This is a genomic window from Luteimonas suaedae (assembly GCF_008312895.1).
GTDB lineage: Bacteria > Pseudomonadota > Gammaproteobacteria > Xanthomonadales > Xanthomonadaceae > Luteimonas > Luteimonas suaedae.
In genome coordinates, this window is the sequence record NZ_VSSP01000001.1 from 567651 (window position 1) to 682038 (window position 114388).

98 protein-coding genes, 1 other RNA gene and 1 pseudogene (2 of these 100 only partly in view) are annotated in these 114388 nt (G+C 68.0%); 47 read left to right on the forward strand and 53 right to left on the reverse strand.

Annotated features, from left to right (window positions below; genetic code table 11):
• The 11 genes from FXO19_RS02480 to FXO19_RS02530 all read left to right on the forward strand — a co-directional run.
• On the forward strand, window positions 1-443 hold the final stretch of the coding sequence (locus FXO19_RS02480; protein ID WP_149193462.1) for a TonB-dependent receptor. The gene continues 2278 nt to the left of window position 1, outside the view; only the last 443 of its 2721 coding nucleotides appear in the window; the start codon falls outside the window, past its left edge; it ends in the stop codon at window positions 441-443.
• Window positions 444-529: 86 nt separating this feature from the next.
• Entirely contained in the window at window positions 530-1222 is a 693-nt protein-coding gene (locus FXO19_RS02485; RefSeq protein WP_149193463.1) for a PepSY domain-containing protein, read from the forward strand.
• Window positions 1219-3045, forward strand: a complete 1827-nt coding sequence (locus tag FXO19_RS02490; protein ID WP_149193464.1) for a 2Fe-2S iron-sulfur cluster-binding protein — start codon at window positions 1219-1221, stop codon at window positions 3043-3045. Before FXO19_RS02485 ends, FXO19_RS02490 begins: the two co-directional genes overlap by 4 nt.
• Window positions 3046-3105: 60 nt before the next feature.
• Entirely contained in the window at window positions 3106-3579 is a 474-nt protein-coding gene (locus FXO19_RS02495; RefSeq protein ID WP_149193465.1) for a CopL family metal-binding regulatory protein, read from the forward strand.
• Window positions 3580-3705: 126 nt separating this feature from the next.
• Window positions 3706-5589 (forward strand): copper resistance system multicopper oxidase, encoded by a 1884-nt coding sequence (locus tag FXO19_RS02500; RefSeq protein ID WP_149193466.1) that lies wholly within the window; start codon window positions 3706-3708, stop codon window positions 5587-5589.
• A 5-nt stretch (window positions 5590-5594) separates the two neighbouring features.
• Window positions 5595-6632, forward strand: a complete 1038-nt coding sequence (locus FXO19_RS02505) for a copper resistance protein B (RefSeq protein WP_149193467.1) — start codon at window positions 5595-5597, stop codon at window positions 6630-6632.
• A 15-nt stretch (window positions 6633-6647) separates the two neighbouring features.
• Window positions 6648-7376, forward strand: a complete 729-nt coding sequence (locus FXO19_RS02510; protein WP_149193468.1) for a c-type cytochrome — start codon at window positions 6648-6650, stop codon at window positions 7374-7376.
• A 20-nt stretch (window positions 7377-7396) separates the two neighbouring features.
• Window positions 7397-7945, forward strand: coding sequence for a DUF411 domain-containing protein (locus tag FXO19_RS02515; RefSeq protein WP_149193469.1), 549 nt, complete (start codon window positions 7397-7399; stop codon window positions 7943-7945).
• 112 nt (window positions 7946-8057) lie between these two features.
• Entirely contained in the window at window positions 8058-8456 is a 399-nt protein-coding gene (locus FXO19_RS02520; RefSeq protein WP_149193470.1) for a heavy metal-responsive transcriptional regulator, read from the forward strand.
• Entirely contained in the window at window positions 8453-10831 is a 2379-nt protein-coding gene (locus FXO19_RS02525) for a heavy metal translocating P-type ATPase (RefSeq protein ID WP_149193471.1), read from the forward strand. Before FXO19_RS02520 ends, FXO19_RS02525 begins: the two co-directional genes overlap by 4 nt.
• Window positions 10832-10962: 131 nt before the next feature.
• Entirely contained in the window at window positions 10963-11298 is a 336-nt protein-coding gene (locus tag FXO19_RS02530; protein ID WP_149193472.1) for a DUF3653 domain-containing protein, read from the forward strand.
• Window positions 11299-11334: 36 nt separating this feature from the next.
• On the opposite strand, the gene FXO19_RS02535 is transcribed toward FXO19_RS02530, so the two are convergent.
• The 10 genes from FXO19_RS02535 to FXO19_RS02570 all read right to left on the reverse strand — a co-directional run bounded on the left by FXO19_RS02535 (window position 11335) and on the right by FXO19_RS02570 (window position 17121).
• Entirely contained in the window at window positions 11335-11682 is a 348-nt protein-coding gene (locus FXO19_RS02535; RefSeq protein ID WP_149193473.1) for a hypothetical protein, read from the reverse strand.
• A gap of 30 nt (window positions 11683-11712) precedes the next feature.
• Entirely contained in the window at window positions 11713-12963 is a 1251-nt protein-coding gene (locus tag FXO19_RS02540) for a zonular occludens toxin domain-containing protein (RefSeq protein WP_149193474.1), read from the reverse strand.
• Complete coding sequence (locus FXO19_RS02545; RefSeq protein WP_149193475.1) at window positions 12960-13241, reverse strand: DUF2523 domain-containing protein; 282 nt, start codon at window positions 13239-13241, stop codon at window positions 12960-12962. Before FXO19_RS02545 ends, FXO19_RS02540 begins: the two co-directional genes overlap by 4 nt.
• Complete coding sequence (locus tag FXO19_RS02550) at window positions 13241-14746, reverse strand: virulence factor TspB C-terminal domain-related protein (protein ID WP_149193476.1); 1506 nt, start codon at window positions 14744-14746, stop codon at window positions 13241-13243. The genes FXO19_RS02545 and FXO19_RS02550 overlap by 1 nt, the downstream gene beginning before the upstream one ends.
• Before the next feature lie 117 nt (window positions 14747-14863).
• Complete coding sequence (locus FXO19_RS19070) at window positions 14864-15001, reverse strand: major capsid protein (protein ID WP_187775593.1); 138 nt, start codon at window positions 14999-15001, stop codon at window positions 14864-14866.
• Window positions 15002-15251: 250 nt separating this feature from the next.
• Window positions 15252-15521 carry a single-stranded DNA-binding protein gene (locus FXO19_RS02555; RefSeq protein ID WP_149193477.1) on the reverse strand — a complete coding sequence of 90 codons (270 nt, stop codon included), beginning with the start codon at window positions 15519-15521 and terminating at the stop codon, window positions 15252-15254.
• Window positions 15509-16516, reverse strand: coding sequence for a replication initiation factor domain-containing protein (locus FXO19_RS02560; protein ID WP_149193478.1), 1008 nt, complete (start codon window positions 16514-16516; stop codon window positions 15509-15511). Before FXO19_RS02560 ends, FXO19_RS02555 begins: the two co-directional genes overlap by 13 nt.
• On the reverse strand, window positions 16506-16685 hold the full coding sequence (locus FXO19_RS02565) for a hypothetical protein (RefSeq protein ID WP_149193479.1): 180 nt from the start codon (window positions 16683-16685) through the stop codon (window positions 16506-16508). The genes FXO19_RS02560 and FXO19_RS02565 overlap by 11 nt, the downstream gene beginning before the upstream one ends.
• Window positions 16682-16858, reverse strand: coding sequence for a hypothetical protein (locus FXO19_RS19075; RefSeq protein WP_187775594.1), 177 nt, complete (start codon window positions 16856-16858; stop codon window positions 16682-16684). Before FXO19_RS19075 ends, FXO19_RS02565 begins: the two co-directional genes overlap by 4 nt.
• A gap of 8 nt (window positions 16859-16866) precedes the next feature.
• Window positions 16867-17121: a hypothetical protein gene (locus FXO19_RS02570; protein WP_149193480.1), complete on the reverse strand. Its 255-nt coding sequence runs from the start codon at window positions 17119-17121 to the stop codon at window positions 16867-16869.
• Window positions 17122-17310: 189 nt separating this feature from the next.
• On the opposite strand from FXO19_RS02570, the gene FXO19_RS02575 reads away from it, so the two are divergent.
• Window positions 17311-17709 carry a hypothetical protein gene (locus tag FXO19_RS02575; RefSeq protein WP_149193481.1) on the forward strand — a complete coding sequence of 133 codons (399 nt, stop codon included), beginning with the start codon at window positions 17311-17313 and terminating at the stop codon, window positions 17707-17709.
• Window positions 17710-17921: 212 nt separating this feature from the next.
• Here FXO19_RS02575 and FXO19_RS19785 read toward each other — a convergent pair whose 3' ends face one another.
• A complete protein-coding gene (locus FXO19_RS19785; protein WP_149193482.1) occupies window positions 17922-18338 on the reverse strand; it encodes a DUF4124 domain-containing protein in 417 nt (138 codons plus the stop codon).
• 276 nt (window positions 18339-18614) lie between these two features.
• Window positions 18615-19673 (reverse strand): LacI family DNA-binding transcriptional regulator, encoded by a 1059-nt coding sequence (locus tag FXO19_RS02585; RefSeq protein ID WP_149193483.1) that lies wholly within the window; start codon window positions 19671-19673, stop codon window positions 18615-18617.
• Between the two features lie 500 nt (window positions 19674-20173).
• Here FXO19_RS02585 and FXO19_RS02590 point away from each other — a divergent pair, with 500 nt between their 5' ends.
• From FXO19_RS02590 to FXO19_RS02645, 12 genes are all read left to right on the forward strand, one after another.
• Window positions 20174-21178 (forward strand): glucokinase, encoded by a 1005-nt coding sequence (locus FXO19_RS02590; protein ID WP_149193484.1) that lies wholly within the window; start codon window positions 20174-20176, stop codon window positions 21176-21178.
• 133 nt (window positions 21179-21311) lie between these two features.
• Window positions 21312-23888 (forward strand): TonB-dependent receptor, encoded by a 2577-nt coding sequence (locus FXO19_RS02595; protein ID WP_149193485.1) that lies wholly within the window; start codon window positions 21312-21314, stop codon window positions 23886-23888.
• 195 nt (window positions 23889-24083) lie between these two features.
• The gene (locus FXO19_RS02600; RefSeq protein WP_149193486.1) at window positions 24084-26495 is read left to right on the forward strand and encodes a beta-N-acetylhexosaminidase; all 2412 of its coding nucleotides are present in this window, start codon (window positions 24084-24086) and stop codon (window positions 26493-26495) included.
• Between the two features lie 18 nt (window positions 26496-26513).
• Complete coding sequence (locus FXO19_RS02605) at window positions 26514-29195, forward strand: beta-mannosidase (RefSeq protein ID WP_149193487.1); 2682 nt, start codon at window positions 26514-26516, stop codon at window positions 29193-29195.
• Complete coding sequence (locus FXO19_RS02610) at window positions 29195-31921, forward strand: glycoside hydrolase family 3 C-terminal domain-containing protein (protein ID WP_149193488.1); 2727 nt, start codon at window positions 29195-29197, stop codon at window positions 31919-31921. Before FXO19_RS02605 ends, FXO19_RS02610 begins: the two co-directional genes overlap by 1 nt.
• Window positions 31922-32039: 118 nt before the next feature.
• Window positions 32040-33485, forward strand: coding sequence for a glycoside hydrolase family 125 protein (locus FXO19_RS02615; RefSeq protein WP_149193489.1), 1446 nt, complete (start codon window positions 32040-32042; stop codon window positions 33483-33485).
• Between the two features lie 98 nt (window positions 33486-33583).
• Window positions 33584-35941 carry a GH92 family glycosyl hydrolase gene (locus FXO19_RS02620; RefSeq protein ID WP_149193490.1) on the forward strand — a complete coding sequence of 786 codons (2358 nt, stop codon included), beginning with the start codon at window positions 33584-33586 and terminating at the stop codon, window positions 35939-35941.
• A gap of 212 nt (window positions 35942-36153) precedes the next feature.
• Window positions 36154-37992 (forward strand): glycoside hydrolase family 35 protein, encoded by a 1839-nt coding sequence (locus FXO19_RS02625; RefSeq protein WP_149193491.1) that lies wholly within the window; start codon window positions 36154-36156, stop codon window positions 37990-37992.
• 192 nt (window positions 37993-38184) lie between these two features.
• The gene (locus tag FXO19_RS02630; RefSeq protein ID WP_149193492.1) at window positions 38185-39567 is read left to right on the forward strand and encodes an alpha-L-fucosidase; all 1383 of its coding nucleotides are present in this window, start codon (window positions 38185-38187) and stop codon (window positions 39565-39567) included.
• Window positions 39568-39620: 53 nt separating this feature from the next.
• Window positions 39621-40712: a sialidase family protein gene (locus FXO19_RS02635; RefSeq protein ID WP_149193493.1), complete on the forward strand. Its 1092-nt coding sequence runs from the start codon at window positions 39621-39623 to the stop codon at window positions 40710-40712.
• Window positions 40713-40896: 184 nt separating this feature from the next.
• Window positions 40897-41964 (forward strand): LacI family DNA-binding transcriptional regulator, encoded by a 1068-nt coding sequence (locus tag FXO19_RS02640; RefSeq protein ID WP_425481436.1) that lies wholly within the window; start codon window positions 40897-40899, stop codon window positions 41962-41964.
• 30 nt (window positions 41965-41994) lie between these two features.
• Window positions 41995-42990, forward strand: coding sequence for a carbohydrate kinase family protein (locus FXO19_RS02645; RefSeq protein WP_149193495.1), 996 nt, complete (start codon window positions 41995-41997; stop codon window positions 42988-42990).
• Window positions 42991-43117: 127 nt separating this feature from the next.
• Here the strand turns inward: FXO19_RS02645 and FXO19_RS02650 are convergent, their stop codons facing one another.
• Window positions 43118-43900, reverse strand: a complete 783-nt coding sequence (locus FXO19_RS02650) for a copper homeostasis protein CutC (protein ID WP_149193496.1) — start codon at window positions 43898-43900, stop codon at window positions 43118-43120.
• Between the two features lie 156 nt (window positions 43901-44056).
• On the opposite strand from FXO19_RS02650, the gene FXO19_RS02655 reads away from it, so the two are divergent.
• Window positions 44057-45502 (forward strand): alpha-L-fucosidase, encoded by a 1446-nt coding sequence (locus FXO19_RS02655; protein ID WP_255516260.1) that lies wholly within the window; start codon window positions 44057-44059, stop codon window positions 45500-45502.
• A gap of 206 nt (window positions 45503-45708) precedes the next feature.
• On the opposite strand, the gene FXO19_RS02660 is transcribed toward FXO19_RS02655, so the two are convergent.
• Together FXO19_RS02660 and FXO19_RS02665 are read right to left on the reverse strand one after the other, a co-directional pair.
• On the reverse strand, window positions 45709-47370 hold the full coding sequence (locus FXO19_RS02660; RefSeq protein ID WP_149193498.1) for an ABC1 kinase family protein: 1662 nt from the start codon (window positions 47368-47370) through the stop codon (window positions 45709-45711).
• A 153-nt stretch (window positions 47371-47523) separates the two neighbouring features.
• Window positions 47524-48066, reverse strand: a complete 543-nt coding sequence (locus FXO19_RS02665; protein WP_187775595.1) for a COG4315 family predicted lipoprotein — start codon at window positions 48064-48066, stop codon at window positions 47524-47526.
• A gap of 211 nt (window positions 48067-48277) precedes the next feature.
• Between FXO19_RS02665 and FXO19_RS02670 the strand changes: the two genes are divergently transcribed.
• Complete coding sequence (locus FXO19_RS02670) at window positions 48278-48514, forward strand: hypothetical protein (RefSeq protein ID WP_149193500.1); 237 nt, start codon at window positions 48278-48280, stop codon at window positions 48512-48514.
• A 217-nt stretch (window positions 48515-48731) separates the two neighbouring features.
• On the opposite strand, the gene FXO19_RS02675 is transcribed toward FXO19_RS02670, so the two are convergent.
• From FXO19_RS02675 to FXO19_RS02700, 6 genes are all read right to left on the reverse strand, one after another.
• Window positions 48732-49169, reverse strand: coding sequence for a fluoride efflux transporter FluC (locus FXO19_RS02675; protein ID WP_149193501.1), 438 nt, complete (start codon window positions 49167-49169; stop codon window positions 48732-48734).
• On the reverse strand, window positions 49166-49552 hold the full coding sequence (locus FXO19_RS02680; RefSeq protein ID WP_223115407.1) for a fluoride efflux transporter FluC: 387 nt from the start codon (window positions 49550-49552) through the stop codon (window positions 49166-49168). The genes FXO19_RS02675 and FXO19_RS02680 overlap by 4 nt, the downstream gene beginning before the upstream one ends.
• On the reverse strand, window positions 49549-50922 hold the full coding sequence (locus FXO19_RS02685) for a replication-associated recombination protein A (protein ID WP_305067715.1): 1374 nt from the start codon (window positions 50920-50922) through the stop codon (window positions 49549-49551). The genes FXO19_RS02680 and FXO19_RS02685 overlap by 4 nt, the downstream gene beginning before the upstream one ends.
• Before the next feature lie 225 nt (window positions 50923-51147).
• Window positions 51148-51777 (reverse strand): outer membrane lipoprotein periplasmic chaperone LolA, encoded by a 630-nt coding sequence (lolA, locus tag FXO19_RS02690; RefSeq protein ID WP_149193502.1) that lies wholly within the window; start codon window positions 51775-51777, stop codon window positions 51148-51150.
• A gap of 181 nt (window positions 51778-51958) precedes the next feature.
• The gene (locus tag FXO19_RS02695; protein ID WP_149193503.1) at window positions 51959-54310 is read right to left on the reverse strand and encodes a DNA translocase FtsK; all 2352 of its coding nucleotides are present in this window, start codon (window positions 54308-54310) and stop codon (window positions 51959-51961) included.
• Between the two features lie 151 nt (window positions 54311-54461).
• On the reverse strand, window positions 54462-55529 hold the full coding sequence (locus tag FXO19_RS02700) for an alanine dehydrogenase (protein ID WP_149193504.1): 1068 nt from the start codon (window positions 55527-55529) through the stop codon (window positions 54462-54464).
• Window positions 55530-55767: 238 nt separating this feature from the next.
• Here FXO19_RS02700 and trxB point away from each other — a divergent pair, with 238 nt between their 5' ends.
• The 4 genes from trxB to infA all read left to right on the forward strand — a co-directional run bounded on the left by trxB (window position 55768) and on the right by infA (window position 59255).
• Window positions 55768-56721: a thioredoxin-disulfide reductase gene (gene trxB, locus FXO19_RS02705; RefSeq protein ID WP_149193505.1), complete on the forward strand. Its 954-nt coding sequence runs from the start codon at window positions 55768-55770 to the stop codon at window positions 56719-56721.
• 27 nt (window positions 56722-56748) lie between these two features.
• The gene (locus tag FXO19_RS02710; protein WP_149193506.1) at window positions 56749-57885 is read left to right on the forward strand and encodes a GNAT family N-acetyltransferase; all 1137 of its coding nucleotides are present in this window, start codon (window positions 56749-56751) and stop codon (window positions 57883-57885) included.
• Window positions 57886-58180: 295 nt separating this feature from the next.
• Window positions 58181-58945 carry a leucyl/phenylalanyl-tRNA--protein transferase gene (gene aat, locus FXO19_RS02715; protein ID WP_425481424.1) on the forward strand — a complete coding sequence of 255 codons (765 nt, stop codon included), beginning with the start codon at window positions 58181-58183 and terminating at the stop codon, window positions 58943-58945.
• 91 nt (window positions 58946-59036) lie between these two features.
• Window positions 59037-59255, forward strand: coding sequence for a translation initiation factor IF-1 (gene infA / locus FXO19_RS02720; RefSeq protein ID WP_149193507.1), 219 nt, complete (start codon window positions 59037-59039; stop codon window positions 59253-59255).
• A gap of 172 nt (window positions 59256-59427) precedes the next feature.
• Here the strand turns inward: infA and clpA are convergent, their stop codons facing one another.
• Together clpA and clpS are read right to left on the reverse strand one after the other, a co-directional pair.
• On the reverse strand, window positions 59428-61707 hold the full coding sequence (gene clpA, locus FXO19_RS02725) for an ATP-dependent Clp protease ATP-binding subunit ClpA (RefSeq protein ID WP_149193508.1): 2280 nt from the start codon (window positions 61705-61707) through the stop codon (window positions 59428-59430).
• An 81-nt stretch (window positions 61708-61788) separates the two neighbouring features.
• Window positions 61789-62115 (reverse strand): ATP-dependent Clp protease adapter ClpS, encoded by a 327-nt coding sequence (gene clpS / locus FXO19_RS02730; protein ID WP_149193509.1) that lies wholly within the window; start codon window positions 62113-62115, stop codon window positions 61789-61791.
• 164 nt (window positions 62116-62279) lie between these two features.
• Between clpS and FXO19_RS02735 the strand changes: the two genes are divergently transcribed.
• The 3 genes from FXO19_RS02735 (at window position 62280) to hflD (ending at window position 64591) form a co-directional block, all read left to right on the forward strand.
• The gene (locus FXO19_RS02735) at window positions 62280-62759 is read left to right on the forward strand and encodes an NUDIX hydrolase (protein ID WP_149193510.1); all 480 of its coding nucleotides are present in this window, start codon (window positions 62280-62282) and stop codon (window positions 62757-62759) included.
• A 102-nt stretch (window positions 62760-62861) separates the two neighbouring features.
• The gene (mnmA, locus tag FXO19_RS02740) at window positions 62862-63980 is read left to right on the forward strand and encodes a tRNA 2-thiouridine(34) synthase MnmA (RefSeq protein ID WP_149193511.1); all 1119 of its coding nucleotides are present in this window, start codon (window positions 62862-62864) and stop codon (window positions 63978-63980) included.
• Window positions 63977-64591, forward strand: coding sequence for a high frequency lysogenization protein HflD (gene hflD / locus FXO19_RS02745; protein WP_149193512.1), 615 nt, complete (start codon window positions 63977-63979; stop codon window positions 64589-64591). Before mnmA ends, hflD begins: the two co-directional genes overlap by 4 nt.
• A 214-nt stretch (window positions 64592-64805) precedes the next feature.
• Here the strand turns inward: hflD and FXO19_RS19790 are convergent, their stop codons facing one another.
• Window positions 64806-65165 (reverse strand): hypothetical protein, encoded by a 360-nt coding sequence (locus FXO19_RS19790; RefSeq protein WP_187775596.1) that lies wholly within the window; start codon window positions 65163-65165, stop codon window positions 64806-64808.
• 12 nt (window positions 65166-65177) lie between these two features.
• Between FXO19_RS19790 and FXO19_RS19795 the strand changes: the two genes are divergently transcribed.
• Together FXO19_RS19795 and FXO19_RS02755 are read left to right on the forward strand one after the other, a co-directional pair.
• Window positions 65178-65774 carry a methyl-accepting chemotaxis protein gene (locus tag FXO19_RS19795; protein WP_187775597.1) on the forward strand — a complete coding sequence of 199 codons (597 nt, stop codon included), beginning with the start codon at window positions 65178-65180 and terminating at the stop codon, window positions 65772-65774.
• A pseudogene (locus FXO19_RS02755) lies at window positions 65744-66346 on the forward strand (CheB methylesterase domain-containing protein); the annotation flags it as partial. The gene FXO19_RS19795 and the pseudogene FXO19_RS02755, both read left to right, overlap by 31 nt.
• 14 nt (window positions 66347-66360) lie before the next feature.
• Here FXO19_RS02755 and FXO19_RS02760 read toward each other — a convergent pair.
• Both FXO19_RS02760 and FXO19_RS02765 read right to left on the reverse strand, forming a co-directional pair.
• On the reverse strand, window positions 66361-66762 hold the full coding sequence (locus FXO19_RS02760; RefSeq protein WP_149193513.1) for a type II toxin-antitoxin system VapC family toxin: 402 nt from the start codon (window positions 66760-66762) through the stop codon (window positions 66361-66363).
• Window positions 66763-66786: 24 nt separating this feature from the next.
• Complete coding sequence (locus FXO19_RS02765) at window positions 66787-67032, reverse strand: AbrB/MazE/SpoVT family DNA-binding domain-containing protein (RefSeq protein ID WP_149193514.1); 246 nt, start codon at window positions 67030-67032, stop codon at window positions 66787-66789.
• Between the two features lie 141 nt (window positions 67033-67173).
• Between FXO19_RS02765 and acnA the strand changes: the two genes are divergently transcribed.
• The gene (gene acnA, locus FXO19_RS02770; RefSeq protein ID WP_149193515.1) at window positions 67174-69945 is read left to right on the forward strand and encodes an aconitate hydratase AcnA; all 2772 of its coding nucleotides are present in this window, start codon (window positions 67174-67176) and stop codon (window positions 69943-69945) included.
• Between the two features lie 43 nt (window positions 69946-69988).
• Here acnA and FXO19_RS02775 read toward each other — a convergent pair whose 3' ends face one another.
• The gene (locus FXO19_RS02775) at window positions 69989-70456 is read right to left on the reverse strand and encodes a nuclear transport factor 2 family protein (RefSeq protein WP_255516261.1); all 468 of its coding nucleotides are present in this window, start codon (window positions 70454-70456) and stop codon (window positions 69989-69991) included.
• 168 nt (window positions 70457-70624) lie between these two features.
• Between FXO19_RS02775 and FXO19_RS02780 the strand changes: the two genes are divergently transcribed.
• Window positions 70625-72301: a long-chain fatty acid--CoA ligase gene (locus FXO19_RS02780; protein WP_149193516.1), complete on the forward strand. Its 1677-nt coding sequence runs from the start codon at window positions 70625-70627 to the stop codon at window positions 72299-72301.
• A gap of 86 nt (window positions 72302-72387) precedes the next feature.
• Here the strand turns inward: FXO19_RS02780 and FXO19_RS02785 are convergent, their stop codons facing one another.
• The 3 genes from FXO19_RS02785 to prfB form a co-directional block, all read right to left on the reverse strand.
• The gene (locus FXO19_RS02785) at window positions 72388-73446 is read right to left on the reverse strand and encodes a response regulator (RefSeq protein WP_149193517.1); all 1059 of its coding nucleotides are present in this window, start codon (window positions 73444-73446) and stop codon (window positions 72388-72390) included.
• A 169-nt stretch (window positions 73447-73615) separates the two neighbouring features.
• Entirely contained in the window at window positions 73616-75145 is a 1530-nt protein-coding gene (gene lysS / locus FXO19_RS02790) for a lysine--tRNA ligase (RefSeq protein ID WP_149193518.1), read from the reverse strand.
• Window positions 75146-75260: 115 nt separating this feature from the next.
• Window positions 75261-76389, reverse strand: a protein-coding gene (prfB, locus tag FXO19_RS02795) for a peptide chain release factor 2 (RefSeq protein ID WP_149193519.1) whose coding sequence is annotated in 2 segments (ribosomal slippage) — window positions 75261-76313 and window positions 76315-76389 — 1128 coding nt in all. Because the reading frame shifts where the segments join, the coding sequence is not laid out codon by codon here.
• A 179-nt stretch (window positions 76390-76568) separates the two neighbouring features.
• Between prfB and FXO19_RS02800 the strand changes: the two genes are divergently transcribed.
• On the forward strand, window positions 76569-77312 hold the full coding sequence (locus FXO19_RS02800) for a M48 family metallopeptidase (protein WP_149193520.1): 744 nt from the start codon (window positions 76569-76571) through the stop codon (window positions 77310-77312).
• A gap of 50 nt (window positions 77313-77362) precedes the next feature.
• Here FXO19_RS02800 and recJ read toward each other — a convergent pair whose 3' ends face one another.
• The 10 genes from recJ to hrcA all read right to left on the reverse strand — a co-directional run bounded on the left by recJ (window position 77363) and on the right by hrcA (window position 91590).
• Window positions 77363-79105: a single-stranded-DNA-specific exonuclease RecJ gene (recJ, locus tag FXO19_RS02805; RefSeq protein ID WP_149193521.1), complete on the reverse strand. Its 1743-nt coding sequence runs from the start codon at window positions 79103-79105 to the stop codon at window positions 77363-77365.
• A complete protein-coding gene (locus FXO19_RS02810; RefSeq protein WP_187775599.1) occupies window positions 79102-80049 on the reverse strand; it encodes a phosphoglycerate mutase in 948 nt (315 codons plus the stop codon). Before FXO19_RS02810 ends, recJ begins: the two co-directional genes overlap by 4 nt.
• A 209-nt stretch (window positions 80050-80258) precedes the next feature.
• Window positions 80259-80747 (reverse strand): transcription elongation factor GreA, encoded by a 489-nt coding sequence (gene greA, locus FXO19_RS02815; protein ID WP_149193522.1) that lies wholly within the window; start codon window positions 80745-80747, stop codon window positions 80259-80261.
• Window positions 80744-83989, reverse strand: a complete 3246-nt coding sequence (carB, locus tag FXO19_RS02820; protein ID WP_149193523.1) for a carbamoyl-phosphate synthase large subunit — start codon at window positions 83987-83989, stop codon at window positions 80744-80746. Before carB ends, greA begins: the two co-directional genes overlap by 4 nt.
• 1 nt (window position 83990) lies before the next feature.
• Entirely contained in the window at window positions 83991-85112 is a 1122-nt protein-coding gene (gene carA / locus FXO19_RS02825; protein WP_149193524.1) for a glutamine-hydrolyzing carbamoyl-phosphate synthase small subunit, read from the reverse strand.
• Between the two features lie 423 nt (window positions 85113-85535).
• Window positions 85536-86252, reverse strand: a complete 717-nt coding sequence (locus FXO19_RS02830; RefSeq protein ID WP_149193525.1) for a 4-hydroxy-tetrahydrodipicolinate reductase — start codon at window positions 86250-86252, stop codon at window positions 85536-85538.
• 146 nt (window positions 86253-86398) lie between these two features.
• Window positions 86399-87535, reverse strand: a complete 1137-nt coding sequence (dnaJ, locus tag FXO19_RS02835) for a molecular chaperone DnaJ (RefSeq protein ID WP_149193526.1) — start codon at window positions 87533-87535, stop codon at window positions 86399-86401.
• Window positions 87536-87665: 130 nt separating this feature from the next.
• Entirely contained in the window at window positions 87666-89597 is a 1932-nt protein-coding gene (dnaK, locus tag FXO19_RS02840) for a molecular chaperone DnaK (protein ID WP_149193527.1), read from the reverse strand.
• 187 nt (window positions 89598-89784) lie between these two features.
• On the reverse strand, window positions 89785-90321 hold the full coding sequence (gene grpE / locus FXO19_RS02845) for a nucleotide exchange factor GrpE (RefSeq protein WP_149193528.1): 537 nt from the start codon (window positions 90319-90321) through the stop codon (window positions 89785-89787).
• Window positions 90322-90534: 213 nt separating this feature from the next.
• On the reverse strand, window positions 90535-91590 hold the full coding sequence (hrcA, locus tag FXO19_RS02850; RefSeq protein ID WP_149193529.1) for a heat-inducible transcriptional repressor HrcA: 1056 nt from the start codon (window positions 91588-91590) through the stop codon (window positions 90535-90537).
• A 187-nt stretch (window positions 91591-91777) separates the two neighbouring features.
• Between hrcA and recN the strand changes: the two genes are divergently transcribed.
• On the forward strand, window positions 91778-93439 hold the full coding sequence (gene recN, locus FXO19_RS02855; protein WP_149193530.1) for a DNA repair protein RecN: 1662 nt from the start codon (window positions 91778-91780) through the stop codon (window positions 93437-93439).
• A 296-nt stretch (window positions 93440-93735) separates the two neighbouring features.
• Here the strand turns inward: recN and fur are convergent, their stop codons facing one another.
• Window positions 93736-94140, reverse strand: coding sequence for a ferric iron uptake transcriptional regulator (gene fur, locus FXO19_RS02860; protein WP_149193531.1), 405 nt, complete (start codon window positions 94138-94140; stop codon window positions 93736-93738).
• Between the two features lie 124 nt (window positions 94141-94264).
• Between fur and FXO19_RS02865 the strand changes: the two genes are divergently transcribed.
• The gene (locus FXO19_RS02865; protein ID WP_149193532.1) at window positions 94265-94654 is read left to right on the forward strand and encodes an outer membrane protein assembly factor BamE; all 390 of its coding nucleotides are present in this window, start codon (window positions 94265-94267) and stop codon (window positions 94652-94654) included.
• 41 nt (window positions 94655-94695) lie between these two features.
• On the opposite strand, the gene FXO19_RS02870 is transcribed toward FXO19_RS02865, so the two are convergent.
• Both FXO19_RS02870 and FXO19_RS02875 read right to left on the reverse strand, forming a co-directional pair.
• The gene (locus FXO19_RS02870; protein WP_425481425.1) at window positions 94696-94956 is read right to left on the reverse strand and encodes an RnfH family protein; all 261 of its coding nucleotides are present in this window, start codon (window positions 94954-94956) and stop codon (window positions 94696-94698) included.
• On the reverse strand, window positions 94956-95387 hold the full coding sequence (locus tag FXO19_RS02875; protein ID WP_149193533.1) for a type II toxin-antitoxin system RatA family toxin: 432 nt from the start codon (window positions 95385-95387) through the stop codon (window positions 94956-94958). The genes FXO19_RS02870 and FXO19_RS02875 overlap by 1 nt, the downstream gene beginning before the upstream one ends.
• Before the next feature lie 60 nt (window positions 95388-95447).
• Between FXO19_RS02875 and smpB the strand changes: the two genes are divergently transcribed.
• The gene (smpB, locus tag FXO19_RS02880) at window positions 95448-95942 is read left to right on the forward strand and encodes an SsrA-binding protein SmpB (protein ID WP_149193534.1); all 495 of its coding nucleotides are present in this window, start codon (window positions 95448-95450) and stop codon (window positions 95940-95942) included.
• 7 nt (window positions 95943-95949) lie between these two features.
• Here smpB and FXO19_RS02885 read toward each other — a convergent pair whose 3' ends face one another.
• Window positions 95950-98121: a CHASE domain-containing protein gene (locus tag FXO19_RS02885; protein ID WP_187775600.1), complete on the reverse strand. Its 2172-nt coding sequence runs from the start codon at window positions 98119-98121 to the stop codon at window positions 95950-95952.
• 144 nt (window positions 98122-98265) lie between these two features.
• Between FXO19_RS02885 and ssrA the strand changes: the two genes are divergently transcribed.
• Window positions 98266-98622, forward strand: a transfer-messenger RNA (tmRNA) gene (gene ssrA, locus FXO19_RS02890).
• 109 nt (window positions 98623-98731) lie between these two features.
• Here ssrA and FXO19_RS02895 read toward each other — a convergent pair.
• The 8 genes from FXO19_RS02895 to FXO19_RS02930 form a co-directional block, all read right to left on the reverse strand.
• Entirely contained in the window at window positions 98732-99889 is a 1158-nt protein-coding gene (locus FXO19_RS02895) for a Gfo/Idh/MocA family protein (RefSeq protein WP_223115408.1), read from the reverse strand.
• On the reverse strand, window positions 99886-100923 hold the full coding sequence (locus FXO19_RS02900) for a sugar phosphate isomerase/epimerase family protein (RefSeq protein WP_149193536.1): 1038 nt from the start codon (window positions 100921-100923) through the stop codon (window positions 99886-99888). The genes FXO19_RS02895 and FXO19_RS02900 overlap by 4 nt, the downstream gene beginning before the upstream one ends.
• Window positions 100924-100955: 32 nt before the next feature.
• Complete coding sequence (locus FXO19_RS02905) at window positions 100956-102140, reverse strand: MFS transporter (protein ID WP_149193537.1); 1185 nt, start codon at window positions 102138-102140, stop codon at window positions 100956-100958.
• A 32-nt stretch (window positions 102141-102172) separates the two neighbouring features.
• Window positions 102173-102814 (reverse strand): 3-keto-disaccharide hydrolase, encoded by a 642-nt coding sequence (locus FXO19_RS02910; RefSeq protein ID WP_149193538.1) that lies wholly within the window; start codon window positions 102812-102814, stop codon window positions 102173-102175.
• A 77-nt stretch (window positions 102815-102891) separates the two neighbouring features.
• Window positions 102892-103659, reverse strand: a complete 768-nt coding sequence (locus FXO19_RS02915; protein WP_255516262.1) for a 3-keto-disaccharide hydrolase — start codon at window positions 103657-103659, stop codon at window positions 102892-102894.
• A gap of 59 nt (window positions 103660-103718) precedes the next feature.
• Window positions 103719-104345 (reverse strand): gluconate 2-dehydrogenase subunit 3 family protein, encoded by a 627-nt coding sequence (locus FXO19_RS02920; protein WP_149193540.1) that lies wholly within the window; start codon window positions 104343-104345, stop codon window positions 103719-103721.
• Entirely contained in the window at window positions 104345-106147 is a 1803-nt protein-coding gene (locus tag FXO19_RS02925; protein ID WP_149193541.1) for a GMC family oxidoreductase, read from the reverse strand. The genes FXO19_RS02920 and FXO19_RS02925 overlap by 1 nt, the downstream gene beginning before the upstream one ends.
• Before the next feature lie 13 nt (window positions 106148-106160).
• Complete coding sequence (locus FXO19_RS02930; protein WP_149193542.1) at window positions 106161-107063, reverse strand: sugar phosphate isomerase/epimerase family protein; 903 nt, start codon at window positions 107061-107063, stop codon at window positions 106161-106163.
• A gap of 171 nt (window positions 107064-107234) precedes the next feature.
• Here FXO19_RS02930 and FXO19_RS02935 point away from each other — a divergent pair, with 171 nt between their 5' ends.
• From FXO19_RS02935 to FXO19_RS02955, 5 genes are all read left to right on the forward strand, one after another.
• On the forward strand, window positions 107235-108926 hold the full coding sequence (locus tag FXO19_RS02935) for a GMC oxidoreductase (RefSeq protein ID WP_149193543.1): 1692 nt from the start codon (window positions 107235-107237) through the stop codon (window positions 108924-108926).
• On the forward strand, window positions 108923-109558 hold the full coding sequence (locus FXO19_RS02940; RefSeq protein ID WP_255516263.1) for a gluconate 2-dehydrogenase subunit 3 family protein: 636 nt from the start codon (window positions 108923-108925) through the stop codon (window positions 109556-109558). The genes FXO19_RS02935 and FXO19_RS02940 overlap by 4 nt, the downstream gene beginning before the upstream one ends.
• 59 nt (window positions 109559-109617) lie before the next feature.
• Complete coding sequence (locus FXO19_RS02945; protein ID WP_149193544.1) at window positions 109618-110523, forward strand: 3-keto-disaccharide hydrolase; 906 nt, start codon at window positions 109618-109620, stop codon at window positions 110521-110523.
• Between the two features lie 277 nt (window positions 110524-110800).
• The gene (locus tag FXO19_RS02950) at window positions 110801-112681 is read left to right on the forward strand and encodes an iron-containing redox enzyme family protein (protein ID WP_149193545.1); all 1881 of its coding nucleotides are present in this window, start codon (window positions 110801-110803) and stop codon (window positions 112679-112681) included.
• Between the two features lie 82 nt (window positions 112682-112763).
• The gene (locus FXO19_RS02955; protein ID WP_149193546.1) at window positions 112764-113654 is read left to right on the forward strand and encodes a DUF6999 family protein; all 891 of its coding nucleotides are present in this window, start codon (window positions 112764-112766) and stop codon (window positions 113652-113654) included.
• Window positions 113655-114137: 483 nt separating this feature from the next.
• Here FXO19_RS02955 and FXO19_RS02960 read toward each other — a convergent pair whose 3' ends face one another.
• Window positions 114138-114388, reverse strand: partial view of a YiaD family glycine zipper/OmpA-like lipoprotein gene (locus FXO19_RS02960; RefSeq protein ID WP_149193547.1) — the final stretch only. The gene runs 427 nt beyond the window's last position; the window shows 251 of its 678 coding nt (coding positions 428-678); its start codon lies beyond the right edge, outside the window; it ends in the stop codon at window positions 114138-114140.

A 114388-nucleotide genomic window follows, 5' to 3' on the forward strand; every position in this document is an offset into this window, starting at 1 on the left:
TCGGGGACGTGGACGCCGCACTCAACTGGGACGTGTCCTACCTGCGGCGCTACGACGTGCAGCCGTTTCCCGGCGCCGAGGAAATCCACTACGCCGGGAAGATCACCGGCGGCCGCGGCAGCTACGCACGCTGGCGCTCGCTCGGCTCGCTCACCCTGGCGCAGGGGCCATGGTCGGGGGCCTATACCCTGCAGTACATCGGATCGGCGGACGACATCAATGCCTCGCCTGGCGATATCGGCGACCACGCGCCCAGCCTGACCTACCACAACGTCCAGCTGCAGTACGCGGTCAACGAGGCGTTCGACATCGCATTCGGCATCGACAATCTCTGGGACAAGCGGGCGCCGTTCATCCAGAGCTATACCGACGCGAACACGGACACGATGACCTATGACCTGCTCGGCCGTCGCTGGAACGCCAGGTTCGCTTACCGCTGGTAACCGGTTGTCGCCCTTGCCCGGCGCCCGCGCCGGGGAGGGCGACACGCGTGCATTCGCTTCTCGCAAGAACCGGACAGGATCCGACGATGAAACCTGCATTCTGGGCGCGACGCGCCCACAAGTGGATCGCCCTGGTCATCGGCGTCCAGGCGCTGCTGTGGATGCTCAGCGGCCTGTACATGACGATCATCTCGATCGACGTCATCCACGGCGACCACCTCGCGCATTCGGAGGCCGAGCCGCTCCCGTCGCACACTCCGCTGGCGGCGCCGGATGCGCTGGCGGAGCGCTACCCGGACCTGGAAGGCTTCCGCCTCAAGCGCCAGCTGGGGCGCGAGGTCTACGAGGTCCGTCACGGCGGGGGAATCGCGCTGGCGGATGCGCGCACCGGTGCACCGCTCGGACCGGTCGACGCCGCCGAGGCGCGGCGCCTGGCCGTCTCGCAGTACCGCGGCGATGCACGGTTGATCTCGCTGCGGCTGCTGGAGGAAGCGCCGCAGGAGGTCAGCACGCGGCCGGCGCCGATGTGGCAGGCGGTCTTCGATGATCGCGGCGCCACCACGCTGTACCTGTCGGCGCAGACCGGCGAGCTGCTCGCCAGGCGCCATCGGCTGTGGCGCTGGTTCGACTTCCTGTGGATGTTGCACATCATGGACTACCAGGAACGCGCCGACGTCAACAACACCTTGCTGCGCACCGCCGCCGCGATCGGCAGCGTCTTCGCGCTCAGCGGTATCTGGCTGCTGTTCTACAGCTTCCGGCGGAGAACGCAGGCATGACGCCGTGGTTCCGCAGGCTGCACAAATGGATCGGGCTGGTGATCGCGCTGCAGTTCCTGGTCTGGCTCGGCAGCGGACTGACGATGAGCCTGCTGGACCAGGACACCGTCGCCGGCCGCCATCACCAGGCGGCGTCGGCGCCGGCGCCGCAATGGCCGGCGGGCATGCGCGCTCCCGCGCAGGTGCTGGCCGACGCCGCACGCCCGGTGCAGAGCATCGACAGCCACTGGCTGGCCGGGCGGCCCGTCTACCGGCTCGCGCACAAGGCCGATGTCTGGCTGGTCGACGCGCAAAGCGGCCGACCGGTGACGGTGACCGCAAGGGACGTCGCCGCGATCGCGGTTGCGGACTACATCGGCCACGGCCGTCCATCGGACGCCGAACTGTTGCCGGAGCCGACCCTGGAGGCGCGCGGGCACGCCGGTCCGATCTGGCGCATCGACTTTTCCGACGACGAGCGCACCACGCTGTACGTCTCGGGCCTGGACGGCCGCATCCTCGAACGGCGCAACGACACCTGGCGGCTGTTCGACATCGTGTGGATGCTCCATATCATGGACTACACGGGGCGCCAGAACTTCAACAATCCGCTGGTGGTGATGGCCGCTTCCGGCGGGCTGTGGATGGCGCTGTCCGGCGTCTGGCTGCTGGTCGCCAGCCTGCGCATGGAGGAGTTCGTTCCGCCGCGCTGGCGCCCGCGCCGGGAGCTGACCGTCTTCGATGCGGAAGGCAACCGGTTGCGGTCGGTCGAATCGCATTCGGGCGACACCGTCTACCTGGCGCTCGGAAGGCAGGGCCTGCAGCTGCCGTCGAACTGCGGCGGCGGGCAGAGCTGCGGCCTGTGCGAAGTCCGCATGCGCGGTCATGCGCCGCCACCGACCAGCGCCGATCGCGCACATCTGACCGCAAGCCGGCTCAAGCTGGGATACCGGCTGGCCTGCAACCTGCCCGTACGCGCCGACAGTGCGATCGAGGTGGCCGGCGGCGCGGCGCTGTGGACCGAGCGCGTCGCCGAGGTGACGCGGGTGACGGCCGTCACTCCGTTCCTGCGAGAGATCGTCCTGGCCCCAGCCACGCCGCTCGGGCCGGAGTTCCAGCCGGGCGCCTACGTGCAGGTCCACGTTCCGCCGTACCGGCTGCGGCCGCACGACATCGTCCATCCCGAACACCGCGACGACTGGTCCGGGCTCGACCTGCCGCCGGCGCTGGCCTGCAAGACGCCGGTCCGGCGTTCGTATTCGCTGGCGCTGCCGGTCGCGGCGGACGGACGAATCACGCTGCTGGTGCGCTTCAGCCCCGGACGGACGGGCAGGAAGCGCCAGCCGGCGGGGAAGGGCTCCACGTACCTGTATGGGCTCAAGCCGGGCGACGCCGTCCGCTTCAGCGGTCCGTTCGGCGATTTCGCGCTCAAGCCGGGCGCGAACGAGAAGATCTTCATCGGCGGGGGCGCGGGCATGGCGCCATTGCGGGCCATGATCCATGCGTTGCTGGACGGCGGCGCCGGCGAGCGCATCCACTACTGGTACGGCGCCCGCAGTCGGCGCGAGGCGCCCTACGTCGACGAGATGGCAGCACTGGCCCGGCGGTACGCCAATTTCAACTGGCATCTGGTGCTGTCCGACGAAACGCCGGAAGAGGGCGGCGCGCTCGGCGGCCTGGTTCACGAGGCCGCCCACGAGCACCTGCTGCGGACGCATCCCGGACTGCAGCGATGCGAGTTCTACCTGTGCGGACCGCCGGCGATGCTGGCGGCCACCCGCCGCATGCTCGAACACCTGGGCATCGACGAGGCGCGCATCGCCTTCGACGACTTCAAGATCTGACGGAAACGGAATTCATCTGGCATGTACCTGTCCCCATGTTCCGCCGGTTAACATGACGCCATGTCCGCCTGGTCCATCCTGCTGCGCATGTTGCTCTGCCTCGGCCTGATCCTGAACGGGTCGGGTTACGCGCTGGCATCCGCGTCGATGCCGATGGAGCATTCGCTCGCTTCCGCTTCCGCCGCCGACGTCGTCACGCCGGCCGCCCGGACTGCGGCGAAGGATGTGCCTTGTCATCAGCAAAAGCACGGCACCAGCGAGTCCGCCGCCGCCGCGGCCCGCTCCCCGTCGAGTGCGAGCCTGCCGGGCTCCCAATCGCCGAACGACGAGCCGCCTACCGAGACCCCGGACCTCGCCTGCGATTGTTGCGAGTCCGGCCTGTGCCGCGGCACCTGCATGCACCAGGGTCAGGCCGCCGTTCCCGCCGCGTCGCAGTACGACGCGGTGCCCGCGCACGACTGCGACGCTCGGCCTGCGAGGCCCGGCCATGCCGCTCCGGCACTTTCGCATCTGATCCGACCTCCGATCGCCTGATCGTCCGGCGCCGATGGCGCCGTTCGCCCGCGTTCCGGCCGCCGCGATGCGCGGACCGGTGCGCATGGCGCGCTGTCCGGCGTCTCACGAAGGCGCCGTTCCTCGACGTTTTCACGGAGCTATCCAATGCCATTCGATCCCACCCGTCCGGGGCAGGGCGCGCCGATCAGGCCGTCCCGCCGCCGCTTCGTCCAGGGGCTCGCCGCGGGCGGCGCGATTGCCGGTCTCGGCCTGTGGCCAAGGCCCGGCTGGGCGCTGAAGTCGCCCGGCCACGACACCGTGCTCGCCGGCACCGAGTTCGACCTCGTCATCGGCGAGACGCCGATGAACATCACCGGCCGCGTACGGCCCGCAATCACCGTCAACGGCTCGCTTCCGGCGCCGGTGCTGCGCTGGCGCGAAGGCACCACCGTGCAGCTGCGTGTGGCCAATGCGCTGCCGCACGGCTCGATCCACGGCCATTCGACCTCGATCCACTGGCACGGCATCCTGCTGCCGGCCGACATGGACGGCGTACCGGGCCTCAGCTTCGACGGCATCCAGCGCGGCGAGGCCTACCGCTACCGGTTCGACGTGCGCCAGAGCGGCACCTACTGGTACCACAGCCATTCCGCGTTCCAGGAGCAGGCCGGCCTGTACGGCGCGCTGATCATCGACCCGGCCGAGCCCGAACCGTTCGCCTACGACCGCGACTACGTGGTCCTGCTCAACGACTGGACCGACCTGGATCCGGCCACCCTGTTCGCGCGGCTGAAGAAGATGTCCGAGCACGACAACTACTACCAGCGCACCGTCGGCGACTTCTTCCGCGACGTGCGCCAGGACGGGCTCGCCGCGACCGCCGCCGACCGCCGCATGTGGGGCGCAATGCGGATGACGCCCACTGACCTCTCGGACGTCAACGCCCACACCTACACCTACCTGATGAACGGCACCACGTCGTTGGGCAACTGGACAGCATTGTTCCGTTCCGGCGAGAAGGTGCGGCTGCGCTTCATCAACGGCTCGGCGATGACCTATTTCGACGTGCGCATTCCCGGGCTGAAGATGACCGTGGTCGCCGCAGACGGGCAGAACGTGCATCCGGTGACGGTCGACGAGTTCCGCATCGCCGTGGCCGAGACCTTCGACGTGATCGTCGAACCCTCGGGCCAGGATGCCTACACGATCTTCGCCCAGGACATGGGACGCACCGGCCACGTCAGCGGCACCCTGGCGGTGCGCGAAGGCCTGCGCGCTCCCGTGCCGGCTGTCGACCCGCGTCCGATCCTCACCATGGACGACATGGGGCATGGCGGCATGGACCACAGCGGGCACGATATGGCGACGCCTGCCGCGGGCAATGACGCACAGAATGACTACGCCGACCATGACATGTCGTCGATGCAGGGGATGGACCACAGCGGACACGACATGGCTTCGATGCAGGGCATGGATCACGGCGACCACGGCACGCCGGCCGCCCGGGAACACGCGATGGGCGAAATGCAGCGACACCCCGCCAGCGAGACCGGCAATCCGCTGGTCGACATGCAGACCATGTCGCCGGCGCCGAAACTCGACGATCCCGGCATCGGCCTGCGCGGCAACGGCCGCAAGGTCCTGACCTACGGCGCGCTCCGGAGCCTGTTCGAGGACCCGGACGGCCGCGATCCCGGCCGCACGGTCGAACTGCACCTGACCGGCCACATGGAGAAGTTCGCCTGGTCGTTCGACGGCATCAAGTTCTCGGACGCCGAGCCGCTGCGCCTGAACTACGGCGAGCGCATGCGCATCGTCCTGGTCAACGACACGATGATGACCCATCCCATCCACCTGCACGGCATGTGGAGCGACCTGGAGGACGAGCAGGGCGACTTCCTGGTGCGCAAGCACACCATCGACATGCCGCCGGGCAGCCGACGCAGCTACCGTGTCCGCGCCGACGCGCTGGGGCGTTGGGCCTACCACTGTCATCTGCTCTACCACATGGAAGCCGGCATGTTCCGCGAAGTGCGGGTGGAGGAGTGAACACCATGCGCATGAAGACCTATCGCCCGACGACGCTGGTGCTGGCGGTCGCGCTCGGCATCGTGCTGTCGAGCGGTGCCGTGGCCGCGCAGGAGACGACGCACGAACATTCCGCGATGAAGCAGGATCGGCCGAAGGCCGGACACGATCATTCGGCGATGGAGGCGGACCGTTCGAAGACCGGACACGATCATTCGGAAATGAAGCACGATCGCCCGCAAACGGAACACGACCATTCGAAGATGCAACACGGGCAGTCCGACGCGGAGCACGACCATTCCGCCATGCAGGACGAGCACGCGGCGATGGGCCATGCCATACCCGCGACCGAACCCAGAGAACCGGTTCCGGCACTCACCGACGCCGATCGCCGTGCGGCGTTTCCCGACGTCGCCGGCCACAGCGTGCACGACAACGCCGTCCATTCGTATTTCCTGCTCGATCGCCTGGAAGCCTGGGACGCGGACCCCGGCACGGGCATGGCATGGGAAGGGCAGGGCTGGATCGGCCGCGACCTCGACCGGCTGTGGCTGCGCAGCGAGGGCGAGCGCCACCGCGACGCGACCGAGTCGGCGAGCCTGGAAGCGCTCTACGGCCACAGCGTGTCGCCGTGGTGGGACGTGGTCGCGGGCGTCCGCCACGATTTCGCGCCAGGCGCGTCGCAGAGTTTCGTGGCGGTCGGCGTGCAGGGACTGGCGCCGCAGTGGTTCGAAGTCGAGGCGACCGCCTACCTGGGGGAGGGCGGCCAGACCGCCGCGCGACTGGAGGTGGAGTACGAGCTGCTGCTGACCAATCGCCTGATCCTGCAGCCGCGGCTGGAGGCCGCGTTCTTCGGCAAGGACGATCCCGCGCGCGGCATCGGCTCGGGACTCGGCACGGCCGAGGCGGGGCTGCGCCTGCGCTACGAGTTCACCCGCCGGTTCGCGCCCTACGTCGGCATCGTGCACGAGCGTGCGTTCGGCGATACCGCCGACCTGCGCCGCGCCGAATCGGAAGACGTCGACGACACCCGCGTGGTCGCGGGCGTGCGCATCTGGTTCTGATCGGGAGGACGCGCCATGACGCACACATTCAAATCGTTCCTGCTTGCCCTGGCCGTGCTGCTCGTCGTCGCCGGATCGGCGGCCGCGGGCCTCGTCTGGTCCGGTATCTACGACATCGCCGCGGACGATCCACACACCCGCCCGATCGGTGCGCTGCTGGCGACAATGCGCGACCGTTCCATCGAGCGGCGGACGCGCACGTTGCAGGTGCCGGACCTGGACGATCCGGCGCGCATCCTGCAGGGCGCCGGCAACTACGATGCAATGTGCGCGGTCTGCCATCTGGCGCCGGGTATCGCGGAAACCGAGCTGAGCGCCGGGCTGTATCCGGCGCCGCCCAGGCTGGACGATCTCAGGATCGATCCGCGCCGCGCCTTCTGGGTGATCAAGCACGGCATCAAGGCCACCGGCATGCCGGCCTGGGGCCGGAGCATGGAAGACGAATACATCTGGAACATGGCCGCGTTCCTCCAGCAGCTGCCGGACCTGGATCCCAATGGTTACAGCGACCTGGTGGAGCGCAGCGAAGGCCACTCGCACGGCGGCGGCGAATCCGGAGGCCACGGCGAGCCCGGCAACCACGGTGAATCCGAAGGCCACGACCATGGCGACGCTGCGGCAGGAGGGGAGGGCGCCCATGCCGGCCACGGCACCACGCCGGAAGCGGACGCTCACATTCACACCGACCCCGCGACACGCGAATCGCCGCCGGCCGGGCATGAAGACCACGACCATCAGCATTGAACCGAGCAATGGAGGAACGCATGTCGCACAACCGCATCGCACTGATCACCATCCTGCTGGCCTCGATGTCCGCAATCACCGCCTGTGTGCAGGCGACCGATGCCGGCAGCGCACACACCGATACTGCCGCAGCCGCAGCCGCGGTCGTGGTCGCGGCGAACGGCCTGCCGCCGGTCGTGGTCCACAAGAGCCCCAGCTGCGGCTGCTGCACGCACTGGGTCGATCATCTGCGGCAGTCCGGCTTCGAGGTGACGGTCCGCGACGTCGACAACCTGGACCCGGTGAAGACCCGGGTCGGCATCCCGCCCGGCAAGGGCTCGTGCCACACGGCCGAGGTCGCGGGCTATTTCGTCGAAGGCCATGTCCCGGCCACCGATATCAAGCGCCTGCTGGCCGAGCGTCCCGACGCCCGCGGCCTGGCGTTGCCCGGCATGCCGCTCGGCTCGCCGGGGATGGAAGTGCCCGACGGCACGGTGCAGCCCTATGCGGTCGAGCTGGTGGCGCGCGACGGCACGACCGGCGTGTTCTCCCGGCATGGCGGGGAGGATGCGGAAGCGACGTCGCCGTGAACCGTCGCCCGGCACGGGATTCGCACGATTCGGGGCTTGACTCTGGACCAGGGTCCAGGCTGCAGACTCCTCCGCGACGCCACATCCGGCCGGAAATCGCACGAAGAACGAGATGAAGATCGGTGAACTCGCCCGCCGCGCGGAAGTCGGCATCGACACCCTGCGCTATTACGAACGCGAAGGCCTGCTGTCGCCGCCCAGACGGCTCGCATCGGGCTATCGCAGCTACGGCGAGGACGACGTGGCCCGGCTGCACTTCATCCGCCGCGCCAAGACGCTCGGCTTCACCCTGGCCGAGATCCGCGAGCTGCTGGCGCTGTCGGGCCGGCGCGAGGACGACATGGCGGGCATGAAAGCCGCGGCCGCCGACAAGCTGGTCGACGTCGAGACCAGGCTCGCCGAACTCGACCGCATCCGCGACGGCCTGAAGGCATTGCTGGCGTCCTGTCCGGGTCACGGCGCCCTGGCGCAGTGCCCGATTCTGCACGCGCTCGACGAGGACACGCCATGAATCCGACCTCCAGCTCTTCGCATTCCACGCACGGCCACGCACACGAAGCACCACAAGGCGCGGAAACGGCCATCGATCCGGTCTGCGGTATGCAGGTCGATCCGCACTCGACGGCGCACCATGCAAGCCACGCCGGCACGGCGTTCCATTTCTGCTCCGCGCGCTGCCGCGAGCGCTTCGTGGCGGATCCCGAGAAATTCCTAGCGCCGCAACCCGAGCCGCCCGCGGCGCCGCCGGGCGCGATCTACACCTGCCCGATGCATCCCGAGATCCGCCAGCAAGGGCCGGGCACCTGTCCGATCTGCGGCATGGCGCTGGAACCGGAAATGCCGAGCCTGGAAGAGGACGACAACCCGGAACTGCGCGATTTCAGCCGACGCTTCTGGTGGACGCTGCCGCTGACCCTGGTGGTGCTGGTGCTGGCGATGTTCGGCCAGCGCATCGACGGGCTTCCGGTCGAGGCGCGCACCTGGCTGGAACTGGTGCTGAGCACGCCGGTGGTGCTGTGGGCCGGCCTGCCGTTCTTCCAGCGCTGCCTGCAGTCGATCCGCAACCGCAGCCCCAACATGTGGACGCTGATCGGGATCGGCGTCGGGGCCGCGTTCGGCTACAGCGTGGTCGCGACCGTTGCCCCAGGTCTGTTTCCGGCCTCGTTCCATGAGCACGGCCGGGTCGGCGTGTACTTCGAGGCGGCGGCGGTGATCGTCTCGCTGACGCTGCTCGGCCAAGTGTTGGAATTGCGCGCGCGCTCCAGAACCTCGGCGGCGATCAAGGCGCTGCTGGGCCTGGCGCCGAAGACCGCGCGCCGGATTTCCGATGACGGTACCGAAGAGGACATTCCGCTCGAGCACGTGCATCCTGGCGACCGCCTGCGCGTGCGGCCGGGCGAGAAGGTGCCGGTGGACGGCATGGTCGATGACGGCCGTTCCCATGTCGACGAGTCGATGCTGACCGGCGAGCCGATGCCGGTGGAGAAGCAACCGGGGGAAAAGGTCATCGGCGCAACCATGAACGGCACCGGCAGCCTGGTGATCCGCGCGGAGAAGGTGGGCGCGGACACCGTGCTGTCGCAGATCGTGCAGCTGGTGGCGCAGGCGCAGCGGACGCGCGCACCGATGCAGCGCATGGCCGACAAGGTGGCGCGCTGGTTCGTGCTGACGGTGCTGGTCGTGGCGGTGCTGTCGCTGTTCGGCTGGGGCTTGCTCGGCCCCGAACCGTCGTGGACCTACGCCGTGCTCAATGCCGTCTCGGTGCTGATCATCGCCTGTCCGTGCGCGCTCGGCCTCGCTACGCCGATGTCGATCATGGTCGCCAGCGGCCGCGCGGCGCAGGCCGGTGTGCTGTTCCGCGATGCCGAGGCGATCGAGCGGCTGCGCCGGATCGACACCCTGGTCGTCGACAAGACCGGCACCTTGACCGAGGGGCGTCCCGCCTTCCGCGACGTGGCGGTGGCGGAAGGCTTCGAGCCCGACCGGGTACTACAGTTCGCCGCCAGCCTGGAGCAGGGCAGCGAACATCCGCTGGCGAAAGCCATCCTCGCCGAGGCACGCGAGCGTGGCATCAAGCTTGAGCGTACCGAGGACTTCGACTCGATCACCGGCCGCGGCGTGCGCGGACGGGCCGCCGGGCACGACCTGGCGCTGGGCAACGCCGCCCTGATGGACGAGATCGGCGGCAACGCCCAGGCGCTCGCCGGCGCTGCCGAGCGCTGGCGCGGGCAGGGCGCGACGGTAGTGTTCCTGGCCGTCGACGGCCGGGTCGCCGGCGCGATCGCGGTCGCCGATCCGGTCAAGGCGACCACGCCGCATGCGCTCGACGAATTGCGCGCCGCGGGAATTCGCATCGTCATGGCGTCCGGCGACGCGCAAGGCACGGCCGCGGCGGTGGCGGGCATGCTCGGCATCGATGAGGTCCACGGCGAGGTGCGTCCGCAGGACAAGGCCGAGCTCGTGCAGCGCCTCAAACGCGAGGGCCGCAGCGTGGCGATGGCCGGCGACGGCATCAACGATGCGCCGGCGTTGGCGGCGGCGGACGTCGGCATCGCCATGGGCACCGGCACCGACGTCGCCATGTCCAGCGCGCAGGTGACCCTGGTCAAGGGCGACCTGGGCGGCATTCTCCGTGCCCGTGCCATCTCCGAGGCGACCGTCGGCAACATGAAGCAGAACCTGGGCTTCGCCTTCCTCTACAACGCCCTCGGCGTACCGATCGCCGCGGGCGCGCTATATCCGACGTTCGGCCTGTTGCTCAGCCCGATGATCGCCGCGCTGGCGATGAGCCTGAGCTCGGTCTCGGTGGTGGGCAATGCGCTGCGGCTGGCGGGGACGGGCGGCGTGCGCGCCGCAACGGGACCGCGCGGTGCCAAGGCCTCGTAACCGGCAAACAGCGCGACATTGCTCCGCATCGGACCCAACTGTAATTTTACATAATCTACATTATGCGAAGTTTGCCGTATTGGTCACGGCTGCGGCTGTAGTGCTGGCCTGCCATCTGTCCAGGAGGAACGATGATGGCACGCCCGCCATGCTGGCCTGAGGGCCAACCCTGCCCGAACTGGTGCGCCGAGGAACGCTACGCGCGCACCGTTCACAACCACGTCCATCTCACCGGGCCGTGGAAAGGCTGGCGGCTGGCCGGCCGCGACCTCATCTCACCGACTGGCGAACATTTCAGCCCACAGCGCCTTGAAGGGCTCGCATGGCGTGTCGCCATCGAGCAGCGCCGCGACGCCACCCGCGCCCGCAACGCGCAGAGAAAAGCGGTTCGGCAGGACGTGGTGACGGTGCTTCGTGTCCGAAACTCGGACTGGCACGCCGAACGCTTCGGAACCCGGGCGGGATAAGGCGTCAGCGGCCCGCAGGCGGGCCCGGGGCTACGGTCAGGGTGAGTACGCCTGACAGCGCTTCCGCGTGTCCTGATCCCAGCCATTGGCTACACGACGCGCCTGAGCGCCGTTAATGCACGCAATCTCCGCACCGGAGGCCTTGGCACTGATCGGGCCGGGATACCTGGGCAACTCGACCGACACCGATCGCTGACGAGAGGCAGATGCCGGCGGCGATGAAGATGGCTGCGGCATCGATTGAACCTGCCGCGTGAACTCAGCGACCGCCCCACGAGCCATGTACGCGCCGACCGCGAGCCGCAACAGATCATGCGCGATCAGTGCCAGCAGCACCGCCAGCACCATCGACCAAAACGGAAATTCACCACGATCATCGCGCATTGGACACCCCCTGCTCGGGAGTGTAGCCGCCTATTTGAGCGCTGGACGCGTCATCGTGCCGAAACTAGGGTCCAAATCGGGCCGTGGAGCCGTTCCGACCATGCCCCCGCCCACGACAGGCGCCGAAACCAGCCGGGGCGCCTCGACGTGCTGCGGCACCTGCTGGTACATCTGCTGCGACTGTGCCTGCGCCCGGTACGGGTTGTAGGGCATGCCGCGGCGTGCGACGCGGCGACACTCTCCCTGGCCGATGTCATATTGCGTGCCCTGTTCTGTCAGACAGGTGCAGCCAGCTTCACGCCATTCGCCGTTCGCATCTACCCCGCCCTCGCCCGACATGCACAACAGCAACGGATCTACCGTCACTTGTCGCTGATCGAACACCGGAGCCGTCCAAGGCATCGTCGCAAATCGCGGCAAATGATCCTCAGCGTAGTCAGTGCTCGACAACCACCGAACCTCACCATCATCAGACGTACGGGGCGGCCCGGCCGCGCCTAAAGGCGCTTGCCCTAGGGCCGCCGACCCCTCCAACGTATCTTCGCTACTGACAGACGCAGCAGCATCCGGCTTGAACACGAACAACCACAGTCCCCAACCCACCAACAGCGCAACCAGCAGCATGGACAGTGCCCCCCATATCTTGCGGGGCACCTTGAACTTGTAAGTAGCGGTGTGCAACGTGGCACTCTTGTAGCGACCATACAAGTCTTTGGGATAGACCCAAATTTCTTCCTCCGCCTTCTCCCGCTGGCGTTCGTCGTAGGGATCAACCTGCGTCCGCGTCCAAGTCAACACGCCAGCACGCTGCAAGCCCATCGCACGATTCATGTGGATATGCTTACCCACCAACGTGCGCAGCTGGTGATGCAACTTAGTCGGCCATTGCGTCATCAACACCAAGTCGTAACCACCATGGCGATGCGTAGACATGGCGCGAATGCGCATGTCGTCCGACTCGCCGGGGCGACCAGTGGACGGAAAGAGATGACCGTAGCGTTCCAAGCCGGGCGTCTTGCCATCCGCATGCGCCTCATCGAGCAGCACATAGGCGCCGTGCGGAAGCTGCGTCCAATCGTTGTGATCGGGCATCGCCTCGACCCACGGAAACGCGTCCTGGTTCTCCGCAGTAGTGGACCCGGCGACGTTCGAAAAGAATCGGCGCGACTCCTCTTTACCCTGCTTCACCGCTTCGGCATTGCGCTCGTACTCTTCGAGCATCAACGCCATTGCACGAAGGGTCTTACCATTGCCCGGCTGACCCGTAATCAGAATGATCATGCCGAGCGCCTCACTAGCATCACCCGTGCCGCCTGAATCCCCAAACGGGTAAGGATGGCCGAACCGATGATCGTCACCACTTCACCCAGGCCAGCAATCAGCATCACCTGCAATAGCGAGCCACCAATGTTGTTGAAGCGCGTAGCAGCTTCCGTAAGCATGGAGAGTATCAACGGCTTCGACACCGCATACGTCGTCAGCGCCAAGCCTGCGCCGAACAACATGGTGGCAATCGATCCGCCAAGCAGATTTGTTAGCAGTGCACCCAACCAAGGCATCAGGCTTGACTCCTCAAACCAGCAACAATGAACCCACCAAGCAACGTCGCGGAGGCAATCAGGACGTAGCGCAGATAGCCCGCGAAATCGCAGATTGGCTGGAACGAAAACTCAATCGGCGCGCTATGACCGGCCACCGTGATCGTCGTGGACACCGGAGCGGGACACGTGCCATTCGAAGCAATGCCCGAAGCCCAAGACTCCCCTTCTGGGTCGCCCTCCTGCCAAGGACTCTCACCCGGACCACAACCCTCTTCGCTGGCAAGGCAATTACCATCACCGCCAAGAAAGTCAGCAATACCGTCTAGCCGATCCTCAACGCCCGACATATCCGCCCCGCCACCACCAGGGCCGTCACCATCGCCTAGCATCTTCTCCAACGCACAGCGAGCGTTCCACGCCTGTAGCAGCTGCGAATACTCCATAGAATCACAGTGCTCACCCGTGCAGATCGGCACGCCACCTGCGCCGCAGTGCCCGCCGCTGATATGGCGCTTCTTGCGCGTGTTGCACTCGATGCGCCATTGAATCTTCGCCTGACCGCACATGATCGCGTCGCCGCTACACGTGGGCGGCGTCTCGCAACTTTCCCCGCCGGAGAACTCGGGTTTGTCGCCGGGGCCGTCCGGTTCGCCGTCGCCATCTTCGTCCTCGTCCTCGTCAGGCTCGCCGTCGCCGTCGCTATCTTTCTTGCAGGTACCGTCTTTGCCTTTCGCCATTCCTGAGGGGCACCCCTCACCCGTGCAACTACCATCCGGCGCCTTCACCTGACCAGCCGGACATTGCCCGTCGGGTTGGCATTCCCCGTTGACGTCGTGCTGCCCTACCGGACACTCGCCCTGCTCACCACACGTGCCATCAGGCAGCTTCTTTTGCCCGCCAGGACACTCCTGCGGCGGCTCCTGATGCTCCGGCGGCTTCCACTGGCCATCGGTGCACGTCGCACCCGTCGGCGTCTGCAAGTAGTTGCACCAATGACCGACGTTAGGCCCCTCAGTCACGGTAGTACACAAATCCGCGCCGATGTTGAACTTGCAACCACTGATGCACGTTGACCCGGGAACCTGCACCAGCGATGTGTTGACGTTGATTTCACTGGTCGGACGATTCGCGCAGATGTTCCCCGCCGGATACTGACGCGCCACGTCGACAACGCCACCACCTGCACCCGTGCACGGACCATCGAGACCCGAACGGCGCACATTCAGGGTCACGCGGAAGTAAGCGCCATAGAGCGAATGGCTATGCGACGTGATGACCGGCGGGCAAATGGTGTCGACGCTCCCCGAAATGTGTGCCTGTGCACGCTGCTGCGCAGCTGCAAACGCTTCTCCCTCATCCGGGCACCACGGCGCCTGATTGATCGCGCTATAGCAGCTTGAATAATCGGGCACCTGCTGTGCATGTGCGTTACCAATGCCGAGAAACGACAGAGCGGCGTACACCGCGATCCCAGTCAAAATCCAGACGATGCGGCGAATGATCGTGCGCGTGAACCAACGCATTTCAGTCATCCCCGAACAAGATGCCGAAGGCCATCAAGCCGACAAAGAGAACAAACCAACCAGCCATTGCCCGCACTCCGAAAAAATGCGGGGGCCGAAGCCCCCGCGAGGTTCGGCTTAGCCGAAGATGGTCGCCTTCATCCACTTCCAGCCCACCGCAGCGGCGGCGGGAAGCAGCTTGGCGGCGCCGATCAAGCCCACGCCCACCGTGATCGCGGCGAGTGCGGCAACAGCATCTGCAACGTCGAACGTCATAGCCCTTCTCCTTTCATGTGAGCCACCCTTTCAACCGGGGCGGTGGCGGTTAACCGCGAGGACCGGTCTGCCGTTCCAGACGCTTCCAGCCCCAGCACACGACGAATAGCAGCAACGCCGCACTCAACAGCTGGTAAGCATCCGCAACGGACAACTCCGGAAAATTGGCCCGCTCGACGAACGCTGCTTGCGTACACGTCGCGGTCGCCGTGTCGTACGTCAGGCATTCGTAGACTCGGCGGGCCATGGCTTACTTACCGGCCGGCGCGGGCTTCGCACCGATCGGCACGAGGTCCACGAAACGATTGAGCATCAGGTCGCCGTACTGGGTCAGGCCAAACGACTTCGGGTCAATGTCGTATTCGCCGGGCTGATATGCCGGGCGGTTGCCGATGCCAACGCGGAACGGCAACGCGAAGCCGTTGCCCAGGTCAAGACCTGCGGTCTGGCTGCGGATGATCTTGCCGCCAGTGATCTGGCGTTCTTCGACGGCGGAGGATTTCACGGTCACGATGGGCATAGCTCTTCTCTCATCAGTTGTGCGAGGCGGTCACCTTTGGCTACTCCACGGAATCTGCCCGGGTGACCTTCGCGGGCGATGTGGACCTCTGCGAAGTCGGCCCAACTGGCGCCGAACGCTTCGCGTAGAAGATTGATTGCGGGACCAACTTGGCGATGCATCCACTCGACCATGGCAGTGCCGGTCGCTTCGACAGCCTTGCGCGTGGTGCGGATGCGGGTACAAAAACCGGTGATGATTTCCTGCAGGACGCTGTAGGCGCCGCGGAGATAGTCGAGAGGCCGGGTCAACACATCGAGCGGCAACGCGGTGTGCTTGCCGTACATGCGCACCTCGGCACGCACCCATGGCGATGTTTTCAGGCCAAGTTGCTTGCCCTTTTCGTAGACGCACAGTTCCTTGTGACCCTTCGCACCAACGTAGAGCGTGCAACCTGTCCCGTGCCCCTCATCGGAGAGAAACCGATGCATTGGCGGGCGGCCGCCGCTGGCAAAATCGCCTTGCGCTGCGCGCTCGCGGAGCGCATGAACGTCGAGGCATTCGCCGTCGTAATCGTCGTAAGCCACATCGACACGGGAAAGCTTGCCGCGCCACCGCTCGACAGCTTTCGCAACGTTGTCCCAGCGCGTGACCCAGCGACAGCCGGCGCCGGACAACGAAACGCAGATCGTGCTGCCGTTGCCGCCTAGGCCAACACGGCCGACCATCTCGCCCTCGCGATCGAGCAACACAGCACTCTGGCTGTAGAACTGCCAGGGCTTATTGCGGATCGATCCCACGACGATGGCGCCGTTCGTGCCGAACAGCTGACCAATCAGGTTCGGCAGCCAAGTCACGCCGTGGTCTTCGATAGAGCTTTCGGGCAAAACGACGGTGCAGTAGTCGATGAGCGCCCCTGCACCCCCCTTTTGGCCCGTGTTACTCCTCGGGCCAATCGCCCCCTCCGGGGACTTTTCACCGGTCGGAACCGGGGAAAAGGTGCCGTCAGCAGCCATGTCGACGCTCCGTATCGAGTTCGGCATTGATCCGCGCGAGGTCTTCGCGGAAACAGTTCTCACGCGACAGCGCTTCCATTTCGACGCGATCGCGGAGCCAGAACAGTCGACACACGCCCCACCCGGCCATCACGCCGCAAATCCACGAGAGGGTCAGCATCCAGCTCATGCCTGCCGCTCCCGCTCACAGGCGAGCCAGATGCCGCGCCACTCAGCGGCCTCTGCGGATACGGTGTCGAACAGTTCCAGCTGTGCGCCGGTCAGGTACCGGGCCGCGCGTGCGCTGGCTTCCTCGTACCGGTCAAAGGCCGCATCGGCGGCGGCGGCGATGACGTGCTCCATAGGAGCGCTCATGACGAGCGGCCCGGCGTCAGATCGCTAAGGGCCTGCTCCCTCTCCCACTCCGTGACAAACACGGGGTCGACCGTGCGAAGGATTTTCAGAACGCTTTGCACGCGCGCTTCACTAGCGCGCTGCGTCTGCTCCAACCAAGCAACCATCGCGGCATTCCCGGGTGTGCCGTGGTGCCTCTCAAAAAACAGGTCATTGCAGACGCGGTCATGCCGCTGGACAGCGGCGGCCAACTCAAGCCGGTAATCGATCATGTCCCCTACCCCTCCCGTAGTGCCGGGGACTGCGGCGGCGGGGGAACCGCCGGGGCCTGTCCCCGGCGGGTCGGCCCGCTTAGGCCATAGACCTAAGCTGCCGACAGCTTAGGCAAGTTGCCTTGGCTGTCAAGAGGGACTAAGGTAATTCGCGTAATTTCCCGACGAACGGTCACCACGGAGCACGCCATGGGATACGCATCACAGCTGATCGACGAAGTGAAAAGCGCGTGCGATTTCAAAACCTACCGCGCACTCGCCAACGCCCTTGGCGTTCACGAGGTCACACTTAGCCAGTGGCGCAAAGGCATCGGCTCCCCAATGCCCGAAGAACGAGCCCTGCAACTCTGCGAGATGGCCCACATCGCTGACCCTGGACCATGGCTGATCGGAATTCAGATGGACGCCGTGAAGACCACCGCGGTACGCAAGGCGCTGGAATCAGTGTTGGACCGAGTCAGCCCGAGCGTGGCGAAGGTCGCGACGCTCGGGGTCGTTATGCTCGCCGTGTATACCCTTCCGGGCTTCGCGGAAAACGCTGATATGGCGGCGTTTTCACTAATCCCCTCTCTACATTATGCGAAGTAATAGATCACGGGTGAGGGCCCGGGCCAGGATCCTCACCGCCCGCTTGTTGCTACTTGCTACGGTCGATTGCCCGTCTGCTGCCATTCCGGCGAACACTACGATCGCGTCGTGCACAACCGTTGCGCGCTGCACGGCTTATGGAAAGGCTGGCGCCCGGCCGGTCGCGGCCTGGTCTCGTGCATCAGCGGCCCGCAGCGCGGGCCAGTTTCCGGCTACGGCTTGCAGGCCTGATAGACCATATCGTCCATGCTGCGCCGCTGCACGAAGGTGCGTTTAGGATTGTCGGCCAACCAGCGATCGCGACGAGCCTTCGCAGCTTGGCAGCTCTGGCGGTTGACGCTGGACGCCGAAGGCGGCCGATGAGAGGCGCCCCCGGAAGCACCGTGCAACTGCTGCCGGCGTTGGTCGGCAGCGAGCCGAGCGGCACCGAGATCACGATCGATACGGCGCTGCCGGGAAGGCGGTACGTGTGGCTGAGAGGCGTCCCACGATTTGGCGACCTGCTGACCAGCCGGGCACGGATCGGACTGGTACGAGGTCTCACCTGAAGCGCTTACGCACTTGTGAATGGACTGCGCCGCAACGGGCGCCGCGGCCATCAACAGCGCGACGATAACGATTCCCTTCATACCCCACCCCCCGATGCAGTGAGGCGACTATAGGGCTAGATCGCCAACCGGATCATCCTTCCCTTGGGCTGGATCAGATTCGGTCGAGGTGCCATTTCCAACACCACCGATGACGTCCGACGCTGCAGGTGTCGGACAGCGCACGCTGTTCCTGCCGGAGCTACAGGGCAGCGATCCGGCTCCATCCGCGTAGCGGGTGCCCTGCCCCTTCATGCGGGCGCGGCCCTCGCGGCCATCTGCGACGACTCGCAGGCCTGCGCGATCGCGCGCCCTGCTCTACTTCGGCTTTGCCGGCGTCGAGCGCGGACGCAGCGGCGCGGTCGATCCGCGCACCACCAACTGCGGCAAAAAGCCCTGGTTGCGCGGCGGCGTCGGGTTGTCGGCGTAGACGTGCCGGCGCAAGCCGGCGATCAGCAGGCGCGCGGCCTGTCGGGCGATGGCCTCGGTGGCCTGCTTGGCGGTGGTCAGCTGCGGCCACGACTGGCGCGAGAACGGGCTGTCCTCGAAGCCGGCGATGGAAAGTTCGTACGGCACATCAATGCCCGCGGATTTGGCCGCGGCCAGCACACCGGCGGCGATCTCGTCGTTGCTGCCGAAGATCGCGGTCGGCGGCTCGTGCAGCGCAAGCAGGCGCCGCGCCCCACGGAAGCCGTCGTCGAAGGTGTAGTCGCCGGGCACCGCCAGGTGCTTGTCGACGGTGATGCCGTAGTCCTTCAGCGCCTTTTCATAGCCAGCGTGGCGCTCGCCGCTGGAACGGTGCTGTGGGCCGCCCCACAGGAAACCGATGCGCCGGTGGCCGAGCTGGATCAGGTGCTCGGTGATCTCGTAGGCCGCTTTGCGGTCATCGACGTAGACGCACAGGCCGTCGTCCGGGTCCTCGGTCGCGGCGATGATCCGCACCAGCGCGATGCCACGCTCGGCCAGCGCGTCGACCAGATCCTTGCGCTCGGACATCGGCGCGGTCAGCACCAATCCGGCCAGGCGCGAGCGCTGCACGAACTCGGCCAGCTCGTCGGCCAGCAGCGGCGAAGTCGAGTCCGTCGGTTGGATCTGCAGGGCGAAGCCGGTCTCGCGGCAAGCGGCGAGCACGCCCTTCTGCATCGCGATGATGTGATACGGGTTGGGATTGTCGTAGACCAGGCCGATCACGGACGACAAGCCATTGCGCAGGTTGCGCGCGGACGGATCCGGCTCGTAGTCGAGCTCGGCGATCGCCTGCGCTACGCGCGCTCGCGTGGCCTGCGCCACCGATGATTCGTTGTTGATCACCCGGGATACGGTCTTCAGCGAGACCTTGGCGCGTTCGGCGACGTCCTTGATGGTGGATCTGCGCATGGCGTCGATCTGGCTCCCGGCTTGGTTCAGGCGTGTATGGCGGCGCGATGGCCGCGCACAGCGAAGTACAGGATGTACAGGTAGCGAGACTCCCTTAGCGATCACCAGCCTCGTTCATGTACGCCTCGAGCGCCGCATCAACGTAGGCGTGACTTACGTTGTCATCGGTTCCGGTTTCACCGGTTCCGCTTTTCGTCCGCCACCTTCCATTGCCGCCGACCGGCCCCGATGGGCATTCTCTAGGACGTCTACCCTACTCCTAGGTAATTCCGGCTGTTCGGCTCATTGGAACGTTCTAAACGGCAAAATACCAACAAATTCCGTACCAATCCAGAACCCTGAGTAGATGAACAGGCAGGTCGCCAGTTATCCGACCCTGCCATGACACAAATCGATGACGGGCCATTGACATCGTTGTTTGGATCGATCCAAACTCGGGCCATGTCGGGCGCCCCATCGGGCGCCATGGCGGATCCGGGGATGGGAGAAGCGTGCTCGCAATGGTCGATCCAGCCACAACGGGTTCACTACTGAACGGCACGCCGTTCCTCGCCGCAGATGTCGGCGGCACCCATGCGCGCCTGGCGCTGGTGCGCGCCGGAGCTTCCGGGCAGCCGATCGAAGTGCTGGCGTTCCGCAAGTACGACTGCACTGAACACGCGTCGCTCGTCGATTTGATCGCCGGGTTCCTCGCCGCACACGGTGGCGGCGAGGTGGACCGCGGCGTAGTCGCCAGCGCCGGCTACGAGCTGGACGACGGTACGGTCATCACCACCAACCTGCCGTGGCCGCTGTCGATCCGGGAGACCCGTGAGCGCCTGGGCTTCGCCGACCTGCGCCTGGTCAACGACTTCAAGGCCGTGGCCTACGCCGCGGCCACCCTCCCCGCTTCCGAGACCACCCGCATCACCGGACCGGACGAAGCCTTGGTGCGCGGCCCGGTGCTGGTGCTGGGCCCGGGGACCGGCCTTGGTGCGGCGGTGTGGATTCCCCGCAGCGGCGAACGTCCCTTCGTGCTGGCCACCGAGGCCGGCCAGGCTGCGCTGGCGGCCGGCAACGAACTCGAACTGGCGCTGCTGGCGCAACTGCTGAAACAGCATGCGCACGTGACGATCGGACACGTGTTGTCCGGTCCCGGCATCCTCAACCTGTACAACGCGCTCGCGGTACTGCGCAACACGAAACCCGCGTTGTCCACACCGAGCCGCATCACCGCAGCCGCGCAGGCCGGTGACGACGCGCTCGCACGCGAAACCCTCGACACCTTCTGCGGCTTCCTCGGCAGCGTGGTCGGCGACATGGCGCTGACCTACGGCGTGCAGGGCGGCATCCGCCTGGCCGGCGGCATCCCGTCGCAGATCCGCGATTTCCTTCTGAACAGCGACTTCGTCGCGCGCTACCTCAACAAGGGGCCGATGCGCGCGGCGCTGGAGCGTATTCCCGTGCGCCTGATCGAGCACGGACAGCTGGGCGTGATCGGCGCAGCGCATTGGTATCTGGACTAGGGAATACAGGCAATCGCAACACCACAGACACGGAGGGGGCGCATTCGGCGCCCGGTGTGGAAATCAAGGAGCAACAGCAGCTCATCAACTACACAACTATCTCAGCATTCAATTGATTGATCGGGAGAGTGGCATGAAATACCGCAAGTCAGCACTGTCGGCAGCCATCGTCGCCTGCTTGTCGTTCAACGCCCATGCGCAGGAAGCCAGCCAGGCGCCCAGTCCCACGGAGCAAGCCACGCAGCTGGACACGGTCACCGTCACCGGCTACCGCGGCTCCCTGGAAAAAAGCCAGGCGGTCAAGCGGTCGGCCAATGCCATCGTCGACGCGATCAGCGCCGAAGACATCGGCAAATTCCCCGACACCAACGCCGCCGAATCGCTGGCGCACCTGCCCGGCATTACCGTCGACCGCCAGTTCGGCGAAGGCGAGAAGGTCAGCATCAACGGCACCGACCCGGCGCTGAACCGGGTGCTGATCAACGGCCAGACCATCGCCTCCGGCGATTGGGGCGGCAACCCCACCGACACCAGCGGCCGCACCTTCAACTACACCCTGCTGTCGCCGGAGATCATCGGCCTGATGGAGGTGTACAAGACCCCCGAAGCGCGCATCGACGAAGGCTCGATCGGCGGCACCGTGATCGTGCACACCCGCAAGCCGCTGGACCTGCCCAAGAACACCATTCGCGGTTCTGTCGGCTACAACTACAACGACCGCTCGAAAGACGGCAATCCACGCGCCTCGGCGCTGTGGAGCTGGAAGAACGACGCCGAGGATTTCGGCTTCCTGGTCTCGGCCACCCACGACAAGCAGAGCATTTCCCGCGCCGGCATCGAGTACTGGGGCTACGCCACCGGATTGCCCGCCACCGCCACGATCACCGGCGAAGGCGATCCCGCAGAGGCCCTGCTGCCGGTCGGCATCAGCAGTTCCTATTTCCAGCAGGACCGCGAGCGCGACGGCCTGCAGGCAGCGCTGCAGTGGAAGCCCAATGAGCGCAACGAGTTCAACCTGACCGGCATCTACGTCAAAGGTAAATACGACAACTTCAGCCAGGCGCGCTACGTCTGCCCGGCCTGCAGCCTGGGCCAGATCACCAGCGCCACCATCGAGGACGGCTACGTGGTCGCCGCCGACGTCGACGGCGACGCCTATGCGCAGCACGATTTCAACCTGCGCGAGAGCCAGGTCGAGACCAGGAGCTTGCACCTGCGCCACGACTGGTACGGCGACAACTGGACGTTCACCACCCAGGCGGGCACGACCAGCGCCAAGGGCGGTAAGGATCCGGAGTACCTGATGAAGACGCTGCTGCTGAGCGGCGGATTCGACTTCGAATACGACGCCAAGCACACCATCGTGAACTACGACAACAACGATGCGTCCAACTGGGGCCTGGCCCCCGGCCAGCAGTACGGCGGGCAGTACTATGAGACCAGCCGCGACAAGGAACGCTACTTCCAGTTCGATGCCACGCAGGACGTGGAATGGGGTCCCATCCACCAGGTCCAACTGGGCTACAAGTACACCAATCACGACAACGGCGTGTCTTCGCGGGGGAACGCGGTGGACGTGGTCTCGGCGTTGAACCTGACCGAGATCCTGGGCGGGCTGTCGCCCAGCGGTCTCTACGACGGCCTGGGTGCGGGCGGCGACCTGGCGTCGTGGCCGGTGGCCGACTTGGGCAAGGCCATCGCCTACTTCAATACACTGGAGCCGCGCGGCCCCTACAACTTCAACTACGGCCCCTCCTTCGACGTCAAGGAAATCACCACCGCGCTTTACGCGCAGGCGAACTTCGAGTCGGGCAAGTGGCGCGGCAACCTCGGCGTGCGCTATGTCGACACGTCGGACAAGTCGCTGTACTGGGTCAACAACAACTCAGGCAGCTATGATCGGGCGCTGGCCAACCGCAGCTACTACAAGCCGCTGCCGAGCTTCAACGTGGCCTACGACCTGAGCGAAGACATGGTGACGCGCTTCTCCGCGGCCAAGGTGATGGCCCGCCCGCGCTACGGCCAACTGGCCGGAACGCTGGATCTCAACGATCAGGAATTTACCGGCGGCGGCGGCAATGTCGACCTGAAACCCTACGAGGCCACCAACTACGGCCTGACGTTCGAGTGGTACTTCGCTCCGAGCAGCATGTTCGCCGCTGAACTGTTCCGGCGCGACATCAGCAACTACGTCGTGACCGACACCACTGAGCAGCAGTTGACCAATCCGATTTCCGGGGTGTCCGGCGTCTATTCCATCAGCCGCCCGATCAACGTCGCCGATGCCACGGCTACCGGCCTTGCGCTGAACTATCAGCAGGCGTTCGACAGCGGTTTCGGCATCAATGCCAACTACACCTATACCGATACCGATACCAGCACCGAACTGTTTCTGCCGTACGTCTCCGAACACGCCTACACGATAACCCCGTACTTCGAAAGGGGCCCGTTCAACGTGCGCGTGAACTACGGCTATCGCTCGGAGTACTTCAACCAGGTCGGGCGCCAGAACTCCTCTGTATACGCCGACACATACAAGCAGCTCGACCTGATCGCCGGCTACCAGATCAACGAACTGTTCGGCGTCACCCTCAGTGCCACCAACCTGCTCGACGATACCTACTACTGGTACGACACCGAGAAGCGCACCCCGCTCGGCGTGTACAAGAGCGGACGCAACTATCAGGTGGCCTTCACCTTCAAGTTCTGATGTGGTACGGGTGGGCCATCGTTCCCTCCACGATGGCCTGCTCTCAGCGGGGCCGCTACAAACGGCCCTGCAGCTTTTCTACGAGGAGTGCGGTTCCCCATGACGCCCGATAGCCCCAGCCGCGCAGCAGTTCCGTTCCTCCGCCACGCCGGGGCCGGACGCCGAATGCTGGCACGCGATGAGAAAGGCGACCGAATGATCACGACACCCGCCCGTTCGGCACGCGCCGGCACGCGGGCACGCGCATTCGCCCTGCTGCTGGCCGCCGGCATGGTGCTGCCCGGCTGCGCCGAGCGCACAACCCCCTCGGCCGCCGAGCGCGTCGACGTGCTGCCGTTGATTCCCGCGCCGGTACAGGCCGAGCGCGGCGACGGCCGCTTCCGGATCACCGCCGAGACCGTCGTTTCGGTTGCGCAGAACGATGCGCCGGCGCGCGACGCCGCCGACCATCTGGTCCGGCTGCTGCGCGATACCCCTGGCTTGTCGCTGGCCGTGCGCGAGGAATCCGCACCGTCGCCAGGAAGCATCCGCTTGCAGTTGGACCCCCAGTCACCCGTGGCCCAGGCCGAGGGCTATGCGCTGGACGCGGATGCGCAGGGGCTGCGGATCCGCGCACGCGATGCCGCGGGCCTGTTCTACGGCGCGATCAGCGCATGGCAACTGGCGAGCGCCGACACTGGCCGCGGCGCGGCCGAGATACCGGCGGTGACGATCCGCGACTGGCCGCGCTTCGGCTGGCGAGGCCAGCTGCTGGACGTGGCCCGCCACTTCCACGACGTCGACACGGTCAAGCACGTGATCGACGCGATGGCCCGGCACAAGCTCAACGTGCTGCACCTGCACCTGACCGACGACCAGGGCTGGCGCATCGAGATCAAGCGCTACCCGAAGCTCACCGAGATCGGCGCCTGGCGCACGCCGCCGGGCGCGGGCCGCCACGGCACGCCGCAGCGCTACGGCGGCTATTACACGCAGGAACAGATCCGCGAACTGGTCGCCTACGCTGCCGCGCGGCACATCACCATCCTGCCCGAGATCGACATGCCCGGCCACGCGCAGGCGGCCGTGGCGGCCTATCCGGAAGAAGTCGGCGTGACCGGCGAACGCCCGCCGGTGGCGGTGGACTGGGGCGTCAATCCCTACCTGTTCGACACCGACGAACGCAGCCTGGCGTTCATCCGGGGCGTGCTCGACGAGGTGCTGGAACTGTTCCCCTCCCCTTTCATCCACATCGGCGGCGACGAAGCGGTCAAGGACCAGTGGGAAGCGTCGCCGGCGGTCCGCGCGCAGATGCGACGGCTCGGCGTGAAGGACGCGCATGCGATGCAGGGCTGGTTCAACGAACAGTTGGCGAAGTATCTGACCGGCGAGGGCCGGCGCCTGATCGGCTGGGACGAGATCCTGGAGGGCGGCCTGCCGGACAGCGCCTCGGTGATGTCCTGGCGCGGCGTCGACGGCGCCGTGGCCGCCGCCAGGCTCGGCCACGACGTGGTGCTGGCCCCGGCCGGCTGGATGTATCTGGACAATCTGCAGACCGAGCGCAGCGATGAGCCCAATGGCCGCCTGGCGGTGCTGCCGCTGTCGCGGGTCTACGAGCTGGATCCGGTGCCGGCGGAGCTGACCGCCGACCAGGCCCGGCACGTGCTGGGTGCGCAGGGCGCGTTGTGGAGCGAATACATTCCCTCGCGCCGCCACATCGACCACGCCATGTTCCCGCGCCTGGCCGCGGTGGCCGAAGTGGCCTGGTCGCCGATGGCTGCACGCGACTGGGACGGCTTCCTCGCACGCCTGCCGGTACAGCTGCAGCGCTATCGTGCGCTGGGGATCGGCTACAGCGACGGCGCCTTCGCCGCCGACATCGCGATCGACGGCGGCCCCAACACCGTATTGAGCGGCGGCCCGGCCAGGATCGCACTCGGCAACCAGACCGGCGTCGGCCAGATCCGCTACACCATCGACGGCAGCGAGCCGACGCTGGAATCCTCGCGCTACGGCGCGCCGTTCGCGGTGACGCTGCCGGTCACGGTCAAGGCCGCGGTGTTCACCGAGGATGGACTGCCGCTGGCGGCTGCGCGCAGCCGCCACTTCGACCGCGAGGCGCTGCTTACCGTCGAGACCCAGGGCCTGCGCAACTGCCACGACGGCGGCCCGCTGGGCCTGCGCGTGCCGCTGCTGCCGGACATGCCGGGCATCGACACGCCGGTCTACAACGTCGACCTGTTCTACGCTTGCTGGACCTACCCACAGGCGCGGCTGGACGGCATCGCGGGAATCCGCATCGACGCCGCGCGACTGGCGCGCAACTACGGACTGGCGCACGACCAGTCCAAGGTGCATCAGTATCCTTCGAGCACGCCACGGGGCGAGCGGGCTCATGGCGAGCTTGAAGTGCTGCGCGGTTGCGAGGGCGAGCTCCTGGCCAAGGTGGCGCTGCCGGACGGCACCAACCTGGGCGAACAGTTCACCCTGGAAGCCTCGCTGCCGCCGCAAGAAGGCGTGCACGACCTGTGCCTGCGCTTCACCGCCCCTATCGAAGGTCCGCTGTACGCGATCGGCAAGGTCCGCCTGATCGAGGCCACCGCGCAGTCGCCACCGGCCCGGCGCTGATCCACATTAGGAGCCCGCATGTTCCCGCCACTCCATCGTTTTCGTTCCTGCCGTATCCCGCACCTGATCGCGCTGCTGTGCCTGGCCTTGGCAATCCCGGCTTGGGCCGCGCCGCCAACCTCGCAGAATCTCGACAAAGGTTGGCAGATTCGGCTGGTGCCGGGACAGGCGCAGGCAGAACAACATCCGGAAGCGGCGGCGTGGCTGCCGGCGCAGGTGCCAGGCACGGTACAGACCGACCTGATGGCTGCCGGGCTGGTGCCCGATCCATTCGTGGGCGACAACGAAGGCGCCATCCAATGGGTGGGCCTGAGCGACTGGCAGTATCGCAGCCGTTTCAAGGTCGATGCGGCGACGTTGGCACACGGGCACATCGAACTGGTGTTCGAAGGGCTGGACACGTTTGCCGAGGTCCGCCTCAACGGCAAGCCGTTGCTGGACGCGGACAACATGTTCCGGCGCTGGCGGGTGGATGCCAAGCCGCTGCTCAGGCGCGGCGAGAACGTGCTCGAGGTGACCTTCCGCTCGCCGATCAAGAAGCTCCAGCCATGGCTGGCGCAACAGCCGTACGCGCTGCCCGGCGGCTACGACTCGGCCTTCGGCGACGAGCCGGACGGACGGCTCGTGACCACCTATGTCCGCAAGGCACCCTACCATTTCGGCTGGGACTGGGGCCCGCGCATCGTCACCGCCGGCATCTGGAAGCACGTGCGCCTGGAAGCCTGGGACGCGGTGCGCGTGGAAGGCCTGCACGTCGCCCAGCAGCGGGTGGACGTACGGGCGGCGCAGCTCGAGGCGCAGATCGAACTGGAGGCCGGCGCCAGTGGACCGGTGCAGGTCGTGCTGGAAGTGCGCGACCCGGACGGTGCCATGGTGGTGCGGATCGAGCGAGATGCAGTGGTCGACCCCGGCAGCAACCGCATCGACCTGCCGCTGCGCATCGCCGATCCCAGGCGCTGGTTCCCGTTTGGCTATGGCGCCCAGGACCGCTACACGTTCGCCGCGACACTGCGCGACGCCGACGGCGACGTGCACACGGTCCAGCGCACCACCGGCTTGCGCACCGTCGAGTTGCGGCGCGAGAACGACCGCTGGGGCAAGGGCATGGAATTCGTGGTCAACGGCATCCCGATCTTCGCCAAGGGCGCCAACCTGATCCCGCTGGACAGCTTTCCCCATCGCGTCGACGAGGCGCGCCTGCGCCGCACGCTGCTCGACGCGCGCGATGCCAACATGAACATGCTGCGCATGTGGGGCGGCGGCCACTACCAGGACGACCGCTTCTACGAGCTTGCCGACGAACTGGGCGTCATGATCTGGCAGGACTTCATGTTCGGCGGCGCGATCCCGCCGTACGACGTGGATTTCCGTGAGAACACCCGACAGGAGGCGATCGAGCAGGTCAAGCGGCTGCGCGACCATCCCAGCATCGTGATGTGGTGCGGCAACAACGAGGTGCAGACCGGTTGGGAACACTGGGGCGACCGGGTCGAGTTCAAGCAGTCGATCGACCCCGAGGAACGCAGCCGCATCGAGCGCGGCATGACCACGCTGTTCGGCAGCGTGTTCCGCGAAGTGGTTGCCCGGCACGATCCTGACGTGCCGTACTGGGCGACGTCGCCCGGCACCGATTTCGATGGCGACGCGGACCAGAGCGACGACGGCGACATGCACTACTGGCAGGTCTGGGGCGGCTCCAAGCCGGTCGAGGCCTACCTGGATGTCGACACCCGCTTCCTGTCCGAGTACGGCCTGCAGTCCTTCCCGGACATGCGCACCATCCGCGCCTTCGCCGGTCCGCAGGACATGGATCCCGAGTCGCCGGTGATGCGCGCGCACCAGAAGTTCGACAAGGGCAACGGCAACCAGCGACTGCTCCTCTATATCCGCCACAAGTTCGGCGAACCGAAGGATTTCGAAAGCTTCGTCTACCTCAGCCAGCTTATGCAGGCCGAGGGCATCGGCCTGGCCGCTTCGCACCTGCGCGCGTCGCGTCCGCAGGCCATGGGTTCGCTGTACTGGCAACACAACGACGTGTGGCCGGGCGCATCGTGGTCCGGCGTGGACTACTACGGACGCTGGAAGGCGCTGAACTACCACGCCCGCCGCTTCTACGCACCTGAGTTGGCCGCCGCGCTGCGCAAGGATGGGACGACGACGCTGTCGCTGGTGTCCGACCGCACCGAACCGCTGGCCGCGCACTGGCGGCTGCGGGTGCTGGATTTCGATGGAAAGGAACTGGGCCGCCGCGAGAAGGCGGTCACACTGCCGCCGCTGAGCAGCACCCGCATCGGCCGATTCAGCGATGCGCAGTTGCTCGGCGATGCCGATCCGAAGCGGAGCTTCGCGGTGTTCGAGCTGCTCGACGGCGAGCACGTCCTGTCGCGCCAGCTGGTGTTCTTCGACGCCGCCAAGCGCCTGGCGCTGCCAGCGACGCAGGTCCACAGCGAATGGCGAGCCGACGGCGACGGTTTCGTGCTGACCCTGTCCAGCGACGCGCTGGCGCGCGCTGTCTGGCTGTCGTTCGGCGATCTCGACGTGCGTGTCTCGGACAATGCCTTCGACCTGCTGCCGGGCGAACCGCTGGCCGTACGCGTGCACGGCCCGGCCACGCTGGAACGATTGCGCGCGGCGCTGCAGGTGCGCGAGCTGGCCGGCACGCTGGCCGGCGCACCGGCCGAGCCCGAGGAGGCGCGTTGATGGCGATTCACCCCTCGTACCTGTCGGGACGGACGCCCGGTGCCGTGGCGCCCGTGGACGTGCAAGGGCGCCGTTCCCGCATCCTCGCGCCTGTGACGCTCCCTGCCCTGCTTGCCCTTCTCGGAACGGCGCTGTTGGCCGCCGCTCCTGCCCACGCCGACGACGCCGAGGATCGCGCCGCCGCGCTGGTGGCGAAGATGACGCGCGAGGAGAAGATCGCACAGACGATGAACGCCGCTCCGGCGATCCCGCGCCTGGGCGTGCCGGCCTACGAGTGGTGGAACGAGGGCCTGCACGGCATCGCCCGCAGCGGCCATGCCACGGTGTTCCCGCAGGCGATCGGGCTGGCGGCGACCTGGAACGGCGATCTGCTCGAACAGGTCGGCACCGTGACCTCCACCGAGGCGCGCGCCAAGTTCAACATGGCCGGAGGCCCGGGCAGCGACCACAAGCGCTACGAAGGACTGACCATCTGGTCGCCGAACATCAACATCTTTCGCGACCCGCGCTGGGGCCGCGGCATGGAGACCTACGGCGAGGATCCCTACCTCACCGGGCAGCTGGCGGTCGGCTTCATCCGCGGCCTGCAGGGCGACGACCCGCGGCACCCGCGCACGATCGCCACGCCCAAGCACCTGGCCGTGCACAGCGGCCCGGAGCCCGGTCGCCATGGCTTCTCCGTTGCCGTCTCCCCGCGCGACCTAGAGGCCACCTACCTGCCCGCGTTCCGCGCCGCGCTGGTCGAGGGCGGCGCCGGCGCGGTGATGTGCGCCTACAACGCGCTGCGCGGCACGCCGGCCTGCGCCGCCGACTGGCTGCTCGACGGCCGCCTGCGCGACGACTGGGGCTTCGAGGGCTTCGTGGTATCCGACTGTGATGCGCTCTACGACATGCTCCACTTCCATTACTTCCGTCCCGACGAGGCCGGCGCGGCCGCCGCCGCGATGAATGCCGGGCACGACCTCAATTGCGGCAACACCTATCGCGCACTGGGCCAGGCGCTGGACCGCGGCGAGACCGACGAAGCGCGGCTGGACCGGTCGCTGGTGCGCCTGTTCGCCGCGCGCTATCGCCTGGGCGAACTGGAGCCGCCACGCCGGGATCCGTATGCGCGATTGGGCGCGGACGACATCGGCACATCGGCCAGCCGCGAGCTGGCGCTCGCGGCGGCACGGCAGTCGCTGGTGCTGCTGAAGAACCAGGACGCGATGTTGCCGCTGAAACCGGACACGCGGCTGGCGGTGATCGGCCCGAACGCCGACGCCCTCGCCGCGCTGGAGGCCAACTACCAGGGCACCTCGGTCGATCCGGTGACGCCTTTGCTGGGCCTGCGGCAGCGCTTCGGCGCCGGACGCGTGCACTACATGCAGGGCGCGCCGCTGGCCGCCGAGGTGCCGGTGATGATCCCGGAAACCGCGCTGCGTCACGACGGACAACCCGGCCTGAAGGGCGAATACTTCGATAATCCGGACCTGGCCGGCGCCCCTCGCGTCGTGCGCCAGGATCGCGTGGTCAGCTTCAACTGGGACCGGGTGGCGCCGGCTCCCGGCGTGGACAAGGATCGCTACTCGGTGCGATGGACCGGCGAGCTGCTGCCACCCGGCCCTGGGGAGTACACCTTGGCGGTGCGCGTGGCGCGCTGCTTCGACTGCACCGGCCACGACCCGGTGCGGCTGTACGTGGACGACGAACTGGTGATCGCCGGCAACGCCGAGGACGAACGCGTCGCCGCCGGCGTGGCGAATCCGGACGGCCGCAACGTCGAAACGCAGCTGCATTTCGAGGACGCGCGGCCGCGGCGCATCCGCCTGGAGATCGAGCACCGCGGCGAGGACCAGGGACTGCGCCTGGAATGGCTGGCGCCGGCGGACGCGCAATTGGCCGAGGCCGAGCACGCGGTGGCGCAGGCCGATGCGGTGGTGGCTTTCGTCGGGCTGTCGCCGGACGTGGAGGGCGAGGCGTTGAAGGTCGACGTGCTCGGTTTCGACGGTGGCGACCGCAACGCGATCGGTCTTCCGCCGACCCAACAGGCGCTGCTCGAACGCGCCAAGGCCGGCGGCAAGCCGCTGATCGTGGTGCTGATGAGCGGCAGCGCGGTGGCGCTGAACTGGGCGCAGCAACACGCCGATGCGATCCTCGCCGCGTGGTACCCCGGCCAGTCCGGCGGCACCGCCATCGCGCAGGCGCTGGCCGGCGATTTCAGCCCCGGCGGCCGCCTGCCGGTGACCTTCTATCGTTCGACCAGGGATCTGCCGCCCTACGTCAGCTATGACATGAAGGGCCGCACCTACCGCTACTTCACCGGCACGCCGCTGTACGCATTCGGCCATGGCCTGGGCTACACCACCTTCACCTACGACACGCCGCAGCTGTCGGCGCAGACGCTGGAGGCCGGCGAGCCGCTGCGCGTGAGCGTGCGGGTGCGGAACAGCGGCGAACGCAGCGGCGATGAGGTGGTGCAAGTCTATCTGGAGCCTCCGCAGCGGCCGGAGTCGCCGATCCGTAGCCTGGCCGGATTCCAGCGGCTGACGCTGCAACCCGGCGAATCGCGCGAGGTGGAATTCGAACTGGATGCGCGCGCGCTCAGCGACGTCGACCGCGCCGGCCAGCGCGCGGTCGAGGCCGGCGACTATCGTGTATTCGTCGGTGGCGGCCAACCCGGCACCGGCGCGCCGGGCGGCGAGGCGGCGTTCTCGATCCAGGGACGGATGCCGCTGCCCAAGTGAAGGCGCGCTTCTTGTAGGGCCGAGCTGCTCGGCTGAGGCTTTCCCGGCAAAAGCAGCCGGGCAAGCTCGGCTCTACAAGAGCAAGCGCGCAGCAACAAAGACCAGGAGATCTTCCGACATGCCCACCCGCCGCGACATCCTCCAGCTCCTCGGCACCGGCGCCGGCGCCGGCCTGCTCACGGGCGCGCTGCCCGCCTTGGCCGCCGCGCCGGCCAAGGGCAGCACCTTCGCCAGCAAGCGGCCGCCGAAAAACGAACGCCGCTTCGTCAGCGCCGCGGTGGAACGCCAGCTGGCGCAGATCAAGGCGCGGATCGGCGATCCAGAACTGGCTTGGCTGTTCGAGAACTGCTACCCGAACACGCTGGACACCACCGTGCAGACCGGCACCCGCGACGGCAAGCCGGACACCTTCATCGTCACCGGCGACATCGACGCGATGTGGCTGCGCGACTCTTCCGCGCAGGTGCATCCCTACCTCCCGCTGGCGAAGCGGGACGCGGCGCTGCGGCGGATGCTGCACGGCCTGATCCGTCGCCAGTCGCTGTGCATCCGGCTCGATCCCTACGCCAACGCCTTCCTGCCCGACGGCGTGACCCAGCTCCTGGAGTGGTCGGTCAACGACATCACCGAGATGAAGCCCGGCGTCGGAGAACGCAAATGGGAAATCGATTCGCTGTGCTATCCCATCCGATTGGCGCACGGATACTGGCGCGCCACCGGTGATACCGCGCCGTTCGATGACGACTGGCGCGAGGCGATGCGCCTCGTGCTGCGCACCTTTCGCGAACAGCAGCGCCTGCACGACCGCGGCCCGTACACGTTCCAGCGGCCCTCGCCGCTCGCCACCGAGACCCTGGTGCTGCAAGGCTACGGCCGGCCGACCCGGCCCAACGGCATGATCCACTCGATGTTCCGGCCGTCCGACGACGCCTGCATGTACCCGCTGTTCGTGCCAGCCAACCTGTTCGCCGTGGCCTCGCTGCGCCGGCTGGCGACGATGAGCGAGACGATCCACCACGACACGGTGTTCGCCGCCGACTGCAGCGCGCTCGCCGACGAGGTGGAAAAGGCGACACACCGGCACGGCCAGATGCGCGACGCCGACGGCCAGCCGTTCTGGGCCTACGAAGTGGACGGATACGGCAATCAATTGTTCATCGACGACGCCAACGCCCCCGGCTTGTTGAGCCTGGCCTACCTGGGCTGCTGCGAGCACGACGACCCGATATTCCGGCGCACCCGTCGGTTGGCCTGGAGCGAGCGCAATCCCTACTTCTACCGCGGCCGCGCCGCCGAGGGCGTCGGCAGCCCGCACACCGGCCTGCGCACGATCTGGCCGATGGCGATCATCCAGTACGCACTGGCCAGCGACGACGACGCGCAGATTCGCCAATGCCTGCACTGGCTCAAGACCACCCATGCCGATACCGGCTTCATGCACGAGGCCTTCGATCAGGACGACCCGGCGAAGTTCACCCGCGACTGGTTCGCCTGGGCAAACACCCAGTTCGGCGAACTGATCGCCGACCTGGCGCAGCGCAAGCCGCACCTGCTACGCGGCTGACGCGACACCTGCAGGAGGGGCTTCAGCCTAGGGGCTTCGAAGGCCAGTCGGGGCTGAAGCCCCTCCTACAAGATCCGACGCGACACGAGGACCTACACATGCCGACACGACGTGGATTCCTGCAAGGCGCCATCGCCCTGGCGCTGTTCGGCGCGAGCGGAGGGGCCAGGTCGGCGCACGCGCGTGCCGGCAACTTCGCGCTGCCTGCTGACAGCCGCGTGCGCGCCGATCTGACCCACCACGTCGACGTGTTCATCGGCACCGGCGGCCACGGCCACACCTTTCCCGGCGCCACGCTGCCGTTCGGCATGGTGCAACTCAGCCCGGACACCTACAACGCGGCCTGGGACGCATGCAGCGGCTACCACGCGTCCGACGGCTCGATCATGGGCTTCTCGCATACCCACCTGTCCGGCACCGGCATCGGCGACATGCTCGACTTCCTGGTCGTGCCGCGGACCGGTGAGGTCAGGCTGCAGCCCGGCCCGCCGGACGCCCCGGAGACCGGCTACCGCTCACGCTACGACCACGCCGACGAGGCCGCCTCGCCGGGCTATTACCGGGTGCTGTTGAAGGACACCGGCATCCACGCCGAACTGACCACCACCGCGCGCGCCGGCCTGCACCGCTATCACTTCCCCAAGGGCCGGCCCGGCCACCTGCTGCTGGACCTGTGCCACGGCTTCCAGGACAACCCGTCCACCCCGACACGGGTCAGCGGCGCGCAGTTGCGTATCGCCGACGAACGCACCGTCACCGGCGGCCGTCGCGTCCACCAATGGGCGAAGGGCCGCTACCTCTTCTTCGCGATGCGGCTGTCGCGTCCATTTACACGGGCGCAGCTGTATAGCGACGATCGGCCGCTGGCCGAAGATGCGCGCCAGGTCGACGGCACCCGGCTGAAGGCGGCCCTGCACTTCCCGGATGCCGACGCCGCGCCGCTGCTGGTCAAGGTCGGCATCTCCGCGGTCAGCGCCGAGAACGCGTTGGCGAACCTCGACGCCGAGTTGCCGGACTTCGACTTCGCCCGCGTGCACGCCGAGGCGACCGCCGCCTGGGAGCAGGCGCTGGCGCGGGTGCGCATCGAGACCGGCGACAGCGATACCGACGACGACTCTCAGCGGCGCATCTTCTACACCGGCCTGTACCACGCGCTGCTGGCGCCGACGCTGTTCAGCGACGTGGATAGCCGCTACCGCGGCATGGACCTGCAGGTGCACACGCTGCCGGAAGGTGCCCGCAACTACAGTACCTACTCGCTGTGGGACACCTACCGCGCGCTGCACCCGCTGCTGACCCTGGTACAGCCGGAGCGCGTTCCCGACCTGATGCAGGGCCTGGTGCGCGGTGCGGCGGAATGCCCGGACGGCGTCGGCATCTGGCCGCTGCAGGGCGTGGAGACCGGCACCATGATCGGCTACCACTCGGCGGTGGTCCTGGCCGAAGCGCACGCCAAGGGCTTCGGCGGCATCGACTACGCCGCTGCCTGGCCGCTGTACCGCAAGCGCGCGATGGACGACGACTTCCACGGTCTGCCGTACTACCGCCGGCTCGGCTACATCCCCAGCGACCAGGTCGACGAAGCGGCCAGCCGCACCCTGGAATACGCCTATGACGACTGGGCCTGCGCGCACCTGGCGCGGGCGGCCGGCGCCGAGGACGACCACCGCGCTCTGCTGGACCGCTCGCGCAACTATCGCAACCTGTTCAACCAGGACAGCGGCTTCATCCAGCCGCGGCTGGAGGACGGCAGCTGGGCCACGCCGTTCGACCCGCGCGCGCTCGGCCACACGGAGCGCTGGCACGACTTCACCGAATCCAACGCCTGGCAGGCCACCTTCCTCAACCAGCACGACCTGTACGGTTACATGGAACTGTTCGGCGGCCGCGACGGCTTCGTGCGCAAGCTCGACGAACTGTTCAGCACGAGCTCCGAGCTGCCGGCCGGCGCCCCGCCGGACATCGACGGCATGGTCGGCCAGTACGCGCACGGCAACGAGCCCAGCCACCATGTCGCCTACCTCTACGCCTACGCCGGGCAACCGTGGAAGACGCAGGCCATGGTGCGCCGGCTGCTGCGCGAGCAGTACCGCGACGCGCGCGACGGGCTGGCGGGCAACGAGGACTGCGGACAGATGAGCGCCTGGTTCGTGTTGAGCGCACTGGGCTTCTACCCGGTCGATCCGGTCAGTGGCAACTATGTGCTCGGCAGTCCCCTGTTCCGCCGTGCGGAACTGGATGTCGGCGGCGGCCGCGTCCTGCGCATCGTCGCCCGCCGCAACGACGCGCAGAACGTCTACGTGCAACGCGTGCGCTGGAACGGCGAGCCGTATGAGCGCAGTTGGCTGCGCCACGCCGACCTGGCGGCCGGTGGCACGTTGGAATTCGAGATGGGGCCGGAGCCCAACCGGGATTTCGGCAGCAGTCCGGAGGACCTGCCGCCGTCATTCGTTTGAGTGCCAGGAGGTGAGTCGTGAGCGGATAAGGCTTAGTGCTTTGCTTCCCCCTTTGCAAAGGGGGATTGAGGGGGATTTGCTTTTGCTCTTCAGAAGCAACAGCAAGAGCAAATCCCCCGTCGCCCCCTTTGCAAAAGGGGGCAAAAGCAAAAGCGTTCCACCTCCCACCTCTCCTCCCCGCCCCCTTTGCAAAAGGCCCTAAAGAGACGTCCATGTTACGCAACATCCTCACATCACTCGTCATTGCACTCGCGTTGACAACACCAGTCACAGGAATCGCTGCCGACGCTTGGCCGGCGTTCTCCACCCATGGCAGTCACTTCACCCGCGACGGCGAGCCCTACCAGATCATTTCAGGCGCGATCCATTTCCAGCGCATTCCGCGCGAGTACTGGAAGAACCGCCTGCAGAAGGCGCGGGCGCTCGGCCTGAACACGGTGGAGACCTACGTCTTCTGGAACCGGGTGGAGCCGCGGCGCGGCGAGTTCGACTTCCGCGGCGACAACGACGTCGCCGCCTTCGTGCGCGAGGCCGCCGCGCAGGGCCTGAACGTGATCCTGCGCCCCGGCCCCTACGTCTGCGCCGAATGGGAAGCCGGCGGCTATCCGGCCTGGCTGTTCGCCGAGCCCGGCATGCGCGTACGCAGCCGCGATCCGCGCTTCCTCGCCGCCAGCGGTGCCTACCTGAAGGCCGTCGCCGACCAGGTGCGCCCGCTGCTCAACGGCAACGGCGGCCCGATCGTCGCAGTACAGGTCGAGAACGAGTACGGCTCCTACGACGACGACCAGGCCTATATGCAGGCCAACCACGAACTGTTCGTGCAGGCCGGCTTCGACGAGACCCTGCTGTTCACCTCCGATGGCGCCGACATGCTCGCCAACGGCGCCCTGCCCGGCACGCTGGCGGTGGTGAACTTCTCCCCCGGCGAAGCCAGGAGCGCATTCGAGAAACTGGAGCAGTTCCAGCCGGGCCGGCCGCGCATGGTCGGCGAATACTGGGCCGGCTGGTTCGACCATTGGGGCAAGCCGCACGCCGATACCGATGCCAAGAAACAAGCCGAGGAACTGGAATGGATGCTGCGGCAGGGCCATTCCGTGAACCTGTACATGTTCATCGGCGGCACCAGTTTCGGTTTCATGAACGGCGCCAACTTCCAGGGCAATCCCGACGACCACTACGCGCCGCAGACCACCAGCTACGACTACGACGCGGCGCTGGACGAGGCCGGCCGGCCGACGCCGAAGTTCGCGCTGTTCCGCGACGCCATCGCGCGCGCGACCGGCATGCAGCCGCCGCCGCTGCCGGCGCCGGTGCACTTCGCCGCACTGCCGCAGGTGGCGCTGCACGAATCGGCCTCGCTGTGGGACAACCTTCCCGAACCGGTCGCCAGCGAAACCCCGTTGCCGATGGAGGCCTATGGCCAGGACTACGGCTACATCCTCTACCGCACCACCGTGACGGGGCCGCGCAAAGGCGAGTTGTACCTGGGCGAGGTGCGCGATCACGCGCGCGTCTACCTCGACCGCAAGCCGGCCGGCAGCGTCGAGCGCCGATTGAAGCAGGTGTCGGTGGCGCTGGACGTGCCGGCCGGAACCCACACCCTCGACGTGCTGGTCGAGAACAGCGGACGCATCAACTACGGCCCGCGCATGGCCGATGGCCGCGCCGGGCTGGTCGACCCGGTGCTGCTGGACGGCGAACGACTGCGGGGCTGGCAGGCGTTCCCGCTGCCGATGCGTTCGCCCGACACGCTGCGAGGCTGGACCACGGCCAAGGTGGAAGGCCCGGCGTTCCACCGCGGCAGCTTGCGCATCGACGCCCCGGCCGACACCTGGCTCGACATGGACGCGTTCAGCAAGGGCTTCGCCTGGGCCAACGGCCGCAACCTGGGCCGCCACTGGAACATCGGCCCGCAACGGGGGCTGTATTTCCCGGCACCGTGGCAACGGCGCGGCGACAACCAGGTGGTCGTGTTCGATCTGGACAGCGTCGACGCCGCCAGCATCCGTGGTGCCCCCGAGCCGCTATGGAGCGACCCCGGACATGATTGATCGACGGAACGACCGCCCTAGTAGGAGCGGCCCATGGCCGCGAAGCCGCGGGAGACTCCGACGGATCGACATCGATTCCCGGTACGTCCAGCCACGCCGGCATCGCGCGCATGACGCTCCTTCGGAACGGCCACCCACTGTTTTCGATCCACGCAGCCAACGGCTGCCCCCATCGTCCATGAGGTACTTCCGATGTCCCGTCCCTTCCACTCCCTGATCGGCCGATTGGCCGTGCTTGCCCTGTCGCTCCTGGCCATGCCGCTGGCCGCCGCGCAGAACTTCTCCGATGTGCGGCCGTCGCCGCAACAAGTGGCTTGGCAGGAGCTGGAGTTCGGCGTGATCGTCCACTTCAATCCCAACACCTGGCTGGACCAGGAATGGGGCGACGGCACCGCCAGCGCGTCGGTGTTCGACCCCGACCAGGTCGACCCCGGGCAATGGGCGCGCGCCGCCAAGGCGGCCGGCGCTAAGTACCTGATCCTGGTCGCCAAGCACCATGACGGCTTCGCCCTGTGGCCGACCGCGCAGAGCGAGTATTCGGTCAAGAACAGTCCGTGGCTGGGGGGCAAGGGCGACCTCGTCAGGATGACCAGCGAAGCGGTCCGCAAGGAAGGCATGGGCTTCGGCATCTACCTGTCGCCGTGGGACCGGCACGAGCCCAGGTACGCCGACGCCGAGGCCTACGACGAGTTCTACACGGCGCAGCTGGTGGAACTGGCGCTGCACTACGGGCCGATTACCGAATGGTGGCTGGACGGCGCCGGCAGCGCCGGCCACGTCTACGACTTCGACAAGTACATCGAGGAACTGCGCACCTATCAGCCGAACGCCATGGTGTTCGCCGACACGGCGCTGTTCGAGTACGGCGACATCCGCTGGGTCGGCAACGAGGACGGCTTCATCGTGGGCGAGAACTGGAACGTGATCGATCGCCACGGCTACCTGCGCTGGCGGCCGGTGGAGGTGGATACGCCGCTGCATCATCAGCAGTGGTTCTGGCATCCCGACAGCGACCAGACCCTCAAGAGCCTGGACGAGCTGGTGGAGATCTGGGAGAAGAGCGTGGGCCTGGGCGGACAGCTGGTGCTGGGCATCGCGCCGGACACCCGCGGCCTGCTCCCCGAAGCCGACGTGCAGCGGCTGCGCGAGCTGGGCGAAGCGATCCAGGCGCTGTACGGGCCGGCCAGCAATCTCGTGCCGGGCAACCTGAAAGACGCAGGCGCCGGCGCCGCGGCGACCGATGGCGACCGCGACACCTTCTGGAGCGCGCCGGACGGCTCGCACCACGCAACCCTGGAACTGAACTTCAAGCAGCCGGTGACCTTCGACAGTGCCCTGAGCATGGAATGGATCAACGCCGGCCAGCGCGTGCAGAAGTACGCGGTGGAGGCATGGCAGGACGGTCGGTGGGTGCGGCTGGCGCAGGCACAGGCGATCGGGCGGATGAAGATCGATCGTTTCGCCCCGGTCACCGCCTCGCGCGTACGCCTGAACATCCTGTCCAGTTCCGATCCGGTGCACATTCGCGAGTTCCAACTGTTCAACACCGGCAAGGGCGCTGCCGACGCACGGTGAGCGCACCGCGACAGCTCCAGCGCCGTCCCGCCACATCGGAGACCAAAAGACGCATGCATCCCGGACGAACCAATGCCCTGCCCGCCCTTCCGTTGCTCGCCGCCCTGGCCATGACATCGTGCGGCACCGCGCCCGTGCCCTCGCCCGTGGTGCTGAAAGAATTCGTCGCCACGCCGCCGCCGACGCCGCAATGCCACGCATCCACCTTGGTCGAAACCCGCGACGGCACCCTGCTCGCCGCCTGGTTCGGTGGCGAGCGCGAGGGTGCGGCCGACGTGGGCATCTGGCTCGCGCGCCGCGGCGCCGAAGGCTGGCAACCGCCGCGGCGCGTGGCCGACGGCATGCAGGACGATGGCCAGCCGCAGCCGGCGTGGAATCCGGTACTGTTCCAGCCCGAACAAGGCCCGCTGCAGCTGTACTACATGGTCGGCCCGAATCCGCGGCAGTGGTGGGGAATGCTTACCGTCTCCTCCGACGACGGCATGCATTGGTCGGCGCCCCGGCGCCTGCCCGACGGCATTCTCGGCCCGATCAAGAACAAGCCGCTGCAGCTGCCCGACGGCCGCATCCTCGCCCCGAGCAGCAGCGAGGACGGAGCCGACGGCTGGCGCGTGCACATTGAAACCAGCGACGACAACGGCCTGCACTGGCGGCGCGGCGCGGCGCTCAATGATCCGGCGCGGATCGGTGCGATCCAACCCAGCCTGCTGCGCCATCGCGACGGCCGCCTGCAGGCGCTCGGACGCAGCAAACAGGACCGGGTATTCAGCGTCGTCTCCAATGACGACGGCGCCACCTGGGGCCCGATGACATTGCTGGACATCGAAAACCCCAACTCCGGCACCGATGCGGTGATGCTGCGCGACGGCCGCGCGTTGCTGGTCTATAACCCGACCCTGGCCGGCGAGGACTGGTGGGACGGCCGCGGCGTACTGGCGGTGGCGCTGTCGGACGACGGCGTGCATTGGCGGCGGGTGTTGACGCTCGAGGACAGTCCCAAGGACGAATTCTCCTATCCGGCGGTCATCCAGACCCGTGACGGGTTGGTACACGTCAGCTACACGTGGAAACGTCAGCGGATCAAACATGTGGTGCTGGATCCGCGCCTTCTGTCAGCGCCGATGCCGGAGGCGGGCGATTCGTAGCGGCCCGCTGCAGGCGCCTGCACTGCCACCCGCTTGGCGGCTATCCTTCGGCAGCCGGCACCTCGCCATGCACAGCCCATTTGGCCGCTGGCATGCGCCACATCGGCGGCCGGCGCGCAAGCGCGGCGGACGGGTCGGCACGACTTGCGGGGATCTCCCGTTTGACGCACGATACGGGAGTTGTATCGATCCAAACTGGACGGATGGCGCCTTGGAAAAATCGCGCAGGATCACCTTGAACGACATCGCACACGCTTGCGGGGTTTCGCGCGCGACGGTGTCGCTGGTGCTGCGCCGCAGCCCGCTGGTACATGCCGACACGCGCCGCCGGGTCGAGGCGGAAATGCTGCGTCAGGGCTACGTCTACAACCGCGCCGCCGCCAACCTGCGCCAGCGCGTGTCCACCACGGTGGCACTGGTCATCAACGACCTGTCGAACCCGTTCTTCGCCGAGTTCGCCGCCGGCGTCGACGAGGCGCTCGGCACGAAGGGCTACGTCACACTGCTCGGCAGCAGCAACGAGTCGCCCGCGCGGCAGCGCCAGGTACTGGGTTCGCTGATCGAGCACCATCCGGCCGGGATCATCCTGTCGCCGGCCGAGAACAGCGACGTCGCCGACGTGGAACTGGCGATCGGCCGGCATGCGCCGCTGCTGGTCTTCAACCGCAAGCTGACCGGCACGCCGGATCCTGGTTTCGAGTACGACTTTCTCGGCCTCGACAATCGCGCCGGCGCGCGCGCGGCGACCAAGAGGCTGCTGGAGTTGGGTCACCGCCGTATCGCCTTCTATGGTGGCCACGCCGATTCCAGTTCCTGCCGCGAACGCCGCCTGGGCTATCAGGACGCGTTGGGCGAGGCCGGCATTCCGGTCGATCCGAGCTTGATGATCGAAACCGCGCCGACCCGGCTCGAAGCCAATGCGCGCGCCGACGCATTGCTCGCCATCGATTCGGCGCCGACCGCCGCGGTCTGCTACAACGACGTGGTGGCGCTGGGCCTGATGCTGGCCCTGACCCGCCTGGGCCGCCATCCTGGCGTCGACTTCGCCGTGACCGGTTTCGACGACATCCCCGAAGCCGCGCTCGGCGTCCCGCCGCTGACCACGTTGAGCGCCGACCCGCGCGCGCGCGGGCGCCAGGCCGCCGAACTTCTCTTGCAGCGCGCCGCCGCGCCGTTGCTGCTGCGGCGATCGATCATCGTGCCCGTGCTGCTGACCGAACGAGAGAGTACCCCGCATGCGCCCGGCGCCTGAGTCTCGCAATCCACAACGAGCCCCTGATCGATGAGCGCCGCCGACAACACCATTCTCTGCTTCGGCGAAGCGCTGATCGACTTCCTTGCCGGCGAGCCCGCCGAGGGCGAAGCCCGCACGTTTCGCCAGTTCGCCGGTGGCGCCCCGGCCAACGCCGCGGTCGCGGTGGCGAAACTGGGCGGCCGATGCGAGTTCGTCGGCATGCTCGGCGAGGACATGTTCGGCGACTTCCTGCTGCACAGCCTGCGCGAAGCCGGCGTCGGCGTACGCTACGTACGCCGCACCGCCGCGGCGAAGACCGCGCTGGCCTTCGTCTCGCTGGACGCGCACGGCGAACGCAGCTTCAGCTTCTACCGCCCGCCCGCCGCCGACCTGCTGTTCCGCGATACGGATTTCGACGCCGACTGCTTCGCCGCGGCCGGCATGTTCCATGCCTGCAGCAACAGCCTGACCGATGCCGGCATCGCCACGGCGACGCTGTCGGGCATGGCCCGCGCGCGTGCCGCCGGCGCGCTCGTCAGCCTCGACCTGAACCTGCGCCCGGCGCTGTGGCCGGACGCGGCGCCGGCGCTGCCGATGCTGTGGAGCGCGCTCGAAGCCGCCGACCTGATCAAGCTGGCGCGCGAGGAACTCGAGTACCTGAAGGAAGGCCGTTTCGGCGACGACGACATCGTTGCCCGCCTGCTGCGCAGCGCACGCCTGGTGCTGGTCACCGACGGCGCAGCGCCGATGCGCTGGTTCGCACGTGGACGCAGCGGCGAACTGCCGACGATCGAGGTCAAGGCGGTCGACACCACCGCCGCCGGCGATGCCTTCATCGGCGGCCTGCTGTTGCAGCTTCAGCGCGACGGGGTCGATGCACGCACGCTCGATGCGTTTCTCGCCCAGCCGGCGGAACTCGAGCGCTGCGTGCGCTACGCTTCGGCCTGCGGCGCGCTGGCGGTGACCCGGCATGGTGCGTTCACCGCGCTGCCGACGCACGCGGAAGCGATGGCGCTGCTGGGTGCCGTTGCGGTGGCGGCGTAGCAATGAAGCCGGTCCCGCCGCTGCCCGCATCCGATGACGCGCGATCGAGGCAGGCTGCGCTCTACGGCACCGTCGGGTCGCGGCAGCGCCCGACGCGCGCCGGCAGCGGCGGCGAGGGAAGCGTCGCTCACGCCCCCGCTGCGGCGTCGTGCAGCGCTTCGACCAGGCGACGCACCTCGGCGGCATCGCTGCGGGTTTCACCGCCCGCCATGCCCAATGCGTCCGTCGGCGCAAACCGCATCCGCGAAGGCAATGCGCGCTTGGCCGAGGCATGGAATTCACGTGCGCCGGTCGCGGCCATGAGCGCGGCGATGTTGCCGGCGTCGATGCCCGCGCCCGGCATGATCTCGATGCGGCCGGCGGCCCGTTCGATCAACCGCCGCAGGTTGGCGCTGCCTTCCGTCGCGCCGGCCATGCCGCCGGAGCTGAGCACGCGCCTGAAACCTAGGCCGATGACCGCCTCGAGCGCCGCCGCCGGGTCGCGGCAGATGTCGATGGCACGGTGGAAGGTGAGATCGAGCCGGCCGGCGGCGGAGACAATGTCCCGGCAACGCGCCACGTCGACGTCGCCATCCGCGGTCAACGCACCGACCACCACGCCGTCGCAACCGGCGGCGGCGCAGTGCGCGATGTCGGCGAGCATGGTCGCGTGCTCCTCGTCGGCGTATGCGAAATCGCCGGCGCGCGGCCGCACCAGCACATGCACCGGAATGGACAATCTTTCGCGCACCAGTGCGATCTGCGCCGGCGACGGGGTCAGGCCGCCCAGTTCCAACGCCGCGCACAGCTCGATCCGCGAAGCACCGCCTGCCTGCGCGGCCAATGCCGAGGCGAGCGAATTGGCGGCGATCTCGAGGACGTACCTCGCGCTCGCCCTGGCGCGTTCCGGTTCCGCTGGCGTTTCCGTCATTGCCTGCCGGCTCCCTGTTCTGGTTCGGACGACGATGATGCCATTGCCAGCGGCATTCGCTCGCGACAATACGCACGTTACTACGGCCATCCTGGATCCGGCAGGGCCAATCCAGGCGTGCAGCGAAAACAACCAACCGATCGAGAACACCCAATGATGCCGCTACGACTCGTATTGGCCGCGCTGCTGTGCGCGGCGCCGCTGTCAGTCACGCACGCCGCCGAAAGCAGCGGCGACTACGTGCCGGAAACCGATCCGCTGGTGCTGCAGAAGCTGGAGCAATGGCAGGACTGGAAGTTCGGCTTCATGATGCACTGGGGCCCGTACAGCCAGTGGGGCGTGGTCGAGTCGTGGTCGATCTGCTCCGAAGACGTGGACTGGTGCAAGCGTCCCGAGGGCGAGGCCTACGTCGACTACGTCGAGCGCTACGAGCAATTGCCGGCCACGTTCAACCCGGTCAAGTTCGACCCGGAACTGTGGGCGAGCATCGCAAAGGATGCCGGCACGAAGTACGTGGTATTCACCACCAAGCACCACGACGGCTTCAACATGTTCGACACCCGCCAGAGCGATTACCGCATCACCGCGCCGGACGTGCCCTTCCACGCCGATCCGCGTGCCGACATCACCAAGGAAGTGTTCGACGCGTTCCGCGCGCAGGACTTCGGCATCGGCGCCTATTTCTCCAAGCCCGACTGGCACAGCGACGACTACTGGTCGCCGCGGTGGGCCACGCCGAACCGCCACAACAACTACGACACGCGCAAGCACCCGGACATCTGGAAGCGCTTCGTCGACTTCACCCACGCCCAGGTCGACGAACTGACCTCCCGGTACGGCCCGGTCGACATCCTGTGGCTGGACGGCGGCTGGGTGCGCCCGACCGACACCATGGACGGTGTAGCGGAGGGCAACGCCGGCGTGCCGTGGCCGCAGGACATCGACATGCCGCAACTCGCCGCGATGGCGCGCAGGAACCAGCCCGGCCTGATCGTCGTCGACCGCGCCGTGGGCGGGCGCTACGAGAACTACCGCACGCCGGAGCAGAAGATTCCCGACGAGCCGCTGCCGTACCCGTGGGAAACCTGCATGACCCTCGGCGACTCGTGGTCGTACGTGCCGAACGACAACTACAAATCCGCGCGCAGCGTGGTGCAGATGCTGGTCGACGTGGTCGCGAAGGGCGGCAACTACCTGCTCAACGTCGGCCCCGACGCCAACGGCGAGCTTCCTCCGGTCGCGGTGCAACGCCTGCAGGAGATCGGCGCCTGGATGAAGGTCAACGGCGAGGCAATCTACGCCAGCCGTTCGGTCGCACCCTACCGCGACGGCAAGTTCCGCTACACGCGGCTGAAGGACGGCACCGTCTATGCGTTCTACCTTCCCGACACGGATGAAACGGAGTTGCCGGCGACGCTGCGCATTCCCGGCCCTGCGCCTGCCGGCGGCGCGCAGGTGAAGCTGCTCGGCGACGAGGCACCGCTGGCGTGGCATCGCGATGGCGACGCGACCGTGGTCGAGATCCCCGCGTCGCTACGCAAGCAGACGGTCGACGCCTACGCCTGGGCTTTCCGCCTGCCCGGCGCGGCACCTTCCAACTGAGCGGCAATATGCCGCTCGAGACCGGCAGGCCGGCCAGGGAACCTTCGAACAAGGCTGCTCGTCGCCTGCCCCCTGCTGTTCGGTCGTCACTCGCCATCTTCTTGGTTCGCCACTGCGAGCACGCCAAGCCGGCGATCAGGACGATCCGCGCGAAATCGTCCCTGCCGCAGCGCGACCGCCGCCGGCCGGCGATTGCCGATCCCTTCTCAATCCCGCGGTCCCCGCTCCTCCCAGGGCCGGGCCTTGCGGTCGCTGCGCAATGCGGAAATCACGATGGCGACGGCCATCACCGCGGCCAGGAGGAACAGCACCAGCGCGAACGCGGGATAGCCGAACAGCGTGGTCTCGGTTTCCACCTGGGTGAGCATGGCGGCGCCGATCACCAGCGCAGCGGTGATGATGCCGGCACAGACACGATTGGCGATCTTCTGCAGACTCTCCATCAGGTGCGACTCTTCCAGTCCCGCGACCTGGATGCGCAGCCGGTTGTCGGCGAGCAGCGACAGGATGTCGGCGGCCTTCCTCGGTGCTCCACGCAGGAGGGACTGGGCTTCGAGCGCTTCCATGCCCAGCCGCCGTGGCGACAGCGACGAACCCAGGCGCTGGCGCATGATTTCGTAGGCGTGCTGCTCGACCGAGGCCTTGACATCGAAGTCCGGATCCAGTGCATCGGCCACGGCTTCCAGGTTGAGCAGGGTCTTGCCCAGCAGCGTGGTCTCCACCGGCATTCGCAGGTTGCAGCTCATTCCCACCCGCGCGAGTTCGAGCAGCAGCGTACCTTCCGAAAAGCCCCCGCGCTCGGAGCGCACGGCGTACCTGGCGACGAGTTGGCCAACCTCGTGCATGTAGCGGGCGTCGTCGAAACGCTCCAGGCGGGTGCTGATCGCCGCCGCCTCCACCGCGACGTCCTCTCCCCTGCCGTCGACCGCGGCCAGCACGATCTTCAGCAGCCGCTCGCGCAGGCGCGGCGGCACGTGCGCGACCATGCCGAAGTCCAGCAGCGCCAGCCGGTGGTCGTCGGTGAGCAGCACATTGCCCGGATGCGGGTCGGCATGGATCTCGCCATGGACGAACACCTGGTCGAGATAGCCGGTCAACAGCGCGGTCGCGAGTGGCCGGAAATCGTGCTCCATGCGCTGCAGGCCGCTGATCTCGGTGACCTTGCGCCCGGCCACATACGCCATGGTGAGGACATGGGCGGAGCTGTAGTCCCAGATCGGCGCGGGCACCAGCAGCTCGGGGTACACCTGCAACCGCTCACCGAAACGCTCGAGGCTTTCCGCTTCGGCCACGTAGTCGAGTTCGGCGAGCAGCGAGCGGCGCAGTTCCGCCACCAGGTCGACGAAGTGCATGCGCGCGCCGAGCGAGGTGAAACGGTCGGCACCGCTGGCGAAGGCCGCCAGCACCTCGAGATCGGCGACGACTTCGCGCTTGATTTCGGGCCGCTGGATCTTGACCGCCACCTCGCGTCCGTCGTGCAGCCGGGCGCGGTGCACCTGCGCCAGCGAGGCCGACCCCAGCGGGGTTTCGTCGAAGTCGGCGAATCCCTTGCTGAGCCTGACGCCGAGTTCCCGCTCCAAGACCGGGCGGAGATCGCCGAATGGCAGCGGCTGCACATCGTCCTGCATCCGCGTGAGCGCCTCGATGTAGACCGGCGGCAGCGAATCGGTGCGCGTCGACAGCGCCTGCCCGATCTTGATGAAGGTCGGCCCAAGCCGTTCGAGATCGTCAACGAACGCCGCGGCGCTGGCACGGTCGCCGCGCTGCGCACGCGTCATCGTTCCGCCGAAGACACCCGAGCGGTAGTACTTGACCGCGAACTGCATGATCCGCGACGACCGATCCAGCCGGCCCAGATGCTCGAACATTCCTCACCTTCCGTTTTGCGTACACGGTGTCAGCACGATCGTGAACGGAGCGTGCTTCCTGGCACGTACATGACGTTGACGGACCGTGGCGGCCATCGGAATCCCGGCCTGCCGTGCCTCCGTCAGGCCTGACCTGCCGGAATGTCTGGTGGCCTACTCGGCGGGGACCGCCGGTCCGTGCACCGACACCATCGACCATTTGCCCCACTGGTCTTCGACCTCGTGCCCTGCTGTCCGCCCGGCGCCGGCATCCGCGGCGTAGCGGTACAGCGGCTTGCCATCGTAGGTGACGTGCAGTCCGCCATCCTGCCGCGGCGTCGTGCCGAGCAGTTCCCGCTGCAGGCCCGACCCCGGCACCGGCTCGGCTTCCTCCGCGACGACCGGTGGCCAGGCCTCCTCACACGCGCGATCGCAGCGGCTACCGTCGTCGTTGCCTGCCAGCACGTAGAGCGTTTGGCCCGCCGCATCGGTCAGGTACGCCGGCTCGGTATCCGATGCCATGATCACCGCGCGGTCTCCCTGCGCCCGCGGGCCGCCGCGCTCTCCCGGCACCACCGCCTCCCCGGACGGGCCGACATCCGCCCGATAGCGCGAGGTCGAGACATCGTCGGCCTGCTGTTCCGCGGGATCGTCGCGACAGGCCGACAGCATCAGCACCGCGGCCAGCATCAATAAGGGCTTCGAACAACGGATCATGGCTGCCTCCTCGATTGCCTCGCCGGTACGGACGGCCGGCTGTATCTCGAGTATCGGCACCGGCGACTCTCGGCGGCGTGAACCGGTCATCGTCTTCATCCGGTATGAACGTTTTTCGCACGCATCGGCCGCGCACGGCCCCTGTCTTTCACCGAATGATGCCGGACGCCGTCGCAGACTGGTGCCTCATCCGCTTCGAGAGGTATCTCCGATGGCAACCTGCGATGTCTGCGGCAACCGCTACGACAAGGCGTTCCAGGTAACCCGAGGCGACCGGACCGGCACGTTCGACTCCTTCGAATGCGCGATCCACGCGTTCGCGCCGCAGTGCCCGCACTGTGGGTGCCGCGTGGTCGGCCACGGCGTGGAAGACGACGGCAACGTCTACTGCTGTGCCCATTGCGCCAGGGAGTCCGGCGTACAGGGCCTGGCGGATCGCACCAGCTGACGAAAGGCGCTCAGCTCATCTCGAAAGGCCCGCTCAGCCGCGGATCGACGCGGATGAGCACGGAGAGGGTCGCAGGTGAGAAAGCAAGGACCCGGCCGCTTCACGTTTCACTGGATCGTTCATCCGCGTCAATCCATGGCGGATGGCTTTCAGGGGCGCTGCCTGTTGGTCGCTTTCGTCGAGGAAGATCCGCAGCAGATGGGTTCGGCGCGAATGTTCATGATGCGTGGTTCGGATCGCCGCGTTCGGCGCGGGCCGGACGCATGGCCAGTCGTGTGCCGGCGAGATAGCCGACAGTGACGGCCACGAGCCAGGCCGACACCGAGCCGACGAGGATCGCCGCTGCCAGCGCATACCGGCCCTGCAGCGTGGCCTCGAGCAGTTCGATCGTGAACAGCGAGAACGTGGTGAAGCCGCCACAGAAGCCGGCCATCACGAACTGTCGCTGGGCCGGGGACGCAGTGAACCGACTTCCGGGCACGACCAGCGCGGCGTAGAAGCCGATCAGCGCCGAGCCAGCGACGTTCACGGCCAACGTGCCCCAGGGGAAACCCGCACCACCGGCGCCCAGCGCGATCCCCGTTCCCCAGCGCGCCCCTGCGCCCAGCGCGCTGCCGAGCGCGACCCAGGCGGCGATCGGGATCCGCGGCTTCACCGGGTCGCGAGCCAGTGACCGGCGAATACCGCGCACAGGCCGGTCGCCAGCGACAGCAGCAGGTAGGCCGCGGCGCGGCGCACGCTGCCGTCGCGGGCTGGCAGCAATGTCTGCAGGCTGAGCGAGGAGACGGTGGTGTAGCTGCCGAGCACACCCGCGCCCAGGCACAGCAAAAGCAGGCGTGACTGCACGGTGTCGGCATGTGCGACGCCGATCAGCCAACCCGCCGCGAATGCGCCGCTGGCGTTGACGGTCAACGTTCCCCAGGGAAAGGCGTCGCCGACACGGCGCCCGATCCAGCCGGACACCGCGTAGCGCAATGCACCACCGCCGGCGCCGCCGAGCATCACGCACAACAGCTGCATCCACCAGGGTGCGGTCACGATGCTTCGCCCTGCCCGCCTCCGTCACGCGCCCGACGCCGCAGGTCGCGCAGACGGTCGAGCTTCTCCTTCAGTTTCGACTCCAGCCCGCGCGCCACGGGCTCGTAGTAGACCCGCTCGCCCATCGCGTCAGGAAAACCGGTCTGGTCGAGCGCGATCCCGCCTTCGGCATCGTGATCGTACTGGTAACCCTTGCCGTAGCCGAGCTGCTTCATCAGCCTGGTCGGCGCGTTGCGGAAGTGCATCGGCACGTCGAGCGTGCCGCGCTCGCGGACGTCGTGCTTGGCAGCGTTGAAGGCGGCATAGCCGGCGTTGGACTTGGCGGTGCTGGCGAGATACAGGACCAGCTGCGCCAGTGCCAGATCGCCCTCCGGGCTGCCGAGCCGGTCGTACGTGTCCCAGGCGTCGATCGCCATCTGCAGCGCGCGCGGATCGGCCAGGCCGATGTCCTCCACCGCCATCCGCGTCAGCCGCCGCGCCAGGTAGCCGGGATCGCAGCCGCCGTCGAGCATGCGCGCGAGCCAGTACAGCGCGGCGTCGGGATTGGAGCTGCGCACGCACTTGTGCAGCGCCGAGATCTGGTCGTAGAACTGCTCGCCGCCCTTGTCGAAGCGTCGGGTGCGGTCGGCCAGCACCTGCTCGAGGATGGCGTCACTCACCGTCCCGCCCTGCTCCACCGCGAGTTCGGCGGCGATTTCCAGCAGCGTCAGGCCACGGCGCACGTCGCCGTCGGCCGCGGTCGCGATCAGCCGCAGCTGCGCATCGCCGATGACCAGGCCGCGACCGCCGAGGCCGCGCTCGGCATCGTCCAGCGCCCGCTGCAACGCGGCGGCGATGTCGTCCACCGAAACCGCCTCCATCACGTGCACGCGGCAGCGTGAAAGCAGCGCCGAGTTCAACTCGAACGAAGGGTTTTCGGTGGTGGCGCCGACGAACAGGATGGTGCCGCGCTCGATGTGCGGCAGGAAGGCATCCTGTTGTGCCTTGTTGAAGCGGTGCACCTCGTCGACGAACAGCACGGTGCGGCGTCCGCCCGCGAACAGCTGCTCGGCCTCGGCGAGCACCTTGCGCACCTCCGGAAGGCCCGAAAGCACCGCGGAGACGGCGCGAAACTCGGCATCGGCGTAGTGCGCCATCAGCAGCGCCAGCGTGGTCTTGCCGCAACCGGGCGGTCCCCAGAGGATCATCGAGTGCACGCGACCGGACTCGATCGACTGCCGTAGCGCCGAATCGGGCGCCAGCAGCCTGCGCTGACCGACCATCTCGTCCAGCGTGCGCGGCCGCATGCGCTCGGCGAGCGGACGCAGTGCGCTGCGATCCACGCTCAGCAGATCGTCGCCGTCGTTCGGTCGGGGCGTGGCCTTGGGCACGTCGGCATTCTACCGTGCGGAGGCTTCCGGCTTGGATCCGGGCTCAGGGCTCCAACAAGCGGCGCGCTTTTGCTCGTCATCCCGGTGCAGGCCGGATCCAGCGCCGGGGTCGCTGTCGCCACCCGGCGGAAACGCGGCGCTAAGAACTGGATCCCGGCCTGCGCCGGGATGACGGTCGGCAGGTTGCCGGGCGGCGTGGCGCCGCCGTCCCGAATGACGAGTCCCTCAGATGTCGCCGACCACATCGACCCCGTCGGGCGGATCGAACGCAAAGGTACCGGCGGCGAAGGGCGGATTCTTCTTCCAGCCGCTGAAGGCGATCTCGGTCCGCTGGCCGAGTGCGTCGACCACCTCCATCCGTGCCAGCCCGCCGGCGTCGAAGCCCAGGCGCGCCGACTGGAACCCGGCATCGTCCGCAGTCTTCGGCGCGATGGCGAGCCACTGCAGGCCACCGCTGTCGCCGACCTCTTCCACCCGGTAGTCGCGGTCGAGCCGCCCCGGCTCGATCAGCGCCGCCAGCGGGCTGTTGCGCTCCTCCGCGCTCTGCGGCTGAACGGTCACCTGCTCGAGATCCGGATCGTAGACCCAGACCTTGCTGCCGTCGGCGACGATCAGCTGCGGATACGGCTTCTCGTACTCCCAGCGGAACAGGCGCGGCGCCGACAGCGCCACGCGGCCGCTGGAACTCTCCTTGACCTGGCCGCGGCCGTCGTAGACCCGTTGGGCGAACTGGCCATCGAGGCCCTTGAGATCACTGGTGAACCGGTCGAGGGCGTCGCGAGCGCCGCCGGCGAAGGCGCTGCCGGCGAAGCAGGCGGCGGCCATGAAGGCGAGGATGCGGGCGGTGCGGATCATGACGGTACTCCGAGCATCGGGTTGCGGAAGTCTGCGAAGAGAGGGCTGAATGCGGGCCGACGGCCGGGTTCTGTGGAAGCGCGCCATTCAGGAGCGAGGTAGTGAGTGAAGAGGAGTGAGAAACGAGTAGGAGCCGACGTCTGCCTTCTCTCATTTCTCACTCCTCTTCACTCACTCCTTGCTACTTCGGCGGCGGCGGCGCCAGCACGCTGCGGTCGCCGTTGTGCTCGGGCGGGCTGACCACGCCGGCCGCTTCCATTGCCTCGACCAGGCGGGCGGCACGGTTGTAGCCGATCTTCAGGCGCCGCTGCACGCCGGAGATCGAAGCGCGGCGGGTCTCGGTGACCACGCGCACCGCATCGTCGTACAGCGGGTCGGATTCGTCCCCTCCCCCGCCGCCGCTCTCCGGCAGTCCGGTCGGACCGACCACGACGCCGTCGCCCATCGTTTGCATCTCCTCCAGCACGCCCTCGATGTAGTCCGGTCCGCCGCCGCTCTGCCGGAGGTGGTCGACCACCCGATGCACCTCCTCGTCGGAAACGAAGGCGCCGTGCACGCGCTCGGGCAGCGCGGTGCCCGGCGGCAGGTACAGCATGTCACCGTGGCCGAGCAGGGTCTCGGCGCCGGACTGGTCGAGGATCGTGCGCGAGTCGATCTTCGAGCTGACCTGGAAGGCGATGCGGGTCGGGATGTTGGCCTTGATCAGGCCGGTGATCACGTCCACCGACGGCCGCTGCGTGGCCAGGATCAGGTGGATGCCGGCGGCGCGCGCCTTCTGCGCCAGCCGTGCGATCAACTCCTCCACCTTCTTGCCGACGATCATCATCATGTCGGCGAACTCGTCGATGAACACGACGATGAACGGCAGCGTCTCCAGCGGCTGTGCCACCTCGTCGCTGTCCGGGTTCGGCTTGAACAACGGGTCGAGCATCGGCTGGCCGGCGTCCTGCGCGTCCTTGACCTTCTTGTTGAAGCCGGCCAGGTTGCGCACGCCGACCGCACTCATCAGCTTGTAGCGGCGCTCCATCTCCGCCACGCACCAGCGCAGGCCGTTGGCGGCCTCCTTCATGTCGGTGACCACCGGCGCCAGCAGGTGCGGGATGCCCTGGTAGACGCTGAGCTCGAGCATCTTCGGGTCGATCATCAGCATCCGCACGTCCTTGGCGGAGGCCTTGTACAGCAGGCTCAGCACCATGGCGTTGACCGCCACCGACTTGCCCGAACCGGTGGTGCCGGCGACCAGCAGATGGGGCATGCGAGAGAGATCCGCGACCGTCGGCCGGCCACCGATGTCCTTGCCCAGGGCCAGCGTCAGCGGACTGCCGGACTTGTCGTATTCCTTGGAGCGCAGCAGTTCGCTCAGATAGATCATCTCGCGCTTCGTGTTCGGCGTCTCCAGGCCGATCACCGACTTGCCCGGGATCACGTCGACCACGCGCACCGACTTCACCGACAACCCGCGGGCGATGTCCTTGTCCAGCGAGCTGATCTGGCTGACCTTGATGCCGGGCGCGGGTTCGATCTCGAAGCGGGTGATCACCGGGCCCGGATAGGCGCCGACCACCTGCGCCTCGATGCGAAAGTCCTTGAGCTTGAACTCGATCTGCCGCGACAGCGTTTCCAGCGTGTTCTCGTCGTAGCCCTTGGGCTGCGGCTTGGGGTCGTCGAGCAGCGACAGCGGCGGAATGCCGGAACCGTCGCCGACGTGGAACAGCGGGATCTGCTGCTCGCGCTTGGCGCGGTCGCTCTTCTCCACCTGCGGCAGCGCCGGCGGCTCGATCTTCACCGGCGTGCGCTTGGCGCGCAGCTCGGTATCGACCTTGCGCGTTTCCCCGCGCTCCTCGCGCCAGTCGCGCGCTTGCTTCCATTCACCGGCCTGCTTGCTGCCGCGGCGGAGCAGCGCCGGCAACTGCAATGCCCACTGGCCGATGCGGTCCATCACCGCCAGCCACGACAGGCCGGTGGCGAGGGTGACCGAGACCAACAGCAGCGCCAGCAGGAACAGGTTGCCGCCGACCGGGCCGAAGCCGCCATACAGCGAATTGCCGACCAGGCGACCGAGAATGCCGCCGCCGCCCGCGGACAGGTCGGCCGCGCTGGGCATCCGCAGCGCCAGCAGGCCGGTCACGGAGATCAGGAAACCGACGATGCCGACCAGCCGCAACGCCGGGCCGAGATCGGCCTTGCCGTCGCCGTCCTGGTCCATGCCGAACAACGCGATCCACGCCACCGCGCCCAGCATCAGCGGCAACAGATAGGCGACGTAGCCGAACAGGTGCAGCAGGACGTCGGCCAGCCAGGCCCCCACCGGACCGCCGACATTGTTCAGCGGCGCGGTGACACTGCCCGAGCGTGACCATCCGGGATCTTCCGGCGAGAAGGTGATCAGGCTCGCCAGCAGGTAGAGCAGCAGCGGTGCGATCAGGATCAGCGCGATGTCGCGCCACAGCCGCTGCCGGCGCGGATTGGGAGCCGTCGCCTGCTTCGCCGTGGCGCGCTGTCGCCTGCTGCTTTCCTGGAGCGGTCGTGCCACCGTGTGTTTTTACCTTAGGTATGCCGCCTAGAAGCTTGATCTTAAGCGATTAATCCCGATCCCGCGACCATGCCCCGTGGGAGCGCGCCATGCACGCGATACCGGCGTGGCCTGGATCCTCGCGTCTCCCGGCATCCGCGCCCGGCCCGCCCTACAGCGCCATCCCCTGCAACGCAGGATGCACCAGCTTCCCGGCCTCGACGTTGATGCCGCGCTCGAGCGCCTGATTGCCGCGCCAGTCACCCGAGGCCAGCTTGCTGACCCAGGGCAGGATCGCCGCGCAGATCGCCTGCGAGCTGGTCTGCGGCACCGAGCCCGGCATGTTGGTCACGCAGAAATGCGCTACGCCTTCCTCGACATAGGTCGGCTCGGCCCAGGTGGTCGGGCGCGAGGTTTCGAAGCAGCCGCCCTGATCGATCGAGATGTCGGCCACCACGCTGCCGGTCTCCATGCCCTTGAGCATCTCGCGGGTCAGCACGTGCGGCGCCTTGGCGCCCGGGATCAGCACCGCGCCGATCACCAGGTCGGCCGAGGCCACCTCGCGCGCGACCAGGTCGTCGTAGGGATACAGCGCGGTGACGTTGGCGCCCAGCGCCATCATCTGCGCCATGCGGTCCTGGCGCTTCTCGAACACCACCACGTTGGCGCCGCCGGCGGCCAGCAGCGCCGCCGATGCACCGCCGGCCATGCCGGCGCCAAACACCACCGCCCGGCCGCGCTCGGTGGACGGCAGCCCGCCCAGCAGCTTGCCCTTGCCGCCCTGTGGCTGGTGCAGCAGCGTGGTGCCGACCTGCGCGGCGATCTTGCCGGCGATGATCGACATCGGCGCCAGCAGCGGCAGGTCGCCGTTCTCCAGTTCGACGGTCTCGAAGGCGACGCCGGTCAGGCCGATGTCGAGCAGCCTGCGGGTCAGCGCCGGCTCCGCCGCCAGGTGCAGGTAGCAGAACAGCAGGTGGTCCTTGCGCAGCAGCGCCAGGTCGCCCTCGATCGGCTCCTTGACCTTGACGATCAACTCGCCGCGCTCGTACAGCGCCGCCGCGTCCGGTGCGATCTTCACCCCGAGCCGGGTGTAGTCCTCGTCGTTGAAGCGCGACTTCAACCCCGCACCCGATTGCAGCCACACCTCGTGGCCGCGGTTGACGAGGTCGCCCGCGGCGGCGGGCACCAGCGCCACGCGGCCCTCGAGGGTCTTGGTTTCCTTCGGCACGCCGATACGCATCGATCTGTCTCCAATGTTGCTGATGTTCCGGCCGCAGCGCGACCGTTGTCGTTGAGGCTTACGAAAAACCCGCGCATCGGATGCGCGGGCCCCTTGACCGTGACGCCCATCGTCCATGCGCGTCGCGGATCGAACTGATTGTTCCGGCGTCGTCCACCCGACGCGCCTTGTTTTGCCGCAGCCGCGCCGCCAAGCTATACGCTTCGAAACGCTGCGATTTCATGGCCTGCGAGTATACATGAGCACCTCCAAGCACTGCCGTCTGTTGATCCTCGGTTCCGGCCCCGCCGGCTGGACCGCCGCCGTCTATGCAGCCCGCGCCAACCTGCAACCGGTGGTGATCACCGGGCTGCAGATGGGCGGACAGCTGATGACCACCACCGAGGTCGACAACTGGCCCGGCGACGCCCACGACCTGATGGGCCCCGACCTGATGACGCGGATGCAGGCGCACGCCGAACGCTTTGGCACGGAGGTGATCTTCGATCACGTCCACAGCGCCGACCTCTCGCAGCGACCGTTCCGGCTCAAGGGCGACAACGGCGAGTACACCGCCGACGCCGTGGTGATCGCCACCGGCGCCACCGCCAAATACCTGGGGCTGCCGTCGGAGGAGGCCTACAAGGGTCGCGGCGTCTCCGCCTGCGCCACCTGCGACGGGTTCTTCTACAAGGACCAGGACGTGGCCGTGGTCGGCGGCGGCAACACCGCGGTCGAGGAGGCACTGTACCTGTCCAACATCGCCCGCAAGGTCTACCTGGTGCACCGCCGCGACACCCTGCGCGCCGAGAAGATCATGCAGGACAAGCTGCAGGCCAAGATCCAGGCCGGCAAGATCGAGCCGATCTGGCACCACGTGGTCGACGAGGTGCTGGGCAACGACGCCGGCGTCACCGGGCTGCGGCTGAAGTCGGTGCAGGACGATGCGACCCGCGAGATCGACGTGCACGGCTTCTTCGTCGCCATCGGCCACACCCCGAACACCTCGCTGTTCGAGGGCCAGCTGGCGATGAACAACGGCTACCTCGAGATCCGCTCCGGCCTTGGCGGCGGCGCCACCGAGACCTCGGTGCCCGGCGTGTTCGCCGCCGGCGACGTCGCCGACCAGCACTACCGCCAGGCGATCACCTCGGCCGGATTCGGCTGCATGGCGGCGCTGGACGCCGAAAAGTTCCTGGACAATGAAGGTTGAAGCAGGGTTGGCGGAGCAGGCTTTTCGATGTTCGCTCCGCGCGTCCATGATTCGCTGAGGGCGATCCCGGCCGCAGATTGGGACGCGCTGCACGACAGCGGCAACCCGTTCGTGTCGCACGCGTTCCTGTCCGGCCTGGAGCAGCATGGCTGCCTACGCTCCGACTGGGGCTGGACGCCGCACCATCTCGTCCTGTGGGACGGCAGCGAACCGGTTGCCGCGGCGCCCGGCTACCTGAAGGACAACTCCCACGGCGAGTTCGTCTTCGACCACGCCTGGGCACACGCCTACGCCCGCTACGGCCGCGACTACTTCCCCAAATGGCTAGGTGCGGTGCCTTATTCGCCGGTCACCGGTCCGCGCCTGCTGGCCCGCGACGACACGTCCCGGCGGGCGTTGCTCGCCGCGATCGTCAAGGACGCGCGCCGCACCGGGCTGTCGTCGGCGCACGTCAACTTCCACACCGCGGCCGAGGACACCGTGTTCGACGACGACTGGCTGCCCCGGACCGACGTGCAGTACCACTGGCGCAACGATGCCGGCTGGCGGGACTTCGAGGCATTCCTCGCGGCGATGGACCACAAGCGCCGCAAGAACATCCGGCAGGAACGCAACAAGGTCGCGCGCGCAGGTGTGCGCTTTCGTGTCCTGCACGGTGACGAGGCGGACGAAGCCGATCTCGCCGCCATCCATGGCTTCTACCTGCAGACCTTCGCCGAGTACGGCAACCCGCCGGCGCTGACCCTCGACTTCGTGCGGCACCTGGCCGCCACGATGCCGCGCGCCCTGGTGCTGATACTCGCCGACCTGGACGGCGAACCCGTCGCCGGCGCGCTGTGCCTGCGCGGCGGCGATACCCTGTACGGGCGTTACTGGGGCAGCACGCGCACGGTCCCGGGGCTGCACTTCGAGACCTGCTATTACCAGGGGATCGACTACTGCCTACGCGAAGGCCTGCGCCGGTTCGAACCTGGTGCCCAGGGCGAACACAAGATCGCCCGCGGCTTCCTGCCGACGCTCGTACGCAGCCACCACTGGATCGCCGACCCGGCGTTCGCCGAGGCGCTGCGGCGCTGGTGCGACGAGGAGGCGGCCTCGGTGCGCGGCTACAAGGCGATGCTCGACGCGCATTCGCCGTTCAAAGCCCCTCTCCCTCCGGGGTGAAAAGGCCCGCTTGCGAGCCACTGGCTCGCGGGCCGATGAGCGTCCTCGCGCTCCGCGCGAGGGCCGGGGCGCGAAGCGGGGGTTGGGGTGAGGGTACGGCGAAATCGCGATGGTTCAGTTCGCTGCTGCTTCGCCGTACCCTCATCCGGCCCCCGACTAAAGCGTTTGGGGGCAGGCTCTTCGCCCCCCTGACCAACAACACTTCGGGGGCACGCTCTTCTCCCGAAGGGAGAAGGGAAAGCATTCGCAACTTATCTTCGCTTTTCCGCGTCAACCGGTGTCCAGTAGCACCACAATGAAGCCGATGCGCCTGCCACCGCTGCTGCCTGCCGATCCCGAGGCGCCGTTCCCGCCGGCGGACTCGGCGCTGCGCGAGCCGGATGGCCTGCTGGCGATCGGCGGCGACCTCTCGCCCACCCGCCTGCTCAACGCCTACCGCCACGGCATTTTTCCCTGGTATTCGGCAGGCCAGCCGATCCTGTGGTGGTCACCCGATCCGCGCATGCTGTTCCGTACCGACGGCGTGCGCCTGTCGTCGCGGTTCCGGCGCGGGCTGCGCCGCAGCACGTGGACGCTGCGCGCCGACACCGCCTTCGCCGCAGTGATCCGCGCCTGCGCCGAGACGCCCCGGCCCGGCCAGCGCGGCACCTGGATCACCGCCGGGATGGAGGCGGCCTACATGGAATTGCACCGCCTGGGCCACGCCCACAGCGTCGAGGTATTCGATGGCGCGCGCCTGGTGGGCGGGATCTACGGCGTCGCGGTCGGCCGCATGTTCTTCGGCGAAAGCATGTTCAGCGGCGCATCCGGCGGCTCCAAGGTCGCGCTGGCGGGCCTCGCCCGATACCTGCGGGACCGTGGCTGGCCGCTGATCGATGCCCAGGTCGAAAACGCCCACCTGGTCCGGCTGGGCGGAGTAACGCTGCCGCGGGCTCGCTTCCTGGCGGACGTCGCCGCGTTGACCGCGCAGCCAGGGCTGAGCGGCAGTTGGACCGGCGCCTTCGGCTGCCAGGCGGCTTCCGGACTCGCAGCAGCCCCTGTCCCCTTGGCGCGGGATTAACGAAACTTTTGCGTCATGGGGACGCGCGTGGCAGAATGATGCGCTTTTTCGAGGGCGGAAAATCTTCCCCCTCCCCAACCGAACAGGACGCATGGCGAAAGACGACGTCATAGAATTCGAAGGCACCGTTTCCGAGACCCTCCCGAACACCATGTTCCGGGTCAAGCTCGAGAACGGCCATGAGATCATCGCCCATATTTCCGGGCGGATGCGCAAGCACTACATCCGCATCCTCACCGGCGACAAGGTCAAGGTGGAAATGACCCCTTACGACCTCACCAAGGGGCGCATCACTTATCGCATGAAGTAGCCGGGAATAGGCATTGGGGAATCGGGAATCGCAAGAGCCTGGCTCACATGGATTCCTCGAAAACCGTCGAATGGCGGCGCCCTGGCAGTCATCTCGCACACCAGCACGATCCCGGGCACTGCCCGGGATCGTGCTGTCTGCTGTTGCGATTCCCGATTCCCGATTCCCGGCTCTACTCCACCGTCGCCGGCAACAGCTTCTCCGGCTCCGGGTGCGCCTCCACGAACAGGTCGTCGTCCTTGACGTCGACGTTGACGCGGCCGCCGCCGACCAGCTTGCCGAACAGCAGTTCGTCGGCCAGAGGGCGCTTGATGCGGTCCTGGATGATCCGTGCCATCGGCCGCGCGCCCATCTGCGGGTCGAAGCCGTGCCGGGCCAGCCATTCGCGCGCGGCCGGGGTGGCGTTGACGGCCACGTTCTTCTCGTGCAGCTGGCTCTCCAGCTCGATCAGGAACTTGTCGACCACGCGCAGGATGTGATCGAACGCCAGCGGCTGGAACTGCACGATCGCGTCCAGGCGGTTGCGGAACTCCGGCGTGAAGCCCTTGCGGATCGCCTCCATCGCATCGGTGCTGTGGTCCTGGCGGGTGAAGCCGATGCTGCGGCGCGCGGCCAGGGTGGCGCCGGCGTTCGTGGTCATCACCAGGATCACGTTGCGGAAGTTCGCCTCGCGGCCATTGGTGTCGGTGAGCACGCCGCGGTCCATCACCTGCAACAGGATGTTGAAGATGTCCGGGTGCGCCTTCTCCACCTCGTCCAGCAGCAGCACGCAGTGCGGCGTCTTGACGATCTTCTCGGTCAGCAGCCCGCCCTGGTCGAAGCCGACGTAGCCCGGGGGCGCGCCGATCAGGCGGCTCACCGAATGCGACTCCATGTACTCGGACATGTCGAAGCGCACCAGCTCGATGCCCAGCTGCAGCGCCAGCTGCCGGGTGACCTCGGTCTTGCCGACGCCGGTGGGCCCGGCGAACAGGAAGTTGCCGATCGGCTTGTCCGGGTTGCCCAGGCCGGAACGGGCCAGCTTGATCGCCGAGGTCAGGGTCTCGATTGCCGGATCCTGGCCGAAGATCACCATCTTCAGGTTCCGCTCCAGGTGCCCCAGCACGTCCTTGTCGGAGGCGCTGACCTGCTTGGCCGGAATCCTGGCCATCTTGGCCACGATGGTTTCCACTTCCTCCACGTCGATCAGCTTCTTGCGCACGTCCTCGGGCAGCAGCCGCTGGCGCGCGCCGGCCTCGTCGATCACGTCGATCGCCTTGTCCGGCAGCAGCCGGTCGGCGATGTGCTTGACCGACAGGTCGACCGCGGCCTGCAGCGCGTCGTCGGCATAGGTGACGTCGTGATGCGCCTCGTAGCGCGGCTTGAGGCCGCGCAGGATCTCGTAGGCTTCGCCGGTGGTCGGCTCGACGATGTCGATCTTCTGGAAGCGCCGCGCCAGGGCGCGGTCCTTCTCGAACACGCCGCGGTATTCCTGGAACGTGGTCGAGCCGATGCAGCGCAGCTCGCCCGAGGCCAGCGCCGGCTTGATCAGGTTCGAGGCGTCCATGGTGCCGCCGCTGGCGGAGCCGGCGCCGATGATGGTGTGGATCTCGTCGATGAACAGGACCGCGCCGTCGTGCTTGCGGATCGCCGCCAGCACCGCCTTCAGCCGTTTCTCGAAGTCGCCGCGGTACTTGGTGCCGGCAACCAGGGCGCCGAGGTCGAGCGAGTAGATGGTGGCCTCCGACAGCACCTCCGGCACCTGGCCGTCGACGATCCGCTTGGCCAGGCCCTCGGCGATCGCGGTCTTGCCGACGCCGGCCTCGCCGACGTAGAGCGGATTGTTCTTGCGCCGCCGGCACAGGATCTGGATGGTGCGCTCGATCTCGTCGGCGCGGCCGACCAGCGGGTCGATCCGGCCCTCGCGGGCCAGCGCGTTGAGGTCGGTGGCGTATTCGGCCAGCGCGTCGCCCTTGGCCTCGCCGCCTTCGCCCTGCCCGGCTTCCGGCTCCTCGCCGGACGGCGCGGGATCGCCCTCGCCGGTCTTGGCGATGCCGTGGGACAGGTAGTTGACGACGTCGAGCCGGGCCACGTCCTGCTGGTTGAGGTAGTAGACCGCGTGCGAATCCTTCTCGCCGAAGATCGCCACCAGCACGTTGGCGCCGGTGACCTCCTTCTTGCCGGAGGACTGCACGTGGTAGACGGCACGCTGCAGCACGCGCTGGAAGCCGAGCGTGGGCTGGGTGTCGCGGCCGTCGCCTTCGTCGAGCTTGGACACCGTGGTGGCGATGGCCTGCTCGAGGTCCGAACGCAGGCGGTGGAAGTCGGCGCCGCAGGCCTTGAGCACTGCTTCGGCGGACGGGTTCTCCAACAGCGCCAGCAACAGGTGCTCGACCGTCATGTACTCGTCGCGCGCCTCGCGGGCACGCTTGTAGCACTGGCCGATGGAGTACTCGAGATCCTTGCTGAACATGGGGCGGATGCCTCCTGGAATGTCTACAGCCCTAGGTGGGGCCGGAACGCCTGGTTTCCATGGCTGCCCCTTGTCACCGTTTTAGGCCTTTTCCATCGTACAGAGCAAGGGATGCTGGTTGAGTCTTGAGTATTCGTTCACCTGGGCGACCTTGGACTCGGCGACCTCGCGGCTGAACACCCCGCATACGCCACGCCCGCGGGTATGGACGTGGAGCATGACCTGGGTCGCCCGCTCCAGGTCCAGCGCGAAGAAACGCACCAGGACATCGACCACGAAATCCATCGGTGTGTAGTCGTCGTTGAGCAGGATCACCGAGTACAGCGGCGGGCGGGCGGTTTCGGGCTTGCCGGTTTCCACGGCGACGCCGTGGTCGCGTTCGTGTTCGGGTTCGTTCTTTCGGGCCATGGCGCGATTATACGGAGCGCGCGCGTAGGATTCGTGGACGGAAAGCGTCCATGACCGCAGAATGGAACGCTGTATTCCCGGGAACCGGCCAATGATCGACAGATCCCGTCTCATGCTGCGGCTCCTGCTGCTCAGCGGCGCCGTCGACCGGTTGTAGTCAATCCATGAGCTATCGACAAGGCCGTTTCTGGCAGCCCGACGTCACCGTCGCCACGGTGGTGGTCCGCGATGGCCGGCTGCTGTGCGTGGAGGAGCGGGTCGGCGGCGCCCTGGTGCTCAACCAGCCGGCCGGCCACCTGGAACCGGAGGAAAGCCTGCTGCAGGCGGCGCTGCGCGAGACCCGCGAGGAGACCGGCTGGGACGTGCGCCTGACCGCCTTCGTCGGCGCCTACCAGTGGCGGGCGCCGGCCGCGCCGGACGGCAGCGGCGGCCGCCACTACCTGCGCTTCGCCTTCGCCGCCGAGCCGGTCGCCCACGATCCGGCGCGGCCGCTCGACGACGGCATCGTCCGCGCCCTGTGGATGACGCCGGAGGAACTGCGGCAGGCGCAGGCACGGCATCGCAGCCCGCTGGTCTGGCAGGTCGCCGCCGACTTCCTCGCCGGCCGCCGCCATTCGCTCGACCTGCTGCAGCAGCTGGCATGACGGCGCCGCGGACCGCCCTTCCTCACCCCCTCCGCCGCAAGTGCGGGAGGCGACCTCGCGCCGGGCGGAAACCCCAGCAGTGACATGCCGGCACACCCCCCCATGAGCGCACGAACGGTCGTGGGCATGTCCGGCGGCGTCGACTCGTCGGTCGCCGCCCTGCTGCTACGGGACGCCGGTGAACCTGTTGCCGGGCTGTTCATGCAGAACTGGGCCGACGACGGCAGCGGCGACTGCCGCGCCGAAGACGACCGCCGCGACGCCGTCGCGGTCTGCGGCCGCCTCGGCATCCCGATCCACTTCCGCGATTTCTCGACCGAGTACTGGCAGGGGGTATTCGAGCACTTCCTCGCCGAGTACGCCGCCGGCCGCACCCCCAACCCCGACGTGCTGTGCAACCGCGAGGTGAAGTTCAAGCACTTCCTCGACGCCGCCCGCGAGCTGGGCGCCGAACGCATCGCCACCGGCCACTACGCGCGCATCGACGCCGGCGACGACGGCTGGCGCCTGCTGCGCGCGCGCGACCGCGACAAGGACCAGAGCTACTTCCTGCACCAGCTCGGCCAGGCGCAGCTGGCGGCGACCGCCTTCCCGCTCGGCGAGCTGCCCAAGCGCGACGTACGCGCGATCGCGCGCGACGCCGGGCTGCCGACCGCGGCGAAGAAGGACTCCACCGGCATCTGCTTCATCGGCGAGCGCGATTTCCGCAGCTTCCTCGCGCGCTACCTGCCGGCCCGCCCCGGCGAAATCCGCACGCCGGACGGGCGCGTGGTCGGCGAGCACCCCGGCGTGTTCTATTTCACCCTCGGGCAGCGCGAGGGGCTGCAGTTGGGCGGCGTGCGCGGCTTCGCACCGGCGCCGTGGTACGTCGTCGGCAAGGACGTCCCCAGCAATGTCCTGATCGTCGACCAGCAGCGCGACAGCCGCTGGCTGATGTCGACGACGACGCACACTGAAGTCGCACACTGGATCGCCGGCGCCCCGCCGGCGCAACGCTTCGCCTGCACCGCGCAGACACGCTATCGCCAGCAGGACCAGGCCTGCGAGGTCGCCGTTGCCGCGGACGGCAGCCTCGAGGTCGTGTTCGCGCAGCCCCAGCGCGCGGTCACCCCCGGGCAGTCGCTGGTCCTCTATCGCGGCGATATCTGCGTGGGAGGCGCGGTCATCGCCGCCACCGACGCGCCGGCCGCAGAGGCCGCAGCGGGTAAACTGCGCGCATGAGCAACCAATTCGATGATCGGGTACTGCCGCTGGCGGCGATGGCACAGGCCCTGCAGCAAGTGCGGTCCACCGCCGAGACCGGCCAGTCCAACGGCGACGCCAGCCAGGCGGTGCTCGACGGCATTTTCCGGATCGATTCCGATTCCGTTGAGGGCGTCTACGGCGGAGCCGAGCGGCTGCGGCCGGGCATGCGCGTGCTGCGCGACTATCTCGGCAACCAGGGCACGAGCGATGATGCGCTACCGCGGCTGGCACTGGCGGTGATGCGCCTGGAGCGTCGTTTCGTTCGCGAACCGGACACGGTCGAAGCGGTCGGCCGCGGGATCGCGGCCATCGCGCCGCAGGCGCAGGCCAGCGGCAGCATCCACCCCGACGTGCTGGCCTCCCTCGGCACGCTGTATGCCGACACGATCAGCCGGTTGCGCCCGCGGGTCATGGTCCAGGGAACGCCCCACTACCTCGGACAGGCGCCGGTGGTCGCCGAGATCCGCGCCCTGCTGCTGGCCGCCGTGCGCTCGGCCGTGCTGTGGCGCCAGCTCGGCGGCAGTCAGTGGCACCTCCTGCTCTCGCGTCGCGCCATGCTCGAAGCACTCGAGCGTCGACTGGCCTGAGCGCCCACAGCGGGAACAGGTCGGCGCGCGCTCGGGCGCCCGGTACTCGCGGACCGTCGCACGTGAATGCAGCGGGCCGGAAACCTAAAGATGGTGGGGGCGGCGCCGATACCGCGATCAAGAATCTGCAGAGAGCCCCCATGTACCCTCGCATCCTGATCCGCCTGGCCGCCCCTGTAGTGCTGACGACGCTGGTGCCGGCCGCCGTCGGGTTCTACGGTCTCGCTCCGATGACCTGGGCGGTTCTGATCACGATGACGGCCAGTTGGCTGGCCTTTGCCTGGTGGATCATCGCCCGCGAGGGCCGCCACTCGCCCGAGCACGCGAAGGCGATGCGCGAACAGGACCAGCTGTTGACCGAATTGCGCCAGTTCGTCGGCGCCGAAATCGACGGCTCGCGCCAGGAGGTCGAACGTGCACGCGGGCTGATTCGCCAGGCCGTCGGCGGCCTCGGCAGCAGTTTCGAGGCGATGAACCGCAAATCGCGCCAGCAGAGCGTGGCGATGGCACGCATATCGACCACACCGGGGACCAGGACGGGGGCGGCGCCGACGTGGCGCGTTTCGCGCAGCATGCGAGCCAGCGCATGGAACAGCTGGTCGAGGCACTCGAGCAGGTCAGCGGCCAGAGCGGCGCCACCGTCGCCCACATCGACGAAATGGCCGCACACCTGGACGGGATCTTCTCCCTGCTGGAAGACGTCAAGTCGATCGCCGACCAGACCAACCTGTTGGCGCTGAACGCCGCGATCGAGGCGGCGCGCGCCGGCGAGGCGGGCCGCGGCTTCGCCGTGGTTGCCGACGAGGTGCGCAACCTCTCCGAACGCTCGACCGCCTTCAACGAGCAGATCCGCAAACTGGCGCACAGTTCCAAGGACGCGATCGCCAAGGTGCGCGAGACCGTTTCGCACGTGGCCTCGCGCGACATGGGCCGCTCGCGCGACGCGCGCCTGGAAGCGGCGACCATGCTCGACCAGGTCGCCGCGATCAACCGCTCGCTGAGCGAGAGCATGCGCGAGATCTCCGAGTGCGGCCGCGACATCGACGTCAGCGTCGCGGACGCCGTGCGCGCGTTGCAGTTCGAGGACATCGCCACCCAAGCTCTGGGCGGGGTCCACTCCCACCTGGAGCGGCTGAACGCGAGGACGTTCCGGCGCTGCGCTTCCGTACCAGCAACCGCTTGATCGCGATCGGCGCCTCGGCCGGCGGTACAGAGGCGATCCGCGTCGTGCTCGAGCGGATGCCTGCCGATGCCCCCGCGATCGTGTTCACGCAACACATCCCGGCCGGCTTCAGCAAGCCCTTCGCCGAACGCCTCGACCGGCTTTCGGCGATGTCGGTGCGCCAGGCCGAGGACGGCGAAGCGATCCTGCCCGGCCACGTCTATTTGCCGCCCGGGGATCGCCACCTCGCCGTCGTCCGAGACGGCGCCCATTGGCGTTGCCGGAGCGATGCCGGACCGCCAGTCAACCGCCATCGACCCTCGGTGGACGTGCTGTTCCACTCGGTCGCACGCAGCGCCGGCCGCAACGCCATCGGCGTATTGCTGACCGGGATGGGCGACGACGGCGCCCGCGGACTGCTGGAAATGCACCGGGTCGGCGCCGCCACCCTGGTCCAGGACGAGAACAGCAGCGTGGTCTGGGGCATGCCGGGCAGCGCATGCCGGCTCGGTGCCGCACAGCAGGTCCTGCCGCTGCACGGGATCGCCGCGCGACTGCTCGAACTGGCCGCGCCGCAACCCGACGCCGCCTGAGCCGGGTCGCCCGCTCAGACCGACGGCACGATCAGTTTCAGGCCCTTGAAGTAGTCGCGGAAGAAACGTGCATCACGGGTGATCAGCCCGTTGCACTGCAGCAGTGCGTGCGCGCCAATCAGGAAGTCCGGTACCGCGCGGGCGCGGCTGCCGCCACGCTGGCGATGCCGGCGCTGCATCTCACCGGCGCGCAGCGCCGACTTCGCCTCCAGCGGATGGAAGCGGATGCTCATCTCCTCGAGCACCGACAGGGCCTCGGCGCCGTCCTTGAGCGCACTGCAGACCTCGGCCAGCACCACGTCGCAGACCACGACCGGCCCGCTGCCCAGGCACTGTCGCAGGCACAGCTCCGCGGCGCCGGCATGGGGGCCGTCGGCCAGCAGGTCGACCAGCACAGGTGTGTCGATGGCGATCATCGGCTTGCCACGGTCGGTGTCGGATCAGGGGTCGAGCGGGTCGCCGGGAGCGCGCCCGCGGATCGTCTTCAGGGCGTCGTCGGTATCGGCGAACCCGTCGAGCCGGAACCGCCCGCGCGCGCGCGAGATGGCATCGTCGACACTCTTGCGCAGGATGATCCGGCCATTTTCCAGCTCGACCTTGAGGATCGTGCCCTTGCTCAAGCCCAGCGCATCGCGCACGGCCTTCGGCAGCGTGATCTGTCCACGTTCGGCAACGGTCGCTTCCATCGGGGCTCTCCGCGGCATAACCGGAATATGCGGGAAGTCTACATACTTCATTTTTCATACTCAATCGGGCATACTTTCCCGTCACGACCCCCCGGCGACAATGCCCGGGCGCCCTGCCCCCAGCCACAGGAGCCTTCGCCCATGAGCGATTCCTTCGCCACCCGCAGCCAGCTGCAGGTCAACGGCAAGTCCTACACGTACTCGAGCCTGCCCAAGCTCGGCGAGCGGTTCGACATCGCGCACCTGCCCTATTCGATGAAGATCCTGCTGGAGAACCTGCTGCGCCACGAAGACGGCGTGACGGTGAATGCGGACCACATCGAGGCGGTGGCCAAATGGGAGGCGACGCGCCAGCCCGAGACCGAGATCGCCTTCATGCCGGCGCGCGTGGTGCTGCAGGACTTCACCGGCGTGCCCTGCGTGGTCGACCTGGCGGCGATGCGCGACGCGGTCACCCGGCTCGGCGGCCGGCCGGAACAGATCAACCCGCAGATCCCGTCGGAGCTGGTCATCGACCACTCGATCCAGGTGGACGTGTTCGGCCGTGCCGACGCGCTCGACCTCAACGGCAAGATCGAGTTCGAGCGCAACAAGGAACGCTACGGCTTCCTGCGCTGGGGCCAGAAGTCGTTCGAGAACTTCAAGGTGGTGCCGCCCAACACCGGCATCGTGCACCAGGTCAACCTGGAGAACCTGGCACGCGTGGTGATGGCACGCGAGTTGTCCGACGGCAACGGCGGCAGCGAGCTGTGGGCATTCCCGGACACCGTGTTCGGGACCGACAGTCATACCACGATGATCAACGGCATCGGCGTGCTCGGCTGGGGCGTGGGCGGCATCGAGGCCGAGGCCGCGATGCTCGGCCAGCCGTCGTCGATGCTGATCCCGCAGGTAGTCGGTTTCAGGCTGAGCGGCAAGATGCCGGAGGGTGCCACCGCCACCGACCTGGTGCTCACCGTCACCCAGATGCTGCGCAAGCACGGCGTGGTCGGCAAGTTCGTCGAGTTCTACGGCGAAGGCCTGGCGCAACTGCCGCTGGCCGATCGCGCCACCATCGGCAACATGGCGCCCGAGTACGGCGCCACCTGCGGCATATTCCCGGTCGATGCCGAGGCGCTGAGCTACCTGCGCCTGTCCGGCCGCAGCGAGGAACAGATCGCGCTGGTTGAGGCCTACGCCAGGGCGCAGGGGCTGTGGCACGAGCCGGGCCAACCGGAAGCGAGCTACTCGGCCACGCTCGAGCTGGACCTGGGCCAGGTGAAGCCGTCGCTGGCCGGTCCCAAGCGCCCGCAGGACCGGGTGCTGCTGGAGGACGTCAAGGCGAACTTCAACGAGAACCTGGGTCCGCTGGTGGCCAAGCGCAACGGCAAGCAAGCTTCGCAAGTAGCGGATTTCGAGGAGGAAGGCGGCGCCCAGCCGCAGGCCGGCGCACTGGCCGCCAAGCCGGTCTCCAGGATCATCCTCGACGACGGCGAGCACGAGCTGGCCGACGGCTCGGTGGTGATCGCGGCGATCACCTCCTGCACCAACACCTCCAACCCGGCGGTGATGCTCGGCGCCGGCCTGCTGGCGCGCAACGCCGCCGCCAGAGGCCTCAAGGCCGCGCCCTGGGTCAAGACGTCGCTCGGCCCGGGCTCGCTGGTGGTGACCGACTACCTGAAGAAGGCCGGCCTGCTCGACGAACTGGAGAAGCTCGGCTTCTATCTGGTCGGCTACGGCTGCACCACCTGCATCGGCAACTCCGGTCCGCTGCCCGAAGCGGTGTCCAAGGGCATCGCCGAGAACGACCTCGCCGTGGCCGCGGTGCTGTCCGGCAACCGCAACTTCGAGGGGCGCATCCACGCCGAGGTGAAGATGAACTATCTCGCCTCGCCGCCGCTGGTGGTGGCCTATGCGATCGCCGGCACGGTCGACATCGACCTCACCCACGAGCCGCTCGGCCACGACGCCGACGGCCAGCCGGTGTACCTGCGCGACATCTGGCCGAGCAACAAGGAAATCGGCGACACCATCGCGGCCACGGTCGGCCCGGAGCTGTTCGCGCAGAACTATGCCGACGTGTTCAAGGGCGACAATCGCTGGAACGCGATCGCCTCGCCCGAGGGCGACCTGTACGAGTGGGACGAAGCCTCGACCTACATCAAGAACCCGCCCTACTTCGACGGCATGACCATGGACGTGGGCAGCATCGAAGACGTGCGCGGCGCGCGCGTGCTCGGCCTGTTCGGCGATTCGATCACCACCGACCACATCTCGCCGGCCGGCAACATCAAGCAGGATTCGCCGGCGGGCAAGTTCCTGGTCTCGCGCGGCGTGCAGCCGGCCGACTTCAACAGCTACGGCTCGCGCCGCGGCAACGACGACGTGATGGTCCGCGGCACCTTCGCCAACATCCGCATCAAGAACCTGTTCTTCGGCGGCGAGGAAGGCGGCAACACCCTGTACTTCGGCAAAGAGCCGCCGGAGAAGATGCCAATCTACGACGCCGCCATGAAGTACCAGGCCGACGGCGTGCCGCTGGTGGTGTTCGCCGGCAAGGAATACGGCACCGGATCCTCGCGCGACTGGGCCGCCAAGGGCACCAACCTGCTGGGCGTCAAGGCGGTGATCGCCGAGAGCTTCGAGCGCATCCACCGCTCCAACCTGGTCGGCATGGGCGTGCTGCCGCTGCAGTTCCGCGACGGCGAGAACGCGCAGTCGCACGGGCTGGACGGCTCCGAGACCATCGACGTTACCGGCCTCGACGATGGCAAGGCCCGGACCGCCACCGTCGTCGCCCGCAAGGCGGGCGGCGAGGAGAAGCGCATCGAGGTCGACGTGCTGCTGCTGACGCCGAAGGAAGTGGAATACTTCCGCCATGGCGGCCTGCTGCATTACGTGCTGCGCCAGCTGGCGGCGAAGCAGAACCCCTGACCGGCCTTCTGACGGGCGGAAGCCCAGCCCGCCGCAGCGCGACCTACCCGCCTTCGGCGGCGCCCACGGACGTCCAGCGGAGACTGGTCATGCGCCAGTCGCCGTCCACCAGGCGCCATCCGCTCTCGACCTGGTAGACGCGCGCGGCGTCCGGAAGCAGCCGCCCGGAACCGGCAGTCAGCGCCGCGCTGAAGCGTACGGTCGCGCGCTCGCCATGCAACGCCACCTCGCGCGGCCCGAGCGTCACACCGACGACGTCGTGGCGCATGAAATGGAGCGTCGCCAGACGGCGGGCGCCAGCGCGGTCCATGCCTTCCGGGCCGATGAAGTCGTCGGCCAGCCATTGCTGCAGGGCGCCGGCGTCGCGCGACTCGATCGCCTCCTCCATGTCGTCCACCGCTTCGCGAAGCGCCTGCTCCGGCAGCGGCCTTGCGCAGCCGGCCGGGCCGAGCACGGCCGCCGCACACAGCCAACCGGCCAACGCGACCATCGCACTCCGTTTGCCCGCCATCGCCTGCATCCCGCCGCCTCCCCGCCTCCCCGTGTTCCGGCACGAGCTTAGCGCGCCGCGAGTGGCGATGCAGTCGCCTTGCCAGCCCCTAGAGCCTATGCTCCAATCCGGGACACAACGCACACGGCGCATCGCAAGCGCCGGTCGACAATCAGGGAGGGGATCCGCATGACCATCGAACGCCCGTGGTTGCAGCAGTATCCAGCCGGTGTTCCGTCGGAGATCGATGTCGACGAGTTTCCGTCGATCCCGGCCGTGCTGCAGGGCGCGATCGACAATTACGGCGATCGCCCCGCCTTCTCCAACCTGGGCAAGACCCTGACGTACCACGAGATCGACACCCTCAGCCGCCAGTTCGCCGGCTACCTGCTGGGCGAACTCAAGCTCAAGAAGGGCGACCGGGTGGCGATCATGATGCCCAACTGCCTGCAGTATCCGATCGCGACGTTCGGCATCCTGCGCGCCGGCCTGACCGTGGTCAACGTCAACCCGATGTACACGGTGCGCGAGCTCAAGCACCAGCTGGCCGACTCCGGCGTCAGCGTCATCCTGGTGCTCGACAACTTCGGCGACACGGTGCAGAAGGCGCTGGCCGACGCGCCGGTCCGCCAGGTGATCACCACCGGCCTGGGCGACATGCTCGGCTTCCCGAAGGGCGCGATCGTCAACTTCGTGCTGAAGTACGTCAAGAAGATGGTGCCCGACTACGACATTCCGGGCGCGATCCGTTTCCGCGATGCCCTGACGCTCGGGCGGATGCATGCCCTGCCGGACGTCTCGATCACGCCGGACGACATCGCCTTCCTGCAGTACACCGGCGGCACCACCGGCGTCGCCAAGGGCGCGATGCTGACCCATCGCAACCTGGTGGCCAACATGCAGCAGGCCGCGGCCTGGATCGGCAACGATCTCGAGCTCGGCAACGAGATCATCATCACCGCGCTGCCGCTGTATCACATCTTCGCGCTGACGGCGAACGGCCTGGTGTTCATGAAGCTCGGCGGGCACAACTACCTGATCACTAATCCGCGCGACATGCCCGGCTTCGTGAAGGAGTTGAAGGGGGTGAGGTTCACCGCGATCACCGGCGTCAACACCCTGTTCAACGGCCTGCTCAACACGCCCGGCTTCGACCAGATCGACTTTTCCCCGCTCAAGCTCACGCTGGGCGGCGGCATGGCGGTGCAGCGCGCGGTGGCCGAGCGCTGGAAGCAGACCACCGGCGTCCCGCTGATCGAGGCCTACGGCCTGACCGAGACCTCGCCGGCCGCCTGCATCAACCCGATGAACCTGACCGACTACAACGGCGCCATCGGCCTGCCGGTGCCCTCGACCGACGCCTGCATCAAGGACGACGAAGGCAACATGCTGCCGACCGGCGAGGTCGGCGAGCTTTGCATCAAGGGTCCGCAGGTGATGAAGGGCTACTGGCAACGCCCGGAGGAAACCGGGAAGGCCATCGACGCCGACGGCTGGCTGCACACCGGCGACATGGCGAAGATGGACGCGGACGGCTTCTTCTACATCGTCGACCGCAAGAAGGACATGATCCTGGTTTCGGGCTTCAACGTGTACCCGAACGAGGTCGAGGACGTGATCGCGATGCTGCCGGGCGTGCTGGAAGTGGCCGCGGTGGGAGTCCCCGACGAGAAATCCGGCGAGGTGGTCAAGGTCGTGATCGTCAAGAAGGATCAGAGCCTCACCGCCGAACAGGTCCAGGCGCACGCCCGTGAGAACCTCACCGGCTACAAGCAGCCGCGCGTCGTGGAGTTCCGCAAAGAGCTGCCGAAGACCAACGTGGGCAAGATCCTGCGCCGGGAACTGAGGGACTCTTCCCAGTCCTGATCCGGCGCGGCACCGCGGGCACTTCGTCCGCGCCCATCAGACCGTCGTCGGACAACATCCCGATGAGCGGCGTGCGTGCGAGACGCTCACTGCACGTCTTGACGGGCGGAAGTTCCCTCGAAACGGCGGGCAATCTCCTCCAGCTTGTCCTTGTTTCTCATCAGCGCATCGACGCAGCGCGGATCGAACAGCTTGCCGCTGTTGTCGGAGATGAAGGCCAGTGCCTCGTCGATCGTCCAGGCGCGCTTGTATGGGCGTATCGAGATCAGGGCATCGAACACGTCGGCGACCGCGACGATCCGGGCCTCGACCGGGATCGCCTCGCCGACCAGCCCGTCGGGATAGCCGCTGCCGTCGTAGCGTTCCTGGTGGCGCAGGGCGATGGTGGCGCTGAGCTGGATGAAGCGGTTCTGGCTGCCGCTGAGCAGGTCGTAGCCGATCTGCGGATGCTTGCGCATCAGCGCGGTCTCTTCCTCGTTGAGCGGCCCGGGTTTCATCAGCAGCGCATCGGGGATGGCGATCTTGCCGATGTCGTGCAGCGGCGCTGCCAGTTCGATCATCCGCACCTCGTCCTCGAACAGTCCCATCTCGTCGGCGACCAGACCGGCGATATGGGCCACGCGTTCGAGGTTGGCGCTGGTGCCGGCGTCGCGGTAGGCGATGGCGCGCGCCAGGCGGGTCAGGGTCTCGCGCTCGCGTTCCTCGACCTCGTGCATGCTCGACAGCAAGCGCTGCTCCAGCGACAAGGCGCGCTGCTTCACCGACTCGGAGTGCTGGCGCAGCTGCAGCAGGTTGCGGCAACGCGCGCGCAGTTCGCGCGGGCGGATCGGCTTGACCAGGAAGTCGATCACGCCGGCGTCGAGCGCCGCCTGCCGGACCGGCTCGTCGCCCACCACCGTGACCAGCACGATCGGCACGTCGCGATGCAGCAGCGGACGCCGGAAGCGGCGCGCGAACTCGAGTCCGTCGATGCCCGGCATCCGGTAGTCGAGCAGCAGCAGGTCGGGCCGGTTGTCGTGGCACCACTGCAGCGCCACCTGCGGGTCGCCGAAGTCGAGAACCGCGAGCTCCGGACTGATGTCCTCGAGGATGTGCCGCAGCATGGTACGCGCGGACGTCTGGTCGTCGACGATGACGATATTCACATCGCAGTCTCGTTGGCTGGAACCGATCCCCCCGGACGGTTCCGGATAGTTGCCGGTCTCACGGGTGGCAAGCAAGTCCCATGCCTCGCAAGTCCGCGTGAAATCAGGGCGTTCCCCACTTTGGGAATAGACATTACCGCGCCGTTGGGACAGCAGCTGACCGGCAGGGTCACACTTTGCCCTGCTCGCCCGGCTCGGGGCGCATGTACGGGAACAACAATACATCGCGGATCGACGCCGAGTCGGTGAACAGCATCACCAACCGGTCGATCCCCACGCCGAGGCCGCCGGTCGGCGGCATGCCCACTTCCAGTGCGCGGATGTAGTCGGCATCGTAGTGCATGGCCTCGTCGTCGCCGCCGGCCTTGGCGGCCACCTGGGCGCGAAAACGCGCTGCCTGGTCCTCGGGATCGTTCAACTCCGAGAAGCCGTTGGCCAGTTCCTTGCCGCCGACGAACAGTTCGAAACGGTCGGTGATGCCGGCTTCGCTGTCCGATTCGCGCGCCAGCGGCGAGACCTCGACCGGATAGTGGGTGATGAAGGTCGGCTGGACTAGCCCCGCCTCGACCGTCTTCTCGAAGATCTCCAGCAGCAGCTTGCCCCAGCCCCAGGACGGCATGAGCGGGATCCGCAACTGCTTGCAATGCCGCGCCAGGGCATCGCGATCGCGGCAGTCCGCCGTGGAAATGCCGGGATTGAGCTCGCGCACCGCCTCTTCCAGCTTCCAGCGCCGGAACGCCGGCGCCAGGTCGATGGCATGACCTTCCCACTGCAGCGCGGTGGTGCCGAGGGTCTGCTGGGCGACGTCGCGGATCATGGCCTCGGTCAGGTCCATGACCTCGCCGTAACCGACATAGGCCTCGTAGAGCTCGAGCATGGTGAACTCGGGGTTGTGCCGGGTCGACACGCCCTCGTTGCGGAAGTTGCGGTTGATCTCGTAGACGCGCTCGAAGCCGCCGACCACCAGGCGCTTGAGGTACAGCTCCGGCGCCACCCGCAGGTACAGCTCCAGGTCGAGGGCGTTGTGATGGGTGACGAACGGGCGCGCGACGGCGCCGCCGACGATGTAATGCATCATCGGTGTCTCCACCTCGAGGAAACGGCGCGCGTCCAGCCAGCGCCGGATCGCGGCGATGATGCGCGAGCGCTTGACGAACACCTCGCGCGCCTCCGGGGTGACGATGAGGTCGACATAGCGCTGCCGGTAACGCTGCTCGACGTCCGCCAGCCCGTGCCACTTGTCCGGCAGCGGCCGCAACGACTTGGTCAGCAGCCGCAATGCGTCGACCTTGATCGACAGCTCCCCGGTCCGGGTGCGCATCAGCGTACCTTCGGCCGCGACGATGTCGCCGATGTCCCAGCCCTTGAACGCGTCGTAGCGATCGCCCAGCGTCGCCGCCTGCAGGAACAGCTGCATGCGTCCGCTGACGTCCTGGATCTGGGCGAAGGCGGCCTTGCCCATCACCCGCTTGGCCAGCAGGCGGCCGGCCAGCGCCACGCGGCGCCCGGTCGCCTCCAGCGCCTCGCCGGTCCACTGCTCCGCGTCGGCGAACTCGGCCTGCAGGTCACCGGCGTGGTCGGCGCGACGGAAGTCGTTCGGGAACGCCACGCCCTGCCCGCGCAAGGCCTTGAGTTTGCCGCGGCGCTCGGCGATCAGGGCGTTGTCGTCGATGGGAGGTGGCTGGCTGTGATCGGACATGGGAGCGGAGTCTGTGGGAGTGGTGGCGGCATGCCGCCGCCGGGAAGTCGCAAGTGTGGGCAAGGCCTCCGGGTCGCGACTTCCGTCGCTCCCACATGGCCGGGAAAGCGGAGGATCACACCGCGTCGGAGCGTTTGGAACCCGCCTCCAGGCCGGACTTCAGGCTGGCCTCCACGAACTCGTCCAGGTCGCCGTCGAGCACCTTCTGGGTATCGCTGCGCTCGATGCCGGTGCGCAGGTCCTTGATCCGCGACTGGTCCAGCACGTAGTTGCGGATCTGGCTGCCCCAGCCGATGTCGGACTTGGTGGCTTCCACCGCGTCGCGCTCGGCGTTGCGCTTCTGCACTTCCAGTTCGTACAGCTTGGCCGCCAGCATCTTCATCGCGGTGTCGCGGTTGGCATGCTGGCTGCGGCCGGTCTGGCAGGCCACCACGATGCCGGTGGGCACGTGGGTGATGCGCACCGCGGATTCGGTCTTGTTGACGTGCTGGCCGCCGGCGCCGGACGAGCGGTACACGTCGGTCCTGAGGTCGGCGGGATTGATGTCGATGTCGATGTCGTCGTCGACCTCGGGCGCGACGAACACCGAGGTGAAGCTGGTATGGCGGCGGTTGTCGGAATCGAACGGCGACTTGCGCACCAGCCGGTGCACGCCGGTCTCGGTTTTCAGCCAGCCGTAGGCGAAATCGCCCTCGACCCGGATCGTGGCCGACTTGATGCCCGCGACCTCGCCGCCGCTGACTTCCATCAGCTCGGTCTTCCAGCCGCGCGACTCGGCCCAGCGCAGGTACATGCGCAGCAGCATCTCGGCCCAGTCCTGCGCCTCGGTGCCGCCGGCGCCGGCCTGGATGTCGACGAAGGCGGCGGCGGAATCCATCTTGCCGGAGAACATCCGCTGGAATTCGAGCTTGTCGACGCCGTCGGCGTAGCGCTCGACGTCGTCGACCACCGACTGCGCGGTGTCCTCGTCGCCCTCGGCCTCGGCCAGGTCGAGCAGTTCGCCGGCGCCGGCCAGTCCGTACCGCAGCTGGCTGAGGCCGTTGACGGTCTTGTCCAGCAACGAACGTTCGCGGCCCAAGGTCTGGGCGCGTTCCGGGTCGTTCCAGACATTGGGATCCTCGAGCTCGCGCTCTACCTCTTCGAGACGCTCACGCTTGGCGTCGTAGTCAAAGATACCCCCTCAGCGCTTCCAGCCGACCCTGCAGGTCGGCGATGCGCTGGCGGACGGGATTGAGTTCGATCATGGCACCTGGCCCTCGGGCATAAGCGCGGAATTCTAGCAATTTCGCGCCCATCCCTGCACCCAGGATCCACCGCAAGCGCCCGGCGCGGATCCGCGGCGGACGGCCATCTCCTGCAGGTATGATGCGACGCGGTTTCGCCGCCTCCAGGCGAACCTCTATCCAACACAAGGAGCAATCCCATGCGGAGCATACATTTCACTTCCTTTCTTCTATTCGCCGGGCTGTCCGTCTCCGGTACCGCGGCGGCCATCGACCTGGGCGGAAAACTGGGTGCGGGGCTGAAGGCCGGCAAGGCACTCACGCTGTCCGACCAGGAGGTCATCGCCTCGGCCGAACAAGCCTGCGCACACATGGACGCGAGCAATCCGGTGGCGGCGCAGGACGATCCCGACGCCGTGCGCCTGGCGAGCATCACCGAGGGGCTGGCGAACGAAGACGGCCTGTCGCTGGATTTCAAGGTGTACAAGTCCGACGACGTCAACGCCTGGGCGATGGCCAACGGCTGCGTGCGGGTGTACTCGGGGCTGATGGACGTCGCCTCGGACGACGAAATCCGCGGCGTGATCGGCCATGAGATCGGCCACGTCAAACTGGGCCACACCAAGAGCAAGATGCGCACTGCCCTGCTTTCCTCCAGTGCGCGCGAAGGTCTCTCGGTCGCAGGTGGTTCGCAGGTGAGCGCACTGGCATCGGGCCGGATCGGTGAGCTCGCCGAGGGCGTCGTCAACGCGCAGTTCTCGCAGAAGGAGGAAGGCGCCGCCGACGAGTACGGCTACGGATTCATGGTGCGGCACCAGTACGACCCCAGCGCGATGGTGACCATGTTCCGCAAGCTCTCCAGCGAGGGCGGACTGATGTCCTCCCACCCCGGTTCGGAAGCGCGCGCCAGGCGCATCGAGGGGATGATCGCCGAAGGCCGTTGAGCCTGTGCGGCCGTTGAGCCGGTGCGGCCGGCGTCGGCGGGAACGACTCGTCAGGCGCCGGCCGTCTCGCGATGCTCCACGATCAACTGGATCGCCTGCCCGCCGCGATAGTCGTCGGTGGCGAGGCGATAGGCCAGGCGCACGCGCTGCGACGGTTCGCCTCCGGCGGCATCCACGCCGCCGAACTGGATCGCGCCGAGCGGCTCGCGCCGGTCCGGACTGCGCAGCCGCAGCTTCAGATGCCGCTCGCCGACGATCCGCCAGTCCAGCACCTCGAACTCGCCGTCGAACAGCGGCTCCGGAAATCCCTGCCCCCAGGGGCCGCCGTCGCGCAGCGCCTCGGCATGGAAGCGGTCGAACTCGTGCGGCAGCAGCTCGCCGTCGCTGTCGAGCACCGCCTGCAGCACCGAGGCGTCGAGGCAGGCCGCGGCGTGGGCGCAGAACGCATGCTCGAAGGCCGCGAAGCGGCCGGCGTCGAGGCTGAGACCGGCGGCCATCGCATGGCCGCCGAACTTGTCCATCAGCCCCGGGTTGGCGACATCCAGCGCGGCCAGTGCATCGCGGATGTGGAAGCCCGGGATTGAGCGCGCCGAACCACGCAGGCTGGCGCTGCCCGGTTCCGCCGGCGCGAACGCGATCACCGGCCGGTGCAGGCGCTCCTTCAGCTTGGAGGCGACCAGGCCGATCACGCCCGGGTGCCAGTCCGGATCGAACAGGCACAGCACCGCGGGCGCCATGGCGGCGAGATCGGCCGGCAGGCGCGATGCGATCGCCGCTTCGGCCTCGTCGACCATCGTCTGCTGCACGCCGCGACGCTCGGCGTTGATGCCGTCGAGCCGCCGCGCCAGCGCCATGGCCGTCGCATCGTCCTCGCACAACAGGCACTCGATGCCGAGCGCCATGTCCTGCAACCGACCGGCGGCATTCACCCGCGGCGCGACCGCGAAGCCGATGTCGGCCGCGGTCAGCCGCGACGCCTGTCGCCCCGAGACCTCGATCAGCGCACGCAGCCCCGGACAGCCCTGCCCGGCGCGCAGGCGCTGCAGCCCGGCGGCGACCAGGGCGCGGTTGTTGGCATCCAGCGGCACCAGGTCGGCGACGGTACCGACTGCGACCAGGTCGAGCAGCGTGCGCAGGTCCGGATCGGCGCCGGTCAACGCGCCGCGCGTCCGCAGCAAGCCGCGCAGCGCCAGCAGCACGTAGAAGATCACGCCGACGCCGGCCAGCGCCTTGCTGGGGAAGCCGTCGCCGGCGAGGTTCGGGTTGACGATCACGTCCGCCGGCGGCAGTCGCTCGCCCGGCAGGTGGTGGTCGGTGACCAGCACCCGCCAGCCACGCGCCTTGGCCGCCGTCACGCCGGCATGGCAGGCGATGCCGTGGTCGACGGTGAGCAGCAGTTCCGGATCCAGCGCCGCGAGTTCGTCCACCAGCGCCGGCGACAGCCCATAGCCGTGGATCACGCGATTCGGCACCGCCGGCAGCACGTTGCGCGCGCCGAGCATGCGCAGGCCGCGTACCGCCACCGCGCAGGCGGTGGCGCCGTCGCAGTCGAAGTCGCCGACCACCACGATCCGGCGGCCGTCGGCAACGGCATCGGCCAGCAACGCCGCCGCATCGGCGATGCCGGTGAGCGTGTCCGGCGGCAGCAGCCGCGACAGCCGCGGCTGCGCGAGCACGGCATCGACGATGCCGCGGGCGGCGTAGATGCGGCGCAGCAGCGGCGGCACGTGCCCGGGCCAGTCTCCGGCTATCGCGGCGACAGCGCGGCGGCGGATGTGGCGCGTCGGCGTCATCGCGCCAGGGCGGCCTGCGGGCGGCGCCAGAGGCGCCAGCGCTGGCTCCGTGCGATGCGGTAGGCGTCGCCGTCCTCCAGGTCCAGTCGCAGCGATGCCAGGCGCCCTGCCTGCACGGCCTCCAGCGCCGGCGCGAGCCAGGCCTGCGCGAACAGCTTCAGGTCGCGCAGCGGGCGCAGGTCGATCAGGGTGTCGGCGTCGGGCACGGCGAAGCGCGCCTGCGGCGGCTGCACGCGCAACCCGGCGGCGGCGGCCAGCGCGCGCAGCGATTCGTCGTCGCCGGCGACGGCGGCGAAGCCGCTGCGCACGCGGTCCGGCAGCACGCCGGCGCCCCAGAACCACAGCGAGTTCACCGGCGCCAGGCCGCGCTCGATGCGGCGCGCGTTCCACGGATGGTTGTGCAGCACGATCTGGGCCTCGTTGAGCAGCGCGCGCCAGCGCCTGCCTCCCGATCCTTCAGCCAGGTGCTCGAACAGGTCGGCGCCGAGCGCCTCCGAGGGCGCCGTGAATGCCGGCAGGTCGGCCTGCGGCGGCAGGCGCAGGTACCAGCGCGTCGGCACCGGTGCGTCGATCGGAAACCCGGCGTCGCCGAACAGCGGTTTCAGCGGCGGCAGCAGCGCCGCGACGTCCGCGGCGCCCAGCGCCAGCGCCTCGCCGCAGGCGAGCAGGCGCGCGCCGTTGATGTCGGGGCGGACATAGGCCGGATCCGCGCGCAGCCAGGCCGAGCCGGCGGCGTCGCCGGCATCCATCTGCCGGCTCAGCGCGGCGATCGGCCAATGCCGCGGCAGCAGCTCGAAATGGCGCAGCAGCTGGGCGCGATGTCCCGCCTCCCCGGCTGGCAGGCGGTCGGCGCGCCCCAGCGCGCGCGCGCCGGCGTCGTCCAGGCGCTGTGCGCCGAATCGTTCGGCGGCGGGCAGCAAAAAGACGGCCTGCGCGGCGCCCATCAGGCGCGCACCCTCGGAAGAAAAGCATTCGCCACGGACCGGCGCGGATGAACGCCGATAGCGCATATTCGGATCTCGCGCCGGCGAGGTGCCGCCTGGCTGTCCCGATCCGCGATCATCCGCGCCGATCCGTGGCAGGAGCGCTTTCGCGGAACGATGGCGAGGCGCGAGCCGGTCGGGTCGAGGCTCTTCGCCATGCGCAGGCGGGCCTAGCCGTAGCGGACCGAGACGATGTCGTATTCGCGGGTGCCGCCTGGCGCCTCGATGGTCACGGTATCGCCCTCGTGCTTGCCGATCAGCGCGCGCGCGACCGGCGAAGAGATCGCGATCAGGCCCTGCTTGATGTCGGCTTCCAGGTCGCCGACGATCTGGTAGCGCCGGATGTGGTCGGGAGCGCTCGGCTCCGACTCGACGTCCTCGAGTTCCACGCGGGCGCCGAAGACTATCTTCGAGCCGGCGTTCAGCGTCGTCACGTCGATGACCTGGGCGTGCGACAACTCGGACTCGAGCTGCTTGATCCGGCCTTCGATGAATCCCTGCTGCTCGCGGGCGGCATGGTATTCGGCGTTTTCCTTCAGGTCGCCGTGCGCGCGCGCCTCGGCGATCGCGCTGATCACCGCGGGGCGCTTCACCGACTTCAGCTCGTCCAGTTCGGCGCGCAACCGCTGCGCGCCCTGAACCGTCAATGGTGCTCTCATCTTTGCCTCAATTCTTCGTGCAGTTCCTGCAGCGACCAGACCGGCCCGCTGCCGCGATATTCCAGAGAATGCAGCAATGCCCGGGCGCCGGCAATGGTGGTCGAATAGGTGACCCGCCGCTGCAGCGCCTCGCGCCGGATCGAGAACGAGTCGGCGATTGCCTGCTTGCCCTCGGTGGTGTTGACGATGTAGGCGATCTCGCCGTTCTTGATCAGGTCGACGATGTGCGGCCGGCCCTCGATCACCTTGTTGATGCGCTCGCAGGCGATGCCGTGTTCATCCAGCCACTGCGCCGTGCCGCGCGTGGCGACCAGCGTGTAACCGCGGTCGATCAGGTCGCGCGCCACCGGCAGCACCCGCGGCTTGTCGGGGTCGCGCACCGAGACGAACACCTTGCCCGTGGTCGGCGGGGTGCGGATGCCCGCGGCCTCCTGCGCGCGCGCGAACGCGGCGCCGAAGCTGCGGCCCACGCCCATCACCTCGCCGGTTGAGCGCATCTCAGGGCCGAGGATCGGATCCACGCCCTGGAACTTGGCGAACGGGAAGATCGCCTCCTTGACCGCGTAGTAGTCCGGCACGACCTCCTCGGTGACGCCCTGCTCGGCCAGGCTGCGCCCGGCCATGCAGCGGGCCGCGATCTTGGCCAGCGGCAGGCCGGTGGCCTTGGACACGAACGGCACCGTGCGCGAGGCGCGTGGATTGACCTCCAGCAGGAAGATCCGGTCCTCGCCGCCGTTGCTCTGGACCGCGAACTGCGTGTTCATCAGCCCGACCACGTTCAGCCCCCGCGCCAGCGCGACCACCTGCTCGCGCAGGCGCGCCTGGGTGGCGGCCGACAGCGAGTACGGCGGCAGCGAGCACGACGAGTCGCCCGAATGCACGCCGGCCTCCTCGATGTGTTCCATCACCCCGCCGATCAGCACCTGGCCGTCGGCATCGGCGATCACGTCGATGTCGACCTCGACCGCGTTGTCGAGGAAACGGTCGAGCAGCACCGGCGAATCGTTCGACACCTTGACCGCCTCGCGCATGTAGCGCTCCAGGTCGACGTCGGCGTGCACCACCTCCATCGCGCGGCCGCCGAGCACGTAGCTCGGGCGCACCACCAGCGGGTAGCCGATCTCGCGCGCCAGCAGCAACGCCTGCTCGGGGTTGCGCGCGGTGCGGTTCGGCGGCTGCTCGAGCTCGAGCTTCTGCACCAGTTGCTGGAAGCGCTCACGGTCCTCGGCCAGGTCGATCGAGTCCGGCGAGGTGCCGATGATCGGCACCCCGGCGGCCTCCAGCGCGCGCGCCAGCTTCAGCGGCGTCTGCCCGCCGTACTGCACGATCACGCCCTTGGGCTTCTCCAGCTCGACGATCTCCAGCACGTCCTCGAGCGTGAGCGGTTCGAAGTACAGGCGATCGGAAGTGTCGTAGTCGGTGGAGACGGTCTCCGGGTTGCAGTTGACCATAATGGTCTCGAACCCGTCCTCGCGCAGCGCCAGCGCCGCGTGCACGCAGCAGTAGTCGAACTCGATGCCCTGCCCGATCCGGTTCGGTCCGCCGCCGAGCACCATGATCTTGTCGCGGTCGGTCGGCTGCGCCTCGCACTCGTCCTCGTAGGTCGAATACATGTAGGCCGTGGTGGTGGCGAACTCGGCCGCGCAGGAGTCGACGCGCTTGTACACCGGGCGAATATCGAACGCGCGACGCAGCGCGCGCACCGCATGCTCGTCGCTGCCGGTCAGCTGCGCCAGGCGGGCGTCGGAAAACCCCATGCGCTTGAGCCGGCGCAGGCGCGCGGCGTCGAGCGCCTGCAGGCCGGCGTCCGCGACGGCGCGCTCGGTGGCGACCAGTTCCTCGATCTGGTCGAGGAACCAGGGATCGACGAACGACAGCGCGTGTACGTCCTCCACGCTCATCCCGGCGCGGAAGGCATCGGCGAGATGGAACATCCGGTCCGGCCCCGGCTCCTTGACCTCGCGCCGCAGCGCGGTCAGGCCTTCCTCGCTGTCGAGGTCGAGCCCGGTCGGGTCCAGCCCGACCTTGCCGGTCTCCAGCCCGCGCAGCGCCTTCTGCAGCGACTCCTGGAAGCTGCGGCCGATCGCCATCACCTCGCCGACCGACTTCATCTGCGTGGTCAGGCGCGCATCGGCCTGCGGGAACTTCTCGAACGCGAAGCGCGGGATCTTGGTGACCACGTAATCGATGGCCGGCTCGAACGAGGCCGGGGTGAGCCCGCCGGTGATCTCGTTGCGCAGCTCGTCCAGGGTGTAGCCGACGGCGAGCTTGGCGGCGACCTTGGCGATCGGGAAACCGGTGGCCTTGGACGCCAACGCCGAGGAGCGCGACACGCGCGGGTTCATCTCGATCACCACCACCCGGCCGGTCTGCGCGTTGATCCCGAACTGCACATTGGAGCCGCCGGTGTCGACGCCGATCTTGCGCAGCACCGCGACCGAGGCGTCGCGCAGGCGCTGGTACTCCTTGTCGGTCAGGGTCTGCGCCGGGGCCACGGTGATCGAGTCGCCGGTGTGCACGCCCATCGGATCGAAGTTCTCGATCGAGCAGACGATGATGCAGTTGTCCGCGGTGTCGCGGACAACCTCCATCTCGAACTCCTTCCAGCCCAGCACCGACTCCTCGATCAGCACCTCGTGGGTGGGCGAAAGCTCGAGGCCGCCCTTGACGATGTTCTCGAACTCCTCGCGGTTGTAGGCGATGCCGCCGCCGCTGCCGCCGAGGGTGAAGCTGGGGCGGATGATCGTCGGGTAGCCGACGTCGACCTGGATCTCCATCGCCTGCTCGAAGCTCCTGGCGACCGCGGCCTTGGGGCATTCCAGGCCGATCTCGGCCATCGCCACGCGGAACAGCTCGCGGTCCTCGGCCATGCGGATCGCCTCGCGCGAGGCGCCGATCAGCTCGACGCCGTACTTCTCCAGCACGCCGTTGTCGGCGAGGTCGAGCGCGCAGTTGAGCGCGGTCTGCCCGCCCATGGTCGGCAGCAGCGCGTCGGGCTTCTCCTTGGCGATGATCTTCTCGACCATCTGCCAGGTGATCGGCTCGATGTAGACCGCGTCGGCCATCTCCGGGTCGGTCATGATCGTGGCCGGGTTCGAGTTCACCAGCACCACCCGGAAACCCTCCTCGCGCAGCGCCTTGCAGGCCTGCGCGCCGGAGTAGTCGAACTCGCAGGCCTGGCCGATCACGATCGGCCCGGCGCCGATGATCAGGATGGTGCGGATGTCGCTGCGCTTGGGCATGTCAACGCGCCTCCATCAGCGCAACGAATCGGTCGAACAGCGGCGCGACGTCGGTCGGGCCGGGCGAGGCCTCGGGGTGCCCCTGGAAGCTGAACGCGGGCGCATCGGTCAGCTCGATGCCCTGGTTGCTGCCGTCGAACAGCGAACGATGCGTGACGCGCACGTTGGCCGGCAGCGTGCTCTCGTCCACGGCGAAGCCGTGGTTCTGCGAGGTGATCATCACCCGGCCGCTGTCGAGGTCCTGCACCGGGTGGTTGGCGCCGTGGTGACCGAACTTCATCTTCACCGTCCTGGCGCCGGCGGCCAGGCCCAGCAACTGATGGCCGAGGCAGATGCCGAACACCGGGATCTTCCTGGCGATGCAGTCGCGGGTCGCGGCGATGGCGTAGTCGCAAGGCTCCGGGTCGCCCGGGCCGTTGGACAGGAACACGCCGTCGGGCCGCAGCGCCAGCACCTCGGCGAAGGGCGTCTGCGCCGGCACCACGGTGACCGCGCAGCCGCGCTCGGCCAGCATCCGCAGGATGTTGCGCTTGATGCCGTAGTCCCAGACGACGACCTTGAAGCGCCGCTCCGCCTGCCCGAACGTACCGGCGTCCAGGTCCAGCCTGCCCTCCGTCCAGTCGTAGGACGTACGCGTGCTGACCTCTTTCGCCAGGTCCATGCCCTGCAGGCCCGGAAACTTGCGCGCCGCCTCGATCGCATGGTCGACATCGATCTCGCCGGCCATCAACGCGCCGTTCTGGGCGCCGCGGTCGCGCAGCAGGCGCGTCAGCTTGCGGGTATCGATATCGGCGATGGCGAGCACGCCGCGTTCGCGCAGCCAGTCCGGCAGCGCCCGTTGGCTGCGCCAGCTGCTGGGCCGGCGCGGCACGTCGCGCACGATCAGGCCGGCGGCCCAGACCTGCGACGCTTCGTCGTCCTGCCCGGTGCAGCCGGTATTGCCGATGTGCGGATAGGTCAGGGTGACCAGCTGCCGTGCGTAGGAGGGATCGGTGAGGATCTCCTGGTAGCCGGTCATCGCGGTGTTGAACACCACCTCGCCGACCGAAAGGCCGGGCGCGCCTGCGGAAATGCCCTCGAAGACGGTGCCGTCCTCGAGTGCCAGAATTGCGGGTTGGGTCACGGCGCTCGCCTTGTATGGAGAAACCCTGCCCCGCCGACCTGCGGCTGCAGGAAACCGCGGACGTGGCTTCGATCCAGTCCGGGCGGCGGTCATCAGGCGAGCGGGAATTGTACCGATGCCCCCCGCAAAAGGAAACGCCCGTCCGCCTGCTGCGCACGCGGGATTCAGCGATGAGGCGGCGGCCGAACGCTTCGACGCGGCGCTGGATCGGCCCCAGCGCCGACATTCACTCCCTTCGCCCACCTCTGTAGGAGGGGCTTCAGCCCCGACCCGCCGAAGATCGCGGCGCGGCAACAGGGAGCGGACGGTGCCGGCTGCGAGCTGCTTGCGTGATTCTTTTCCGCGCTCCGCTCGTTCGCGGGGTCGGGGCTGAAGCCCCTCCTACAAGGACAGCGGGGTATGGAGAGCGAACGTCGATAGGTCCTAGGCGAACAGCAGATCGCGCAACCGGTACCGGCCTGCCGGGCGGCCATGCAGGCGGATCGCCGCGGCCAGCGCGCCGCGGGCGAAGATGTCACGGTCGCTGGCGCGGTGGATCAGCTCGATGCGTTCGCCGATGCCGCTGAACTGCACCGTGTGCTCGCCGACGATGTCGCCGGCGCGCAGGCTGGCGTAGCGCGCCTCGGCCCCGCCCCGCTGCGCCGAGGCGCCCAGCACCAGCGCGGTGCCCGACGGCGCGTCCTGCTTGTGCACGTGGTGGGCCTCGACGATGTCGCAATCCCAGCCGTGGAGGGCGCCGGCGGCGCGCTCGACCAGTTCGTCCAGCACCGCCACGCCGAGGCTGAAGTTGGCCGCCGACAGCACCGCGATCCGCTCCGCGGCCGCGTCCAGCGCGTCCTGTTGCGCCTGCGCCAGCCCGGTGGTGCCGGAGACGAATCCGGCGCCGCGTTCGAGGCACAGCGCCAGGATCGCGCCGAGCCCCTCGGGCAGGCTGAAGTCGATCGCGACATCGAACGCCGGCACCCCGTGCAGTTCGGTGGTGGCGAACTGCGGCACGCCGTCGATCACGCGTTGATCGACCGTGCGCGACACCGCGGCGACCGGCAGGCAGTCGTCGCGCCCGGCGCACAGGCGCAGCAGCGCCTGGCCCATGCGGCCGGAGGCGCCGTGGATCAGCAGTCGGGCGGGAGCGTCGGGCATCGGCGCAGGCTACCGGCGGTAGCCCGGCACGACAAGCCGCAAACGACGCCTGCCCGTAGAGCGGAGCTTGCTCCGCTACCTGGGCTCCGGAGTCCGTGCAGCCGAGCAAGCTCGGCTCTACGGGGTGCGGATGAGCCGTTGCGGGCTCAAGAGGTCATGCGTTCCCAGAAGCCGCGTACGCCATCGACGAAGGTGCTGGATTTCGGCGAATGGCGGCGCGCGGCACCGTCGCCGGCGAAGGTGGCCTCGAACTGCTGCAGCAGCTCGCGCTGCTCGGTGGTCAGGTTGACCGGGGTCTCGACCACCACCTTGCAGAAGAGGTCACCGGGCTTGCGGCTGCGCACCGAGCGCACGCCCTTGTCGCGCAGGCGGAACACCCTGCCGGTCTGGGTCTCGGCGGGAACCCGGATCTCCGCCTCGCCGCCGAGGGTCGGCACGCGCACCGTGTCGCCGAGCGCCGCCTGCGAGATGCGGATCGGCACCTCGCAGTGCAGGTCGTCGCCGTCGCGCACGAAGAACTCGTGCTCGCGCACCCGCACCTCGACATAGAGGTCGCCCGGCGGCGAGCCGCCGGGGCCGGCCTCGCCCTCGCCCGCCAGGCGGATGCGGTCGCCGGAGTCGACCCCGGCCGGAATCTTCACCGACAGCACCTTCTCCTCTTCGACGCGACCCGCGCCGCGGCAGGTCCGGCAGGGGTTGCTGATCACCTGGCCGCGCCCGCCGCAATGCGGGCAGGCCTGCTGCATGGTGAAGATGCCGCGCTGGATGCGCACCTGGCCGCGTCCGTGGCAGGTACCGCAGGTGTCGATGCGGCCGTCCTCCGAGCCGGACCCGGCGCAGTCGCCGCAGGCCGCCAGGGTCGGCAGCTCGATGCGCTTCTCGGCGCCGGCCACGGCCTCCTCGAGGTCCAGTTCCAGCACGTAGCCGACATCGGCGCCACGGCGTGGCCCGCCACGCGTCGCGCCGCCGCCGAAGATGTTGCCGAAGATGTCGCCGAAGATATCGCCCATGTCGGCGAAGCCGGCGCCGCCCGGGCCGGCATTGCCGCCGCCCATGCCGTGCTCGAAGGCGGCATGTCCGTACTGGTCGTACATGCGGCGCTTGCCGCCGTCGGACAGGACTTCGTAGGCCTCCTTGCATTCCTTGAACGCCGCCTCGGAATCCGCGTTGCCGGGATTGCGATCCGGATGGTGCTTCATCGCGCAGCGGCGGTAGGCCTTCTTCAGGTCCTCCTCGCTGGCGTTCCGGGGCACGCCCAGGATTTCGTAGTAGTCGCGTTTCATGGGGCCGTGATTGGTGATTCGTGATTGGTGATTCGCAGAAGCAAAAGCCTGTCAGGCGACCGGGATTCAAACGGCGGCAAGAGCGGAGCCGAAGCCCCGCTCTTGCGAATCACCAATCCCGAATCACGAATCACTGCTTCTGATCGTCATCCTTGACCTCGGTGAATTCGGCGTCGACCACGTCTTCGCCCTGCTGTGCACCCGTGGTGCCGGCGTTTCCGTCCGTGCCCGCCTGCTGCTCGGAGGCCGCGGCCGCCGCGGCAAACAGCGCCTGCGCGGCTTCCTCCAGCGCCTTGGTCTTGGCTTCGATCTGGCTCTTGTCGTCGCCCTTCATCGCCGTCTCCAGCTCGGAGATCGCACTCTCGGCGCGGCCTATCGCGTCGCCCGGCACCTTGTCGCCGTTGTCCTTGATCGCGCTGCGCGCGCCGTGGATCAAAGCGTCGGCCTGGTTGCGCGCCTGCACCAGCTCCTGGAACTTCTTGTCCTCCTCGCGGTGCGCCTCGGCGTCGGACACCATGCGCTGGATCTCGTCGTCCGACAGGCCGGAGCCGGCCTTGATCTCGACCTTCTGCTCCTTGCCGGTCTTCTTGTCCTTGGCGTGCACATGCAGGATGCCGTTGGCGTCGATGTCGAACGACACCTCCACCTGCGGCATGCCGCGCGGCGCCGGGTCGATCCCGGTAAGGTCGAACTTGGCCAGCGACTTGTTGAAGCGGGCCTGCTCGCGCTCGCCCTGCAGCACGTGCACCGTCACCGCGGACTGGTTGTCCTCGGCGGTGCTGAAGGTCTGCGAGGCCTTGGTCGGCACCGTGGTGTTCTTCTCGATGATCTTGGTGAACACACCGCCCAGGGTCTCGATGCCCAGGCTCAGCGGGGTCACGTCCAGCAGCAGCACGTCCTTGACGTCGCCGGCCAGCACGCCGCCCTGGATCGCGGCGCCCACGGCCACGGCCTCGTCGGGATTGACGTCCTTGCGCGGCTCCTTGCCGAAGAACTCGGCCACCGCCTGCTGCACCTTCGGCATGCGGGTCTGGCCGCCGACCAGGATCACCTCGTCGATCTCGGATGCGCGCACGCCGGCATCGTTGAGCGCGGTGCGGCACGGCTCGATGGTCTTCTTCACCAGGTCCTCGACCAGCGCCTCGAGCTTGGCCCGGGTGAGCTTGATGTTCAGGTGCTTCGGACCGGAGGCATCGGCGGTCACGTACGGCAGGTTGACCTCGGTCTGCTGCGAGCTGGACAGCTCGATCTTGGCGCGCTCGGCCGCGTCCTTCAGGCGCTGCAGGGCCAGCGGATCCTTGCGCAGGTCGATGCCCTGGTCCTTGTTGAACTCGTCGACCAGGTAGTCGATGACGCGCTTGTCGAAGTCCTCGCCGCCGAGGAAGGTGTCGCCGTTGGTGGCCAGCACCTCGAACTGCTTCTCGCCGTCCACTTCCGCGATCTCGATGATCGAGACGTCGAAGGTGCCGCCGCCGAGGTCGTACACGGCGACCTTGCGATCGGCGCCGGTCTTGTCGAGGCCGTAGGCCAGCGCCGCCGCGGTCGGCTCGTTGATGATGCGCTTGACCTCGAGCCCGGCGATCTTGCCGGCGTCCTTGGTCGCCTGGCGCTGCGAGTCGTTGAAGTACGCCGGCACGGTGATCACCGCCTCGGTGACCTTCTCGCCCAGGTAGTCCTCGGCGGTCTTCTTCATCTTCTCGAGCACGCGCGCGGAGATCTCCTGCGCCGACAGCTTCTTGCCGTCGGCGGTCGCGACCCAGGCGTCGCCGTTGTCGTGCTTGACGATCTTGTAGGAGACCAGGTCGATGTCCTTCTGCACCTCGGCGTCGTCGAACTTGCGCCCGATCAGGCGCTTGACCGCGTAGAAGGTGTTGGCGGAATTGGTCACGGCCTGGCGCTTGGCGGACGCGCCGACCAACACCTCACCGTCCTTGCTGTAGGCCACGATCGACGGCGTGGTGCGGTCACCCTCGCTGTTCTCGATGACCCGGGTCTTGCCGCCTTCCATGATCGCCACGCACGAGTTGGTCGTGCCGAGGTCGATGCCGATGATCTTTGCCATGAGTGGTTCCCTCTGGAATTTCTGGTTCTGGAATATGGACTTGGCGGGCCAGCCGCCGACTGTGGTTATCTGGGGGCTGCGCCGCGCGCTTCAAGCGCCGCGGCGCCGCGCCGCCCTCGGTCCGGCACCCGGTGGACGGCTCGCCGCGCGCCGGCTGTCGACGGAAACCGAGCGTCGCCCACCCGCGTCAGTCGTGCCTGGCGACCACCACGAGCGCCGGGCGCAGCAGCCGTTCATTCAGCTTGTAGCCCTTCTGGAACAGCTGCACGATCGCGCCGGGCGCGACCTCCTGCGTCTCGACCACGCTCATCGCCTGGTGCCGCTCCGGGTCGAAGGCCTCGCCGACCGTCGGCGCAACCTCGACCAGGCCGTTGCCCTCGGCGACCTTGTGCAGCTGGCGCAGGGTGAGCTCGACCCCGGCCCGCAGCGGGTCGCCCTCGGGCGCGGTCGCCAGCCCCGCTTCCAGGCTGTCGAACACCGGCAGCAGGTCGCTCAGCAGGCGCTCGTTGGCGAAGCGGCGGGCGGCCTCGACGTCGCGCGCCAGGCGCTTGCGCTGGTTGTCCAGGTCGGCGCGCTCGATCAGCGACTGTGCCCGCAGCTGCTCCAGTTCGCCCTGCAGCGCCTCGATCCGGTCCTGTAGAGCGATCTCACCCTGGTCCACGTCCCGCGCCTGGTCCTCCGGCGCCTGCCCGCCGGCGTCGTTTTCGTTCGGTTGGTTGCTCATTTCCCGTTCCGTGGCGGTCGTTCGGCCGCCGCAGTGCGCAGCAATGGGGTTGAACGATCGGGATTCAAGGGCGCGTGACGCGCGTGCGGACAGGATGTTCGCGCCGCCAGCGGCGGGCCGATGCGTCGAACCCGTCTCAGTCCCCCGTAGAGCGGCGCTTGCGCCGCCTGCCGTCTCCGGAGCCTCGCAGCGGAGCAAGCCAGTTCGACAGACTCAGCCGCCGCGCGAGGATTCCAGCGCGGCGCCGAGCACATCGGCCGTGGCCTGCACCACCGGGATGACCCGGTCGTAGGCCATGCGGGTCGGCCCGATCACGCCGAGCACGCCCAGCACCTGCCCCGAGGACCCGTACGGCGCCGAAACCAGCGAGACCCCCTCGAGCGACGCCAGGCCGGTCTCCTCGCCGATGAAGATGCGCACGCCGGGCGCGCCGGCCGTGCGCTCGAGCAGTTGCAGGATTTCGCGCTTGCGCGTGAACGCGTCGAACAGGTCGCGCAGCCGATCCAGGTCCGACAGGTCCTGCAGCCCCATCAACCGGGTCTGGCCGGCGACCACCATGTCCTCGCCGCCCTCGGGGGCCAGCGCCTGCTCGGCCAGCTCGACGGTATGCGCCAGCAGGTTCTCCATCTCGCTGCGCACCGTGCGCATCTCCTGCACCAGGGTGGCGCGGATGTCGGCCAGCGAACGGCCGGCGAAATGGGCATTGAGGTAGTTCGCCACCCGTTCGAGCTCCCCCGGCTCGTAGCTGCGGCGGGTCTGGATCAGCCGGTTTTGCACCTCATTGTCGGCGAACACCAGGATCGCCATGACCCGCTGGTTGTCGATCGCCACGAAGTCGATGTAGCGGAACGCGAACTGCTCGCGCCGCGGCACGCTGACCACGCCGACGAAATGCGTCATCGCCGACACCAGTTCCGAGGCGCTGCCGAGCAGCGACTGGGTGCCGATCCCGATCGGCAGCTCGGTACGCAGCCGCGCGACCTCCTTCTCCGGCAGCGGCTTGAGCTGCAGCAGCGAATCGACGAACACCCGGTAGCCCTGCGCGGTGGGCACGCGCCCGGCCGAGGTGTGCGGCGTGCTCAGCAGGCCGCTGTCCTCCAGGTCGGCGAGGATGTTGCGGATCGTCGCCGCGCTGACGTCGAGGCCGGCGTGCCGGGCCAGCGTCTGCGAACCGACCGGCTCGCCGTTGTGGATATGGCGCGCGATCAATGTGCGCAGCAGCTGCCGAGCACGCGGGTCGAGCCTGTCGGCGGTATCGGTGGCGGCCATGACGCCCGGTATACGGTCCCGGCCGCGCTCGCGCAAGCCGCCGCGGCCGCGCCGCCGCTGCGCCGGGGTTCCGGCCGGCCCAGCGCCTCGGCCGTCGCGCCGCCTGCGACCGGTGGCTGCGACGCTAGCGGCCGTCCGGTCCTGGCGACCGCTTGGCCCCGTCGGTTCCGCGCTGCACAATCCGCACATGCTCATCCGTCTCGCCATCCGCGATTTCGCCGTCGCCAGCGCCAGTGAACTCGAGTTCGGTCCCGGCATGACCGCGATCTCCGGCGAAACCGGCGCCGGCAAGTCGCTGCTGGTCGATGCGCTGGGGTTCCTGTCCGGCCTGCGCGCCGACAGCGGCATGGTCCGGCACGGCGCGACGCGCGCCGAGCTGAGCGCCGAGTTCGACCTGGATGACGCGCCGGCGGCGCTGGCCTGGCTGCGGGCGCAGGAATTCGACGACGGCAACGCCTGCCAGCTGCGCCGCACCTTGCGCGCCGACGGCGGCTCGCGGGCCTGGATCAACGGCCGGCCGGCGACGCTGTCGCAGCTTGGCGAACTGGCCGGGCACCTGGTGGAGATCCACGGCCAGCACGAGCATCAGGCCCTGCTCTCGCGCGGCAGCCAACTCGCTCTGCTCGATGCCTACGGCCGCCACGACCCCCTGCTCGACCGGGTCGCGGCGGCGGCGGCGGCCTGGTCCGGCCTGCTGCGCGAGCGCGAGACCTTGTCGCACGGTGGCGACGTCGGCGAGCGCCGCGACTGGCTGGCGCACCAGCTGCAGGAACTGGAGAACGAGGCGCTGGACGCCGACGCCATCGCCGAACTGGACGCCGGCCATCGCCGCCAGGCCCATGCCGCCGCGCTCATCACCGCCTGCGAGACGACCCTGGCCGCGCTCGGTGAGGAGCACTCGCTGTCGCGCCAGCTGCAGCGCCTGCGCGGCGAACTGGCGCGGGTCCGGGAGCACGAACCGCGGCTGGGCGAGGTCGACGCGATGCTCGAAGCCGCCGGCATCCAGCTCGACGAGGCGCAGCTGCTGCTGCAACGCGTGCGCGACGACCTGGATCTGGATCCCGGCCGGCTGGAGGAGTTCGAGCGTCGCCTCGGCCGCCTGCACGACCTCGCCCGCAAGCACCGCGTCGCGCCCGAATCGCTGGCCGCGCATCGCGACGCGCTCGCCGCGGAACTCGAGGCGCTGGAACGCGCCGGCGCGCGCCTGGGCGCGCTCGACGGCGAGATCGAGGCGGCGGCGGCGCACTGGCGCCAGGCCGCGGCGGAACTGGGCCGGGCGCGCAGGAAGGCCGCCGACGCTCTCGGCCGCGCCACCAGTGCACTGATCGCGGAGCTCGGCATGGCTGGCGGCCGCTTCGAAATCGCACTCGAGCCGCAGCCGGAACCACGGCCCGACCCGCAGGGTGCCGAACGCGCCGAATTCCTGGTCTCCGCCAACGCCGGGCAGCCGCCGCGGCCGCTGCGCAAGGTCGCCTCGGGCGGCGAGCTGTCGCGCATCTCGCTGGCGATCGAGGTCGCGGCGCTGGGGCTGGACGCGGTGCCGACGATGGTGTTCGACGAGGTCGACTCCGGCATCGGCGGCGCCGTGGCCGGGATCGTCGGCCAGAAGCTGCGTGCGCTGGGCGAAAGCCGGCAGGTGCTGTGCGTCACCCACCTGCCGCAGGTCGCGGCGCAGGGACATGCGCATTATCTGGTCAGCAAGTCGGTCGAGTCCGGGGTGACCGAGAGCGAAGTCCGGCGGCTGGACGCCCGCCAGCGCCAGGAGGAACTGGCGCGGATGCTCGGCGGCGTCGAGGTCAGCCGCGAGGCGCGGGCGGCGGCGAAGCGGCTGTTGGCGGAGGTGGTTTGAGGGCCGGGATTGGTGATTCGTGATTCGTGATTCGTGATTCGGGGATCGGGGATCGGGGATCGGGGATCGGGGATCGGGGATCGGGGATCGGGGATCGGGACGGCAGGATCGCGCTCGCCGGCGACCTGTCAACCGTCATCCCGGCGCAGGCCGGGATCCATGTCGGACGCCACGGGAAGGGCTAAGGTGAAGGTGGATGACCAGCCTTCGGCGGTTGAAGTACTTCGGCCTACGCCTGTATGACGAGCAAGGGCACGACGCTTTTTTTGCGCCTTCTCGAGCCCGAAGTCCCCGCCCTATTTCTTCTTGCGCACGTACAGCACCAGCGAGTGGTCCTCGAGCACGAAGCCGTGGCGCTCGGCGATCTCGCGCTGCAGGCGCTCGATCTCGGGGCTCTCGAACTCGACGATCTTGCCGCTGTCGACGTCGACCATGTGGTCGTGGTGGCCGCCGCGGTCGAGCTCGTAGATCGCGTGGCCACCCTCGAAGTTGTGCTTGAGCACCAGGCCCGCAGCCTCGAACTGGGTCAGCACCCGATACACCGTCGCCAGGCCGATCTCGTCGCCCTGCTCCAGGAGATGGCGGTAGATGTCCTCCGCCGTCATGTGATGCTGCGGGGTCTTCTGTTCGAGCAGTTCGAGGATGCGCATCCGCGGATGCGTCACCTTGAGTCCGGCCTTGCGCAGATCCAGTGATTCCATGGGGCGTCTCGATATCGGCGCTGCGGCGGTCGGTCAGCGGGCGCTGAACGCCGGCCGCGCGGCCCGGTTGCGATGGTCGCGGTGAGTGTATCATCGGCGCGTTTCCATTCAGCCCCGCGAGTCCATGCGCAAACTCCTGCTTCCCCTCGTTCTCGCCAGTGCCGTCGCCGGCTGCGGCATCGTCTACAAGCAGCCGATCTACCAGGGCAGCCTGCTCGAGGAATCCGCGGTGGAACAGCTGCAGGCCGGCATGGACAAGCAGCAGGTCATGGCGCTGCTGGGCTCGCCCTCGATCGCCGATCCGTTCCACCAGCAGCGCTGGGACTACACCGCGTCGCAGCGGGCTGGCCGCGTGGGCCGCACCGAGGTCAAGAACCTGACCCTGTGGTTCGAAAACGACGCCCTGGCGCGTTGGGACGGCGAGTACTTCCCGGAGCAGGACGAGGCGCTGGCCAGCGAAGTACGCCGGGTCTTCGGTCCCAACCTGCCGCGCGAGCGCAACCAGGGCCGCTGACCGAAGGGCGCCGGCGACCTGCTCCATTCCAGCGCGCCGCTTCAGCGTGGGCGCTGTGCCCGGCGCCGTCGGCTCTCCTTGGGATCAGCCTGCAGCGGGCGTAGCAGTTCCAGGCGGTCACCGTCGCGCAGTTCCGCGTCGGCAGTCGTACGTTCACCATGAATCGCGTAACCGTCGCATTGCCGGGTATCGAAGCCGGAGGCGGCCAGCGCATCGGCCACCGTGGCCGGTTCCGGCAAGCTCACCCGTACCCATTCGAACCGCCGCGGCCAGGCGCGGATGACCTCGACCTCGATCGCCATCAGCCTTCGCCGCGATCGGCCACGCGGATGAAGTCGTCGACCATGCGGTCGGCCAGGCCCTGGAAGCCCAGCGTCAACGCCGGCGTCAGCAGCCGGCTCAGCGGCTCGAACTCGAGCGTCAGCGTGACCTTGCAGGCCGACTCGTCGAGGGCATGGAACTCCCAACGCCCGTCCAGGCGCCGAAAGGGGCCGTCGCGCAGGCGCATGTCGATATGGTGCGGCGGCGACAGCGCGTTCTCGGTGACGAACCAGGTGCGCAGCGAACCGAGCCCCAGGTCCAGCCGCGCGACCAGCCGCGACGCATCGGACTCGAGCACTTCGGCCGCGTCACACCAGTCGAAACGGCGCGGATAGGCGGCCACATCGTTGACCAGCGCGAACATCCGCGTCGCGGAATGTTCGACCAGGGCGCTGCGTTGGATCTTCGGCATCGAGGACTCGTGTGTACGGGCATATCAAAGCACCCGCGGTTCGGGGACAATAGGACCGCTATGGGCAAGAAAGCAGGCAAGGATAAGGCAAACGGCGGCGGAACCATCGCGCTGAACAAGCGCGCGCGCCATGAATATCACCTGGAGGACCGGTTCGAGGCCGGTCTGGCGCTGCAGGGCTGGGAGCTCAAGTCGATCCGCGCCGGTCGCGCCAACATCGGCGAGAGCTACGCGATCGTGCGCAAGGGCGAGATCTTCCTGTTCGGCGCGCAGATCATGCCGCTGATCTCCGCCTCCACCCATGTCGTGGCCGAGGCGCAGCGCACGCGCAAGCTGCTGCTGCACCGGAACGAGATCGACCGGCTGATCGGGCACGTCGAACGCGATGGCTACACCCTGGTGCCGACCGCCCTGTACTGGAAGGGCAACAAGGTCAAGGCCGAACTGGCGCTGGCCAAGGGCAAGCAGAAGCACGACAAGCGCGACAGCGAACGCGAACGCGACTGGAACCGCGAAAAGCAGCGGCTGCTGCGTCGCCACAACCGCGACGCCTGAGCACGCCTCATTCGTCCGCCGCGTCGGTCGGCAGCGTGAAGCGGAAGCAGGCGCCCTCCCCCGGCCTTCCTTCGGCCCGCACCTCACCACCATGGCGGTCGACGATGCGTTTGACCGACGCCAAGCCGATGCCGTGCCCGGAGAACTCCTCCTGGCTGTGCAGCCGCTGGAATGGCCGGAACAGCTTGCCGGCGTATTCCTGCGCGAAGCCTGCGCCGTTGTCGCGCACCACGAAGACGGTGCCGTCCTCGGCGTCCCGCTCCGCGTCGATCTCTATTCGCGCCGGATCGGCGCCCACGGTGAATTTCCAGGCATTGCCGATCAGGTTCTCCAGCAGATTGCGCACCAGCGCCGCATCGCCGCGGGCGTGCAGGTCCGGCGCGATCGAGACCTCGACCTTGCGCTCCGGTTCGGACTCGCGCAGCTCGGCCACGATCTCGGCGGCCATCCGCGACAGATCGAGCGACTCGGGCCTGAACTCGCCGCGGCTGAGCCGCGACATCTTCAGCAGCGCATCGATCAACCCGTCCATGCGCGCCGTCGCGGCGCGGATGCGGGCCAGGTAGTCGCGGCCGGCATCGTCGATCGCGTCGCGGTAGCGTTCGGCCAGCATGCGGCCGAATCCGTCGATGGTCCGTAGCGGCGCGCGCAGGTCATGCGAGATGCTGTAGGCGAACGATTCCAGTTCCTGGTTCGCCTGCTTCAGCTCCCGCGTCCGCGCCGCCACCCGCAGCTCGAGCATGCGATTGAGGGCGTGGACCTGCGCCTCGGCGCGCTGGCGCTCGGTCACGTCCTCTACCTGCACCAGGCGGACCACATCGCTGCCCAGGTCGCCCGGCACCGGCGAGTAGGTCAGCTGCACGTGGCGCAGCTCGCCGTCCGGTCGGGCGACCTCGCGCGTGATCCGCACCACGCCTTCGGCGTCGGGCGTTTCGTCGTGCGCGCCGGCGGGATCGATCAGGCGCCGCCCGAACTCGGTGCCGACGATCTCCGACGGCCCGGTGCCGAGAATCCGCGCCAGAGACGGATTCGCCTCCACCACCCGGTCGTGACGATCCAGCAGTGCCTTGCCGATCGCCGAATAGTGCATCGAGGTGCGGAACCGGGATTCGCTGCGCCGGTACGACTCGCTCATGCGCGCCGCCAGGCGCTGGGCGTGCGAGTGCGTGCGCGCCAGGGTCCAGACCACCGCGAACAGCATCAGCGACGCCAGCAATCCGGCGAGCAGCGTCGCCTGCAGCGTCGGCGATCCGAGGCCGCGCGCGGCGGCGGGCGCGGAACGGAAGTCGACGCGCCAGTTGCGCCCGTACAGTTCGCGCTCGATGCTGTGCTTGAGGCGTTGCCTGGACTCGGCCACCTCGGCGTAGCCCGGATCGGTGTACAGCACCGATTCGTCGTCGGCATCGACGATGCGGAACACCAGCGAGCGCGGCAACGGCGCCAGCGCCGACTTGACGAAATCGTCGACATAGAACGGGACGTACACCCAGCCTTGCAGGGCGGCACGGCGGGTCGGGATGTTGGCGGGGAAGCTGCCGGCCCGGTAGACCGGCATGTAGAGCAACAGCCCCGGCCGCAGCGGATCGTCGCGCTGCTGCTGCAGCAGGCGCACGCCCGCGCTCAGGCGTGCGACGCCGCGATCACGCGAAGCGCCCATCGCCACCCGCCGCGCCGGATCGGTGTACATGTCGTAGCCGATCGCGGCCAGGTTTTCGGGGGTTTCCGGCTCCAGGTACACGACCGGGCCGTAGTCCGCACGCGCACCGTGCGGCGTCACCCGGTAGAGCCCGCCTCCGCCCGCGCGCAGCTCCAGCTGCAGGGCCTCGAGTTGCTGCGGGGTCAGCCAGGCGGCATACCCCAGCCCCAGCAGGCCGGACAGGCGCCGCTCCAGACGCAGGCCGTCCACATAGCCCTGCCACTGCCGGGCGCTCGGCCGGTCGACCGATGCGAACAGCGAGGCCCCGCCATGGGCGGTCAGTTCGTAGGCCAGCAGCCGCTGCCGCAGCAGCTCCACCACCTGCTCGGCCTCGGCGACGAAGTCCGCCTCCGCCAGTTGCCGCTCGCGATCGCCGGCGCTCTTCGCGTACAGCGCGACCAGCAGCAGCGCGCCGATCAGCACCAGCACCGCAAGCTGGTAGCCGCGCCGCGACTGCAACGGCTCGCCATTCATCTCCGGCATGGGCGGAACGTCTGCCATGGCGCGAGCATACCGGTTCGACCGCCGCCGGTTGCAGTGAACGCCGGCTGCATCGGCCCCGGCGCGGTGCTTGTTCCGGACCCCTGCGCCCCTATAATGACGGGGTCAGCGTGATTTGACGCTCCCGGGGGTGCACTGGCTTCGACGGGGGTCGCGAAATTACTTGGCGCATGCCGAGGGGGCAGCTTTCCTCGTAAATCCAGCGGCAAACTCATAGTTGCCAACGACGACAACTACGCTCTCGCCGCTTAAGGCGTAGCCCCGAACCCAGTTTGTGTCCGTGCTCGCTGGATGTAGGGTCATCTATCACGGAATCGCCGGGAATGGTTGCCTGTCAGCTCCCGGTCAACACAAAGCAGGCTGGTCCCGGGGTGCGCTTCGCACACCGTGCTGCTCCGGGACGAGATCCAACGGTGAGCTAAGCATGTAGTGCCGGGGATGGAGTGCCTTCGGACGGCGGTTCGATTCCGCCCACCTCCACCATCAGATGGTCCAGCAAGACCGGAAAGGCCGGAATCCCGACACGGGATTCCGGCCTTTTTCTTGTGCGATGGGGCACGATCGGATCGGTCGCAATCCGATGGAGCGACTGCTACGAGGCGACGGGCACCCAGGCCGCGCCTTGTCGCGCGCTGGCCACCGCAGCCTCGATGAAGGCCATGCCGGCGACGCCGTCGTCGATGCCGGGCAGATCGAGGTCGTCCGGCGGCGGTTCGCCAGAGACTTCGGCGGCGATCGCGCGGAACGCCTCGCGGTACAGGTTGGCGAAGGCCTCCAGGTAGCCTTCCGGATGCCCTGCCGGAATCCGCGTGATCCGCTGTGCGGCCTCGCCGACATAGCCGTTGCCGCGGCGCAGGATTTCGCGCGGGCGGTCCGGGTACTTGACGATCAGCTCGTTGGGGTGCTCCTGCTGCCACTCGAGCGACGCCTCGCTGCCGTACACGCGCAGGCTCAGGTTGTTCTCTTCGCCCACCGCGACCTGCGAGGCGTGCAGCACGCCGCGCACGCCGCCTTCCAAGCGCAGCAGCAGATTGCCGTCGTCCTCCAGGCGGCGGCCGGGCACGAAGGTGGTGAGGTCGGCGCACAGTTCGGCGATGCGCAGGCCGGTGACGTAGCGCGCCAGGTTTTCCGCGTGCACGCCGATGTCGCCCATGCAACCGGCCGCGCCGCTGCGCGCCGGGTCGGTGCGCCAGGCCGCCTGCTTGTGGCCGCCGCTTTCGATGTCGCGCGCCAGCCAGCCCTGGGAATACTCCACCACCACCTTGCGCAGGGTGCCGAGCGCACCGTTGCGCACCAGTGCGCGCGCCTGCTTCACCATCGCGTTGCCGGTGTAGTTGTGGGTCAGCGCGAACACCTTGCCGCTGCGCGTGACCGTCTCGCGCAAGGCGCGTGCCTCGGCCAGCGTCAGCGTGACCGGCTTATCGCAGACCACGTTGAAGCCGTGGTCCAGGAACAGCGTCGCGGCCGGGAAATGCTGGTCGTTCGGGGTGACGATCACGACGAAGTCCAGCCGTTCGCCGGACGGACGGGCCGCCTCGGCGACCGCCATGTCGCGATAGCTGCCGTACGCCCGTTCGGCGGCCACGAACAGGTCGGCCGCCGAATCGCGCGAGCGCTGCGGGTCCGACGAGAAGGCGCCGGCGACGAGTTCGGCCTGCCCGTCCATCTGCGCGGCGATCCGGTGCACGGCGCCGATGAACGCGCCACGGCCGCCGCCGACCATGCCGAAGCGCAGCTTGCGCCCGATCATGGCTTCCGCTCGAAAGCGGCATCGAAGGCGGCCGCGCTCGGCGGGAAATCGAGCTGGCGTACATAGGCCGCCGCTTCGGCCGCGCCGTGCCGGCGATCCATGCGCGCGTCCTCCCATTCCACCGACAGCGGGCCACGATAGCCGATGTCGTTCAGTGCGACGATGATGTCCTGGAAGCGGACGTCGCCGCGCCCGACCGAGCGGAAATCCCAGTGGCGGCGTGCGTCGCCGAAATCGGTATGGCCGCCGAACACGCCCACGCTGCCGTCACCGCGCCCCCACCAGACGTCCTTCATGTGGACGTGGAAGATGCGTTCGCTGAAGGTGCGCAGGAAGCGGATGTAGTCCACACCCTGGTAGGCGAAATGCGAGGGGTCGAAGTTGAAGCCGAAGCGCGGGTGATGGTCGACCGCCTCCAGAGCGCGCTGCGCGCTGGCGATGTCGAACGCGATCTCGGTGGGATGCACCTCCAGGGCGAAATTCACGTCGACCGCGTCGAAGGCGTCGAGGATCGGCCGCCAGCGCTGCGCGAAATCGTCGAACCCCTGCTGCAGGTAGGCCTGCGAGGTCGGCGGGAAGGCGTAGACCGCGTGCCAGATCGACGAGCCGGTGAATCCGGTGACCACGGCCGGGAAATCGATCGCCGCCGCGCCCGGCCGCGCATCGAAGAACGCGCGCGCGGCCCTGGCGGTGTCGATCATCCGTGCGGCGGCCCGCTGGCGCACGCCTTCCGGCTCGCCGTCGCCCCAGACCTCCGGTGGCAGGATCGCGCGATGGCGCTCGTCGATCCGGTCGCAGACCGCCTGCCCGACCAGGTGATTGGCGATCGCATGACAGCCCATCCCCTGTGCCTGCAGCAGGCTCCAGCGCTCGCGCGCGTAGTCCGACGAGGCCAGCGCGCGCTGGACATCGAAGTGATCGCCCCAGCACGCGAGTTCCAGGCCGTCATAGCCCATGGCCTTGGCCTGCGTGGCGAGTTCACCGAGCGAGAGGTCGGCCCATTGACCGGTGAACAGCGTGACGGGACGTGGCATGGCGGGACTCCTGTATTCGTGCACCGACGCGTTCATGCACCGACGCGTTCGATGCGATAACCGCCGCGGGCGCTATCGATCCAGTGGATGATGCCGAAGATCAACGCGATCGCGACGGGCAGTACCGCCCAGGTCGGCAACACGTGCGCGGCGCCGTAGGTATCGTTGATCCAGCCCATGACCGGCCCGGCCACCGCGGTCGAGAACGCGCCCGCGGCGCCGATCACCGCCAGCGCCAGCGCGCCGCCGCGCGGGAAGCGCTCGGAGGTCAGGCCCAGCATCGTCGGCCACCAGAACGCGGTGCCCACCGCGAGCAATGCCGCGGCGGCGAACGCCAGCGCCGGCGTATCGGCACGTCCGAACAGCCACAGCCCGAGCGCCGCGATCGGCGCCGTCACGGCGATCAGCGTCACCGGCGAGAGCCGGTGCGCCAGGCCGCCGCCGAACTGCCGCAACGCGTACATGATGCCGTTGATCCACACCAGCAGCAGCACGCCGGCCTGCAGCGTGCTGTGCATGACCTCGTTGAAGATGTTGCTGACCCATTGCCCCGGGCCGAGCTCGGTGGCCGCGGTCAACCACATGCAGGCGAACACCACCAGGAACAGCGGCCGCCTGAGTTCGGCATACATCGCAGCGGTGGAAACGCCCGCCGCCTTGCGCTCGGTCTCGGGGAAACGCTGGGCGAAGAACATCGCCGCGTAGATCGCCGACGGCACCAGCATCAGCAGCATCTTGGCCTGCCAGCCCAGGCCGATCTGGGTGAAGGCGAAGGCGAGCACGCCGCCCACCACGATGCCGCCGGGGAACCAGGCGTGCAGCTTGACCAGCCGCGCGGTCTTGTCGCCCCGGTACAGCGTGGCGATCAGCGGATTGATGCCGGCCTCGACGAAGCCGTTCGCGATACCGATGAGCACGGTGGCCGCGAACAGCGTGGTGAAATCGGTGGCGAACACGGTGAGCAGCACGCCGGCGATATGCCCCACTGCCGCCAGCTTCAGCAGCCGGCCCATGCCCAGCAGGTCGCACAGCGTGCCGCCGAACAGGATCGACAGGCCGAAGCCCCAGAACGCGGCGCCGCTGATCCAGCCCAACTGGGTCTTGTCGAGCCCGAACGCGAGCTCCAGCTCGCCCATGATGTCGCCGCGGATGGCGAAGGACATCGCGGTGGCCAACAGGGCGATGCAACTGGCGACGAACAGGCGCTGCGGGTTCATACGGTTTCTCCGCGGGACAGGGACCAAAGGGTTTACGGCAGCGCTCGCACCTTGATGTTGCGGTAGTGCACTTCGCTGTCCGGATCGTGCGCCTGCAGCGCGAAGGTGCCCGAGGACAGCACCCGGCCGCGCATGTCGGCCGGTCTCTCCGGTTGCGCCGGCTGCGTGTAGTCGACGATCGGCTCGTCGTCGACGAAGGTGCGGATGCGTTGGCCCTCGACGCGGATGCGCAGCGTGAACCACACATCGTCCTTCGCCGGCGCCTGGTAGTTGTCCTCGACTGCGTACAGGCCGCCGGTGCGCTTGGGATCGCTCTGGCTGTTGTTGACCTGCACTTCATAGCCTTTGGCCGGCCAGCCCTCGTCCTGCCAGGCGGTGTGGAAGTAGACGCCGGAGTTGGCGCCGGGCCGCGTCATGACCTCGAGCTGCAACTCGAAGTCGCGGAAATCGTGATTCTCCACCGGACCGACGTAGTACAGATGCGAGCGCGGCCCGCGCACCACGATCGCGCCATCGCGCACGTTGAACGAACCCGGCGCTTCGCTGGCACGCCAGCCGGCCAGCGTCTTGCCGTCGAACAGCGACTGCCAGCCGTCGCGTGCCTGCCCGGCGGCGGGCACGCCCGCGCAACCGGCCAGTGCCAGCAGGCAGGCGCCGAGAAATCCAATGCGCATGAGAAACGTCCTCCAGTCAGACCGGCGCACGGCCGGCAGGGATCGGCACGATGCCGCCGTTGGCATGGGCATCGTGGTCATTGCGACACCGGCCGCGCGATTGCGCGGATCCAGATATTGCGAAACGCCACCGGATCGCCGTGGTCCTGCAATCGCAGCGGCTGCCGCGCGGCATGGGCCTCGTATTCGGGCTGGCCCTGGTAGACGGTCGATCCGCGCAAGGCGACGTCGTGCTGGACCAGCACGCCATTATGAAAGACGGTCATGCGTGCCGGTGCCAGCACGCGGCCATCGGCGGCGAAGCGCGGCGCCAGGAACAGCACGTCATAGCTCTGCCACTCGCCCGGCGGCCGGCTGGCGTTGACCAGCGGCGCATGCTGCTTGTACACCGAGGCCGCCTGGCCGTTGACGTAGGTGGCGTTGCGATACGAGTCCAGCACCTGCAACTCGTAACGCTCCATCAGGAACACGCCGCTGTTGCTGGCGCCCTGCCCATCCCCCGTCGGCTGCGCGAGCGTGCGGAATTCCAGGTGCAGCTGCACGTCGCCGAACGCCTCGCGCGTGCGGATGTCGCCGCTGCCCGGCGTCACCACCAGCGCGCCGTCCATCACCTTCCAGCCGATCGGGCGGCCGTCGTCCATCTTTCTTGTATCGGTATCCTCGCTTGCCTCGGCATGCTCCCAGGCGTCGGTATCGGACCCTGCGAACAGCACCGTGGCGTCGCTGGGGACGCCACCGGCAGGCACGTCGACCTTCGGCGGCACCGGCTGCCACACCTCGGTCGCCGACGGCGGCGGCGCCGCGTCCTCACCGGCACGCGGCGCCGATGCCGATGCCACGGGCATCGCCAGCACACCGGCCGCAACCACGGCTATCAACGAACCGCGACGCGTGATCGGCGGCATCAGCCCACCCCCACGAGTTTGAGCACTTCCGGCGGCGGCCCGTCGAAGCTGGCCGACGGTACGTTGCCGACGTAGCCGAGGTACCGCCGGCCCTGCGGCGAGGTGCAGAACCCGCCGATGGTCAGGTCGCGGTAGCGGGCGAAGAATTCCGCGGCCTGCCTGTACTCGCCGCGCGCCTTGGGCAGATAGCAGATGTCGTCGCAGATCGCGCTGCGCTGGCGCACGCTCGATTCGCCGAAGCTGCGCGAAAAGCGCTGCTCCGCCTCCGCATCCAGCCAGTCGAATCCGGGCAGGATCAGCTCGCGATCGGCAGCCTGTTGCGGATATGGCGCGCTGACCCATTCGTTGATGAACCCGACCACGCCGACCCCGACCGCACCCGGCCCGTTCGCGTCGGCCGGCACGATCAGGTCGCACAGGGCGGTGGCGATGCGCCGCTGCCGTGCGCTCAGCGTCAGCGGCCAGAGCACCCCGGGCCCGTAGACCTTGAGCAGGTCCGGGTCGGTGCCGTAGCCCACGCCCGAAGGCAGCTTGGGCGGCGGCTCGGAACTGCAGCCGGTCAGCTGCATCAGCGGCAGCGCGCTGGCCGCGCTCAACATCCACTTCAGCGAGGTGCGGCGATCCATCAAAGCTCCTTGCGGCGCATGCGCGCCAGGATGTGGTCGGAGGCGCGCCAGGCCAGCGCCATGATCGTCAGTGTCGGGTTCTTGTCGGCATTGGACGCGAAGACTGCGCCATCGGTGACGTAGAGATTGTCCACATCCCAGGTCCGGCACCATCGGTCCGTGACCGAGGTCTTCGGATCGGCGCCCATGATCGCACCGCCCAGTTCGTGGATGATCGAGCCGCCGGGGTCGATGGCCTTGGCGCCGTCGGTCTCGATCTCGCCCTGCACGCGCCCGCCCATCGCCTCGATGATGTCGGCGAAGGTGCGTTGCATGTGCGCGGCCTGGCGGGTCTCGTGCTCGGACCACTGCCAGTGAAAGCGCAGCACCGGGATGCCCCACCTGTCCTTCACCTCGGGGTCGATCTCGCAGTACGAATGTTCGTTCGGAATCATCTCGCCGCGGCCGGCGAAGCCGACGAAGGAGCCGTAGTAGCGGCGCACGTCCTCCTTGAACCGCTGGCCGTAGCTGCCGCCGGTGAGCCATTCGAGCCCGGCGCCGGTGTACAGGCCGGGCATGCGCCGGCCGCCGCCGAACTCGATGTGGTAGCCGCGCGCGAACCCGAGCTTGCCGGCCAGCTGCTCCTTGTAGAGCCACCACGGCGAATACATGTGGCCGCCGTCGGCGCCGTCCTCGTTGTGTAGCGGCAGGTTCTCCAGCAGCGGAACCTGCCCGGTCACGCTGGTACCGACGGTGTCCATCAGGTAATGGCCGACCTTGCCGCTTGAATTGGCCAGGCCGTCGGGGAACGCGCTGGACCTGGAGTTGAGCAGGATCCGCGCCGATTCGCAGGCGCTGGCCGCCAGCACCACCACGCGCGCCGAGGCCGCGAATTCCTGGCCACTGGTCTTGTCGATGAAGTGCACGCCTTCGGCCTTGCCGTTCGCGCCCAGTACCACCTCGCGCACCATGGCATCGCAGACGATGTCCAGCCGGCCGGTCGCCAGTGCCGGCGGCAGGTGCACGGTGGTCGACTGGTAGTTGGCGCCGGTCGAGCAGCCGCGGCCGCAGGGCGTCGCCCAGAAGCAGGCCGCGCGGCGCAGCATCGCCTCGCGCAGGATCCGCTGCGCCTCGGCGTTGCCCGGGTGCAGCCTGGCCGGCAGGTTGTCCGCATCCAGGCGCCGGGTCAGCACCGCGCGGTGGCCGGCGACCACCGGAACCCCCAGGCGCCCGGCGCGCTGCTGGACCAGCAGGTCGCTGACCTTGGGCTTGGGCGGCGGCAACAGGACGCCGGGCGGGGAATCGGGCGTGTTCTCCAGGCCGTCGTTGTCGCCGTACACGCCGATCAACATCTCGACCTTGTCGTAATACGGCGCCACGTCGGCGTAGTCGATCGGCCAGTCGAAGCCCAGGCCGTCGCGGCTGTAGGGCTTGAAGTCGTAGGGGCCGTTGCGCAGCGAGATCCGGCCCCAGTGATTGGTGCGGCCACCGAGCATGCGCGCGCGCCACCAGTCGAATCGGCCGGCGGCGTCCTGGCGCGCATTGACGTAGGGCTCACCGGGCACCTGCCAGCCGCCGTCGACGGTGGCGTCGTAGAAACCGAAACTCTTGTCCGGGGTCGCCGCGCCGCGCAGCGGCGCCTGTTCCGGGGTCTGGAACATCGGCGTTTCAGTGGCCGGCGTGTAGTTGCGCCCGGCCTCGAGCATCAACACCCTGGCGCCCTCCATGCACAACGTATAGGCGGTCTGGCCCCCGGCCGCGCCGGAGCCCACCACGATCACGTCATACGCCTGTTTGATGGCGCCTGCGGTCAGGAAAGGCACGATATGACCTGCGTCACGCTTTCAGGCGGCTGAGATAGCCGAAACTCAACTTCGCGCTTTCCAACGGCGGCCGCTCGAAATTCTCCTGCTCCACGAAGTAGTGACGGATCCGCTGCGGATCCATGGCATCGAACAGCTTCGGCCAGTCCACCCGGCCGTTGCCGACCTCGGTCGTCTGGGTATCGACGCGATCCACGCCCGTCCTGGCGTCCTTGCGCACGTCCTTGATGTGCAGGGACGAAATCCGGTCCGCGTGGCGGGCGAGAAGCCGCAGCGGATCGGCACCGGCGGCCACGGCCCAGCCGATGTCGAGCTGCATCGTCACCAGCTTCGCGTCCGTCAGCCGCAACAGTTCGTCGTACGCCGTCACACCGGCGTACGCGCGGAATTCCATGCCGTGGTTATGGTAGCCGCAGGTGATGCCCGCCCTGCGCGTGAGCTCGCCCATGCGGTTGAGCTGCTCGGCATTCCATTTCCAGTCGTCCGGGGTCATGCCGGCCGCGAGCGCATTACCGTCCTTGAAACGCGAATCCGCCGTCGACGGGTACGAGATCACGATGTACCGGGTGCCGATTGCGCTTGCATAGTCGATGCGCTGCTGCAGATCCTGCTGCGCGTCGGCCATGCTGCAATGCATGCTGGGGGCGGTCAGGCCGTTGTCCCGGAGCATGGCCCGCACTTCGGCGGCGGGCTGCTTCGGCACGCCCGCGAACTCGACTTCTCCGTATCCGATCGCGCTGACCGCCTGCAAGGCGGCCGGCAGGTCCCTTGCGACATCGTCCCGGATCGTCCACAACTGCAGCCCGACCGGCTTGTCCAGGGGTCCGCGGCGCGGTTTCGCGGCGAAGACATCGAGGGACGTCATTGCGACGAGCGCAAGCGAGCCGTGTTGGAGAAAGGCACGTCGAGTCAGCATGGTGTTCCCTCGTTCCCTCAGGAAATGTCCGGGCCGGAACCGGCAAACGATGCTGCATTGCACAACGCTCTCGCGTCGCCAATCGTTCGAGGCTCGCCCGGACCAAGTATTTCGATGTTAGCGACTTTTCGCGCTAGAGTCTCGATCCAATAGGCACGAGAACGCACAGTTATGGCCGACGGCAATGGCTCTTTCGACGCAATCGTGGTCGGTACCGGCATTAGCGGTGGATGGGCCGCGAAAGAGCTGACCGAGAAGGGATTGAAAACCCTGGTGCTGGATCGCGGGCGCATGGTGGCGCATGGCGACTACCCCACGGCGACCAAGAAGCTCTGGGAACTGCCCTATGCCGGCCGCCCCACGCAGGAGGATCTCCGGAAGCAGGCGGTCGCGGCACGCACCGGCTACGCGGTTACGCAAGCCACCAAGCACTGGTTCGTCGACGACATCGATCATCCCTACATCGAGAAGAAGCCTTTCGGCTGGATACGCGGCTATCACGTCGGTGGCCGCTCCCTCATGTGGGGACGGCAGTCGTATCGCTGGAGCCCGATGGACTTCGAGGCGAATGCGAAAGAAGGCATCGGCGTGGACTGGCCCATCCGCTACGGGGATCTCGCGCCCTGGTACGACCACGTGGAGAGTTTCATCGGCGTGAGCGGCCAGGCCGAAGGCTATGAGCAACTGCCGGACGGCAAGTTCCTGCCACCCATGGCGCTCAATTGCGTCGAGCTGCACCTCAAGCAGGCGCTTGCCGACAAACTGGGGCGCGCGCTCACCATCGGCAGGACCGCGAATCTCACCGCGCCGCTCGCGCACAGTCCCCAGCGCACGCCGTGCCAGTACCGCAACCTGTGCAGTCGCGGCTGTCCCTTCGGGGCCTACTTCAGCAGCAACTCCAGCACGCTTCCCGCGGCGGAGAAAACTGGAAACATGACGCTGCGGCCCAATTCGATCGTCTATGAGCTCATCTACGACGGGAGGAAGGACCGGGCCAGCGGCGTGCGCGTGCTCGATGCGGAAACGAACGAGCAACTGGAGTTCCATGCCAAGGTGATCTTCCTGTGCGCGTCCACGTTCGGCTCCACCTTCATCCTGATGAACTCCGTCTCCAGCAGGTTTCCGAACGGCTTCGGGAACGACAGCGGCGAGCTCGGCTGCAACATCATGGATCACCACCTGGGCGTCGGCGCCTCGGCGACCGCCGAAGGCTTCGATGACCGGTACTACAGCGGCCAGCGGCCCAACGGCATCTACATCCCGCGCTTCGTCAACATCGGCAAGGACAAGCGTCAGTACCTGCGCGGCTTCGGCTACCAGGGCGGCGCCTGGCGCTCGGGATGGACCCGGCTGCTCGACGACACCACGCTGGGCGCGGACCTGAAGACGAAGGCCGCAGCGCCCGGGCCGTGGGGCGTGAACCTCGGCGGGTTCGGCGAAATCCTCCCGTATCATGAGAATCACGTCACGCTCGATCACTCGCGCAAGGACAAGCATGGCCTTCCCGTGCTCGCCTTTGATGCCGAGATGCGCGAGAACGAACTGAAGATGCGCCAGGACATGGCCGCCGAGGCCGCGACGATGCTGGAGGCCGCAGGTTTCAAGGATATCCACCCCTACGATGGCGGTGACCAGCTGCTGGGCCTGGGCATCCACGAAATGGGCACCGCGCGCATGGGCCGCGATCCGAAAACGTCCGTGCTCAACGCCTGGAACCAGGTGCATGCCTGTCCGAACGTCTACGTCACCGACGGGTCCTGCATGACGTCCGCGGCCTGCCAGAACCCGTCGCTCACGTACATGGCCTTGACGGCACGCGCCGTCGATCACGCCGTCCAGGAACTGAAGCGGATGAACCTATGAAGACCGTCATGAATCGCCGCGAGGCGATACGCCGCGTTGCCTTGCTCATGGGAGGCGTCGTTTCGGCGCCCGCCATTCTCGGCGTGCTCAATGGCTGCTCGGCCGAACCGGACGCGGACGCGGGTGCAGAATGGAAGCCGGCGTTCCTCACGCCGGAGCAGGCCGCACTGGTGGCGGAAGTCGCGGAGATCATGATTCCCCGCACGGACACGCCGGGAGCAAGGGACGTGGGCATCGCGGCCTTCATCGATACGATGCTGAAGGACGCCTACCCGGAGGACGGGCAGCAGCGCTTCGTCGCGGGACTCGCGGACTTCGAAGCCCACGCGCTGCGTGAACACGGGCACGCCTTTCTCGCGCTGGAACCGGGACAGCGTGCGGCGATGGTGAGAAAGGTGCATGACCCGGCCGCCGAGGCGGAGAGGCAGTCGACTCTTCCCCGCAACGAGCGACGCCGTCCTTTCATCCTCACGATGAAGGAGCTCACGATGCTCGGCTACTTCACCTCGGAACCCGGCGCCACGCAGGTACTGCAGTATCGGCCGGTTCCCGGTGCATATCACGCATGCGTTCCGCTGCAGCAGGCGGGGAACGGCAAGACGTGGGCCACGGAAACGAGCTACCGGTTCTGATTCGCTCGACGGCAGCTGCAGCGCAGCGCCGCAACCTCACATGACAATGGGACTGACGCATGAATCCGCATTCCAGGCTCATCGCGCGATCCGGCTGCTGCATTCTCCTTTTCGCCGCCTTGTCCGCGGGCGGCGCTGCGGCGGACACCGCCGCCGAGGAGGAAGAATGGATCGCGCTGTTCAACGGCCGCGATCTCGACGGCTGGACGCCGAAGATCACGGGGCACGCGCTCGGGGACAACTTCGCTGACACCTTTCGTGTCGAAGACGGACTGCTGAAGGTGCGCTACGACGGGTACGCGTCCTTCGACGGGAAGTTCGGTCACCTCTTCTACAAGGATCCGTTTTCCTACTATCGCCTGGCGGTGGAATACCGCTTCGTGGGCGAGCAGGCACCGCATGGCCCCGGGGATTGGGCCTTGCGCAACAGCGGCGCGATGCTGCATTCACCGCATCCGCGCACGATGGGGCGCGATCAGGACTTTCCCATTTCCATCGAGGCGCAGTTTCTCGGGGGCCTGGGCGACAAGGCGCGCTCGACGATGAACCTGTGCACCCCGGGAACGGAGGTCGTCTATCGGGGTTCGATTTATCCCGAACATTGCCTGGACTCGGCTTCGAAGACATTCGAAGGCGACCAATGGGTGCGCGCCGAGATGCTCGTGCTGGGCAGCGGACAGATCACCCACTTCGTCAACGGCGAGGAAGTGCTCGAGTATGCGTTGCCGCAGTTCGGCGGCGGCGCCGTATCGAATTTCGATCCGGCCGCCAAGCCCGATGGGCAACTGATCGAGGGCGGCTACATCTCGCTGCAGAGCGAATCGCATCCGATCGACTTCCGCAAGGTGGAACTACTCAACCTGGCCGGCTGCATGGACCGCGACGCGAGCAATTACAAGCGCTATTACGTCAAGTCCGTGCCTGAAAGCTGCGTGTACGCGAAAGGCTCCGAGCCGGCAATGTAATACCCGCATTGGTCCAGCAGGCCGGAAGGCCGGAACCCCGACGGGGATTCCGGCCTTTTGCTTGTGCGGTCCGCCGTCGAGCCCGCTCGGTGGCGAACACGCCTTCGATGTTCGTCCTCGATTCGCTTCACGGTATCGCACGGCTGCCCGTATCGTTGATCGCGAAGAACCAGGAGGACGGTCAAGCGACACCGACGGCACCTGCACCACTCCGGTGCGGCAAACGACACCGGCTGGCATCCGGTATAAAGGCCGGCACTCACCAGGGACAGGGCGCATGCGATTCGACGACGTCTACATCACCGCAACTGGCGCCTACTACCCGGGCCCGGCGATCGACAACGAGGCGATCGACCGCTACATCGAGCCGATCAATGCGCTGTCGCCGCGACTCAAGCGGCGCATCCTCGGCGAGAACGGCATCGCGACCCGGCACTATGCCATCGACGAGGACGGCAACAGCACCCACTCCTGCGCCGGGCTGGCGGCCGCCGCGGTGCGGGCCTGCCTGGGCGAAGACCATGCCCCGGCGCTGCGCGCGATCGACCTGCTGGCGGCGGCGACGTCCTCGGGCGACCTGCTGCTGCCCGGCTTCGCCAACATGGTGCAGGCCGAACTCGGCGCCCCGGCGATGGCTACGGCCAGCCACCACGGCGTCTGCGCTTCCGGCGTGATGGCGCTGCAGCACGCCGCGCTGGCGCTGCAACACGGGCAGTACCGCGACGCGCTGGTCGCGACCGCGGAATTCCCGTCGCGGCTGTTCAAGCGCTCGCGCTTCGCCCCGGTCGGCTACAACGCCGATTTCGACGCGCATTTCCTGCGCTGGATGCTCTCGGACGGCGCCGGCGCCTGGCGACTGTCGAATACGCGCCCGACCTCCGGGGTCGCACTCCAGCTGTGCTACCTGCACCTGAAATCCTTCTCCGGCGAGCTGCCCCTGTGCATGCAGGCCGGGCAGTCTGCGGACGGGCGCCACTGGGGCGACTACCCGACCTTCAGCGAAGCCGACGCCGCCGGCGCGATGCTGCTGCGCCAGGACATCCGCCTGCTGCCGCAGCTGTTCGACGTGGCCACGCACGAATACGTGCAACTGGCGCAGAACGGCGCGATCGATCCTTCGGCGGTCGATCATTTCCTTTGCCACTACTCGTCGCAGCGCTTCGCTCCGGTGGTGAAGCAGTGCCTCGAGCTGGCGCAGCTGGAGATCCCGCAATCGCGCTGGTACAGCAACCTGGCCGTTCGCGGCAATCTCGGCTCGGCCTCGATCTTCACCATGCTCGACGACTTCCTGCGCGAGAAGCAGCCGCGGGCCGGCGAGAAGATCCTACTGTTCGTGCCCGAGTCCGGACGCTTCACCGTGGCGTTCGCGCTGCTGGAGGTCGTCGACGTCGCCGCGCCCGCCGGGCGCGCGCTGGCGCTGCCGCAGGCGATCGCGACGCCCGCACCGATTGCGCTGCCGGAGCCGCCGCACAACCCTGATCCGGCCACCCAGTTACCCGAGGTCGCGCGCCTGCTGCGCGAGCTGGCGCTGGTCTGGCACGACTACCGCAGCCGCGTCTGGCGCACCCCGCTGGTGCGCAAGATCCTGGACGGCAGCATCACCAAGAGCGACTACGTCGGCTGGATGGAGCAATGGGTGCCGCAGGTGCGCCAGGGCAGCCTGTGGATGCGCAAGGCAGCCGATCACCTCACGCCGAAGTACGCCGCACTGCACGGCACCGTGCACCACCACGCCGACGACGAGCAGTACGACTACGACGTGCTGTTTCAGGACTACCGCAACGCCGGCGGCCGGGTGGCGTCGCTCGATGCGCTGCAACGCAATCCCGGCGGCGAGGCGCTCAACGCCTACCTGCACGCACGCGCGGCGCAGCCGGACGCGCTGGGCCTGCTCGGCGCGATGTACATCATCGAGGGCACCGGGCAACGCATCGTACCGGCACTGCTGCCGCTACTGCGCCGGCGCCTGGGCTGGCTCGGCAAGAGCTTCACCTTCCTCGCCTATCACGGCGAGAACGACGTCGCGCACCTGGAGCGGTGGCTGCGGACGCTGGAAACGGTGCTGGAGATCGGCGGCCGCGCGGTCGCCGAGGAGATTCTCGAGGACGCGCGCCATGTCGCGGTACTGTATGCGCGGCAGCTGGAAATGATCCGATGACGCGGCAGGGGCCAGGCCGCACCATCCGTAGGCGCGCGCCATGCGCGCGCCTACGGGGTCGAAGGGTCGAAGGAGATCACGCGTGAGCAGGACCGAAGACTGGCTCGACGCCCCGCATGACCCGCGCGATCCGAATCCGTGGCTGGCGCTGTACCTCGACGCCAGCGGCCCGCTGGCCGACGAGGTCAAGCGCGCCTGGCTGGCCGATGCCGCATCGCGCTCGCGCCAGTTCGTGCTGCCGGTGGTCCGGCCGCTGGCGCGGCTGTCGATCGTGCTGATCCAGCTGCTGAAGATCGTGCTGCCGCGCGGCTTCACCTCGTCGAAGTGGCTGCACCGCACCATCGTCTGGGGCATGAAGACGTTCGTGCGGCCGGAAGCGAACTGGCTGATCCTGCGCCACTTCCATCTCGGCTCGCAGATCCTGGCGTTCATCGGCCGCAACGCTCTGCCCGGCCACGAGCTGCCCTCGCACCCGTTGAAACCGGCCGACATCGATGCACTGCGCGACGACGTGTTCCTGCAGCACGACCTCAACCTGTTCAACTTCATCATCCATCTCAACCGCGAACTCGGTGGCCGCCCGATCCAGCCGCCAGCGTCGCTCGATTTCTCGATGATCGAGCCGCCGGACCTGCACATGGCGGACATGCCGGACCGCTGGAGCAACTTCATCGACCTGCAGACGGCGATCGAAGTCTACACCCCGGTCTACCAGTTGTTCCTGACCGACAACGATTTCTGGCGCGCGACCAACTCGCTGCAGCTCGACGAGATCATCGGCATCTATTCGGCGACGCTGCTGCAGCGCCAGGACTACCTGGTGTTCCTCAACAACAAGCACCCGCTGGTGCCGCTGACCACACTGCGGGCAGGCTTTCGTCTGGTGTTGCATGGACTCTCCACCGAGATGCTGCATGCCTTGCTCAGCCGCGCGAAGGAGGAGCATACGAAGCCGATTGCGGAGTCGGGCTGACCCACGGCTAGAGGTGGCCCGGGGCGCCACTCACTCCGAAATCCACAGACTAAGAGCGCCTTCGGTCTGCCTCGCGAGCGTGAGCCGCGCCGCGGGGACTGCTCCGCCCTTCGGTCCGGCCATCCATGGCCGGACTCAGGGCCGCTGCACCGTGCCGCTACGTGGCCCGGTCCGGGCGCCGCTCGTTCCGAAGCCGCTGACCTTCCCCGGAACCAATCATCGCAACGGGATTGGCTGGTCGCGACGGCTGCCCGACGTGGCTATTTACTGGATGCCGCCCGCGGCGACGGGGCTGCCTCGTCGCCACGGAAGGCTCTGCCTAGCGCGGATAGCAGACCCCGGCGGGCATGCTCCGGTCCGGGCGCCACTCGCTCCGAAGCCCACGAACCTGAGCTTTCCGCGATCAAGGGCCTTCAACCGGAGATCGAACCACGAAAAAGGGGCCGCTTGCGCGGCCCCTCCGTCATCGCGTGCCCGAACGGATCAGGCCTGGATCGGCACCAGGGTGATCTCGACGCGGCGGTTCTGCGCACGGCCGGCCTCGGTATTGTTGTCGGCGATCGGGCGGCTCTTGCCGGCGCCCACGGTGATGATGCGCTGCTGCGGGATGCCCTTCGAGCCCAGATAGTTGGCCACTGCCTGGGCGCGGCGCTCCGACAGCTGCTGGTTGTAGCTGTCGCTGCCGACGCTGTCGGTATGTCCGGCCACCTCGATGATGGTCTGGTTGTACTGGT

What these genes read in the sequence shown, in the direction of transcription:
- lolA (WP_149193502.1), bottom strand. Translation starts at nt 51,777, where the DNA reads ATGATCCGCACCGCCCGCATCCTCGCCTTCATGGCCGCCGCCTGCTTC.
- FXO19_RS02950 (WP_149193545.1), top strand. Translation starts at nt 110,801, where the DNA reads ATGCGATTCGACGACGTCTACATCACCGCAACTGGCGCCTACTACCCG.
- FXO19_RS02760 (WP_149193513.1), bottom strand. Translation starts at nt 66,762, where the DNA reads ATGATCGCCATCGACACACCTGTGCTGGTCGACCTGCTGGCCGACGGC.
- FXO19_RS02630 (WP_149193492.1), top strand. Translation starts at nt 38,185, where the DNA reads ATGTCCCGTCCCTTCCACTCCCTGATCGGCCGATTGGCCGTGCTTGCC.
- FXO19_RS02895 (WP_223115408.1), bottom strand. Translation starts at nt 99,889, where the DNA reads ATGATCGGGCGCAAGCTGCGCTTCGGCATGGTCGGCGGCGGCCGTGGC.
- FXO19_RS19785 (WP_149193482.1), bottom strand. Translation starts at nt 18,338, where the DNA reads ATGAAGGGAATCGTTATCGTCGCGCTGTTGATGGCCGCGGCGCCCGTT.
- recJ (WP_149193521.1), bottom strand. Translation starts at nt 79,105, where the DNA reads ATGACGCCGACGCGCCACATCCGCCGCCGCGCTGTCGCCGCGATAGCC.
- carB (WP_149193523.1), bottom strand. Translation starts at nt 83,989, where the DNA reads ATGCCCAAGCGCAGCGACATCCGCACCATCCTGATCATCGGCGCCGGG.
- FXO19_RS02540 (WP_149193474.1), bottom strand. Translation starts at nt 12,963, where the DNA reads ATGATCATTCTGATTACGGGTCAGCCGGGCAATGGTAAGACCCTTCGT.
- FXO19_RS02710 (WP_149193506.1), top strand. Translation starts at nt 56,749, where the DNA reads ATGTTCGCTCCGCGCGTCCATGATTCGCTGAGGGCGATCCCGGCCGCA.
- FXO19_RS02780 (WP_149193516.1), top strand. Translation starts at nt 70,625, where the DNA reads ATGACCATCGAACGCCCGTGGTTGCAGCAGTATCCAGCCGGTGTTCCG.
- trxB (WP_149193505.1), top strand. Translation starts at nt 55,768, where the DNA reads ATGAGCACCTCCAAGCACTGCCGTCTGTTGATCCTCGGTTCCGGCCCC.
- FXO19_RS02560 (WP_149193478.1), bottom strand. Translation starts at nt 16,516, where the DNA reads ATGGCTGCTGACGGCACCTTTTCCCCGGTTCCGACCGGTGAAAAGTCC.
- FXO19_RS02585 (WP_149193483.1), bottom strand. Translation starts at nt 19,673, where the DNA reads ATGCGCAGATCCACCATCAAGGACGTCGCCGAACGCGCCAAGGTCTCG.
- FXO19_RS02575 (WP_149193481.1), top strand. Translation starts at nt 17,311, where the DNA reads ATGGGATACGCATCACAGCTGATCGACGAAGTGAAAAGCGCGTGCGAT.
- FXO19_RS02910 (WP_149193538.1), bottom strand. Translation starts at nt 102,814, where the DNA reads ATGCGCATTGGATTTCTCGGCGCCTGCCTGCTGGCACTGGCCGGTTGC.
- FXO19_RS02865 (WP_149193532.1), top strand. Translation starts at nt 94,265, where the DNA reads ATGCGCAAACTCCTGCTTCCCCTCGTTCTCGCCAGTGCCGTCGCCGGC.
- dnaK (WP_149193527.1), bottom strand. Translation starts at nt 89,597, where the DNA reads ATGGCAAAGATCATCGGCATCGACCTCGGCACGACCAACTCGTGCGTG.
- FXO19_RS02900 (WP_149193536.1), bottom strand. Translation starts at nt 100,923, where the DNA reads ATGCCACGTCCCGTCACGCTGTTCACCGGTCAATGGGCCGACCTCTCG.
- lysS (WP_149193518.1), bottom strand. Translation starts at nt 75,145, where the DNA reads ATGTCCGATCACAGCCAGCCACCTCCCATCGACGACAACGCCCTGATC.
- FXO19_RS02605 (WP_149193487.1), top strand. Translation starts at nt 26,514, where the DNA reads ATGTTCCCGCCACTCCATCGTTTTCGTTCCTGCCGTATCCCGCACCTG.
- FXO19_RS02700 (WP_149193504.1), bottom strand. Translation starts at nt 55,529, where the DNA reads ATGCGTATCGGCGTGCCGAAGGAAACCAAGACCCTCGAGGGCCGCGTG.
- FXO19_RS02500 (WP_149193466.1), top strand. Translation starts at nt 3,706, where the DNA reads ATGCCATTCGATCCCACCCGTCCGGGGCAGGGCGCGCCGATCAGGCCG.
- infA (WP_149193507.1), top strand. Translation starts at nt 59,037, where the DNA reads ATGGCGAAAGACGACGTCATAGAATTCGAAGGCACCGTTTCCGAGACC.
- FXO19_RS02595 (WP_149193485.1), top strand. Translation starts at nt 21,312, where the DNA reads ATGAAATACCGCAAGTCAGCACTGTCGGCAGCCATCGTCGCCTGCTTG.
- FXO19_RS02520 (WP_149193470.1), top strand. Translation starts at nt 8,058, where the DNA reads ATGAAGATCGGTGAACTCGCCCGCCGCGCGGAAGTCGGCATCGACACC.
- FXO19_RS02940 (WP_255516263.1), top strand. Translation starts at nt 108,923, where the DNA reads ATGAAGACCGTCATGAATCGCCGCGAGGCGATACGCCGCGTTGCCTTG.
- FXO19_RS02670 (WP_149193500.1), top strand. Translation starts at nt 48,278, where the DNA reads ATGGCAACCTGCGATGTCTGCGGCAACCGCTACGACAAGGCGTTCCAG.
- FXO19_RS02875 (WP_149193533.1), bottom strand. Translation starts at nt 95,387, where the DNA reads ATGCCGAAGATCCAACGCAGCGCCCTGGTCGAACATTCCGCGACGCGG.
- FXO19_RS02635 (WP_149193493.1), top strand. Translation starts at nt 39,621, where the DNA reads ATGCATCCCGGACGAACCAATGCCCTGCCCGCCCTTCCGTTGCTCGCC.
- FXO19_RS02905 (WP_149193537.1), bottom strand. Translation starts at nt 102,140, where the DNA reads ATGAACCCGCAGCGCCTGTTCGTCGCCAGTTGCATCGCCCTGTTGGCC.
- FXO19_RS02555 (WP_149193477.1), bottom strand. Translation starts at nt 15,521, where the DNA reads ATGCCCATCGTGACCGTGAAATCCTCCGCCGTCGAAGAACGCCAGATC.
- clpS (WP_149193509.1), bottom strand. Translation starts at nt 62,115, where the DNA reads ATGGCCCGAAAGAACGAACCCGAACACGAACGCGACCACGGCGTCGCC.
- FXO19_RS02570 (WP_149193480.1), bottom strand. Translation starts at nt 17,121, where the DNA reads ATGATCGATTACCGGCTTGAGTTGGCCGCCGCTGTCCAGCGGCATGAC.
- FXO19_RS02515 (WP_149193469.1), top strand. Translation starts at nt 7,397, where the DNA reads ATGTCGCACAACCGCATCGCACTGATCACCATCCTGCTGGCCTCGATG.
- FXO19_RS02505 (WP_149193467.1), top strand. Translation starts at nt 5,595, where the DNA reads ATGCGCATGAAGACCTATCGCCCGACGACGCTGGTGCTGGCGGTCGCG.
- FXO19_RS02660 (WP_149193498.1), bottom strand. Translation starts at nt 47,370, where the DNA reads ATGTTCGAGCATCTGGGCCGGCTGGATCGGTCGTCGCGGATCATGCAG.
- FXO19_RS02565 (WP_149193479.1), bottom strand. Translation starts at nt 16,685, where the DNA reads ATGAGCTGGATGCTGACCCTCTCGTGGATTTGCGGCGTGATGGCCGGG.
- smpB (WP_149193534.1), top strand. Translation starts at nt 95,448, where the DNA reads ATGGGCAAGAAAGCAGGCAAGGATAAGGCAAACGGCGGCGGAACCATC.
- FXO19_RS19070 (WP_187775593.1), bottom strand. Translation starts at nt 15,001, where the DNA reads ATGACGTTCGACGTTGCAGATGCTGTTGCCGCACTCGCCGCGATCACG.
- recN (WP_149193530.1), top strand. Translation starts at nt 91,778, where the DNA reads ATGCTCATCCGTCTCGCCATCCGCGATTTCGCCGTCGCCAGCGCCAGT.
- FXO19_RS02885 (WP_187775600.1), bottom strand. Translation starts at nt 98,121, where the DNA reads ATGCCGGAGATGAATGGCGAGCCGTTGCAGTCGCGGCGCGGCTACCAG.
- FXO19_RS02620 (WP_149193490.1), top strand. Translation starts at nt 33,584, where the DNA reads ATGCCGACACGACGTGGATTCCTGCAAGGCGCCATCGCCCTGGCGCTG.
- FXO19_RS02800 (WP_149193520.1), top strand. Translation starts at nt 76,569, where the DNA reads ATGCGGAGCATACATTTCACTTCCTTTCTTCTATTCGCCGGGCTGTCC.
- FXO19_RS02645 (WP_149193495.1), top strand. Translation starts at nt 41,995, where the DNA reads ATGAGCGCCGCCGACAACACCATTCTCTGCTTCGGCGAAGCGCTGATC.
- hflD (WP_149193512.1), top strand. Translation starts at nt 63,977, where the DNA reads ATGAGCAACCAATTCGATGATCGGGTACTGCCGCTGGCGGCGATGGCA.
- FXO19_RS02510 (WP_149193468.1), top strand. Translation starts at nt 6,648, where the DNA reads ATGACGCACACATTCAAATCGTTCCTGCTTGCCCTGGCCGTGCTGCTC.
- FXO19_RS02525 (WP_149193471.1), top strand. Translation starts at nt 8,453, where the DNA reads ATGAATCCGACCTCCAGCTCTTCGCATTCCACGCACGGCCACGCACAC.
- FXO19_RS02495 (WP_149193465.1), top strand. Translation starts at nt 3,106, where the DNA reads ATGTCCGCCTGGTCCATCCTGCTGCGCATGTTGCTCTGCCTCGGCCTG.
- FXO19_RS02600 (WP_149193486.1), top strand. Translation starts at nt 24,084, where the DNA reads ATGATCACGACACCCGCCCGTTCGGCACGCGCCGGCACGCGGGCACGC.
- greA (WP_149193522.1), bottom strand. Translation starts at nt 80,747, where the DNA reads ATGAGAGCACCATTGACGGTTCAGGGCGCGCAGCGGTTGCGCGCCGAA.
- FXO19_RS02650 (WP_149193496.1), bottom strand. Translation starts at nt 43,900, where the DNA reads ATGACGGAAACGCCAGCGGAACCGGAACGCGCCAGGGCGAGCGCGAGG.
- FXO19_RS19790 (WP_187775596.1), bottom strand. Translation starts at nt 65,165, where the DNA reads ATGCTGCGCGAAACGCGCCACGTCGGCGCCGCCCCCGTCCTGGTCCCC.
- acnA (WP_149193515.1), top strand. Translation starts at nt 67,174, where the DNA reads ATGAGCGATTCCTTCGCCACCCGCAGCCAGCTGCAGGTCAACGGCAAG.
- FXO19_RS02545 (WP_149193475.1), bottom strand. Translation starts at nt 13,241, where the DNA reads ATGCCTTGGTTGGGTGCACTGCTAACAAATCTGCTTGGCGGATCGATT.
- FXO19_RS02610 (WP_149193488.1), top strand. Translation starts at nt 29,195, where the DNA reads ATGGCGATTCACCCCTCGTACCTGTCGGGACGGACGCCCGGTGCCGTG.
- FXO19_RS02830 (WP_149193525.1), bottom strand. Translation starts at nt 86,252, where the DNA reads ATGCCCGACGCTCCCGCCCGACTGCTGATCCACGGCGCCTCCGGCCGC.
- FXO19_RS02615 (WP_149193489.1), top strand. Translation starts at nt 32,040, where the DNA reads ATGCCCACCCGCCGCGACATCCTCCAGCTCCTCGGCACCGGCGCCGGC.
- FXO19_RS02490 (WP_149193464.1), top strand. Translation starts at nt 1,219, where the DNA reads ATGACGCCGTGGTTCCGCAGGCTGCACAAATGGATCGGGCTGGTGATC.
- dnaJ (WP_149193526.1), bottom strand. Translation starts at nt 87,535, where the DNA reads ATGAAACGCGACTACTACGAAATCCTGGGCGTGCCCCGGAACGCCAGC.
- FXO19_RS02945 (WP_149193544.1), top strand. Translation starts at nt 109,618, where the DNA reads ATGAATCCGCATTCCAGGCTCATCGCGCGATCCGGCTGCTGCATTCTC.
- FXO19_RS02870 (WP_425481425.1), bottom strand. Translation starts at nt 94,956, where the DNA reads ATGGCGATCGAGGTCGAGGTCATCCGCGCCTGGCCGCGGCGGTTCGAA.
- FXO19_RS02550 (WP_149193476.1), bottom strand. Translation starts at nt 14,746, where the DNA reads ATGCGTTGGTTCACGCGCACGATCATTCGCCGCATCGTCTGGATTTTG.
- FXO19_RS02810 (WP_187775599.1), bottom strand. Translation starts at nt 80,049, where the DNA reads ATGGGCGCCGCGCAGGCCGTCTTTTTGCTGCCCGCCGCCGAACGATTC.
- FXO19_RS02625 (WP_149193491.1), top strand. Translation starts at nt 36,154, where the DNA reads ATGTTACGCAACATCCTCACATCACTCGTCATTGCACTCGCGTTGACA.
- FXO19_RS02535 (WP_149193473.1), bottom strand. Translation starts at nt 11,682, where the DNA reads ATGCGCGATGATCGTGGTGAATTTCCGTTTTGGTCGATGGTGCTGGCG.
- FXO19_RS02935 (WP_149193543.1), top strand. Translation starts at nt 107,235, where the DNA reads ATGGCCGACGGCAATGGCTCTTTCGACGCAATCGTGGTCGGTACCGGC.
- FXO19_RS02665 (WP_187775595.1), bottom strand. Translation starts at nt 48,066, where the DNA reads ATGATCCGTTGTTCGAAGCCCTTATTGATGCTGGCCGCGGTGCTGATG.
- aat (WP_425481424.1), top strand. Translation starts at nt 58,181, where the DNA reads ATGAAGCCGATGCGCCTGCCACCGCTGCTGCCTGCCGATCCCGAGGCG.
- FXO19_RS02485 (WP_149193463.1), top strand. Translation starts at nt 530, where the DNA reads ATGAAACCTGCATTCTGGGCGCGACGCGCCCACAAGTGGATCGCCCTG.
- FXO19_RS02915 (WP_255516262.1), bottom strand. Translation starts at nt 103,659, where the DNA reads ATGCCCGTGGCATCGGCATCGGCGCCGCGTGCCGGTGAGGACGCGGCG.
- FXO19_RS02590 (WP_149193484.1), top strand. Translation starts at nt 20,174, where the DNA reads ATGGTCGATCCAGCCACAACGGGTTCACTACTGAACGGCACGCCGTTC.
- hrcA (WP_149193529.1), bottom strand. Translation starts at nt 91,590, where the DNA reads ATGGCCGCCACCGATACCGCCGACAGGCTCGACCCGCGTGCTCGGCAG.
- FXO19_RS19075 (WP_187775594.1), bottom strand. Translation starts at nt 16,858, where the DNA reads ATGGAGCACGTCATCGCCGCCGCCGCCGATGCGGCCTTTGACCGGTAC.
- FXO19_RS02530 (WP_149193472.1), top strand. Translation starts at nt 10,963, where the DNA reads ATGATGGCACGCCCGCCATGCTGGCCTGAGGGCCAACCCTGCCCGAAC.
- FXO19_RS02765 (WP_149193514.1), bottom strand. Translation starts at nt 67,032, where the DNA reads ATGGAAGCGACCGTTGCCGAACGTGGACAGATCACGCTGCCGAAGGCC.
- FXO19_RS02920 (WP_149193540.1), bottom strand. Translation starts at nt 104,345, where the DNA reads ATGGATCGCCGCACCTCGCTGAAGTGGATGTTGAGCGCGGCCAGCGCG.
- fur (WP_149193531.1), bottom strand. Translation starts at nt 94,140, where the DNA reads ATGGAATCACTGGATCTGCGCAAGGCCGGACTCAAGGTGACGCATCCG.
- FXO19_RS02930 (WP_149193542.1), bottom strand. Translation starts at nt 107,063, where the DNA reads ATGCTGACTCGACGTGCCTTTCTCCAACACGGCTCGCTTGCGCTCGTC.
- FXO19_RS02735 (WP_149193510.1), top strand. Translation starts at nt 62,280, where the DNA reads ATGAGCTATCGACAAGGCCGTTTCTGGCAGCCCGACGTCACCGTCGCC.
- grpE (WP_149193528.1), bottom strand. Translation starts at nt 90,321, where the DNA reads ATGAGCAACCAACCGAACGAAAACGACGCCGGCGGGCAGGCGCCGGAG.
- FXO19_RS02655 (WP_255516260.1), top strand. Translation starts at nt 44,057, where the DNA reads ATGCCGCTACGACTCGTATTGGCCGCGCTGCTGTGCGCGGCGCCGCTG.
- FXO19_RS19795 (WP_187775597.1), top strand. Translation starts at nt 65,178, where the DNA reads ATGGAACAGCTGGTCGAGGCACTCGAGCAGGTCAGCGGCCAGAGCGGC.
- clpA (WP_149193508.1), bottom strand. Translation starts at nt 61,707, where the DNA reads ATGTTCAGCAAGGATCTCGAGTACTCCATCGGCCAGTGCTACAAGCGT.
- FXO19_RS02775 (WP_255516261.1), bottom strand. Translation starts at nt 70,456, where the DNA reads ATGGCGGGCAAACGGAGTGCGATGGTCGCGTTGGCCGGTTGGCTGTGT.
- mnmA (WP_149193511.1), top strand. Translation starts at nt 62,862, where the DNA reads ATGAGCGCACGAACGGTCGTGGGCATGTCCGGCGGCGTCGACTCGTCG.